The sequence below is a fragment of the Stutzerimonas stutzeri genome, from assembly GCF_002909485.1.
GTDB lineage: Bacteria > Pseudomonadota > Gammaproteobacteria > Pseudomonadales > Pseudomonadaceae > Stutzerimonas > Stutzerimonas stutzeri_AH.
On sequence record NZ_PPXG01000003.1, the window covers coordinates 282,928 to 392,182 of the forward strand.

At 62.7% G+C, this 109,255-nt stretch carries 113 protein-coding genes and 1 pseudogene (2 of these 114 running past the window's edge); 52 read left to right on the forward strand and 62 right to left on the reverse strand.

Annotation, left to right across the window (positions count from 1 at the left end; translation table 11 throughout):
• The 4 genes from CXK91_RS08690 to CXK91_RS08705 all read left to right on the forward strand — a co-directional run.
• Positions 1-813: the 3' portion of a class 1 fructose-bisphosphatase gene (locus CXK91_RS08690; RefSeq protein WP_103455760.1), read on the forward strand. Its footprint begins 198 nt before the window's first position; only the last 813 of its 1,011 coding nucleotides appear in the window; its start codon lies beyond the left edge, outside the window; it ends in the stop codon at positions 811-813.
• 3 nt (positions 814-816) lie between these two features.
• Positions 817-1,419, forward strand: coding sequence for a DUF924 family protein (locus tag CXK91_RS08695; protein WP_103455761.1), 603 nt, complete (start codon positions 817-819; stop codon positions 1,417-1,419).
• Positions 1,420-1,495: 76 nt separating this feature from the next.
• Positions 1,496-1,750, forward strand: a complete 255-nt coding sequence (gene bamE, locus CXK91_RS08700; RefSeq protein ID WP_103455762.1) for an outer membrane protein assembly factor BamE domain-containing protein — start codon at positions 1,496-1,498, stop codon at positions 1,748-1,750.
• Between the two features lie 23 nt (positions 1,751-1,773).
• Positions 1,774-2,307, forward strand: a complete 534-nt coding sequence (locus CXK91_RS08705; protein WP_103455763.1) for a lipocalin family protein — start codon at positions 1,774-1,776, stop codon at positions 2,305-2,307.
• A 13-nt stretch (positions 2,308-2,320) separates the two neighbouring features.
• Here CXK91_RS08705 and CXK91_RS08710 read toward each other — a convergent pair whose 3' ends face one another.
• On the reverse strand, positions 2,321-2,746 hold the full coding sequence (locus CXK91_RS08710; protein ID WP_103455764.1) for a hypothetical protein: 426 nt from the start codon (positions 2,744-2,746) through the stop codon (positions 2,321-2,323).
• Positions 2,747-2,824: 78 nt separating this feature from the next.
• Between CXK91_RS08710 and pip the strand changes: the two genes are divergently transcribed.
• Both pip and dtd read left to right on the forward strand, forming a co-directional pair.
• The gene (gene pip, locus CXK91_RS08715) at positions 2,825-3,799 is read left to right on the forward strand and encodes a prolyl aminopeptidase (RefSeq protein WP_103455765.1); all 975 of its coding nucleotides are present in this window, start codon (positions 2,825-2,827) and stop codon (positions 3,797-3,799) included.
• Positions 3,796-4,233, forward strand: coding sequence for a D-aminoacyl-tRNA deacylase (gene dtd, locus CXK91_RS08720; RefSeq protein WP_103455766.1), 438 nt, complete (start codon positions 3,796-3,798; stop codon positions 4,231-4,233). Before pip ends, dtd begins: the two co-directional genes overlap by 4 nt.
• 10 nt (positions 4,234-4,243) lie before the next feature.
• Here the strand turns inward: dtd and CXK91_RS08725 are convergent, their stop codons facing one another.
• From CXK91_RS08725 to ubiE, 10 genes are all read right to left on the reverse strand, one after another.
• Positions 4,244-4,663, reverse strand: a complete 420-nt coding sequence (locus tag CXK91_RS08725; protein ID WP_103455767.1) for a UPF0158 family protein — start codon at positions 4,661-4,663, stop codon at positions 4,244-4,246.
• A 239-nt stretch (positions 4,664-4,902) separates the two neighbouring features.
• The gene (locus CXK91_RS08730) at positions 4,903-5,610 is read right to left on the reverse strand and encodes a 16S rRNA (uracil(1498)-N(3))-methyltransferase (RefSeq protein WP_103455768.1); all 708 of its coding nucleotides are present in this window, start codon (positions 5,608-5,610) and stop codon (positions 4,903-4,905) included.
• The gene (gene tatC / locus CXK91_RS08735; RefSeq protein WP_103455769.1) at positions 5,607-6,410 is read right to left on the reverse strand and encodes a twin-arginine translocase subunit TatC; all 804 of its coding nucleotides are present in this window, start codon (positions 6,408-6,410) and stop codon (positions 5,607-5,609) included. Before tatC ends, CXK91_RS08730 begins: the two co-directional genes overlap by 4 nt.
• A complete protein-coding gene (tatB, locus tag CXK91_RS08740) occupies positions 6,407-6,832 on the reverse strand; it encodes a Sec-independent protein translocase protein TatB (RefSeq protein ID WP_103455770.1) in 426 nt (141 codons plus the stop codon). The genes tatC and tatB overlap by 4 nt, the downstream gene beginning before the upstream one ends.
• Before the next feature lie 74 nt (positions 6,833-6,906).
• A complete protein-coding gene (gene tatA / locus CXK91_RS08745; protein ID WP_103455771.1) occupies positions 6,907-7,137 on the reverse strand; it encodes a twin-arginine translocase TatA/TatE family subunit in 231 nt (76 codons plus the stop codon).
• A 20-nt stretch (positions 7,138-7,157) separates the two neighbouring features.
• Complete coding sequence (locus tag CXK91_RS08750; protein WP_103455772.1) at positions 7,158-7,490, reverse strand: phosphoribosyl-ATP diphosphatase; 333 nt, start codon at positions 7,488-7,490, stop codon at positions 7,158-7,160.
• Complete coding sequence (gene hisI / locus CXK91_RS08755) at positions 7,483-7,878, reverse strand: phosphoribosyl-AMP cyclohydrolase (protein WP_103455773.1); 396 nt, start codon at positions 7,876-7,878, stop codon at positions 7,483-7,485. Before hisI ends, CXK91_RS08750 begins: the two co-directional genes overlap by 8 nt.
• A 49-nt stretch (positions 7,879-7,927) precedes the next feature.
• Entirely contained in the window at positions 7,928-9,538 is a 1,611-nt protein-coding gene (gene ubiB / locus CXK91_RS08760; protein ID WP_103455774.1) for a ubiquinone biosynthesis regulatory protein kinase UbiB, read from the reverse strand.
• Complete coding sequence (locus CXK91_RS08765; RefSeq protein ID WP_103455775.1) at positions 9,535-10,158, reverse strand: ubiquinone biosynthesis accessory factor UbiJ; 624 nt, start codon at positions 10,156-10,158, stop codon at positions 9,535-9,537. The genes ubiB and CXK91_RS08765 overlap by 4 nt, the downstream gene beginning before the upstream one ends.
• Positions 10,158-10,928, reverse strand: a complete 771-nt coding sequence (gene ubiE / locus CXK91_RS08770) for a bifunctional demethylmenaquinone methyltransferase/2-methoxy-6-polyprenyl-1,4-benzoquinol methylase UbiE (RefSeq protein ID WP_038664182.1) — start codon at positions 10,926-10,928, stop codon at positions 10,158-10,160. Before ubiE ends, CXK91_RS08765 begins: the two co-directional genes overlap by 1 nt.
• A gap of 244 nt (positions 10,929-11,172) precedes the next feature.
• Here ubiE and CXK91_RS08775 point away from each other — a divergent pair, with 244 nt between their 5' ends.
• Positions 11,173-11,448, forward strand: coding sequence for a polyhydroxyalkanoic acid system family protein (locus CXK91_RS08775; protein WP_003280968.1), 276 nt, complete (start codon positions 11,173-11,175; stop codon positions 11,446-11,448).
• Between the two features lie 153 nt (positions 11,449-11,601).
• Here CXK91_RS08775 and CXK91_RS08780 read toward each other — a convergent pair whose 3' ends face one another.
• From CXK91_RS08780 to CXK91_RS08800, 5 genes are all read right to left on the reverse strand, one after another.
• Complete coding sequence (locus CXK91_RS08780) at positions 11,602-11,976, reverse strand: gamma-butyrobetaine hydroxylase-like domain-containing protein (RefSeq protein ID WP_103455776.1); 375 nt, start codon at positions 11,974-11,976, stop codon at positions 11,602-11,604.
• 48 nt (positions 11,977-12,024) lie between these two features.
• Complete coding sequence (gene hslU / locus CXK91_RS08785) at positions 12,025-13,368, reverse strand: ATP-dependent protease ATPase subunit HslU (protein WP_103455777.1); 1,344 nt, start codon at positions 13,366-13,368, stop codon at positions 12,025-12,027.
• Between the two features lie 90 nt (positions 13,369-13,458).
• Positions 13,459-13,995, reverse strand: a complete 537-nt coding sequence (gene hslV / locus CXK91_RS08790) for an ATP-dependent protease subunit HslV (RefSeq protein ID WP_103455778.1) — start codon at positions 13,993-13,995, stop codon at positions 13,459-13,461.
• A gap of 137 nt (positions 13,996-14,132) precedes the next feature.
• Positions 14,133-16,505 (reverse strand): FdhF/YdeP family oxidoreductase, encoded by a 2,373-nt coding sequence (locus CXK91_RS08795; protein ID WP_103455779.1) that lies wholly within the window; start codon positions 16,503-16,505, stop codon positions 14,133-14,135.
• An 89-nt stretch (positions 16,506-16,594) separates the two neighbouring features.
• The gene (locus tag CXK91_RS08800) at positions 16,595-17,077 is read right to left on the reverse strand and encodes a tRNA (cytidine(34)-2'-O)-methyltransferase (protein ID WP_103455780.1); all 483 of its coding nucleotides are present in this window, start codon (positions 17,075-17,077) and stop codon (positions 16,595-16,597) included.
• Between CXK91_RS08800 and CXK91_RS08805 the strand changes: the two genes are divergently transcribed.
• Positions 17,076-17,525, forward strand: a complete 450-nt coding sequence (locus tag CXK91_RS08805) for a hypothetical protein (protein WP_103455781.1) — start codon at positions 17,076-17,078, stop codon at positions 17,523-17,525. The two genes, CXK91_RS08800 and CXK91_RS08805, sit on opposite strands and share 2 nt — an antisense overlap.
• Positions 17,526-17,613: 88 nt before the next feature.
• Here CXK91_RS08805 and ntrC read toward each other — a convergent pair whose 3' ends face one another.
• The 5 genes from ntrC to glnA form a co-directional block, all read right to left on the reverse strand.
• Positions 17,614-19,050: a nitrogen regulation protein NR(I) gene (gene ntrC / locus CXK91_RS08810; protein ID WP_103455782.1), complete on the reverse strand. Its 1,437-nt coding sequence runs from the start codon at positions 19,048-19,050 to the stop codon at positions 17,614-17,616.
• Positions 19,047-20,129 (reverse strand): nitrogen regulation protein NR(II), encoded by a 1,083-nt coding sequence (glnL, locus tag CXK91_RS08815; RefSeq protein WP_103455783.1) that lies wholly within the window; start codon positions 20,127-20,129, stop codon positions 19,047-19,049. The genes ntrC and glnL overlap by 4 nt, the downstream gene beginning before the upstream one ends.
• Positions 20,130-20,298: 169 nt before the next feature.
• Positions 20,299-20,928 carry a DUF4124 domain-containing protein gene (locus tag CXK91_RS08820; RefSeq protein ID WP_103455784.1) on the reverse strand — a complete coding sequence of 210 codons (630 nt, stop codon included), beginning with the start codon at positions 20,926-20,928 and terminating at the stop codon, positions 20,299-20,301.
• Entirely contained in the window at positions 20,925-21,482 is a 558-nt protein-coding gene (locus tag CXK91_RS08825; RefSeq protein WP_103455785.1) for a DUF4124 domain-containing protein, read from the reverse strand. Before CXK91_RS08825 ends, CXK91_RS08820 begins: the two co-directional genes overlap by 4 nt.
• A 164-nt stretch (positions 21,483-21,646) precedes the next feature.
• On the reverse strand, positions 21,647-23,053 hold the full coding sequence (glnA, locus tag CXK91_RS08830) for a glutamate--ammonia ligase (RefSeq protein WP_103455786.1): 1,407 nt from the start codon (positions 23,051-23,053) through the stop codon (positions 21,647-21,649).
• Positions 23,054-23,396: 343 nt separating this feature from the next.
• On the opposite strand from glnA, the gene thiI reads away from it, so the two are divergent.
• Positions 23,397-24,851, forward strand: coding sequence for a tRNA uracil 4-sulfurtransferase ThiI (gene thiI, locus CXK91_RS08835; RefSeq protein WP_103455787.1), 1,455 nt, complete (start codon positions 23,397-23,399; stop codon positions 24,849-24,851).
• 167 nt (positions 24,852-25,018) lie between these two features.
• A complete protein-coding gene (typA, locus tag CXK91_RS08840; RefSeq protein ID WP_103455788.1) occupies positions 25,019-26,839 on the forward strand; it encodes a translational GTPase TypA in 1,821 nt (606 codons plus the stop codon).
• Positions 26,840-27,668: 829 nt separating this feature from the next.
• Here typA and CXK91_RS08850 read toward each other — a convergent pair.
• The 4 genes from CXK91_RS08850 to CXK91_RS08865 form a co-directional block, all read right to left on the reverse strand.
• The gene (locus CXK91_RS08850) at positions 27,669-28,871 is read right to left on the reverse strand and encodes a hypothetical protein (RefSeq protein ID WP_103455790.1); all 1,203 of its coding nucleotides are present in this window, start codon (positions 28,869-28,871) and stop codon (positions 27,669-27,671) included.
• 87 nt (positions 28,872-28,958) lie between these two features.
• Positions 28,959-30,617, reverse strand: a complete 1,659-nt coding sequence (locus tag CXK91_RS08855; RefSeq protein WP_103455791.1) for a hypothetical protein — start codon at positions 30,615-30,617, stop codon at positions 28,959-28,961.
• A gap of 10 nt (positions 30,618-30,627) precedes the next feature.
• A complete protein-coding gene (locus CXK91_RS08860; protein ID WP_103455792.1) occupies positions 30,628-31,137 on the reverse strand; it encodes an SMI1/KNR4 family protein in 510 nt (169 codons plus the stop codon).
• Complete coding sequence (locus CXK91_RS08865; protein WP_103455793.1) at positions 31,134-32,165, reverse strand: helix-turn-helix transcriptional regulator; 1,032 nt, start codon at positions 32,163-32,165, stop codon at positions 31,134-31,136. Before CXK91_RS08865 ends, CXK91_RS08860 begins: the two co-directional genes overlap by 4 nt.
• Positions 32,166-32,642: 477 nt before the next feature.
• Between CXK91_RS08865 and CXK91_RS08875 the strand changes: the two are divergent.
• The 3 genes and pseudogenes from CXK91_RS08875 to CXK91_RS08880 form a co-directional block, all read left to right on the forward strand.
• A pseudogene (locus tag CXK91_RS08875) lies at positions 32,643-32,864 on the forward strand (GTP-binding protein); the annotation flags it as partial.
• A gap of 4 nt (positions 32,865-32,868) precedes the next feature.
• Complete coding sequence (locus CXK91_RS23050; RefSeq protein WP_332823398.1) at positions 32,869-32,973, forward strand: hypothetical protein; 105 nt, start codon at positions 32,869-32,871, stop codon at positions 32,971-32,973.
• Between the two features lie 511 nt (positions 32,974-33,484).
• Positions 33,485-35,122 (forward strand): methyl-accepting chemotaxis protein, encoded by a 1,638-nt coding sequence (locus tag CXK91_RS08880; protein ID WP_103455794.1) that lies wholly within the window; start codon positions 33,485-33,487, stop codon positions 35,120-35,122.
• A gap of 70 nt (positions 35,123-35,192) precedes the next feature.
• Here CXK91_RS08880 and CXK91_RS08885 read toward each other — a convergent pair whose 3' ends face one another.
• Positions 35,193-36,506: a 2-hydroxycarboxylate transporter family protein gene (locus tag CXK91_RS08885; RefSeq protein WP_103455795.1), complete on the reverse strand. Its 1,314-nt coding sequence runs from the start codon at positions 36,504-36,506 to the stop codon at positions 35,193-35,195.
• A gap of 245 nt (positions 36,507-36,751) precedes the next feature.
• Here CXK91_RS08885 and dcuS point away from each other — a divergent pair, with 245 nt between their 5' ends.
• Entirely contained in the window at positions 36,752-38,359 is a 1,608-nt protein-coding gene (gene dcuS / locus CXK91_RS08890; RefSeq protein WP_103456060.1) for a DcuS/MalK family sensor histidine kinase, read from the forward strand.
• On the forward strand, positions 38,356-39,081 hold the full coding sequence (locus CXK91_RS08895; RefSeq protein WP_103455796.1) for a response regulator: 726 nt from the start codon (positions 38,356-38,358) through the stop codon (positions 39,079-39,081). Before dcuS ends, CXK91_RS08895 begins: the two co-directional genes overlap by 4 nt.
• Positions 39,082-39,102: 21 nt before the next feature.
• On the opposite strand, the gene CXK91_RS08900 is transcribed toward CXK91_RS08895, so the two are convergent.
• The 6 genes from CXK91_RS08900 to CXK91_RS08925 form a co-directional block, all read right to left on the reverse strand.
• Positions 39,103-41,043: a methyl-accepting chemotaxis protein gene (locus CXK91_RS08900; RefSeq protein ID WP_103455797.1), complete on the reverse strand. Its 1,941-nt coding sequence runs from the start codon at positions 41,041-41,043 to the stop codon at positions 39,103-39,105.
• Between the two features lie 232 nt (positions 41,044-41,275).
• Positions 41,276-42,331: a serine hydrolase domain-containing protein gene (locus tag CXK91_RS08905; RefSeq protein WP_103455798.1), complete on the reverse strand. Its 1,056-nt coding sequence runs from the start codon at positions 42,329-42,331 to the stop codon at positions 41,276-41,278.
• Between the two features lie 74 nt (positions 42,332-42,405).
• Positions 42,406-42,852, reverse strand: coding sequence for a DUF2147 domain-containing protein (locus CXK91_RS08910; protein ID WP_103455799.1), 447 nt, complete (start codon positions 42,850-42,852; stop codon positions 42,406-42,408).
• Between the two features lie 104 nt (positions 42,853-42,956).
• On the reverse strand, positions 42,957-43,907 hold the full coding sequence (locus CXK91_RS08915; RefSeq protein WP_103455800.1) for an alpha/beta hydrolase: 951 nt from the start codon (positions 43,905-43,907) through the stop codon (positions 42,957-42,959).
• On the reverse strand, positions 43,904-44,224 hold the full coding sequence (locus CXK91_RS08920) for a DUF2218 domain-containing protein (protein ID WP_103455801.1): 321 nt from the start codon (positions 44,222-44,224) through the stop codon (positions 43,904-43,906). The genes CXK91_RS08915 and CXK91_RS08920 overlap by 4 nt, the downstream gene beginning before the upstream one ends.
• Before the next feature lie 54 nt (positions 44,225-44,278).
• A complete protein-coding gene (locus CXK91_RS08925; RefSeq protein WP_103455802.1) occupies positions 44,279-46,417 on the reverse strand; it encodes a TonB-dependent siderophore receptor in 2,139 nt (712 codons plus the stop codon).
• Positions 46,418-46,590: 173 nt separating this feature from the next.
• Between CXK91_RS08925 and CXK91_RS08930 the strand changes: the two genes are divergently transcribed.
• The 4 genes from CXK91_RS08930 (at position 46,591) to CXK91_RS08945 (ending at position 50,676) form a co-directional block, all read left to right on the forward strand.
• The gene (locus CXK91_RS08930; protein WP_103456061.1) at positions 46,591-47,559 is read left to right on the forward strand and encodes a helix-turn-helix transcriptional regulator; all 969 of its coding nucleotides are present in this window, start codon (positions 46,591-46,593) and stop codon (positions 47,557-47,559) included.
• A gap of 263 nt (positions 47,560-47,822) precedes the next feature.
• On the forward strand, positions 47,823-48,590 hold the full coding sequence (locus CXK91_RS08935; RefSeq protein ID WP_103455803.1) for a substrate-binding periplasmic protein: 768 nt from the start codon (positions 47,823-47,825) through the stop codon (positions 48,588-48,590).
• Complete coding sequence (locus tag CXK91_RS08940) at positions 48,587-49,930, forward strand: GGDEF domain-containing protein (protein WP_103455804.1); 1,344 nt, start codon at positions 48,587-48,589, stop codon at positions 49,928-49,930. The genes CXK91_RS08935 and CXK91_RS08940 overlap by 4 nt, the downstream gene beginning before the upstream one ends.
• A gap of 20 nt (positions 49,931-49,950) precedes the next feature.
• Positions 49,951-50,676 carry a substrate-binding periplasmic protein gene (locus tag CXK91_RS08945; RefSeq protein ID WP_103455805.1) on the forward strand — a complete coding sequence of 242 codons (726 nt, stop codon included), beginning with the start codon at positions 49,951-49,953 and terminating at the stop codon, positions 50,674-50,676.
• A 5-nt stretch (positions 50,677-50,681) separates the two neighbouring features.
• Here the strand turns inward: CXK91_RS08945 and CXK91_RS22580 are convergent, their stop codons facing one another.
• Positions 50,682-50,924 carry a hypothetical protein gene (locus CXK91_RS22580; RefSeq protein ID WP_146048126.1) on the reverse strand — a complete coding sequence of 81 codons (243 nt, stop codon included), beginning with the start codon at positions 50,922-50,924 and terminating at the stop codon, positions 50,682-50,684.
• A gap of 142 nt (positions 50,925-51,066) precedes the next feature.
• Between CXK91_RS22580 and CXK91_RS08950 the strand changes: the two genes are divergently transcribed.
• Complete coding sequence (locus CXK91_RS08950) at positions 51,067-51,963, forward strand: alpha/beta fold hydrolase (protein WP_103455806.1); 897 nt, start codon at positions 51,067-51,069, stop codon at positions 51,961-51,963.
• A 325-nt stretch (positions 51,964-52,288) separates the two neighbouring features.
• Here CXK91_RS08950 and CXK91_RS08955 read toward each other — a convergent pair whose 3' ends face one another.
• Both CXK91_RS08955 and CXK91_RS08960 read right to left on the reverse strand, forming a co-directional pair.
• Positions 52,289-53,173 (reverse strand): metallophosphoesterase family protein, encoded by an 885-nt coding sequence (locus tag CXK91_RS08955; protein ID WP_103455807.1) that lies wholly within the window; start codon positions 53,171-53,173, stop codon positions 52,289-52,291.
• Between the two features lie 689 nt (positions 53,174-53,862).
• A complete protein-coding gene (locus CXK91_RS08960) occupies positions 53,863-54,255 on the reverse strand; it encodes a DUF4168 domain-containing protein (protein WP_003283210.1) in 393 nt (130 codons plus the stop codon).
• 149 nt (positions 54,256-54,404) lie between these two features.
• Here CXK91_RS08960 and CXK91_RS08965 point away from each other — a divergent pair, with 149 nt between their 5' ends.
• The 3 genes from CXK91_RS08965 (at position 54,405) to CXK91_RS08975 (ending at position 57,791) form a co-directional block, all read left to right on the forward strand.
• Positions 54,405-55,886 (forward strand): sensor histidine kinase, encoded by a 1,482-nt coding sequence (locus CXK91_RS08965; RefSeq protein WP_103455808.1) that lies wholly within the window; start codon positions 54,405-54,407, stop codon positions 55,884-55,886.
• A complete protein-coding gene (locus tag CXK91_RS08970; RefSeq protein ID WP_103455809.1) occupies positions 55,879-57,267 on the forward strand; it encodes a sigma-54-dependent transcriptional regulator in 1,389 nt (462 codons plus the stop codon). Before CXK91_RS08965 ends, CXK91_RS08970 begins: the two co-directional genes overlap by 8 nt.
• A 65-nt stretch (positions 57,268-57,332) precedes the next feature.
• Positions 57,333-57,791 carry a DUF1456 family protein gene (locus CXK91_RS08975; RefSeq protein WP_103455810.1) on the forward strand — a complete coding sequence of 153 codons (459 nt, stop codon included), beginning with the start codon at positions 57,333-57,335 and terminating at the stop codon, positions 57,789-57,791.
• A 51-nt stretch (positions 57,792-57,842) separates the two neighbouring features.
• Here the strand turns inward: CXK91_RS08975 and CXK91_RS08980 are convergent, their stop codons facing one another.
• From CXK91_RS08980 to CXK91_RS08990, 3 genes are read right to left on the reverse strand one after another with little or no spacing between them, the layout of a single operon-like run.
• Positions 57,843-58,514, reverse strand: coding sequence for a DUF799 domain-containing protein (locus tag CXK91_RS08980; protein WP_103455811.1), 672 nt, complete (start codon positions 58,512-58,514; stop codon positions 57,843-57,845).
• Positions 58,515-58,523: 9 nt separating this feature from the next.
• Positions 58,524-58,883: a DUF4810 domain-containing protein gene (locus CXK91_RS08985; protein WP_103455812.1), complete on the reverse strand. Its 360-nt coding sequence runs from the start codon at positions 58,881-58,883 to the stop codon at positions 58,524-58,526.
• A gap of 18 nt (positions 58,884-58,901) precedes the next feature.
• Positions 58,902-59,573: a CsgG/HfaB family protein gene (locus CXK91_RS08990; protein WP_103455813.1), complete on the reverse strand. Its 672-nt coding sequence runs from the start codon at positions 59,571-59,573 to the stop codon at positions 58,902-58,904.
• 403 nt (positions 59,574-59,976) lie between these two features.
• On the opposite strand from CXK91_RS08990, the gene CXK91_RS08995 reads away from it, so the two are divergent.
• Complete coding sequence (locus CXK91_RS08995; protein ID WP_103455814.1) at positions 59,977-60,651, forward strand: DUF1028 domain-containing protein; 675 nt, start codon at positions 59,977-59,979, stop codon at positions 60,649-60,651.
• Here CXK91_RS08995 and CXK91_RS09000 read toward each other — a convergent pair.
• Positions 60,648-63,041 (reverse strand): putative bifunctional diguanylate cyclase/phosphodiesterase, encoded by a 2,394-nt coding sequence (locus tag CXK91_RS09000; RefSeq protein ID WP_103455815.1) that lies wholly within the window; start codon positions 63,039-63,041, stop codon positions 60,648-60,650. The genes CXK91_RS08995 and CXK91_RS09000 overlap by 4 nt on opposite strands.
• A complete protein-coding gene (locus CXK91_RS09005; RefSeq protein ID WP_103455816.1) occupies positions 63,028-64,110 on the reverse strand; it encodes a polyamine ABC transporter substrate-binding protein in 1,083 nt (360 codons plus the stop codon). The genes CXK91_RS09000 and CXK91_RS09005 overlap by 14 nt, the downstream gene beginning before the upstream one ends.
• Positions 64,111-64,399: 289 nt before the next feature.
• Between CXK91_RS09005 and CXK91_RS09010 the strand changes: the two genes are divergently transcribed.
• The 3 genes from CXK91_RS09010 (at position 64,400) to CXK91_RS09020 (ending at position 66,284) form a co-directional block, all read left to right on the forward strand.
• Positions 64,400-65,068, forward strand: a complete 669-nt coding sequence (locus CXK91_RS09010; RefSeq protein WP_103455817.1) for a phosphoribosyltransferase — start codon at positions 64,400-64,402, stop codon at positions 65,066-65,068.
• Complete coding sequence (locus tag CXK91_RS09015; protein WP_103455818.1) at positions 65,065-65,718, forward strand: dienelactone hydrolase family protein; 654 nt, start codon at positions 65,065-65,067, stop codon at positions 65,716-65,718. The genes CXK91_RS09010 and CXK91_RS09015 overlap by 4 nt, the downstream gene beginning before the upstream one ends.
• 137 nt (positions 65,719-65,855) lie before the next feature.
• On the forward strand, positions 65,856-66,284 hold the full coding sequence (locus CXK91_RS09020; protein ID WP_103455819.1) for a DUF2628 domain-containing protein: 429 nt from the start codon (positions 65,856-65,858) through the stop codon (positions 66,282-66,284).
• On the opposite strand, the gene CXK91_RS09025 is transcribed toward CXK91_RS09020, so the two are convergent.
• From CXK91_RS09025 to CXK91_RS09035, 3 genes are read right to left on the reverse strand one after another with little or no spacing between them, the layout of a single operon-like run.
• A complete protein-coding gene (locus CXK91_RS09025) occupies positions 66,279-67,280 on the reverse strand; it encodes an ArsA family ATPase (protein ID WP_103455820.1) in 1,002 nt (333 codons plus the stop codon). The genes CXK91_RS09020 and CXK91_RS09025 overlap by 6 nt on opposite strands.
• 4 nt (positions 67,281-67,284) lie before the next feature.
• Positions 67,285-67,551 (reverse strand): cory-CC-star protein, encoded by a 267-nt coding sequence (locus tag CXK91_RS09030; protein WP_103455821.1) that lies wholly within the window; start codon positions 67,549-67,551, stop codon positions 67,285-67,287.
• Complete coding sequence (locus CXK91_RS09035; protein WP_103455822.1) at positions 67,548-69,224, reverse strand: carbon starvation CstA family protein; 1,677 nt, start codon at positions 69,222-69,224, stop codon at positions 67,548-67,550. Before CXK91_RS09035 ends, CXK91_RS09030 begins: the two co-directional genes overlap by 4 nt.
• A 264-nt stretch (positions 69,225-69,488) precedes the next feature.
• On the opposite strand from CXK91_RS09035, the gene CXK91_RS09040 reads away from it, so the two are divergent.
• The 8 genes from CXK91_RS09040 to CXK91_RS09075 are packed head-to-tail and all read left to right on the forward strand — an operon-like array spanning position 69,489 to position 76,256.
• Positions 69,489-69,980 carry a Na+/H+ antiporter subunit E gene (locus CXK91_RS09040; RefSeq protein WP_103455823.1) on the forward strand — a complete coding sequence of 164 codons (492 nt, stop codon included), beginning with the start codon at positions 69,489-69,491 and terminating at the stop codon, positions 69,978-69,980.
• Positions 69,980-70,231, forward strand: a complete 252-nt coding sequence (locus CXK91_RS09045) for a monovalent cation/H+ antiporter complex subunit F (RefSeq protein WP_103455824.1) — start codon at positions 69,980-69,982, stop codon at positions 70,229-70,231. The genes CXK91_RS09040 and CXK91_RS09045 overlap by 1 nt, the downstream gene beginning before the upstream one ends.
• Positions 70,224-70,517 carry a cation:proton antiporter gene (locus CXK91_RS09050; protein WP_103455825.1) on the forward strand — a complete coding sequence of 98 codons (294 nt, stop codon included), beginning with the start codon at positions 70,224-70,226 and terminating at the stop codon, positions 70,515-70,517. Before CXK91_RS09045 ends, CXK91_RS09050 begins: the two co-directional genes overlap by 8 nt.
• Positions 70,510-71,418, forward strand: a complete 909-nt coding sequence (locus CXK91_RS09055; protein ID WP_103455826.1) for a Na(+)/H(+) antiporter subunit B — start codon at positions 70,510-70,512, stop codon at positions 71,416-71,418. Before CXK91_RS09050 ends, CXK91_RS09055 begins: the two co-directional genes overlap by 8 nt.
• Entirely contained in the window at positions 71,415-71,696 is a 282-nt protein-coding gene (locus tag CXK91_RS09060; protein WP_103455827.1) for an NADH-quinone oxidoreductase subunit K, read from the forward strand. Before CXK91_RS09055 ends, CXK91_RS09060 begins: the two co-directional genes overlap by 4 nt.
• Entirely contained in the window at positions 71,693-73,117 is a 1,425-nt protein-coding gene (locus tag CXK91_RS09065; RefSeq protein WP_103455828.1) for a complex I subunit 5 family protein, read from the forward strand. The genes CXK91_RS09060 and CXK91_RS09065 overlap by 4 nt, the downstream gene beginning before the upstream one ends.
• The gene (locus tag CXK91_RS09070) at positions 73,114-74,610 is read left to right on the forward strand and encodes a complex I subunit 5 family protein (RefSeq protein WP_103455829.1); all 1,497 of its coding nucleotides are present in this window, start codon (positions 73,114-73,116) and stop codon (positions 74,608-74,610) included. Before CXK91_RS09065 ends, CXK91_RS09070 begins: the two co-directional genes overlap by 4 nt.
• Positions 74,607-76,256 (forward strand): proton-conducting transporter membrane subunit, encoded by a 1,650-nt coding sequence (locus CXK91_RS09075; RefSeq protein ID WP_103455830.1) that lies wholly within the window; start codon positions 74,607-74,609, stop codon positions 76,254-76,256. The genes CXK91_RS09070 and CXK91_RS09075 overlap by 4 nt, the downstream gene beginning before the upstream one ends.
• Before the next feature lie 12 nt (positions 76,257-76,268).
• Here CXK91_RS09075 and CXK91_RS09080 read toward each other — a convergent pair whose 3' ends face one another.
• The 8 genes from CXK91_RS09080 to CXK91_RS09115 all read right to left on the reverse strand — a co-directional run bounded on the left by CXK91_RS09080 (position 76,269) and on the right by CXK91_RS09115 (position 82,293).
• Positions 76,269-76,712, reverse strand: coding sequence for a ketosteroid isomerase-related protein (locus tag CXK91_RS09080; RefSeq protein WP_103455831.1), 444 nt, complete (start codon positions 76,710-76,712; stop codon positions 76,269-76,271).
• A 72-nt stretch (positions 76,713-76,784) separates the two neighbouring features.
• Entirely contained in the window at positions 76,785-78,182 is a 1,398-nt protein-coding gene (locus CXK91_RS09085; protein ID WP_103455832.1) for an ATP-binding protein, read from the reverse strand.
• The gene (locus CXK91_RS09090) at positions 78,179-78,856 is read right to left on the reverse strand and encodes a response regulator (protein WP_103455833.1); all 678 of its coding nucleotides are present in this window, start codon (positions 78,854-78,856) and stop codon (positions 78,179-78,181) included. Before CXK91_RS09090 ends, CXK91_RS09085 begins: the two co-directional genes overlap by 4 nt.
• A 70-nt stretch (positions 78,857-78,926) precedes the next feature.
• Positions 78,927-79,532: an outer membrane beta-barrel protein gene (locus tag CXK91_RS09095; protein WP_038664033.1), complete on the reverse strand. Its 606-nt coding sequence runs from the start codon at positions 79,530-79,532 to the stop codon at positions 78,927-78,929.
• 135 nt (positions 79,533-79,667) lie between these two features.
• Positions 79,668-80,063 carry a hypothetical protein gene (locus CXK91_RS09100; RefSeq protein ID WP_103455834.1) on the reverse strand — a complete coding sequence of 132 codons (396 nt, stop codon included), beginning with the start codon at positions 80,061-80,063 and terminating at the stop codon, positions 79,668-79,670.
• 45 nt (positions 80,064-80,108) lie between these two features.
• The gene (locus tag CXK91_RS09105) at positions 80,109-80,990 is read right to left on the reverse strand and encodes a hypothetical protein (protein ID WP_103455835.1); all 882 of its coding nucleotides are present in this window, start codon (positions 80,988-80,990) and stop codon (positions 80,109-80,111) included.
• Positions 80,991-81,007: 17 nt separating this feature from the next.
• A complete protein-coding gene (locus CXK91_RS09110) occupies positions 81,008-81,493 on the reverse strand; it encodes a curli production assembly protein CsgB (RefSeq protein WP_103455836.1) in 486 nt (161 codons plus the stop codon).
• A gap of 215 nt (positions 81,494-81,708) precedes the next feature.
• Entirely contained in the window at positions 81,709-82,293 is a 585-nt protein-coding gene (locus CXK91_RS09115; protein ID WP_103455837.1) for a helix-turn-helix transcriptional regulator, read from the reverse strand.
• A 264-nt stretch (positions 82,294-82,557) separates the two neighbouring features.
• Here CXK91_RS09115 and CXK91_RS09120 point away from each other — a divergent pair, with 264 nt between their 5' ends.
• The 4 genes from CXK91_RS09120 (at position 82,558) to CXK91_RS09135 (ending at position 86,301) form a co-directional block, all read left to right on the forward strand.
• Positions 82,558-84,273 (forward strand): OPT/YSL family transporter, encoded by a 1,716-nt coding sequence (locus CXK91_RS09120; RefSeq protein ID WP_103455838.1) that lies wholly within the window; start codon positions 82,558-82,560, stop codon positions 84,271-84,273.
• Positions 84,274-84,341: 68 nt separating this feature from the next.
• Positions 84,342-85,409 (forward strand): AI-2E family transporter, encoded by a 1,068-nt coding sequence (locus CXK91_RS09125; RefSeq protein ID WP_103455839.1) that lies wholly within the window; start codon positions 84,342-84,344, stop codon positions 85,407-85,409.
• Between the two features lie 121 nt (positions 85,410-85,530).
• Complete coding sequence (locus CXK91_RS09130; protein WP_103455840.1) at positions 85,531-85,857, forward strand: hypothetical protein; 327 nt, start codon at positions 85,531-85,533, stop codon at positions 85,855-85,857.
• A gap of 150 nt (positions 85,858-86,007) precedes the next feature.
• Entirely contained in the window at positions 86,008-86,301 is a 294-nt protein-coding gene (locus CXK91_RS09135) for a hypothetical protein (protein ID WP_103455841.1), read from the forward strand.
• Between the two features lie 93 nt (positions 86,302-86,394).
• On the opposite strand, the gene serA is transcribed toward CXK91_RS09135, so the two are convergent.
• On the reverse strand, positions 86,395-87,624 hold the full coding sequence (gene serA / locus CXK91_RS09140) for a phosphoglycerate dehydrogenase (RefSeq protein WP_103456062.1): 1,230 nt from the start codon (positions 87,622-87,624) through the stop codon (positions 86,395-86,397).
• 199 nt (positions 87,625-87,823) lie between these two features.
• Here serA and CXK91_RS09145 point away from each other — a divergent pair, with 199 nt between their 5' ends.
• The 4 genes from CXK91_RS09145 (at position 87,824) to CXK91_RS09160 (ending at position 91,890) form a co-directional block, all read left to right on the forward strand.
• Positions 87,824-89,218 (forward strand): FAD-binding oxidoreductase, encoded by a 1,395-nt coding sequence (locus tag CXK91_RS09145; protein ID WP_103455842.1) that lies wholly within the window; start codon positions 87,824-87,826, stop codon positions 89,216-89,218.
• A 28-nt stretch (positions 89,219-89,246) separates the two neighbouring features.
• The gene (locus CXK91_RS09150; protein WP_103455843.1) at positions 89,247-89,912 is read left to right on the forward strand and encodes a fumarylacetoacetate hydrolase family protein; all 666 of its coding nucleotides are present in this window, start codon (positions 89,247-89,249) and stop codon (positions 89,910-89,912) included.
• Positions 89,913-90,013: 101 nt separating this feature from the next.
• Positions 90,014-90,916 carry an SdiA-regulated domain-containing protein gene (locus CXK91_RS09155; RefSeq protein ID WP_103455844.1) on the forward strand — a complete coding sequence of 301 codons (903 nt, stop codon included), beginning with the start codon at positions 90,014-90,016 and terminating at the stop codon, positions 90,914-90,916.
• Positions 90,917-90,993: 77 nt separating this feature from the next.
• On the forward strand, positions 90,994-91,890 hold the full coding sequence (locus CXK91_RS09160) for an SdiA-regulated domain-containing protein (protein ID WP_103455845.1): 897 nt from the start codon (positions 90,994-90,996) through the stop codon (positions 91,888-91,890).
• A gap of 38 nt (positions 91,891-91,928) precedes the next feature.
• Here CXK91_RS09160 and CXK91_RS09165 read toward each other — a convergent pair whose 3' ends face one another.
• A complete protein-coding gene (locus tag CXK91_RS09165; RefSeq protein WP_103455846.1) occupies positions 91,929-92,276 on the reverse strand; it encodes a YegP family protein in 348 nt (115 codons plus the stop codon).
• 86 nt (positions 92,277-92,362) lie between these two features.
• Positions 92,363-93,034, reverse strand: a complete 672-nt coding sequence (rpiA, locus tag CXK91_RS09170; RefSeq protein WP_103455847.1) for a ribose-5-phosphate isomerase RpiA — start codon at positions 93,032-93,034, stop codon at positions 92,363-92,365.
• Positions 93,035-93,195: 161 nt separating this feature from the next.
• On the opposite strand from rpiA, the gene ilvA reads away from it, so the two are divergent.
• On the forward strand, positions 93,196-94,710 hold the full coding sequence (ilvA, locus tag CXK91_RS09175; protein WP_103455848.1) for a threonine ammonia-lyase, biosynthetic: 1,515 nt from the start codon (positions 93,196-93,198) through the stop codon (positions 94,708-94,710).
• A 22-nt stretch (positions 94,711-94,732) separates the two neighbouring features.
• Positions 94,733-95,161 (forward strand): DUF2269 domain-containing protein, encoded by a 429-nt coding sequence (locus CXK91_RS09180; protein WP_103455849.1) that lies wholly within the window; start codon positions 94,733-94,735, stop codon positions 95,159-95,161.
• Positions 95,162-95,196: 35 nt separating this feature from the next.
• Here CXK91_RS09180 and CXK91_RS09185 read toward each other — a convergent pair whose 3' ends face one another.
• Positions 95,197-95,850 (reverse strand): HAD family hydrolase, encoded by a 654-nt coding sequence (locus tag CXK91_RS09185; RefSeq protein WP_103455850.1) that lies wholly within the window; start codon positions 95,848-95,850, stop codon positions 95,197-95,199.
• 183 nt (positions 95,851-96,033) lie between these two features.
• On the opposite strand from CXK91_RS09185, the gene CXK91_RS09190 reads away from it, so the two are divergent.
• Positions 96,034-96,513, forward strand: coding sequence for an RNA pyrophosphohydrolase (locus CXK91_RS09190; protein WP_103456063.1), 480 nt, complete (start codon positions 96,034-96,036; stop codon positions 96,511-96,513).
• Between the two features lie 23 nt (positions 96,514-96,536).
• Positions 96,537-98,810 carry a phosphoenolpyruvate--protein phosphotransferase gene (gene ptsP / locus CXK91_RS09195; RefSeq protein ID WP_103455851.1) on the forward strand — a complete coding sequence of 758 codons (2,274 nt, stop codon included), beginning with the start codon at positions 96,537-96,539 and terminating at the stop codon, positions 98,808-98,810.
• 5 nt (positions 98,811-98,815) lie between these two features.
• Here ptsP and CXK91_RS09200 read toward each other — a convergent pair whose 3' ends face one another.
• Positions 98,816-99,571 carry an NRDE family protein gene (locus tag CXK91_RS09200; RefSeq protein WP_103455852.1) on the reverse strand — a complete coding sequence of 252 codons (756 nt, stop codon included), beginning with the start codon at positions 99,569-99,571 and terminating at the stop codon, positions 98,816-98,818.
• Positions 99,572-99,732: 161 nt separating this feature from the next.
• Here CXK91_RS09200 and CXK91_RS09205 point away from each other — a divergent pair, with 161 nt between their 5' ends.
• The 4 genes from CXK91_RS09205 to CXK91_RS09220 all read left to right on the forward strand — a co-directional run bounded on the left by CXK91_RS09205 (position 99,733) and on the right by CXK91_RS09220 (position 103,088).
• On the forward strand, positions 99,733-100,515 hold the full coding sequence (locus CXK91_RS09205) for a sulfite exporter TauE/SafE family protein (protein WP_103455853.1): 783 nt from the start codon (positions 99,733-99,735) through the stop codon (positions 100,513-100,515).
• Positions 100,516-100,525: 10 nt separating this feature from the next.
• Positions 100,526-101,326: a prolipoprotein diacylglyceryl transferase gene (gene lgt, locus CXK91_RS09210; protein ID WP_103455854.1), complete on the forward strand. Its 801-nt coding sequence runs from the start codon at positions 100,526-100,528 to the stop codon at positions 101,324-101,326.
• 106 nt (positions 101,327-101,432) lie between these two features.
• A complete protein-coding gene (locus CXK91_RS09215; protein ID WP_103455855.1) occupies positions 101,433-102,227 on the forward strand; it encodes a thymidylate synthase in 795 nt (264 codons plus the stop codon).
• Positions 102,228-102,314: 87 nt separating this feature from the next.
• Positions 102,315-103,088 carry a ParA family protein gene (locus CXK91_RS09220; RefSeq protein WP_103455856.1) on the forward strand — a complete coding sequence of 258 codons (774 nt, stop codon included), beginning with the start codon at positions 102,315-102,317 and terminating at the stop codon, positions 103,086-103,088.
• Between the two features lie 12 nt (positions 103,089-103,100).
• Here CXK91_RS09220 and CXK91_RS09225 read toward each other — a convergent pair whose 3' ends face one another.
• The 6 genes from CXK91_RS09225 to CXK91_RS09250 all read right to left on the reverse strand — a co-directional run bounded on the left by CXK91_RS09225 (position 103,101) and on the right by CXK91_RS09250 (position 108,872).
• Positions 103,101-104,087, reverse strand: a complete 987-nt coding sequence (locus CXK91_RS09225; protein ID WP_103455857.1) for a branched-chain amino acid ABC transporter permease — start codon at positions 104,085-104,087, stop codon at positions 103,101-103,103.
• Positions 104,087-104,974 carry a branched-chain amino acid ABC transporter permease gene (locus CXK91_RS09230; protein ID WP_013981555.1) on the reverse strand — a complete coding sequence of 296 codons (888 nt, stop codon included), beginning with the start codon at positions 104,972-104,974 and terminating at the stop codon, positions 104,087-104,089. The genes CXK91_RS09225 and CXK91_RS09230 overlap by 1 nt, the downstream gene beginning before the upstream one ends.
• Complete coding sequence (locus tag CXK91_RS09235; protein ID WP_103455858.1) at positions 104,974-105,678, reverse strand: ABC transporter ATP-binding protein; 705 nt, start codon at positions 105,676-105,678, stop codon at positions 104,974-104,976. Before CXK91_RS09235 ends, CXK91_RS09230 begins: the two co-directional genes overlap by 1 nt.
• Complete coding sequence (locus CXK91_RS09240; RefSeq protein ID WP_103455859.1) at positions 105,671-106,471, reverse strand: ABC transporter ATP-binding protein; 801 nt, start codon at positions 106,469-106,471, stop codon at positions 105,671-105,673. Before CXK91_RS09240 ends, CXK91_RS09235 begins: the two co-directional genes overlap by 8 nt.
• Positions 106,472-106,473: 2 nt before the next feature.
• Complete coding sequence (locus tag CXK91_RS09245; protein WP_103455860.1) at positions 106,474-107,679, reverse strand: ABC transporter substrate-binding protein; 1,206 nt, start codon at positions 107,677-107,679, stop codon at positions 106,474-106,476.
• Between the two features lie 380 nt (positions 107,680-108,059).
• Positions 108,060-108,872, reverse strand: coding sequence for a universal stress protein (locus CXK91_RS09250; RefSeq protein WP_103455861.1), 813 nt, complete (start codon positions 108,870-108,872; stop codon positions 108,060-108,062).
• Positions 108,873-109,071: 199 nt separating this feature from the next.
• Between CXK91_RS09250 and CXK91_RS09255 the strand changes: the two genes are divergently transcribed.
• Positions 109,072-109,255, forward strand: partial view of a response regulator gene (locus CXK91_RS09255; protein ID WP_103455862.1) — the 5' portion only. 731 nt of this gene lie beyond the right edge of the window; only the first 184 of its 915 coding nucleotides appear in the window; the start codon lies at positions 109,072-109,074; the stop codon falls past the right edge of the window.

Consider the following 109,255-nt stretch of genomic DNA (forward strand, 5'->3'; position numbering starts at 1 on the left):
GACGTGCTCTCCAACGAAATCCTCCTGGAGGCCAACGAGTGGGGCGGCCACCTGGCCGGTATGGCTTCCGAGGAAATGGACAACGCCTATCAGATCCCTGGCAAGTACCCCAAGGGCGCGTATCTGCTGGTTTTCGATCCGCTGGACGGTTCCAGCAACATCGACGTGAACGTTTCGGTCGGCACCATCTTCTCTGTATTGCGCTGCCCGGACGCGAGCTTCAGTCAGAATGATGCGCTTGGCGAGGAAGCCTTCCTGCAGCCAGGTACCAAACAAGTCGCTGCCGGTTATGCCATTTATGGTCCGCAGACCATGCTGGTCCTGACCCTCGGCCACGGCGTGATGGGCTTTACTCTGGATCGCGAGCTGGGCAGCTTCGTGCTCACCCATGAAAACCTGAGCGTTCCGCAAAGCACCGCCGAATTCGCCATCAACATGTCCAACCAACGCCACTGGGACGAGCCGGTACAGCGTTATGTCGGCGAGCTTCTGGCTGGTGAGGACGGGCCGTTGGCTAAGAACTACAACATGCGCTGGATCGCTTCGATGGTTGCCGATGTACATCGCATCCTTACCCGTGGCGGCATGTTCATGTACCCGCGCGACAACCGCGATCCGGCGATGGCTGGCAAGCTGCGCCTGATGTACGAGGCCAATCCGATGGCCATGATCGTCGAGCAGGCGGGCGGCGCTGCCACCACTGGTACCCAACGCATCCTGGAAATCCAGCCCGACTCCCTGCACCAGCGAGTTCCGGTATTCCTGGGCTCGAAGGAAGAAGTCGAGCGCGTTACCGGCTATCACCAGGGCTGACCGGTGCAGGCGCCCTGGCAGGAATTGCTCCACTGGTGGTTCGGCCAGGGCACCAGTGCAAACGAGATTGCGGCTGAGAAGCAGCGACTCTGGTTTGGTTACCGTCCGCAGCAGGATGCGGAGGCCCGCGACCGCTTCGGCCCGCTGGTCGAGCAGGCGCTGGATGGCGGTCTGCAGGACTGGGCTGAGTTGCCTGAAGGCTGGCTCGCGCTGGTCCTGCTGCTCGATCAGCTGCCGCGCATGATCCATCGCAACACACCACGGGCTTTCGCCGGGGACGAGCGCGCGCAGCAGTTGGTCCGCGATGGTCTGGCGCACGGCGGCGATATGCTGCTCGCGCCGATCCAACGCGTGTTCATCTACCTGGTGCTCGAGCACGCGGAAAACCTGGCGGTGCAGGATCTGGCCGTTGCGCATTTCACGGGGCTGCGCGATATCGCCGACGAGCAGGAGCGGTCGCTGTTCGGCGGCTTCCTCGACTATGCCGACCGCCACCGTGAGGTCATCTCCCGTTTCGGGCGCTTCCCGCATCGCAACGCCATTCTCGATCGCGAGTCCAGCGACACCGAACGGTTATTTCTTGAGCAGCCAGGCTCGTCCTTCTGAGGGTGGCCGCTGCTCACGCACTCTGCGGCGACTCTTCCCGTAGGCATTGAACCTTAGAACAAGCAAGGAGCTCGATATGTCATTGCGTACCCCACTGCTGATTGCATGCGCCGTTTTGTTAGCTGCGTGCAGCCCGGTCACCCAGGAAAACTTCGCCAAGCTAAAGCCTGGCATGGAGCGAGCGGAGGTCGAGCAGCTGCTCGGCAAGCCAGGCGAATGTGCTGGCGCGCTGGGTATGTCCAGCTGCACCTGGGGCGAGAAGAATCGCTTCATCAGCGTTCAGTTCGCCGGCGATAAAGTGATGATGTTTTCTGGCAATGGCCTGAAATAACGACATACGTACCTGGAGCCCCCATGCGAGCAAGTGTTGCCCTGTTATGTCTGATGCTGCTGAGCGGATGCGTGGGCGGCGGTCGCGAGCAGCCCCCTGAAACCGTGGGCGAGGTCGATCTTGGGCGCTATCAAGGGACCTGGTACGAACTGGCGCGATTGCCGATGTTCTTTCAGCGAGACTGCGTACGCTCCGAAGCGCACTACAGCCTGCAGAGTGACGGCGACGTCGCGGTGATCAATCGCTGCGAGACCGCCGACGGTGAGTGGCAGGAGGCGAAAGGCGAGGCGGTGCCGCAGGAAGCTGGTAGCACCGATCGGCTGTGGGTCCGGTTCGACAACTGGTTCAGCCGGCTTTTTCCTGATCTGACCAAGGGGCACTACTGGGTGCTATATCTCGACGATGCCTACAGCACGGCGCTGGTTGGGAGCCCCGATCGCAAGTACCTCTGGCTGCTTGCGCGCAACACCGAGGTCGATCAGGCGACCCGTGATCGTCTGCTTGCCGAAGCCGAGCGGCGTGGTTATGACACCAGCGAGCTACTCTGGCGTCAGTGATCGCCCGGCCTGCTCATTCCCATTCCAGGCCCGCCAGCTGCCATTCCCCGTTTTCTTGCCGCCACTGGAGCCTGACCTGGTAGTGGCCAGCCTGCTGTGGCAATAGCGACTCGGCGCCGGTGAGCGCGACCTGAGCTTCGGTATGGCCGCGATCGGGATAGGTCGGGTCCACCCAGCTACGCTCGTTCAGGGCGATCACCCGGACGTTGCGGTGACGCAGGAACATCAGCGTTGCGGTCCGCCTTGCCCATTCGTGATCGTACTGGCGCTGGGCCTGGAAATCGGCATGTAGCAGGTCCATCAGCTTCCCCGTCTGCTTGCTTTCCAAACTAGCCTGCAGCTCCTTTGCCGCCTGTTGCAATGCTGCTTGCGGGTCATCCCGGCCGCAACCAGCGAGCGCCAGTAGCACGGCCAGCGCAGCTATTTTCCATGGTGACATGCTCAACTCCTCGAACCCCGTTATGATGCCGCTAACGTCATGCGGGCTAGCCTGCCCGCCGCAGATCAGGAGTGTGCCATGCAGACCTTGTATCCGGAGATCAAACCTTACGCCCGACACGAGCTGGCGGTGGAAGATCCGCATGTGCTTTATGTCGACGAGAGTGGATCGCCGGATGGCCTGCCCGTATTGTTCGTGCACGGCGGTCCAGGCGGTGGCTGCGATGCGCTCAGTCGGCGCTTTTTCGATCCGAGTCTGTATCGCATCATTACCTTCGATCAGCGCGGTTGTGGCCGGTCTACCCCCCATGCCAGCCTGGACAACAACACCACAGCCCATCTGCTTGCCGACATGCAGCGTATCCGTGAGCATCTGGGCATCGACAAGTGGGTGCTTTTCGGTGGTTCCTGGGGATCGACGCTGTCTCTGGCCTATGCCCAGGCCTATCCCGAACATGTACACGCCCTGATCCTGCGAGGCATCTTTCTATGCCGCCCGCAGGACCTCGCCTGGTTCTACCAGGAAGGTGCCAGCCGCCTGTTCCCGGACTACTGGCAGGACTTCCTCGCGCCGATCCCTCCGGAGGAGCGTGACGATCTGATGCAGGCCTTCTACCGCAGGCTCACCGGTTCCGATCAGATCGCCCAGATGCATGCCGCCAAGGCCTGGTCTTGCTGGGAAGGACGAGCCGCTACGCTGCGGCCGAACAATCAGGTGGTCGAGCGGTTTGCCGATACCCATCGGGCATTATCGATGGCCCGTATCGAATGCCATTACTTCGTCAATCAGGCTTTTCTCGAGCCTAATCAGCTGTTGCGCGATATGCCGAAGATCGCACACCTGCCGGGCATCATCGTGCACGGGCGCTACGACGCCATCTGTCCGCTGGACAACGCCTGGGAGCTGCACCAGGCGTGGCCGAACAGCGAGCTGCAGATTATCCGCGATGCCGGCCATTCCGCGGCAGAACTGGGGATTGCCGATGCATTGGTGCGCGCAACCGTAGAAATTGCCCACCGCCTCCTGGACCTGCCGCCCGCGGATGCCGAGTGAAGGGGCTGATTCAGAGGGTTAGCCAGGCACGGGTTGAGGTGGCCGGCGAAGTGGTCGGCGCCATCGACCAGGGGCTGCTGGTGCTGGTCGGTGTCGAACATGAAGATGATCAGGCCAGGGCCGACAAACTGCTGCACAAGCTGCTCAACTACCGCGTCTTCGGCGACGATGCAGGCAAGATGAATCTCTCGTTGAAAGACATCGGCGGCGGCTTGTTACTGGTGTCCCAGTTCACTCTGGTGGCCGATACCCGCAGTGGATTGCGTCCGAGTTTCTCTAGCGCAGCGCCGCCGGCAAAGGGCGAAGCGCTTTACGAGTATCTGCTGACGCAGGCGCGTCAGCAGCATCCGCACGTAGCCTGTGGCCGTTTCGGCGCTGAGATGCAGGTGCATCTGGTCAACGACGGCCCTGTAACCTTCCTTCTAGAAACCTGATTTCCGCGGCTTAGTGCCGGACTGGCTCCAGGTCGTTGTCGCGCAGCCAGGTGATTGCGTGTTCGCGTAGCTGCGCTGTCTGATACTCCAGCCAGGCCTCCCTCGCCTCGGGAAAGTCCTCCAGCTTGAAATCAAAGGTGCGCAGCGGCTTGCGACCTTTCAACGCGTTGCTCAACACCGCGTGGGCGAAGGGATCATGCTGGGTAAGCAGGAATGCCTCACGCATCGCCAGCGATTGCGCGAATTCCAGCGGTTCGATGTGCAAGTAGCGATCTTGCTGTACGTCGTACTTTTCCATGACGCCGGGAGCGGGCTCACTGGGAAATACGGCGCGGATCTCGCCGTTCTCCAGATCCAGGTAGTACTCGGCGCTGTCGCGTCCGTCCAGGGCGTACTCCAGACGGTACATGTCGATGGTCAATGGTCGCATGGCAAGAACGGCTCTTTATTGGATTAAGGCGTATAGGAATCCCCGCGCGGTCACGCGGAAACATGAGCAGTCTAGATCTCTGACTCCCCCAAACCGGGTGGGTGCGTTACGTTCATCGGTGCGCGACGGTCTGGCCGGCGAACGGCCTTCCGAACAAAGGGCCGGAGAACCTTAGATGGCTTTGACTGGGAGGGTGGCGGGAACCATGCGGGATGCCGGAGGGGGTAGTCGATTGTTCTTCAGAACAATCGCGCCAGCAGGGCGCTGACTGCCGTCTCCACACGAAGGATACGCTCGCCCAGCTGCACGGGCTGCAGACCGGCCGCGGCGAGCTTGTCCACCTCGTAGGGAATCCAGCCACCTTCCGGGCCGATCGCTAGGGTTACCGGCGCGGTTACCGCGCGAGGGCAGTGCGGGTAATCGCCGGGGTGTCCGACCAGCCCCAGGGTGCCTGCAGCTAGTTGGGGTAGCCGGTCTTCGACGAAGGGCTTGAAACGCTTCTCGATGATTACTTCAGGGATTACCGTATCGCGCGCCTGCTCCAGCCCGAGGATCAGCTGTTCATGGATGGCGACAGGCTCGAGAAAGGGGGTTTGCCAGAAGCTCTTTTCTACCCGGTAGCTGTTGAGCAGCACCAGGCGCGGCACACCCATGGCGGCGACCGTCTGCAACGCGCGCCGCAGCATCTTTGGTCGTGGTAGCGCCAGCAGCACTGTCACCGGCAGCTTAAGCGGTGGCGGCTGGTCGAAGGTCACCTGCAATTCAGCCTCGCCTGCATCCAGACGCAGCAGGAGACCACTGCCCATATGGCCGCCGAGAAGACCGACCTTCAGGCGCTCGCCGACCTCGGCGCGATGCACCTGCTGCAGATGGGTCAGGCGCCGGTCGCGCAGCAGGACTCGGTCAGCGCCGACGAAATCGGGCGTGTCGAGCAGCAGCAGGTTCACGGGCGCGAAGCAGGAGGTTGGTCGGTGGCTTCCCGCGTTTCGTCGTCCGCATCACCGCGGAAATGTGCTTCGCGCTTTTTGATCATGCTGCCGCAAATCACGCCAGCCTCGAACAGCAGCCACATTGGCACAGCGAGTAATGCTTGAGAGAAGACGTCCGGAGGCGTCAGCACCATGCCGACGGCGAAGCAGCCCACGATTACATAGGGGCGGCTCTTGCGCAGCGTGGCCACGTCCACGATGCCAACCCAGATCAGCAGGAAGGTCGCCACTGGAATCTCAAACGCCACTCCGAAGGCAAAGAACAGCGTGAGCACGAAATCCAGGTACTGGCCGATGTCCGTCATCATCGCCACGCCTTCCGGCGTCACGCTGGCGAAGAATCCGAACATGATCGGAAACACCACGAAGTAGGCGAAGGCCATACCGCCATAGAACAGAAAGATGCTCGACACCAGCAGTGGTACGGCGATGCGCTTTTCGTGCTTGTACAGGCCGGGCGCGATGAAGCCCCAGATCTGGTGCAGGATGATCGGCATCGAGAGGAACAGCGCCACCATCAGCGTCAGCTTGAACGGCGTCAGAAACGGTGAGGCCACGCCTGTGGCGATCATCGTCGCGCCTTCCGGCAAATAAGCGCGCAGCGGTGCAGCGACCAGCGCGTAGATCTGCTGGGAGAAGTAGAACAACCCACCGAAAAGAAGCCCGATGGCGATCACGCAGCGCAACAGGCGCTTACGCAGCTCGGTCAGATGAGCGACCAGCGGCATTTCCTGGTCGTCGATGGAAGGCTTGCTCATGGTTCTGGCGATCTGTCGGGGCGGGGAGTTGGTGCCGGCGCAGCGCTAGGGGCTGGCTCGGCAGGCGGTGCGTCGATGCCGATGCTGGCGTTCGTAGTAGCGCCGACGTTTGCAGCAGCCACGGCTTCTCCAGCATTGCTGGTCGCCGGCGGCGTGGCAGCGGTCGAACTCGGCGTGGGCGGCATGATGCTTTGCTTCATCTCCCGCTCGAGGTCGAGGATACGCTCGTTATGCAGCTGCCGACGAATCTCGTCGGCTCCGATTTCGCGCTCAACCTCGGCCTTTATGTTGGCAAAGCTGCGTTTCAGCCGACCGACCCACAGGCCGGTGGTGCGCACTGCGCCGGGCAAGCGTTCCGGGCCGAGCACCATCAACGCTACCAGGCCGACCAGTAGCAGTTCGGTGAAACCGATATCGAACATCAGGACGTGCTCACATCAATAGGGAGAGCGGCCGCGCAGCGATTACCGCCGGCACGACCGCATTGACCGTATGGCTAGTCTTTCTTGGTCGGTTCTTCGACCTTTCGTGCCTGCGCATCGATGGTGTGGTTTTGCTTGTCCTCCACGCCGGGCTTCTCCTCGTCGGTGCCCATGGATTTGCGGAAGCCCTTGATCGCATCACCGAGGTCCGAGCCCACGCCTTTTAGGCGCTTGGTCCCGAACAGCATGATAACGATGAGCAGGATGATCAGGAGTTGCCAGATGCTGATGCCGCCAAAACCCATGGTGATATCTCCGATGTGAATCAGGTTTGCGGGCGCGCGGCTTTTTCCGCGTGTCCGGAGAGGCCGAAGCGTCGGTCCAGTTCATCCAGCACGGCCTGCGGGTGCTGACCGAGAGCGGCGAGCATGACCATGCTGTGGAACCACAGATCGGCGGTTTCGTAGATCAGGTCGCTGGCGTCGCCACTCGTGGCGGCGTCCTTGGCGGCGAGGATGGTTTCTACCGATTCTTCACCAACCTTCTCGAGAATCTTGTTCAGGCCCTTGTGATACAGACTGGCAACGTAGGAGCTGTCCGGTGCCGCACCCTTGCGCGATTCCAGCACTTCCGCCAGGCGGGTAAGGGTGTCACTCATGCTTGTGCTCCGAGTAGATGGCGTGCGGGTCTTTGAGAACCGGCTCGACGACCTTCCAGCTGCCATTTTCGAAGACACGGTAGAAGCAGCTTTCACGGCCAGTATGGCAGGCGATGCCGCCAACCTGCTCGACCATCAGGATGATTACGTCGGCGTCGCAGTCCAGCCGCAGCTCGTGCAGCTTCTGCACGTGCCCGGAATCCTCGCCCTTGCGCCACAGCTTGCCACGCGAACGTGACCAATAGATGGCGCGATTTTCCTGCGCAGTCAGCGTGAGCGCCTCACGATTCATCCAGGCCATCATCAGCACGCGGCCGGTTCGGTGGTCCTGGGCTATCGCCGGGACCAGGCCGTCGGCGTTCCAGTTGATTTCATCCAGCCAGTTCATCGGGTTCTCCGCTCAATGCGCCAAGTGTGCCAGCCTGCATCGGCGATGGCTATCGGCGCACCACGATGAATATGCCGGCTACCAACATCACCCAGGCCGGCCATGCGGTGATCGCGGCAAGATTGTCGGCGCTGGCCGCCAGCGTGGCGCCGCTGCCCAGCAGTACCGCGCCGATCAGGCGCAGCGGCCAGCCGTGGTGACGCTCGCGCCATGGCGGCGGCGGATTGTTCGCATGGGGGTGCGACATGCGCTCGAGCAGCTCGCGGGTCATATGGGCGAGGTGCGGCAACTGCTCGATCTGCGCATGTACGTTCTTGATCAGCTGCTTGGGGCTCATGCGCTCGCGCATCCAGCGCTCCAGATAGGGCTGGCCGGTGCTCCAGAGATCGAGATCCGGATACAGCTCGCGGCCGAGGCCTTCGATATTTAGCAGGGTCTTCTGCAGCAGCACCAGCTGAGGCTGCACTTCCATGTTGAAGCGACGAGCGACCTGGAACAGGCGAACCAGCAGCTGACCAAAGGAGATGTCCTTCAGCGGTTTTTCGAAGATCGGTTCACAAACGGTACGGATCGCGGCTTCGAACTCATTGACCTTGGTTTCCGCTGGCACCCAGCCTGAATCGATATGCAGCTGCGCGACCTTGCGGTAGTCGCGCTTGAAGAAGGCCATCAGGTTGCGCGCCAGGTAATCCTGATCCTCGGGCGTCAGGCTCCCGACGATGCCGAAGTCCACCGCGATGTATTGCGGGCTCCAAGGCTGATGGGTGCTGACGAAAATGTTGCCGGGGTGCATGTCGGCGTGGAAGAAGCTGTCGCGGAACACCTGAGTGAAGAAGATCTCCACGCCGCGCTCGGCGAGCTGGCGCATATCGGTGTTTTGTCGCTTCAGGCCGGCCATGTCGGTTACGGGAACGCCGTAAATGCGCTCCATCACCAGCACTTGTGGCCGGCAGTAATCCCAGTACACCTGCGGCACGTAGAGCAGCGGCGAGCCTTCGAAATTACGCTTTAGCTGGCTGGCGTTGGCGGCCTCGCGCAGCAGGTCGAGTTCGTCATAGATGGTCTTGGCGTAGTCGTCGACAACTTCAACCAGATGCAGGCGACGTGCATCGATGGAGATGCGTTCGGCGGTCTTGGCCAGCATGAATAGCCAGGCCAGATCCTGGCCGATGATTGGCTTGAGGTTCGGACGGACCACCTTGACCACTACTTCCTCGCCGGAACGCAGCTTGGCTGCGTGCACCTGGGCCACCGAAGCGGAGGCCAGCGGCTTGCTGTCGAAGCGAGCGAAGATTTCTCCCACCGAAGCGCCCAGCTGGCGCTCGATCAGTGCCGTGGCGACGGCTGAATCGAAAGGCGGAACACGGTCCTGCAGCATCGCCAGCTCTTCGGCGATATCCGGTGGTAGCAGGTCGCGGCGAGTAGAGAGGATCTGGCCGAACTTGATGAAGATAGGCCCCAGTCCTTCCAGCGCCAGGCGCAGGCGTGCGCCGCGCGACAACTCGCTGTTGCGCCGTGGAATCCAGCGCCAGGGCAGCAGGTAGCTGGTGCCACGCAGCCACCAGGGCATCGGCAGGTCGAGAATGATGTCATCGAGGCGGTAGCGGATCACCACCAGCAGGATGCGAAACAGGCGGCGTGCGGCGGCGAACAGCTTCATTCGGGGCGATCTGGATTCAGGTTGAGGGCAAGACGCTCGATGCGGGCTTCGAGTCGGTCGAGTGCAAGTTTCATGTCGTCCAGTTCGTCGAAGCGTGCCTGGGCTTCGGCCTGGCCGACCAGGGCGCGGGATTCCTCGCTGAGGTAATCGGCCAGATCCTGGCGCAGCGAGTCGGCGCTAGTGCGTACCCATTCAACTGGATTGCGCAGACTGGAGCCGAGCAGCTGCGCGCCGACCGGACCGAGCCAACGGGAGACTTCGTACTCCCAGTCCAGCTCCAGATCCTGTAGCACTTCGGCGAGATTCATCAGCAGGCCGCTGTCGCCATCGATCTCGACGTCGGGGCCGTGCAGTACGGCAGTCTTGTTGCGGCTGACAGCCAGGCGCAGCAGGCTGCTCGCCGGCGCACGCAGACGGCAATCGGCATCCGCGCCCCAGTTGCTGGCCAGGCGCAGGCCTTCATCGTCGGCGAGGATGAACAGGCGCCAGGCCGGCGCCGTGCAGTCGATCTCGATGATCCGGCCGCTCAGGCGTGCCAGTCGCGGCAATGCCGTGGGGTCCAGGCGCAGGACCCGATTGATGCCGCGCTCGGCAGCGGCCAGCAGGGCAGTGCGCAACATCAGGGCTTGATGCCGCGGTGCAGGGCGACGATGCCGCCGGTCATGTTGTGATAGCTGACGCGCTCGAAACCGGCGGTCTCCATCATGCTCTTTAGCGTTTCCTGATCCGGGTGCATGCGGATCGATTCGGCCAGGTAGCGATAGCTCTCGGCGTCGTTGGTGATCAGCTTGCCCATCATCGGCAGCAGGCTGAACGAGTAGGCGTCGTAGGCCTTGGAAAACAGCTGGTTGGTCGGCTTGGAGAATTCCAGTACCAGCAGGCGGCCGCCCGGCTTGAGCACGCGCAGCATCGACGCGATGGCGTCTTCCTTGTGCGTCACGTTGCGCAGGCCGAAGGCGATGGTGACCACGTCGAAGTGATTGTCCGGGAACGGCAGCTTCTCGGCATCGGCCTGAACGAACTTGACGTTGCCGGCCACGCCTTTGTCCAGCAGCTTGTCGCGGCCGACCTTGAGCATCGAGGCATTGATGTCGGCCAGCACCACCTCGCCGGTGGGGCCGACGATGCGCGAGAACTGGCGGGTCAGGTCACCGGTGCCGCCGGCGATGTCCAGGATGCGATTGCCGTGGCGGGCGCCGGACAGCTCGATGGTGAAGCGCTTCCACAGGCGATGAACGCCACCGGACATCAGGTCGTTCATCAGGTCGTACTTGGCGGCCACGGAGTGGAACACCTCGGCCACCTTCTGCGCCTTCTGGCTTTCCGGCACGTTCTTGTAGCCGAAATGGGTGGTCGGTTCTGCGTCATGCGCTTTGCGAGGGTCGGTCATGTCACTTTCGCCGAGAAGAATGTGCCCGGCATTCTAAACCTAAATGGCCGGCTGATAAGCGTCGAGCTGGTGGCGGCCGGCAAAAGGGCTAGCGGTGACATGTCGCAGGGAGCGGACGGCGCTGTCAGGAGGTGAATCGCCGTGCGCGTCGGCGGGCTGCGGCAAGCATGGCCGGGCGATCCGACCGCCGCTCGCCGTCGCTTTGCTATAGTGCGCGCCTTTTCGGGCGCAGCCAGGAGTCGTAATGGCCCAGATCATCGTCGAACGTACCCACAATCTTGGCCGCGAGGCCGCACGCGAGAAGGCCGACGAGCTGGCCGCACGGCTGGCTCGCGAGTTCGGCGTGAGCTGCCAATGGCAGGGCGATGTGCTGGCGGTCAAACGTAGCGGCGCGGATGGACGTATCGAGGTATACGAGGACAGCGTCAAGGTCCTGCTCAACCTCGGTTTGCTGCTCTCGGCCATGGGTAGCAGCATTCAGGGCCAGATCGAGCGGGCGCTGGACAAGGCGCTGGTCTGAGCCAGCGCTGCCGTTTCGCGTACATGAGCGCGACGTAGGGTGGATGTCGCTTTTTACGTCCACCGCCGCGGAGCCGCGATTCTATTTGGTGGATCAGTGGATCAGTGGATCGGTGGATCGGTGAAGCGTGATCCACCCTACGAAAGCTTCGTTTCAGAGCATCAGCTTCACTGGCGAGATGTCCGGATCGCGGGATTTGCCGGCAGCTGCCAGCGCTGCAAGATACTCCTCCCACAACGCCTGCTGATTCACCGCCAAGCGTTCCAGATAATCCCAGGTGAACAGGCCGCTGTCATGGCCGTCGCTGAAGGTCAGCTTTAGCGCGTACTGGCCTGCCGGTTCGATCTGCTCCACGCCGACGTTCAGCTTGCCGGTCTGTAGCACCGGATTGCCGTGGCCCTGCACTTCGGCCGAGGGCGAATGCACGCGCAGGAGCTCGGCGCTGAGCACATAGCGCTCGTCGCCAGCGTATTCCAGTTCCAGCGTTTTCGACGCCTTGTGCAGCTTGATAGCGGTGGGGATGCGCATGCAGCACTCCGGAAAGGCCGGCCGTGGCAAGCGCCACGGCCGCGACGGTTAGAGGATGTAGCGCGACAGGTCTTCGTCCTGCGCCAGCTCACCTAGGTGCTCGTTGACATAGGCGGCATCGATGCGGATTGCTTCGCCATCCTGCTTGGCCGCGATGTCGCCAGCGCTGAAGGAAACCTCCTCCAGCAGGCGTTCGAGCAGCGTGTGCAGACGGCGAGCGCCGATGTTCTCGGTCTTCTCGTTGACCTGCCAGGCGATTTCGGCGATGCGCTTGATGCCGTCTTCGAGGAATTCGATATGTAGCCCCTCGGTTTTCAGCAGCTCACGATACTGCTCGGTAAGCGCCGCGTGCGGCTCGGTGAGGATGCGTTCGAAGTCATGCGGCGACAGCGGCTTGAGCTCCACGCGAATCGGCAGGCGGCCCTGCAGTTCCGGCACCAGATCGCTGGGCTTGGACAGGTGGAAGGCACCGGATGCGATGAACAGGATGTGGTCGGTCTTGACCATGCCGAGCTTGGTGTTGACCGTGCTGCCTTCGATCAGCGGCAGCAGGTCGCGCTGCACGCCTTCGCGGGAGACGTCGGCGCCGCTGGTATTGCCGCGCTTGGCAACCTTGTCGATCTCGTCGATGAAGACGATGCCGTTCTGCTCCACAGCTTCCAGCGCACGGGCCTTGAGGTCTTCTTCGTTGACCAGGCGCGCGGCTTCCTCGTCGCGGATCAGCTTGAAGGCTTCCTTGATCTTCAGCTTGCGGTTCTTCTTCTTGCCTTTGCCCATGTTGGCGAAGAGGTTCTGCAGCTGATTGGTCATCTCCTCCATGCCGGGCGGAGCCATGATCTCCACGCCGGCCGGGCTCTCGGCCACTTCGATGTCGATCTCCTTGTCGTCCAACTGGCCTTCGCGCAGGCGCTTGCGGAACAGCTGACGGGTGTTGGAGTCGCTCGCCTGCATTGGCTCTTCGGAGAAGCCCACCGGGCGTGCCGGCGGCAGCAGGGCGTCAAGAATGCGTTCCTCGGCGGCGTCCTCGGCGCGGTGGCGCATCTTGTGCACCTCCTGCTCGCGCAACATCTTCAGCGCGGCGTCGGCCAGGTCGCGAATGATCGACTCGACGTCGCGCCCGACATACCCGACCTCGGTGAACTTGGTCGCTTCGACTTTGATGAAAGGCGCATTGGCCAGCTTGGCCAGGCGGCGGGCGATCTCGGTCTTGCCGACGCCGGTAGGGCCGATCATCAGAATGTTCTTCGGGGTGACTTCCTGGCGCAGCTCGGCGGGCAGCTGCATGCGCCGCCAGCGATTGCGCAGGGCGATGGCGACGGCACGCTTGGCGTCCTCCTGGCCGATGATGTGGCGGTTGAGTTCGTGGACGATCTCGCGGGGCGTCATGGACATTGTTTCGTTACTCCGGAAGGCTGGGCGGGGTACAAGCAGGCGGCTTGAAAAACCTAGGCGAGGCAATGCAGCTGGTTTTTCATCGGCCTGTCAGATCGCGCTGTCCAGCTCCTCTATGGTCAGATTCTGATTGGTGAACACGCAGATGCTGCCGGCGATGGTCAGCGCCGTCTCGGCGATTTCCTGGGCCGACATATCGGCGCCGGCCTTGAGCAGCAGCGCCTTGGCCGCGGCCTGGGCGAAGCCGCCGCCGGAGCCCATGGCGATCAGGTCGTCCTCGGGCTGCACCACGTCGCCATTGCCGGTGATGATCAGCGAAGCGTCCTTGTTGGCTACCGCCAGCATTGCCTCCAGTCGGCTCAGCGAACGATCTGTACGCCAGTCCTTGGCCAGCTCGACGGCGGCGCGGACCAAATGACCCTGATGCTTCTCCAGCTGCCCTTCGAAGCGCTCGAAGAGGGTGAAAGCATCGGCGGTGGCACCGGCGAAGCCGGCCAGCACCTGGCCGTGATAGAGGCGGCGCACCTTCTTCGCGTTGCCTTTCATGACGGTGTTGCCCAGGGAAACCTGGCCGTCGCCGCCCATGACGACTTTGCCGTTGCGGCGTACTGAAACGATGGTGGTCAAAGGGAAATCTCCACACTGCGGGGCGATGAATGCCCGAATGCGGTTGATATGGGGGACCGCTGCCGGCTTTTCAACGGCCGTCGGTGAGGTTCATCGACAGCCGTGTTACAGGGCTTTGCTTTGCGGCGTTCAGCGGCTCAGGCCGGTCCGGGTTCTTCGCTGCGTTGCGGCCGACCGGGTTGGCGCGGCACATCGCCGGCAACCGCCGCAGCGATCAGTTTGCGCAGGCGCACCGGAATCGACTTGGCGGCCGGCACCTTGCTGCGTTCGGCATGGTGCCAGACCGGTAACAGCGCGTTGCATTCAGGGTAGTAGCCAGCGCAGCAGCCCTCGGGAATGTCGTAAGGCGTCACCCGTAGCGGACTGACCGCGCGGTGGACGCCGTCGTCGACCACGGTGATCGCCTCGATGCGATCACCCTCGGCCAGACCGAGGCGGACGATGTCGTTGCGGTTCATCAGGATTACCGCGCGTGTGCCGTGGATGCCGCGGAAGCGGTCGTCGTAGCCGTAGACGGTGGTGTTGAACTGGTCGTTGCTGCGCAGCGTCATCATCTGCAGCACGTCGTGCTGCTCGTGACCGTTTTCTTCGGTATCCGGGTCGGCGGACAGCGACTGTGGATTGATGAAGTTGGCCTTGCCCGACTCGGTATCCCAGCGCCGCACGCTGGCGCCGAGCGGGCGGTGGAAGCCGCCCGGCTCCATCATGCGCACGTTGAAGTCGTGGAAGATTTCCGGATAACTCTCAGCGATGGCGTCGCGGATCAGGCTGTAGTCCGCGACCCAGGCGTCCCAGTCGAGCTGTGGGTTGGGCGCCAGCGTGGCCTTGGCCAGCCGCGCGATGATTGCCGGTTCCGACAGCAGTAGCTCGCCAGCGGGCTCGGCGGCGCCACGCCAGGCGCGGATGCAGCCGGTGCTGTCCTCGGTGGTGTGACGCTGCTCGCCCGTGGCTTGGCGGTCGATCTCGGTCCGCCCCAGGCAGGGCAGAATGTACGACACCTCACCCGTGATCAGGTGATTACGATTGAGCTTGGTCGATACCTGTACCGATAGCCGCAGGTTGCGCCATGCCGGCTCCATCAGCAGGGTGTCTGGAATCGCGCGAACGAAGTTGCCACCCAGGCCGATGAAGCCGCGGATGCTACCGTCGAGGATGCCTTCGCAGGCTTCCACGGTATTCACGCCATCCTCGCTAGGCGGTTCGAAGCCGAACTGTCGACGCAGGTTGTCCGCCGGGACCTTCGCCGCTTTCTCGGTGATGCCTACGGTGCGCTGGCCCTGGACGTTGGAATGGCCACGCACCGGCAGGATGCCTGCACCTTCCTTGCCGATGTTGCCGCGCAACAGCAGCAGATTGACCAGCATCTGTATGGTCTGCACACCGTAGCGGTGCTGGGTCAGGCCCATGCCATAAGGGGTGATTACCCGTTCGCAGCGCGCGTAGACGGTTGCTGCCGCTTCCATTGCCGTACGGCTGAGCCCCGAGCGGCGTTCCAGCTGCGCCCAGCTATAACTGCGGATGCGCTGCTCGAAATCTTCGAAGCCATGGGTGTGCTGCTCGATGAAGGGCACGTCGAGCGCGCGCTTGCGACCCTCGGCAACGGCCTGGTCGTCCATGGCGAACAGGGCCTTGCACATGCCTGCGATGGCGGCCATGTCACCGCCGATGGCCAACTGGTGATACTGGGTGCTGATTATCGTGCTGTCCGGGGTGAGCATTTCGCGCGGTGATTGCGGATTGACGAAGCGCTCCAGACCGCGCTCACGCAACGGGTTGAAGGTGACGATCTGCGCGCCGCGCTCACGAGCTTCCTGCAACTGATGCAGCATCCGCGGGCTGGAGGTGCCGGTGTTGTGGCCGAAGAAGAACAGCCCGTCAGTGTGCTCGAAATCGTTCAGAGTGACGGTGGCCACCGGTACGCCAATGCTTTCCGGAAGTGCCACTGAAGTGCTCTCGTGGCACATGTTGGAACTGTCTGGCAGGTTGTTGGTGCCGTACATCCGCGCCAGCACGCCATACATGTAGGCCGTCTCCAGCGCGGCTCGGCCGGACATGTAGAACACCACCTGATCTGGATCAGCCATGGCCTTGAGTTCGGCACCGATCTCGGCGAAAGCCTCATCCCAGCTGACCGGATGGTAATGGTCGCTGGCGGCGTCGTAGCGCAGTGGATGGGTCAGGCGACCCTGTTGCTCCAGATCGTAATCGCTCCAATTGAGCAGCTCGCTGACGCTGTGTTTGGCAAAGAACTCGGGCCCACAACGTAGCGACGTGGTTTCCCACGCAGTCGCCTTGGCGCCGTTTTCACAGAAGGACAGCGGTCGTGAAGGATGTGGCTTCGCCCAGGCGCAGCTGACGCAGGCGAAGCCGTCGATCGGCTTGTTCTGCTTGAGCAGCAGGCCGATGCCCGCCGGCGAGACGCGTTCGCGCAGCAGGATGTTGGCGACGGAATAGGCTGATCCCCAGCCGCCGGCGGGTGCGCGGTAAGGCCTGAACTTGGTCTGGGACACGTCGTTTCTCCTTCTGCCAGGGAGCTTGTCTTTTTACGACGAAGACCATGCCGGATCGTTCAGGACCCTTTGTCACAAGGTTGTGCCGCTTACTCCATGGCGAAGCCGTGCTGGCGCCAGGCCTCGTACACTGCGACGGCCACGGTATTGGACAGGTTCAGGCTGCGGCTGTCTGGTCGCATCGGCAGGCGCAGGCGCTGCTCGTTGGGCAGCGCATCGCGAATCTCCGGCGGCAGGCCGCGGCTCTCGGGGCCGAACAAAAGTGCGTCGCCGCGGCGATAGCTCACTTCGTGAAAGGGCTGCGAGCCTTTGGTGGTGAAGGCGAACAGGCGAGGACCATCGGGGTTTGCAGCGTCAATGCCGATCCGCTCGAGGCAGCTTGGCAAGTCGGCGTGACGCTCCAGCGAGGCATATTCGTGGTAGTCGAGGCCGGCACGGCGCAGACGCTTGTCGTCCAGTTCATAACCGAGCGGCTCGATCAGATGCAGGTGGCTGCCGGTATTGGCGCAGAGCCTGATAATGTTGCCGGTATTGGGCGGAATCTCCGGTTGGAACAGGATCACGTGAAACATGCGCAGCACCGAGGTTGAAGACCGGCGGCATTCTACCGGGGAGAAGGATCCGATGCCTCGCATACGCAGACGGTTTTTCGGCTCGCTGGTGCTGATCGGCCTGCTGGTCGGGCTGATGATCGGTCGCCTCACCGCGCCCGGGCCGGTGCAGCTCGAAGCGGTTGAAGTGTCGCCGCAGGGCTTGGCTTTGCGCTTCGACCGCGAGCCGGAAGTGTATGACGAGCATCTTGAGGGGGCGTTCGCGCTCCTGTTTCAGGCGCAGGGCGAGCCACAGTCCGGACAATTACAGCTCCAGGGAATGCCCGTTGCCTGGCGTGTGCAGCAGACTGAGAAAGGTCTGTTGCTGCACCTGGTCGCGGCGCGGCCGTTGCAGGGACAGTGGCGTGGAGAACGTCGCGATGGCGGCTGGCACCTCGCGGTAAAGGTGGTGGCGGCCAAGCGACCGTGAGCTGAAAGAATCGCTGCGTCAGAAACGACGAACCCCGCCATCAGCGGGGTTCGTGGTCACTCTCTATATCTCGCCGCCCACGGGTAGGTCAGCTGTCGTCGCCGTCGTCCTCGTCACTGCCATCGACGCGCATGCCCAGTTCCTTGATCTTGCGCGTCAGCGTATTGCGACCCCAGCCGAGCAGTAGCGCGGCATCGCGACGGCGGCCGGCGGTGTGCTTGAGTGCGGTCTCGATCATGATGCGCTCGAAGGCTGGCACTGCCTCGTCGAGCAGGTTGCTCTGGCCGCGCGCCAATGCCTGATCGGACCAGTTGCGCAGCGCCTGCTCCCAGTTATGCGCCGGTTGCGCCTCGGCCTGCTGGCTGAGCAATTCCGGCGGCAGATCGTCGACATGCACTTCGCGGCCGGAGGCCATCACCGTGATCCAGCGGCAGGTGTTTTCCAGCTGGCGGACGTTGCCCGGCCACGGCAGGTTCTGCAGGTACTCCTTGGTAGCGGGCTTGAGCACCTTGGTTTCCACCGACAGCTCCTGCGCGGCGCTGGCGAGGAAATGTTCGGCCAGCGCCGGTATGTCTTCGCGCCGGTCGGACAGGCGGGGGATGTGAATGCGGATGACGTTCAGGCGGTGAAACAGGTCTTCACGGAACTTGCCGGCCTGCACCAGGGTTTCCAGGTCCTGATGCGTCGCGGCGATGATGCGCACGTCGACTCGCACCGGCGTATGCCCACCCACCCGATAAAACTCGCCATCGGCCAATACGCGCAGAAGTCGCGTCTGGGTATCCGCTGGCATATCGCCGATCTCGTCGAGAAACAGGGTGCCGCCGTCGGCCTGCTCGAAGCGACCGCGGCGCAGGTTGGCCGCGCCGGTGAAGGCGCCTTTCTCATGGCCGAACAGCTCCGACTCCATCAGATCCTTTGGGATCGCCGCCATGTTCAATGCAATGAAGGGTGAAGCCGAGCGCGGGCTGTGGCGGTGCAGGGCATGGGCCACCAGCTCCTTGCCGGTACCCGACTCGCCGTTGATCAACACGGTGATGTTGGAGTGGCTGAGACGGCCGATGGCGCGGAACACCTCCTGCATCGCCGGCGCTTCACCGATGATTTCCGGGGTGTGGTGATGGTTGGCTGGCTCCTGCTGGCTCTGCTGTTCCTGGGCGTGCTGGTTGGCGCGCTTGACCAGCGATACGGCATCGTCAACGTCGAATGGTTTGGGCAGGTACTCGAAGGCGCCGCCCTGATAGGACGCTACGGCGCTGTCCAGATCCGAATGCGCGGTCATGATGATGACGGGCAGGCGTGGATACTGCTCGCGAATCTGCGAGAGCATGTCCAGGCCGCTGATGCCAGGCATGCGAATATCGGAAATGATCACATCAGGTTGCTGGCGCGAGAGCCGGGCGAGTACGCCGTCGGCACTGTCGAAGCTCTGCGTGGCCATGCCTTCCTGTTGCAGGGCCTTTTCCAGGACCCAGCGGATGGAGCGGTCGTCGTCGACGATCCAGACGTTTTCGCTTCGGCTCATGCTTGTGTGGCTCCTTGTTCCAGCGGTAGGAAGATCGAGAACACGGTGTGGCCGGGGTGGCTCTCGCACTCGATCAGACCCTGGTGCTGACTGATGATGTTCTGGGTGATGGCAAGGCCCAGCCCGGTTCCGTCCGGGCGACCACTGACCATCGGGTAGAAGAGCGTGTTCTGCAGCTCGGCGGGAATGCCTGGGCCGTTGTCGATGATCTCGATGCGTGCCACCAGGCGATGACGGATATGGCCGATGGTGAACTGGCGCAGCGTGCGGGTGCGCAGGGTGAGGCGGCCGAGGCCAAGCTCGTTCTGCCCGGCGAGCGCCTGCATCGCATTGCGCATGATATTGAGCACCGCCTGGATCATCTGTTCACGGTCCATCAGGACCTCAGGGATGCTTGGGTCGTAATCGCGCACCAAAATGATGCTTCCCTGGTACTCCGCCTCGATCAGGCTGGCCACATGCTCCAGCACTTCGTGAATATTGGTCATCGACAGCGACGGCAGCTTGTTCGAACCGAGCATCCGGTCGACCAGATTGCGCAGGCGATCGGCCTCTTCGATGATGACTTCGGTGTAGTCCTTCAGATGCTCTTCGGGCAGCTCGCGGGCCAGAAGCTGTGCGGCACCGCGAATGCCACCCAGCGGATTCTTGATCTCGTGGGCCAGCCCGCGCACCAGCATCTTGGTTGTTTCCTGCTTGGACAGCTGCGCCTCTTCCTTGGTGATGCGCAGCAGTCGGTCGCGGGGCAGCACCTCTAGCAGCAGCATGGTTTCCTGGCGGGTCAGTACCGGCGTCACGGCGTAGTCCACGGTCAGTGTCTGGCCGGTGGCGGAAGTCAAAGTTGCTTCGCGCTTGGTGAACGGATGGGCCTCTTCCACAGCCTGGCGCAGGGCGGCCAGAGCTTCCGGCGACTCAGTGAACAGTTCGCTGATGAACTGGCCATGGCTGCGCTGGCCGCTGACAGCCAGCAGCATCTCGGCAGCCGGATTCATGTATTCCAGGCGCAAGCGCGAATTGAGTAGCAGCGTCGCGGTAGTCAGATTCTCGATCAGCAGGCGTTGCAGGGCTTCGTTGATCATGGCTGGTCTGCGTCCGGAAGGTCAGGCAGGAAATGCAAGAACCAAACCAAACGCGCCATTGCGGCGCGGATCGGCGTGATGCTGCAGCCCTACGGGCTGTCCGGTGACCCAATTTGGTGACGGGCGATCCGTACACCTGATGGATGCACCAAACAGGTGCGCCCAGTGATCATAGAAAGGGCACGAAGGGAATGTTGCGTTTTTCTTTCGGCTTGTCCTTGAGCGGGCATTCCGGGCGCACGCCGTAATCGGCTTTCTTGCACGGATTTACCATCCGCCGTTGAGCCAGAGAGGTGCGCAGCAGGTGAAAGGGCTGGTCCTCGGTGCGTTGCAGGACGCGTTCCTCTTCATCCACCACGGCGACCGCCAGCTGATGGGTGCCGCGATCGACATTGCCCAGTTCAAACGAGGCTTGCTCGCCTGGTGCACCGAAGGGCTGTCCGTCCAGCAGTACCTGATAGGCATGGCCAGGTTGCAGTGCGGGTTCCGCCTCCACGGTGACGCTGACGTTGCCGGCATTGTTGCGAATCGTCTCGTCCGCTGCCGGGCTGAGGACGCGCAGGTGATAGCTGACGACTGCAATCTTGGGTGCGACCGGTTTCGCGGCGCGCATGGCTGGTGCTGGCGGTGCGGGCATGCTGTTGGAAGGTTTCAGGTTCACCTCTTCGACCGTCCGGCCGGCAGGGCGGTCGGTGAACGCCCGATTGCCGTCGGCGTCGGTATAGCTGTAGACGGCAGCGGACACGGGCAAGGCTACCGCCAGCAGGAGGGCAGCCAACGCCTGTCGGAGCATGCTCAAGGCGCCGGCTTGGGCTTGGGCTTGGGTGGCGGCGGGCGCAGCGCAGGGCTGGAGGTATTGACCCGCTGCACGGTGAAGGGCACTGCCTCGCTGCGCTGGATCACTCGTTCACCGCTGAGCACCTCGACCTGCAGGCGATGGTCGCCGCGCTCGATGTTGTTCAGTTGTAGCGAAGTTGCCGGGCTTGCTACGGCCTGGGGAATGCCATCGAGCAGGAAGCGCAGGGTATGTCCCGGTTGCAGGGAGGGTTCCAGTAGGGCGCTTACTACAAAGGTGCCGTTGTTGGCGCGCAGCGCCTCGGCTTCCGGAATGCCGCTCAGGATCAGGGTCTGGTAGGGCGCTTGCTGCGACTGTTGATGATCCGGCATCGGAGGCGGCTCGGGTGTACGAATATTTACGGTATTGGCCGGCGGAAGCTCCACAGTATCGGCCTGTACGCCTTCCGGCGGTTGGTTGGTAAATACCGTGTTGCCACTGGCGTCGGTGTATTTGTAGATCTCGGCGAAGGCCGGGATGCTGAGAATGAACAGCAAGCTGAACAGTGCGCTACGCATGGGACGCTCCGCGGGGTTTGTCTTCGGAAGCCTTGCACTGCTCAAAGCTCCAGGCAAGCTCGATCGGCGGAAATTGCGAGCCGCGACAAGCTGCACGGCGAGCAGTCGTGCCGCCGAAACGAAAAAGGCCACCCGAGGGTGGCCTTCCTGTCACGCAGTCTGGATCAGACGCTGTAGTACAGGTCGTATTCCAGCGGGTGCACGAAGGTGCGCACCTTGATTTCTTCTTCCGCTTTCAACTCGATGTAGGCATCGATGAAATCGTCGGAGAACACGCCGCCCTTGGTCAGGAACGCGCGGCCCTTGTCCAGTTCTTCCAGAGCTTCCTTCAGGCTGCCGCAAACCTGCGGGATCAGCTTGCCTTCTTCCGGCGGCAGATCGTAGAGGTTCTTGTCAGCGGCATCGCCGGGGTGAATCTTGTTCTGGATGCCGTCCAGACCAGCCATCAGCAGTGCAGCGAAGCACAGGTAAGGGTTGGCAGCCGGATCCGGGAAACGCGCTTCGATACGGCGGGCTTTCGGGCTGGAAACGTAGGGAATACGGATCGAGGCGGAGCGGTTGCGAGCCGAGTAGGCCAGCATGACCGGTGCTTCGAAGCCCGGGACCAGACGCTTGTAGGAGTTGGTCGACGGGTTGGTGAAACCGTTCAGCGCCTTGCCGTGCTTGATGATGCCGCCGATGAAGTACAGAGCGGTCTCGGACAGGCCGGCATAACCTTCGCCAGCGAAGGTGTTCTTGCCATCCTTGGAGATGGACATGTGTACGTGCATACCCGAGCCGTTGTCGCCATACAGCGGCTTCGGCATGAAGGTGGCGGTCTTGCCGTAGGCATCAGCCACGTTATGTACGCAGTACTTCAGGGTCTGAACTTCGTCAGCCTTGTTGACCAGCGTGTTGAACTTGACACCGATTTCGTTCTGACCGGCAGTTGCCACTTCGTGGTGATGCACTTCTACGACCAGGCCCATCTCTTCCATGGCGTTGCACATGGCAGTACGGATTTCATGGTCGTGGTCGCACGGCGGAACCGGGAAGTAGCCACCTTTAACGGCTGGGCGATGGCCCTTGTTGCCGCCTTCGATGTCGGCGTCGGTGTTCCAGGAGCCCTGCTCGGAGAAGATCTTGAACATGGAGCCGGAGATGTCGGACTTGAACTTCACTTCGTCGAAGATGAAGAACTCCGGCTCCGGGCCTACGAATACGGTGTCACCGATGCCGGTGCCTTTCAGGAATTCTTCGGCGCGCTTGGCGATGGAGCGCGGGTCGCGGTCGTAGCCCTGCATGGTGCTCGGCTCGACGATGTCGCAGACCAGAATCAGAGTCGGCTCTTCGGTAAACGGATCGAGAACGGCGGTTTCGTCGACCGGCATCAGGATCATGTCGGAGGCTTCGATGCCTTTCCAGCCATGGATGGACGAGCCGTCGAACATCTTGCCGTGCTCGAAGAAATCTTCGTCCTGAGCGTCACGGGCCGGAACGGTCACGTGGTGCTGCTTGCCTTTGGTGTCGGTGAAGCGCAGATCAATCCACTTCACATCGTAATCTTTGATCAGTTGAAGCGACTTCGACATGGTGCTCTCCAAGTGGTGGAAGCGTTGACAGGTTGCTTCCGAAATCTAGGGGTGAAGCCGAGCGGGGATACTCCGTCACGGCGACCTGCCTCACAAGGGAGCAAATTGCATGCCAGTGCTCCGTCTTGGGACTGCAGGCCGGTAATTGCGGTACTGCGACACTTATAAAGGAGGGAGCATAGTTGTCTGGAGCAATGGCTGCGCGGTAATGGTGCGAAACACTGTCTGTGCGCATCCTTTTGGTGCGTTTCCGTGCATTTGAAGAAACCGATTAAATGTTGAGCAGTTTCCGCTATACTCCGCGCCCCTCTTTTCCTGCCACGTCGGCGCCCGCGCTGTTTCCATGAAGCTGATCGTCAAGGTTTTTCCCGAAATCACCATCAAGAGCCCGCCGGTGCGCAAGGGCTTCATTCGCCAATTGGCGAAGAACATCCGCACCGTGTTGCGCGAGCTCGATCCCGGCCTGCGGGTCGAGGGCGTGTGGGACAACATCGAGGTGGAAACGGCGCTCGGCGAGCCGAAGCTGCTGCGCGAGATGATCGAGCGGCTGCGCTGCACGCCCGGTATCGCCCATTGCCTGGAAGTGCACGAGTACCCGCTGGGCGATCTCGACGATATCGTTGCCAAGTGCAAGGCGCACTACGCCGAACGCCTGCCGGGCAAGATCTTCGCCGTGCGCTGCAAGCGTGCCGGCAAGCACCCGTTCAGCTCCATGGACGTCGAGCGTCATGTCGGCAGCCAGCTGCGTCAGCAGTGCGGTGCCGCCGGCATCTCGCTGAAGGCGCCGGAAGTCGAAGTGCGCATGGAGATCCGCGACCAGCGCCTCTTCGTCGTGCACGAGCAGCATGACGGTATCGGCGGCTATCCGCTGGGGGCGCTGGAGCAGACGTTGGTATTGATGTCCGGTGGTTTTGATTCCACCGTCGCCGCCTACCAGATGATGCGCCGTGGACTGATGACCCATTTCTGCTTCTTCAATCTGGGCGGTCGGGCCCACGAGCTGGGCGTGATGGAAGTCGCCCATTATCTGTGGAAAAAATACGGTAGCTCGCATCGGGTGCTGTTCATCAGCGTGCCATTCGAGGAAGTCGTCGGCGAGATCCTACAGAAGGTCGACAACAGCCAGATGGGCGTCGTCCTCAAGCGCATGATGCTGCGCGTCTCGACGCAGATCGCCGAGCGCCTGCATATCGATGCCCTGGTGACCGGCGAGGCCATCTCCCAGGTATCCAGCCAGACCCTGCCTAACCTCTCGGTAATCGATTCGGCCACCGACATGCTGGTGCTGCGTCCGCTGATCGCCAGCCACAAGCAGGATATCATCGACACCGCTTTCGAGATCGGCACCGCCGAGTTCGCCAAGAACATGCCTGAATACTGCGGCGTGATCTCGGTGAATCCGACTACCAAGGCCAAGCGTTACCGCATCGAGCACGAAGAAAAACAGTTCGATATGGCTATCCTGGAGCGTGCGTTGGCCAATGCCCGTCAGGTTGCCATCGACCGCGTGATCGACGAGCTGGGCCAGGATTTGCAAGTAGAGGAAGTTGCCGAGCCGAGTGTTGGCCAGGTCATCCTCGACATTCGTCACCCCGACAGCGCCGAGGACGAACCGCTCGAGCTGTCCGGTATCGAAGTACAGACGCTACCCTTCTATGCGCTTAACAACCGATTCAAGGACCTGGATGAAAATCGCCAGTACCTGCTTTATTGCGATAAAGGTGTCATGAGCCGCCTGCATGCTCACCATCTGCTGAGCGAGGGGCATGTCAATGTACGCGTCTATCGTCCGGCCTGACTCATCGGTGAAACAGCCGGGGCTGCTGGGCGGCAGCATCCGCCACCGCCCTCCCGACCGGCACTGATCGCAAGGCCAGGCCGTTACAACCTCGGACAGGCTGATGTCGTCCGGACTACTTCCAGCTTCCAGCCCCAGCTTGAAGCTATCTACAGAGAAAAGAATCAGTGATCGAGAATCTACGCAACATCGCCATCATCGCCCACGTCGACCATGGCAAGACCACCCTCGTCGACAAACTCCTGCGCCTGTCCGGCACCCTGGACCGCAAGGAGCTGGAAAACGAGCGCGTGATGGACTCCAACGACCAGGAAAAGGAACGCGGCATCACCATCCTGGCCAAGAACACTGCGCTGAAGTGGAAGGACTACAGCATCAACATCGTCGACACCCCCGGCCACGCCGACTTCGGCGGTGAAGTCGAGCGCGTGATGTCGATGGTTGACTCCGTGCTGCTGGTGGTCGACGCTCAGGACGGCCCCATGCCGCAGACCCGCTTCGTGACCCAGAAGGCCTTCAAGGCCGGCCTGCGTCCGATCGTCGTGGTCAACAAGATCGACCGTCCGGGCGCGCGTCCTGACTGGGTCATCGACCAGATATTCGACCTGTTCGACAACCTCGGCGCCACCGACGAGCAGCTGGACTTCCCGATCGTCTACGCCAGTGCCCTGAACGGCATCGCCGGCATGGACCACGAGAAGATGGACGACAACATGGATGCCCTGTTCCAGGCCATCGTCGACCACGTCCCGGCACCAGTCGTCGATGCCAACGGCCCGTTCCAGATGCAAATCTCGCAGCTGGACTACAACAGCTTTCTCGGCGTGATCGGTATCGGTCGTATCGCCCGCGGCACCATCAAGGCGAACACGCCGGTCAGCGCCATTGGCGCCGACGGCAAGAAGCGCAACGGTCGTATCCTCAAGATCATGGGCCACTCCGGCCTGCAGCGCGTCGAAGTGCAGGAAGCCGAAGCCGGCGACATCGTCTGCGTATCCGGTATGGACGAGCTGTACATCTCCGACACCCTGTGCGACCAGAACAATGTCGAAGCGCTGCCGCCGCTGACCGTCGACCAGCCGACCGTGAGCATGACCTTCCAGGTCAATGACTCGCCGTTCGCCGGCCGTGAAGGCAAGTTCGTCACCAGCCGCAACATCAAGGATCGTCTGGAGAAGGAGCTGCTGCACAACGTTGCCCTGCGCGTCGAGCCAGGTGACAGCCCTGAGAAGTTCAAGGTTTCCGGTCGTGGCGAGCTGCACCTTTCGGTACTGATCGAAACCATGCGCCGTGAAGGCTTCGAGCTGGCCGTAGGCCGTCCGGAAGTGGTGATCATCGAGAACGAGGCCGGCGACAAGCAGGAGCCGTACGAGAACGTCACCATCGACATCGAAGAGCAGCACCAGGGTCCGGTGATGGAGCAGATGGGCCTGCGTAAGGGCGATCTGAGCAACATGGTTCCGGATGGCAAGGGTCGTGTGCGTCTGGAATACACCATCCCGGCGCGTGGCCTGATCGGCTTCCGTAACAACTTCCTGACCATGACCTCGGGTAGCGGCATCCTGACCTCGACCTTCAGTCACTACGGCCCGATCAAGGCCGGTGAAGTGACCAACCGCCAGAACGGCGTGCTGGTTTCGATGGCCACCGGTACCGCGCTGACCTACTCGCTAGAAACCCTGCAGGCGCGCGGCAAGCTGTTCCTTGGCCCAGGCGACGAGATCTACGAAGGCCAGCTGTGCGGCATCAACAGCCGTGACAACGACTTGGTGCTCAACCCCACCAAGGGCAAGAAGCTCGACAACATGCGCGCTTCCGGCAAGGACGAAGTCATCGCCCTGGTTCCGCCGATCCGGTTCACCCTCGAGCAGGCGTTGGAATTCATCGCCGACGACGAACTGGTCGAAGTGACGCCGAAGTCGATCCGTCTGCGTAAGAAGTACCTCAACGAGAACGACCGCAAGCGCTTCGAGCGTAGCAAGGTCTAAACACTGTTGCAGTAAGACAAAGGCGCCTTCGGGCGCCTTTGTTGTTTTAGGCGTGATTGCAATCCAGGCGGTGCCTGGCCTTAAATCCCATGGGGCATGGCTTTGATCAAAGGTGCGAATGGCAGGCTGGCATCAACACATCGGTCGGGCCTTGGGCAGCGCTTCTCTAGTAGGTAGCAGCGCCAATTACAGAGTAATGCCGGTACCGTCAGGCCAAGACCGATCCAAGGGCCAGCCAACGGCAGCAAGCGCAACGGCCAGCCCACCGATAGCCGCACCCAGGCCCATCCCAAGGTGCCTCGCCGAGGTGTTCAGGGAGGCTCCGGTACTGCTGCTGGCTGGGGCGCTATGGAGCTGGAAGCTTTGCACGACCGGAGAAACCATACAGCTGATGGTCTCCAGGGCATCACGCACGGGATGAAGATGGCGCTGTGCAAGCTCAGCGGAATGTCGCAGCGCCAGGCAGAAGGTGAGAAAAATCACCATGGCTAGGCGAGACCGACGTGATCGGCCAGCCAGTCGCCCAGATAGCCGCCCAGAGCCGCCAGGCTGATCAGCAACCGCAGGCCGCTCACCGTGGAAACGTCGGTCATTCCAAGCATCGTCGCTAGATACGGCGTGAAATAGAGGATGAGATGTCCACCGAGCAGCAAGATAGAGACGGCCTGCGCCAGCTAGAGCGGTCGATGGCTCAGTTGTCTCAGAAAACCGCCCGACCAGCAGGGGTGCTAGAACGGCTGTCGGGTATGGGGCTTGCGGTGCACCCTCCGCTCTCGCCGCTGCGCGGCGAAAGACGGAACTGGCTACCCAGAGGCCGTGCCGCGTCGCTTCAGAGTAGTGCCCAGTGCTGCGCTGCCTGCCATCCCAGCGAGGCGATGGACAACACGGTGGCGCCGACGAGCACCAGGCGCTGATGCGACAGGCTCAGCGCTTGCTTGGCCACCAGAGCGCTCAGATGGTCGGCCAACTGCTCCTGTGAATTCGTCAGGTTTTCACGCTGGCTTTCGAGTGACCGGACCAGGGATTCTTCCATTGCCGCTGAGCGATGCTTGACGTCGGCTTCGTGGGCTTCGATTCGTTCCTGCATGCTGTGGCTATGAGCCAGCTGCCACTGGTCCTGCCTTTCAGCCTGGGCGGCATGCTGTTCGCTCAACGTAGCGATGCGGCTGTCCTGTGATGCAGCTCGTTCGCTCTGTTGCACCTCGAACGCTTGTGCATCCTGCAGAAGCTGCTTGTGAAACGTCTGATTTTCCTCTGCCAGTTGGGTGAGCTCGGTGCGGTTCTGCTGCGCCTGTACGTCCATCGCATCGGCCAGGCGCCTTTCGTTTTCCACCTGGCGCCGCTCCACCTCATCGAGCCCCGCCGCCAAGCGATTCAGACAGTGCTTTTCAACTTCCTCCATCTGTTGTTCCAGGTTGTTGCGCAATGCCTGGCCGGCGCTGTCGATCCGTTGTTCGGCTTCGGTCACTAGACGTACGCAGCCCACCAGTTTCTGTGCCTGCTCCTGAGTCAGGCCCTTGGCTTCCAGAAGTCCCTGATTCGCGGCATTGATCGCGTCCTGTTGTTCGCCCAGCTGAATCTGTTGCGCAAGGATTCTCTCATTCTGCGCCTGGAGTTCTTCAGCCTGCTTCTTCAGCAGATTCTGCTGTTGCAACAGAAGGTTCTGCTGGTCGCTCAGTACTTTGGAGATGGCGGTGTTGACCACCAGTAACTGGGACGATTTCTGCGTCAGTTGACCGATCGAGGCATTGAGGTCCAACTGTGCTTCCTGGATCTTGTCGCTGCGGCCGTAGAACCAGTTGCCGACGAAGTTTCCCTCTTTTTTCTCCTCCCTGAGCTTGGCCAGGCGCTTGGCTTCGGACTGGACCTTCTGCTGGTCGTCGTTGAGGCCGTGCAGCAATTCCTTAATGTTGCTCTGCTGGATGATTCGCTCGGGCACGCTCAGGTTGGAAAATGCCTGCACGATCTGCAGTTCCTGGGAGTTTTCCGCGCCAGACTTGGTGACGGCGGGCGCTGTTGTTTCGAGGGGCATTGGCTGTCCTGTCGAGGCTGCGTGGGTTGGGGCGGTCGAATACGCGGTGCATCACGCCCTTCGCGCGATGAGTCCGCGTGGGTTGGTTCAGAGGGTTTTCAGGAATTCGTCGATTTCTGCCTGGCTCTCGTCGATGTAATTGATCATGCGTCGGCTTTTCTCGACCTGTTCTCGGGTGCTGGCCACGGCGCTGTCGAGGCTGGCCAGTGCTGCGGCTGATGCAAGGCCTGCATTGCCCAGGGTTGCGCCCGTCTGGCGGTACAGCTCAATCGATTGGGTATAGCGCTCGACATTGCCCAGCGACGCTTCGGATAGCGTCACCAGTTCGGCGGCGAAGACCTCTCGCCTCGCTGCATCAGCTATCAGTTCGTCGAGCAGGCGCTCCCCCCGGGCATGGCGATCGAAGAGGCAGTCGATCTGGTACGCCAGAAACGACGACAGCAGGCCGCTGGCGATGCCTACCAGCACGGGCGTGAGCAAGTCGGCGAAGGGCTTGAGGAAGGGAATGGTGGCAATGAAGGTGGCGACCGTTTCCGACAGCAGGATGCCCACCGAGCTGATCACCACGGTGCCGAGAAGCTTGAGGCCTTCCTGCAGGGCCTGGGCCTGGGTCATGTGTGCGGGTGGAAAGAGCATCATCCTGGCCGCACGGAACAGGCCAAGCAGGCCTTCGCGGATCATGCTGACGAAGCGCTTGGCAGTGGACAGGAAGTTGTTCAGCAGGAAGGTCAGCAGGTTGCTGACGAAACCGCTGACACCACCCTGGATCATCTGCGAGAGCGCCGCCGGCACCTTCCGTGCCACCTGTTCGGCCACATGCATCAGGCGCTGGCCGATCTTCCTCAAAAGCGACTCACCCAATTCGACGCCATGCCGGATGAGCGCTTTCACCTCGTTGAACAGAGCGTTGACCAACTCGGTCAGCAACATGCCAAGCGCTTGGCGAGCCCCCATCAAAGCGGCCTGTTTGCCGCCCGTAGCAAGCAGCTCCGTGGCCTGCTTCTTGAGCAGTGCCCGGTTCGCCGTGCTATCGATGTGCTTGCGGGCAGTATCGTGTTTCTCCTGGATCAGCTCCTCATCCGCGCCGAATTTCTGCGCGTTGGTTTCGCCGTTCTCACGTTCCTTGGCAGCCCACTCGCGCAGGTCCTCGTCGCCTTTCGACCCGTTGAGGGGCTGGTTGGTAAGGGCCAGGTTCTCATCGCTGTTGACCACTTCACGAATGCGGCTGACGTCTACGGTCTCGCCGTCCTCGGACACCTGCCCAAGTGCGAGATGCATTTTGGGGTCGCTGTGCGTTTCCGAAATGGAGACGACGTGATCCAGTTCGGCACGCGCTTCTTCTCCGTTCTTCAGCTCCACTGTGCCGTCGGCGCGCACGGTTTGTCCGGTGTACTCGTCCCGGCCTTGGGCTATCCGCTCGTCGCGCTTGTCTTTCCAGGTTTTCCCGCCTGCCGTATCGGCGTTTTCCTGCGTCTTGATCTCGTACTCGGCGCGTACCTGCTTGTCGTACTTCTTGCGCGAGTGTTCGTGGAGTTTCTTGTCGGAGTCGGTAGCGACGTAGTCGTCGTCTTCGCGCGCGAAGTTATGAAGCGTGGTGACGTTCCCGCCGTTGCGGTCGACGTCCTTGAACATGGCGGTGGACAGGCCGAACGTGCCGATGACTTGGGAAAGTACCTGCTGCTGGCAGTCGTCGAACAGCTTCTGCAGGCGCTGCTCGCGCGTCATCGTGGTGAGCGTAGTTTCCATGGGAGTTATCTCAGGCGGTCTTGCGCATGATGAAATTACCGAACCAGTCGGCGAAGGAGGGTGCGAGTAGCGTGCGCAGGGGCATGTCGTGAAGTACTTCGATCACCTGCCCGTAATGGCCCTGATCGGCCGGAGCGAGGTCCAGGCACAGATAATCGCCGCCGCCGTCGGAGGCGAAGGGCAGCCATTCCTTGTCCCACCAGGACGCTCTGATGCCGATATCGGATTCGGGGGTGCGCGCGGCGAAGTCACCACCTTCCAGCAGGGCCGTCCAGGCGGACCAGCTCAGCGTGATCTGCCGGCTCGAGAGGAATTCGTAGTCGTCGAACAGCCAGCCGGCCTGGCCACGCTGGCCATCATGGATTTTCAGGCAGGCGGTGAAGTCAGCGGGCAAGGGTTTGCCCAGCAGTTGTTCCAGAGCCGCTATGGCGGTGTCGCCAGCCGGAGGGTTGAGGTCTGCCTGACGAGCCGGATCATTTGTGGCCAGCCAGTCTTCCAGGTGTTGCCAGAGCTCGTTCATGGTGTTGCCTTGAGGGCCGGCGCCGTCGCTTCGTAGCGACGACGCATCAGTTCCAGTTTGGAGCGGATCTGTGTTTGCCATACCGTCGCTTCGTGAACCTGGATGTTGTCGTTCAGCCCGAATATCCACCAGAGCGTTTCCTGATCCTGCGGGACCCGAGCGCGCAGGCGCTGCCAGTCGCTTTCGGCAAGTGGTTCCAGGCTCTGGTCGGTGCTCAGCGGGGTTTCCTTGAGGAGCCAGGCGATCTGTGGTGACACGTCCGCTACCAGCTCCACATCGCCTACCAGGGTCGAGGCATTGAAGCCGTTTCGGATGTAATGGTCGACATCGAGGGGCTCGCTGCAATCGGCGGCGGCCTCCAGGCATTCACCCTGCTGGATGCGATACATCGCGAACTGGCGAAGGTCGCCATAGCCGTCGACGGTGCCTATCAGGTAGCTGATGGAGTGCCGGGAAACCAGGCTAGCGGGGTGCAGCGGCAGCTCCTTGCGCTCGGCCTTGCTCCGGCTGAGGTAGGAGACCCTGAGCCGTCGGCGCTCCAGCAGGGCGGTCGACACTTCTCGCCAGACAGCGGCATGCACCTGGGCGGGCAGCAGGGCCTTGCCGTTGGGATGGGCACGCACACGGCGCGCCCAGTGTGCGAGATCGTTCTGGCCGAGGTCTTCCAAGTAATTGCGTGCCTTGTTGAACTGCGGACCCAACAGATTGATGACCGACTGCGGCAGCAAGCTCTTCAGATGACTTTCGGCCAGGACGAGCGCGAGTGCCGTCGACGGCTCCATGTCTCTGAGGTCGAGCGGGGTGTCCTTGGTGTGGCTCCAGCGATAACGGCCGCTACTTTCATCACTGATCAGCGAGAAGGGGATGGAGAGTCGATTCAGGTCCCGCTGGACGGTGCGCAGATCCACCGAGAATCCACGCTCATGCAGTTTTTCCAGCAGCGTGGGAGAGGAAACATATCTTGAGTATTCGGGAATCAGGCGCAACAAGGTGAACAGCCTGAGTAGCGTATCCTTCGCTTCGGACATGGGTTACTACCTTACATATTTCCTGTAACTGCCAGATACGTGACGCCACGAACATGGCAAGCTTATCCTGCTTGATGGCTACTCGCCATGTTCTATTTTCAGCCGGTGGTTTCCGCATTCGACAGGCGGGGGTATTGGCAAGTGACAGCTGGCAGGTAGGCGTCATCTCTGACGACGGGAGCCGGAAACAAGCATGGCGCAGCCGCACAACAGTTCATGTCGCGTTAGCGGGTTCCGTTGTTTGTTGGGCGGGGCGAGGGTTGCGTAAAGCGTCGGTGGCCTGTGGCGAATACTGCGATCATGCAAGGCCAACAACGTACAAAGGCGCCTGTGGGCGCCTTTGTTCTCGAATCCTTTGCGTTCCGGCTTCAGTTGCGACCCCTCTCGCCCAGCAAATCGGCCTGGACGCTCTCGATCCAGTAGCCGTCAGGGTCGCTGATTAAGGCGACGTTTCTCATGCCCTTGTCCAGGCGTTTGATGAAATTAACTCGCTTCGTGACCCAGAAGGCTTGCAAGGCCGGCCTGCGTTCGATCGTCGTGTGAACAAAATCGACCGTCCGGGCGCGCGACCTGACTGGGTCATCGACCAGATCTTCGACCTGTTCGACAACCTCCGCGTCACCGACGAGCCTCGACGCCCCGATCCTCTACGCCAGTGCACTGAACGGAATCGCCGGCATGGGCCACAACAACAGGGACGCTCATCGCCGACGACGAACTGGTCGAAGTGACGCCGAAGTCGATCCGTCTGCGTAAGAAGTACCTCAACGAGAACGACCGCAAGCGCTTCGAGCGCAGCAAGGTCTAAATCCCGTTGCGGAAAACATAAAGGCGCCTTCGGGCGCCTTTTTGCTTTCTGCGGATTCTCTCGCTGTCGTTGCTCGAGCGATCTGGCATCGCTGCCATACACCACGGGCTTTGCCTGAGCTGCCCGCGCGGCAGCGAGAGCTTCCGTGTGGTCGTCGCAAGCATCCAGGTCGTTGCTGAGCCAGCTGAGAACTGCTCCTGCTGAGCTTGGTTGGTGATCGGAGGGTGATCTAGGCGAGCCTCCAGGACATTCGCTCAAGCGAGTCTTTCTGCGACGGAAAAGTTATACAAAACCTCTATAGCGTACGCCGTTGAGGCTGCAGCAGCAGATGTTGATGCGCTGTTGAGCCCTTTCTGCTTGGTGTGAGCAAGAGTGGTGTTAATAAAAACTTGTACAAATAATGCCAATATGACACTGTGCTGTACAAGTTTTGGCCCGGCTTGGATCAGCGTCGGCCAATTAACGGCTGACCGCATTGGCTGCCTCGCAGCCTGGCTAGGAGAGATGCTTCATGAACAAGCAGATGTCGGTATCCGCACGCCTGGGTTTGGGGTTCTTCGTGATTCTGGCGCTGATGGTGGCTGTAGCCGTGGTCAGTGCGCTGAAGGTTGGCGTGATTGACCGGAGCATGAGTCAGATCAGTGCCCAGGCCGGGTTGAAGCAACGGTATGCGATCAACTTCAGAGGCAGCGTGCATGATCGCGCGATTGCCGTTCGCGACGCCGTCAGCGCTGCTGATCCGACTTTTGCCCGGGCGCAAGTCGCCGAAATCGAGCGACTGGCGCAGCTGTACGCCGACTCGGCGGTGCTGATGAAGGCGATGCTCGCGCAACCCTCCGCCGATGCTGTCGAAAAGCAGCTGATGATGCAGATCGAAGGGATCGAAGCGAAAACCAACGAGCTGACGCGGCAGGTGGTCGAACGGCGCTTCAACGAGGGCTCGGATCGGGCCTATGGATTCCTGCTGGAGAGCGTCGCAGGGGCGTATTCCGAGTGGCTGCGCCTGATCAATGCATTCATCGACCATCAGGAGCTGAGCATCACTGAAGACGTCACCATCGTGCGTGACACCGCTAGCGGCTTTCTCACGCTGATCGTCGCGGTGACGGGGGTGGCGGTGCTGCTCGGTGCGCTGATCGCTGTGCTGATCATCCGCAAGCTTCGCTCGACGCTGGGTGCCGAGCCTGACGAGGTGGCTCGGGTGATTGGCAATCTGGCCGATGGTGACCTGAAACAGGTGATCGTCACGCCTTATCCGGACAGCGTCATGGGCGCCACGGCGAAGATGGCCAGCCGCTTGACCGCGATCATCGATGAGGTGCGGGCCGCCGCCGATGGGGTTGGCGTGGCATCGGGCGAGCTCCGCGTCTCATCGGCGAACAGCAATCAGCAGATCCAGCGTCAATCGGCAGAAGCCGAACAGGTCGCCACGGCAATCAATCAGATGGCGGCGACCGTAAGCGAGGTCGCCAGCTTCGCCGCCCGGGCTGCCATCGCGGCGAAGAGCGCCGACGAGCAGGTCGAGACCGGAACTCGCATCGTGGGTGAAACAGCCGCGTCCATTCAGAACCTGGCCAAGGTTCTGGAGAGCGCTACCGAGACGGTCAATCAGGTATCGGCGGAAAGCGGCGACATCGAGAAGATCCTGCAGGTGATCACCGCCATCGCCGAGCAGACCAACCTGCTGGCCCTAAACGCAGCTATCGAGGCGGCTCGGGCTGGAGAGCATGGCCGCGGCTTTGCGGTAGTGGCCGACGAGGTGCGCTCCCTGGCTAATCGTACGCAGCAGTCCTCCAGCGAAATCAGCGTGATGATCGCCTCTTTGCAAGCCGGTGCGGGCAAAGCAGTGGAGGTCATGCAGTCGAGCAAGCAGTTGGCTCAGCAGACCGTGGCGCAGACGCTGCAGGCTGAAGATGCGCTGGCCAACATTCGCCAGGAAGTGGGCTCGATCAACGAAATGAACGCACAGATCGCGACGGCCTCCGAGGAGCAAAGCGCAGTGGCCGAGGAGGTCAACCAGAGCGTGACGCGGATTCACGACTCGACAGTCGCCAGCTCGGCTGCGTCGAATCAGGTCGCCTCTTCCAGCCAGGACCTGACTGCGCTGGCCCAGGAGCTGAATCGGAAGGTTGGCTACTTTCGCGGCTGATGTCTCCGGCGTCTGAACGAAAAAGCCCCGACCGCAAAGGCCGGGGCTTTTGTCGTTCCTGATGGTCCGATCAGGTGAAGAACAGCGGTACCACGACGCTGGAGATCAGCAGGATCAGTGCGCCGCCCAGGCGCGAGGAGATCTGCGCGAAGGGCATCAGTGACATGCGGCGGGCTGCTGACAGCACCGCGACGTCGCCGGTGCCGCCCATGTTGGCCATGCACAGCCCCGCGGTGATCGCCGACTCGATGGGGTAGAAGCCCACCAGCTTGCCCACCAGGCCCGCGCCAAAGGCTGCGCCAGCAACCACGGCGAAGACGATCAGAACATAGGTCAGCGAGATGGCGTCGATTACCTGGCCGAGGTCGGTGAAGGCGACGCCGATGCCGAACAGCAGGGCGAAGGTCCAGTTGCGCGCAACGAAGCGGAACCACTGCGCGGAGGCATCATTAATCGATTCGGGCACCAGGTTGCATACCTTGAGCAGCGCCACCAGCACGATCATCAGCGCATAAGGATGCAGCGGCACGAACTTGCCGAGGATCTGCCCGGCGACGAAGAAACTCAGTGCTGCAACCAGGCCGATACCCAAAGCTGGCAGAGTGATCGGGCTCTCCTTCTCAGTGACATCTACGCCCGGCATCATCTGGCCGTTGCCGGTCAGGGACGGATAGCGATTGCCCAGGCCGTTGAGTAGCCCGGCGATGATGATCGCAAAGACGTTACCGAGTGCCAGCGCCGGAACCAGGATCGAAATGTAGTAGCTTGCCGGCTGGCCGAGCAGCTGCTCGTAGATCTGGCTCATCGGTACCGCGCCAGCCCCCATGCCGCCACCCATGATCGGCATGGCGATGACCACGACTGCGTCCTGAGGCGAGAAGCCGAGCAGGGCGCCGACGGCCATCGCGAACAGAGCGGCGAACAGCACCGAGCAGAGCAGTGGCAACGCGTAGCGCGAACCGACTTTGACCAGCACCTTGGCGTCCATACCCAGGATGCTGCCGGTGATCAATGCTGCGATGTAGAAGTCGAGAAAGCCGCCGCCCTTCATGAAGCTGGCGACGTCATTGGCGACTGCGGCGGGCAGCCAGCCGAAATAGACCATGGATGCTGCACCGAACAGCGCCATGATGGCGCCGCCGCCGAGATAGGTCTTGATGATCGGCAACCGGTCGCCGGCGAAGCCGAGCAACTCGCCGAGCAGCATCATGACCAGCAGCGCACCGATCATGCCGGTGGGCAGCGTATCGGTGGCAATGGCCGCGGCCATGACGAGCAAGGCGATGGCAAACAGCGGCAGCGGCAGATTGAAGATGCGTTGGGAGAGCAGGGATGAGGTCTGGCTACCGTCAGGCACGGCAGCGCTCAGCGTGGTCCGATTCATTGTTGTACTCCTTCGAACGTGGCAGCCAGGTGGCGCACGCACGGGTGATTGGTTGCGAAAGCGCGGTCGGACAACCGTGCGCGGCTACCTTAAGCAGAGATGCTTCGCGGCCAATGTTTGGCGAAGTTAAAAAACCATTACGAAACTAAAAAAAGCGAAGCCGGACTTGACCCAAGATGGCCGGGCTGGCTCGATCCCGCCCTTTACCGCGGCGTTTCCAGCGCCATGACGATTGGAGAATGACTTTGCGCTTGCGCCTGAACACGTTGATCTCGCTACTGGTCGCCGTCATGGTGGTACTGGCGTTGGCGCTCGCCCTCTGGCTGTTCAACGTGCAGCTGCAGGACACCCTGGAAGAAGGGCAGGCCTCGCGGGTGACCAACCTGGCGCAGAGTGTTGCGGCTCGTGCCGATGTGCAGCGTGCACTGCTCTCCGCGAGCCCCGATTTGTCCGTTGATAACCCGCTGCAGCGCGAGATCGATGGACTGCGTCAGCGGCTGGGCGTCGACTTCGTGGTGGTGATGGATCACCGCGCGCTGCGCCTGACGCACCCGGAGCCGACCCGCATCGGGCAGGCCTTTCGCGGCGATGATGAAGGTCGCGCACTGGCCGGTGAGACCTACGCCTCGCGCGCCGATGGCAGTCTGGGCAGCAGCATTCGTGGATTTGCCCCGGTCCTGGGCGACGAAGGCGCAGTGATTGGCGCCGTCTCGGTTGGCGTCACCCTGGCCTCGCTTGGCGAGCTGTTGAAAGACCATCAGCGCGGGGTCGTGCTCGGCGTGCTGGCGCTGATGCTGGTCACCGCCCTGGGTGCGCATCTGTTGGCGCGCTATATCAAGCGCGTGCTGCTGGGGTTGGAGCCCTATGAGATCACCTGGCTGGTGGAAGAGCGCCAGGCGATGTTGGCCTCGGTGCGTGAGGGTGTATTGGCGGTCGACGAGCAGGCGCGCATCACGCTGGTCAATCCCGCTGCAGAGCGCCTGCTGGCCAGTACCGGGCTGGGCAAGCCGCCACTGGGTCGGCCGATTTCCGAGTACCTGCCCACCAGCGGCTTGCCCGAGGTGCTGGCCAGCGCGACCGAGCAGCTGGATCGCGAGTTCAGCCTCAACGGTCTGGCCATCCTCGCCAACCGTGCGCCGATCCGCCATCAGGGTCGGGTGATCGGCGCTATCGCGACCTTCCGCGACAAGAGCGAGGTCAATGCGCTGGCCGAACAGTTGACCGGCGTTAGCCGCTACGCCGAAGCGCTGCGGGCGGCGACCCACGAATTCAAGAACAAGCTGCACGTGCTCTTCGGTCTGGCGCAGATGGGCGATCTGGATGCCTTGCGCGCCTACCTGCGGGACCTGGCCGATCATCAACTGGCGCCGGCGACCGCCCTGGTGGAAGGTATCGGTGAACCGGTGCTGGCGGGCTTCCTGCTGGGCAAGCAGAGCGAAGCCCGCGAGCGCGGCATCCTGTTCCACGTGGATGTCGAACATCCGGTGCCTGCTGTAGCGCCTGAGCAGATCCATGGCCTGGTGACCATCCTCGGTAACCTGCTGGAGAATGCCTTTGAAGCCGCCGCGGAAAGGGATGAGCGTCGGGTCAACCTGACGCTGGACTACGATGAAGCACTGCTCTCACTGCATGTACAGGACAGCGGAGCCGGCATCGAGGCTGCTGTGCGCGAGCATCTATTCGAGCGGGGTGTATCGACCAAGGGTGAGCGACGCGGCATCGGGTTGGCTGCGGTGCAGGAGCAGGTCGAGGCCTGGGGTGGCACCTTGGCGGTTTATTCCGAAGCTGGCCGGGGTAGCCTGTTCGAAGTCGAATTGCCCTATCGGACCGCCTTGGGGGGCGTGGAACCATGAAAGCAGCCATGCGCGTACTGATCGTCGAGGACGATCCGATGGTCATGCGTCTGAACGTCGATTATCTGGCCCGTCTCGATGGCGTCCTGCTGGTCGGCCAGTGCGAAAGCGTTCCGGCTGCACTGGACGTGCTGGAGCGCGAGGCGGTGGATCTGCTGCTGCTCGATGTCTACCTGCGCAACCGCTCCGGCCTGGAGGTGCTGCGCTACCTGCGCGCAGAGGATCGCAACACCGATGCCGTGCTGATCACCGCCGCGTCGGAGATCGAAACCGTCCGTGCTGCTCAGCGTCTGGGTGCGCGCGATTATCTGGTCAAGCCATTCAGCTTCGAGCGCTTTCGCGATGCGGTCGATGCCTGCCGCCGAGCGCGTGAGGCCTTATCCCGCCTGCCGGACCAGCTTGGCCAGGGTGATATCGATCGGCTGTTCAGTCAGCCGCCTGCGATGGATGTGCGCCGCCCTGGCGACCTGCCCAAGGGGCTGACCCCGGCATCATTGGCGCAGGTCGCGCAGGCCATCCTGGCGCTGGACGAAGATGGTTTCACCAGCGAAACCCTGCTATCCGCGACCGGCATGTCGCGCGTGTCGGTACGTAAATACCTCAAGCACCTGAGCGACGCGCAATTGCTGGAAGAGTCCTTCCACTACGGCCAGATTGGCCGCCCCTCGTTTCGCTATCGCTGCCTGGATCGCGCCGCCCTTGTCCGGCTGGCGCAAGGCTGAAGCCAGGCAGCAGACGGTCCATCAGGTACGGAAACGTCCGACCAGACCACGCAACTCGCCGGACAGGTCTGACAGACGCTGCGAGTCGGTTTGTGCCGATCCAGCCAGCTGCTCGACCAGCAATGCGTCTTCGTGAATCTGCGTGATGTGCCGGTTGATGTCTTCCGCGACGTGGTGCTGCTCTTCCGCCGCGGTTGCGATCTGCGCGTTCTGGTCGCGGATGTGATCCACCGAGCCACGGATGTGTTCGAAGCTGTCGCGCGCTTTCTGGATGCGTTCGACACTCGCCCTCGACATCTCCAGGCTGCTTTGCATTTGCTTGGTGACGTCCTGAGTGCGCCTGGCAAGGCCACCGAGCAGGCCATCGATTTCGCCAGTTGAGTCCGCTGTGCGCTTGGCCAGCGCGCGGACTTCGTCAGCCACCACTGCAAACCCTCGTCCTTGCTCGCCAGCACGCGCGGCTTCGATGGCCGCGTTCAGCGCGAGCAGGTTGGTCTGTTCGGCAATGGAGCGAATGGTGTCCAGGATAGTGTTGATGTTGCGGCTGTCCTGCTCGAGTTCCTGCATCGAATGAGTCGAGCGCAGGAGGTTCTCGCTCAGCTGAGAGACGCTACCGGTTGCTTCGTCGATCTGAAATTGACCGTCGTGAACCTGACGCTGGCCCGCGTCAGCCGAAGTGGCCGCTTCGCTGCACGAGCGTGCGACCTCGTTGGCCGTCGCTACCATCTCGTTGAACGCTGTAGAAACAAGCTCTACGGCGCCGCGTTGGCGTTCTGCCGCGTCATTCATGTCGGTGGCCACGCGCGTGGCACTGTCGGAGGCGCTGCTCAATGCCGTGGAGGCGCTGCCGATGCGCTGTACCAGGTCGCGAATTGCGCTAAGGAACTGATTGAACCAGCGCGCGAGCATCGCCGTTTCGTCCTTGCCTCGTACCTCAAGGCTGCGAGTGAGATCGCCTTCGCCCTGGGCGATGCCTTCCAGGCCACCGGCCACGCTGCGGATTGGGCGTACGATCAGGCCGGCGAAGGCGGCGCCGATCATGGCAAATACGATGGCCAATACGGCTGCAACGATGGCGATCTGCAGGGTCAGGCTGTTGGCGCCGGACATGACTTCGTCGCGCTCGATCAGGCCAATGAACTGCCAGCCGAGCTTCTCTGACGACCATACGTTGGCCATGTAGGTGGTGCCGTTGATTTCCACCTCAAGCAGGCCTTTGGCATTGGCCAGCTCGGCGTAGGCGCCGCCCAATTCTGAGAGTGATTTGAAGTTGTGCTTGGGGTTGCTGGGATCGGCCAGAACGTTGCCGCCTTTTTCGACCAACATGAGGTAGCCGCTCTCGCCGAGCTTGATCTGCTTGACCAGGTCGGTCAGCTGATTGAGCGATACGTCCAGACCGAACACGCCAGCTATCTGTCCCGCGGCATTGGTCACCGTGTGGCCGACGTTGATCAGGACGACATCGTCTTGCGCCCAGTAATAGACGCTGCTTTGCACGATTTTCCCGGGCTGCGCTATCGCTTCTTTGTACCAGGGACGCACGCGCGGATCGTAATTGCTCATCCGCGGATCTTCCGGCCAGCCGGCGTAGGAGCCATCGGCGTGCCCGAGAGATAGGTAGGCGGTTGACGGGTGGGTCTTGGCGAAATGATCGAACAGTTTGAGTAGGGTTCGATTGCTCTCAGGCAAAGGCGTAGAGGCTGCATCCGCGGCGCTGAAGTTCTTCAGGTCGCGGGCTTCGATGATTTCGGGCAGCGTCGCAAGGTAGGCAACGTTCTGCTCGATTCCCTCGAAGAACAGGTTCATGGCGTTCTCGACCTGCCGGATTTCACGGCTGCTGCTGTCGATGAACTGCCGCTGGGCATCGCCCCTCACGTTGAGTATGACGACGATGGCTACAGCTATGACTGGCACTGAGGCGATGGTCAGAAACGCCCATGTCAGTTTTTGCTTGATATTCATGGACGCGACCTGCCTAAGAGGCTACTCGGGCCAGGGCTCGGGGCGCTGGCAATCCCCATGGCGCTTGCCATGGATTACCTCTTTATCGACGTTGCATGAGGCAACTTGAACAGGGCCACCTGCGCAGAGCGCCCGTTCGTCGGCAGTGGCGCTTTGGTAGACAGGGCTTGGGCTATTCGCTCTGCCGACGTGATCGCGGGAGGCGCCTGGGACAGGCTGCCAAGGTGGGGACCTATGTCTCTGCGGGCTGCGCGTCGCTACGAACTGCTCCTATGATCTCGCCTAGCAGCCGGTGCAGTGCATCGCGGTGGCCCATTGCGCCGCTCGAGGGTTGCATGGTGTTGGAGGTCATCACCACCGTCATGGCGAGGCCGGGCACCACGTAGACCATCTGGCCGCCATAGCCCCAGCCATAGCGCACTGCCTCTGCGTCCAACTCGGTGATGAACCAGCCATAGCCGTAGCCATGACCGGTGTAGCGTGAGCGCGTGCGTGGTGTCCAGGACGCTTCGATCCAGTCGGCTGAGAGCAAGCGTTCGCCGGATGCGCTCAGTCCGCCGCGGCGGTAGAGCTCGCCGAAGGCGAGTAGCGAGCGGGAGGTCATTGCCATTTCGTTGCCGCCCAGGTAGATGCCCTGCGGGTCGCGCGTCCAGGCGCTGATGGCAAAACCCTCGAGCGGCGCCAACCATTGCCGTGCCAGCTGCAAGGTGGACTGGCCGGTGCGGCGGGTCAGAATCGCCGACAGTAGGTGGCTGGAGCCGGTGGAGTAGATCATCGCTGTGCCGGGGTCATTCTCGAACGGCCGAGCCAATGCTGCGCGCACCCAGTTGCGGCTAGCCACCCATGTGCCGTAATTGCGCCCCGAGGTCGAGCCGAGCCCGGCCTGCATGCTGAGCAGATTACCTACCGTCACCTGTCGCAGGCGGGGATCGGGTGTGCTGGGCAGGTCGCCTGGCAGCAATTCGGCAATGGGCTGCTCGACGCCCTCGATCACACCTTTTTCGATAGCGATGCCGATGAGCGCCGAGATCACCGACTTGGACGCGGATTTGATGTTGCTGGCTGATGTCGTCCGGTGGCCGCGATAGCCGCGCTCGGCGAGGATCTCACCACGCTGGGCGATGATCAGGGTTTCCAGCTGCTCCAGTCGTTCAGCTCGGTCGAGTACGGCAGCCAGCTCTGCATTGGCTGCCGCCAACGGGCTGATGACAAGCAGTATCGCCACGCACAGAACGTGGCGGTACCAGGGCTTCGTTTGGCGAAAGGTGGTCTGGGCTGGCGCGGGCATGCAGGGTTCGACCCTTATCCGGCGCCACGGTGCGGCCCTGGGCCTGGCGCCCGGCATGCGGATGCGTGCTGAGGTTACTGGCGAACCCAGGTCTGGGTGCGGCCCAAGGCCTCGATACCGATATAGCCACGCACCTCCAGCTTGTCGCCGCCCTCGAGCATCTTCGCCTTTGCGCGGTAAGTCTTGCCGTTGGCCGGATCGAGAATGGTGCCGTTGCTCCACGTCTGCTCGCCGTCCGGCTTGAGATCCCAGAGGATGGTCATGCCGGTAATGGGCTGATCCTTGCGCTCGCCGTCGCATTCGCTGCAGACCGGGTTCGGCCCGTGATTGGACTTCAGAATCTCGGCGACCTTGCCGTTCAGCGTGCCGTCGGCGGCTTGCTGGATTTCGACGATGGACTTGGGTTTGCCGGTTTCATCGTCGATGGTCTGCCAACGGCCGGCAGGCGATTCGGCGGCAAAGGCCAGTGACGAGAGTGAGAGCGGCAGGGCCAGCAGCAGAGCATTGAGCAATGTACGCATGGTGTCTCCAGTGTTCGAAAAGGCAACGCCGACTCTAGCACCGGGCATTTCGCTGCGCTGGCCCTGGCCGGCTGACCGGTCGGTTCTCGTCGCTTACGCCATGGTCAGTCGTCCCTATCGCGGGATGGCTGGCGGCCGATGGCGGCTGCCAACGTCAGTGCAACGACCGAGCTGTGTGCAGCATTGGTGCCGTGGTTGGCTCCCGGGAACAGCTGAAATTCGCTGTGCAGGCCGCGGCTGGACAGCCGCTGCAGCCGGTCAACCAGATCCTGGGCATTGCCGACCATGCGCCGTTCGGCCATATGGCGCTGGCGCGGGTCATCCATGGCGGCATCCGCGGCGGGCTGTTCGGCGCCGCCGGCGGTGACCAGCAGGCGCGCACCGACGGGCTGGTCCGCAAGCTGGCGCTCGAATGCGGCGAGTGTGCGTTCGACATAGCTCTTGTACCACCAGATCGACGGACTGGCGGCGACATAGCCCTGAAACGCCTGCGGCTTGGTGAGCAGAGTGTAGAGGGTGAACAGGCCGCCGTAGGAATGGCCGAACAGGGTCTGCCTTTGCACATCGACCGAGTAGCGTTGGGCGATCACGGGTTTGAGTTCGTGCTCGATAAAGGCCAGAAAGTCATCGGCACCGCCCGATGGCGGCGGTTCTCGGCCCGGCAGGCGCTGGCGATCGTCAGCTTTGGGCGTGTAATCCTCGGCGCGGGCCTTGAAGTCGTACAGGGCGTCAACGGGGTAGCCTATGCCGACCACCAGTACCGAATCGCGCAGGTTAGGGTCGGGCCGATCCTCCAGCGCCTGGGCCTGGATCGCCATGGCCGGAAACAGAGCGTTGCCATCCAACACATAGAGCACCGGATAGCCGCCCGGCGGTGGCGCGTGTCGCGGCTCGGAGATGAAGATGCGGTAGTTCTTGCCGGTGCTTTTCGAATGCAGGTCACGCTGGCTGCTGTGCGGCAGCTGAACCGGCTGCCAGCCCGTTTCTTCCATAGCGTGTGCCGGTGCGGCGGCAGTTCCCAGACCGGCCAGCAGGGCGAGCAGTGCGCCTTTCATGGCTCGACCTGCTGTCTGTGGCTGGACGGCAGTGGCCCATCCAGCCAGTTCACTTTCAATCCCTCGTTGCCAGAGAAGCGATGGAGGTGGTCGTCGATGACGAAGCGTAGGCGCTTTTCCGCTTCGCCGGCTTCGGCCTGGCAGTCGATCAGCAACTGTTCGTCATCGGCGAGCATCCGGCACTGGCCGAAGGCGAATTCGACCTGCGCCTGACGCTCATCCAGCTGAACCTCGGCCTTGTGCGCGAAGTGTTTGCACAGCCGCGTCATGTTGCGGGACGCGCGGGGTGTCGCCACCTGAGCGTGAAACTGGGGCATGGTGATCTCCAGAAGTCATCCGCCGATGCGCGCGGGCATCGGCGGCTTGGTGGATCAGAACTCGTAGCGGGCGCCAACCGTGAAGCTGCGCGACGGGCCATAGAAGTTGAAGGTGCCGACGCTGCCGACGCGCGAAACGTACTTGCGGTCGAGCAGGTTGTTCACGTCGAAGGTGCCGGTCAGTTTGTCGGTAATCGGGTAGGACAGCTTGGCATCGACCACTGCATAACCGGGTGCGCTGAGGCGCGGGCTGCCCGAGCGTTCGATGTAATAGTCGCTCATCGCGGTCACGCCGCCGCCGATACCCAGGCCGCGCAGGCTGCCGCCGGGCAGGGTGTACTTAGTCCACAACGAAGCCTGATGCTGAGGCATCAGAGCGAACAGCGCATTGTCGTCGCCGGCCAGGTTCTCGGTCTTCATGTAGGTGTAGCCGGCCAGCACTTCCCAGGCCGGGGTCAGGTAGCCGCTGATTTCCAGTTCGCCGCCGCGGATGCGGGTCTTGCCGGTGGCTTCGTAAACACCGTTGATCGGGGCGCCGGTGTCATCGATGGCGCCTGCCGCGCGGTTCTCGTCGGTAAGCTGGAAAGCCGTGACGCGGGCATTCAGGTCGCCGCCGTAATAGCTTCCCTTGATGCCCACTTCGTACTGCTCGCCTTCGCGCGGGTCAATGATGCGGCCGTCGGCGCCGGCTTCGCTCTGCGGCTTGAACACCTGCGAGTAGCTGGCGTACAGCGAGTGCTGGTCGTCCAGATCGAACACCAGGCCGCCGTAGGGCGTGACATAGCCGGATTCGCGAACATCCTGCGTGGCGCTGCTGTTCTCGCCTTCGAAGCTGCTGACGCGGGCGCCGCCGATCAGCGCCAGGCGCTCGATGGGGCGGAAGGTCAGCTTGGCGTAGAGGCCGGCTTCGCGTTCGTCGGTCTTGGTTGGTTTGCCAAAGGTGACATTCGGTTTGCTGATGTCGCTTGGCTGGTAGCCGGCGACGTTTATGGCGCCAAGGTTGCCGCGGGCGTCGGCGTACTCGGTGTCGTAACGCTTGAAGTCGCTGCCGACGACGAACTCACTGACCTGTCCAAGCAGCTCGAACGGCTGGCTGTAGTTGGCATCGACGGCGAGCGTGTCCTGCTCCAAGTTGCGGGCAGTGTAGGCCAGACTGGTGGCGCCGCTGTTCACATTGCGTGCAGTGAAGGCATAGAGATAATCGGTCGCGCGCTTGGAACCGCGCACCGCCACGCGGCCGTAGCCGCCATTGTCGAAACGATGGGTCAGCTCGGCGACGACATCGGTGCTGCGGCTATCGAAGTCGCCCCAGTCGGCGCCCAGGTAGGTCGAGCGGCTGAAGTCTTCCAGGCTTCCGTCGATGGCAGCCGGGTAGCCGTTGTGCGGGAGGATGTCCTTGGTCTGGTGGATCAGCCCGAAGGACATGACGGTCGCGTCGGATAGATCAATGTCCAGCGCGCCGTAGAAACTCTCGCTGGTATTGGTGTTGTAGTCGACCTCGCCATTGGTATCGGCGCGGGAGATGACGGTGCGGCCGCGAACGAGACCTTCTTCATCGAGCGGGCCGGAGAGGTCGGCTTCCAGATAATTGGTGTCCCAGCTGCCGTAGCGCCCGGTCACGCTGCCTTGGAACTCGCTGGTCGGGCGCTTGCGCACCATGTTTACGATGCCGCCCATCTCACTGGTGCTGTTGAACAGCCCGGATGGGCCGCGCATGACCTCGACGCGATCGAATGGCGATAGCGAAGGCAGGCTGCCGTTGATGCTGGCCATCGGCGCGGGCAGACCGTCGATATTGAATTCGTCGTACTCGTAGCCGCGCGCATAGATCGAGGAACGACCGCTGTCGTTGCTCAGCGTACGCAGGCCGGTTGAGTACTTGGCCAGGTCATCAAGGTTCACGAACTGGCGGTCGCGGATGTAATCGCTGGTGTAAACGCTGATCGACTGCGGAATGTCGCGCAGCTCGGCTGGCGTTTTGGTGCCGACCGTTGCGGCCGGCACCGTGTAGCCTCCGCCCTGCTCCGACGAGGGCATGTCGTACAGACGGTTGCCTTCGACGGTGATGCTCTCCAACTGCACAGGCTCGGCCCGGGCAGCGACACTCTGCGCGAGGGCGTTCAGCGGAAATGGTGCGAGTAGGCCGGCGAGCAACAATGGCCTGAGGCTTGAGGTGCGGAGAATTCTGTCCATGGGCGGCTCCTGGCGCAGCAGGCGATGACGTGTTGGCAAACGTTCGCGCTACTTAATGATAATGATTTGCATCAAAAGATGTCGGCGCGTAGTCTGCCATCCGGTCGCTTCGCAAACCTTTGCGAGGCCGAACATTTGCTTTGCAAACCCGTCAGTTCGAGGTGCAGCGCTGCATGAATCAAGCTGATCACATCATCCGTGGCGATGAGCTGCCGGCCATGAGCAGGACGGGTTTGCGTCTGCCCAACGCGGACGATGACAGGCTGTTCTACGGCAGGGTGAAGTGGGCACAGCTGCGCGATGGTTTGTCGCTGCATTGGTCCGATTGCGATGAATTGCAGGATTTCGTCACCGAGAACATCGTTGGTCCGCGGGTTTCCTTCGTGCTTTTTCTGCAGGGGCAGAGCCAAGTCAGTTATGGCGACCTGTCACTGACGCTCGGCCAGCCTGCGTCGCGGCGGGCGCCCGAGGGTGTGGCGGTGTCGATGAACGAGCCGGTGCTGTTCCGCCGCCAGGCCCGCCGCGGCAGTCATATCCGCAAGCTGGTGGTGAGCCTGACGCCGGACTGGTTCGAAGGACGCGGAGAGGGGGGCGCTAGTACCGACAGCGCAATCCGTCGCTTCATGAACAGCCACCTGGCGCCGCGCCTCTGGAAACCGTCGTCGCGGTTGCTGACGCTGGCCGACCAGATGCTCAGCCCGCCGGGCTACGACCCTCTGCTGGAGGGCCTTTACCTGGAAAGCCGCGCCTTGGACATCGCCTGCGAAGCCCTTGCAAGCCTGGACGGCGCCGAGACGCCGGCGATACAGGGTCTGCGCCCGCAGGAGTATCGCCGCCTGCAGCGCCTTCTCGCGCTGCTCGACAGCGGCGAAGCCGATGATTGGACCCTCGAGCGCATCGCGCGGGACATCGGCGTCAATGCCACCACGCTGCAACGGCAGTTCCGTCTGTTCAAGGGCATGACGGTATTCGAGTACCAACGCACCCGCCGATTGCAACTGGCCCGCGAGGCATTGGAGCGTGAGGGTGCCAGCGTAAACGAGGCGGCCTGGCGCGCTGGCTACAACAGCCCGGCCAACTTCGCTACGGCGTTCAAGCGCCAGTTCGGTATCAGTCCGCGGAATGTCAGGGCGCGGGTCTGAGGTCGTTTTGCGGTAGAGCCGCTACTCTTGGAATATGCCTCTCTGCCGATGTTGCCCCTTGCTTTAACTTAACTACCTGGGGCTGTCTGATGCCTGCACGCAGGTTAGCTCCGCCGTCGGTCGGCGTGTGCCGATCTGCGGGCTGACTTGCTCAAGTCTGTTCGGAGGGCGCCGAAAAGGGATGAATCATCCTATTTAAATAGTGGCACTATGATGGCCAGCATTTTGATTGTATGCCTGGTCAACCCCTCCGAGGTCGCCCTATGAGCTTACGCTCGCTCCGAAGTCTGAGTGCCTTCCTCTCTCTGATCGTTTCCCTGGGGTGCAGCTCCATGGCTGGCGCGGGCGCAATTACGGTTGTCACCGAAGAACTGCCCCCTTACAACATGACGGTCGACGGCAAGCTCACTGGCATGGGCACCGAGGTAGTAGAGGCGGTTATCCAGGAAGCCGGTGTAGAGGCTCACATCCAGTCGATGCCATGGGCGCGTGCTTACGACATCGCGCTCAACTCCGAACATGTCCTGATCTATTCCATTGCTCGAACCCCGCAGCGTGAGGCGTTGTTCAAGTGGGTCGGCGTGATCGCTCCGACGCGCTGGTACCTCTTCTCGTTACCCGGCAAGCAGTTCGATCTGACGAGCCTGGACGACGCACGGCAGTTTCAGATCGCCACCGTAAAGGAGGACGTTGGCGAGCAGTATCTGATCGACAAGGGCTTCGCCATCGGTCGCAACCTGCAGTCGAGCAACAAGTACGAGCACAACTACCAGAAGCTCAAGGCCGGGCGAGTGGATTTGTGGATATCCAACGAGCTCAATGCTCATTATCTGGTGCGGCAGGCCAGCGGTGATCCGAATGAAGCAGCGGTACCGCAGTTGAGTCTGGACGACCTCGGCGGTGCCAACGGGCTGTGCATGGCATTCAGTCACAACACGCCGGATGAGGTGGTAGAACGCTTTCGTCAGGCGCTGGAACGCGTGCGGGCTGACGGACGCTACGACAGCATCGCCGCTAAATGGCTGGAATGAACGCTGACTCGACCGGCCCTGACCCCGCTGCGCAGGCGCAGCGACAGACCGGCTCGCTTGGCCGCCGTCTGGTGCTCGCCACCCTGGGCTTCTGTCTGTTGTTCACCCTGGTGACCGTGGGGCTGCGGACGTGGTCGGCCTGGCAAAGCAATCTGGCGGAAATGAACGCCGAGCTGGTGCTGATCGATCAGGTGTTTCGCAGCAATCTGGCCAAGGCGATCTGGGAAATGGACAGCGTCGCCTTGCACACGCAGCTCGACAGTGTCGTGGAGGCCGCGCCGATCGGTCGCGTCGAGCTTGAGATAATCCGTGCTGGGCGCGAGTCGGAAGTCGTCGAGCGCCAGCGGGCGCGGCAGCCGATCGAGCATCGGGCACCCAGGCTGCAGCGGCGCCTGACTTACGAGCCCTACGCTGGCGCCAGCGAAACGGTCGGCGAGCTTTCATTGGAGGGCAATGAGGGACTGCTCTGGGAGCGCATGCTGGCCGAGGTCTACGACATCGTCCTGACCCAGGTGATTCAGTCGCTGCTGCTGGCCGGGCTGATCATGTGGATGTTCAACCGCACGGTTACCGTTCACGTGCGACGCATTGCCCGTCACCTGACCCGGCTGGCCCCGGATAATCTCGACCGTAGTCTGCATCTGCACCGCTCGCCCAAGCAGCTCGATGAGTTGAGCTTGCTGGAGTCAGGCGTCAACAGTCTGCAAGCCAAGCTATCGGCGTATCTCGAACGCCAGCATCAGGACGAACTCGCCCTGGCCGCGCACCGTGATCGGCTGGCTGAACTCGTGGCAGAGCGCACCGCCGAATTGCGCGCGGCTAACGTGCGGCTCGAAGAGCTTTCACGCGCCGATCCACTCACCGGCCTGGCCAACCGCCGCCATTTCGATGAGGTCAAGGAGGCCGAGTTCCGCCGCGCGCTACGACAAGCGCAGCCGCTGGCGGTGCTCATGTGCGATGTGGATTTCTTCAAGCGTTACAACGACCTCTATGGCCATGCTCAGGGCGACCAGTGCCTGCGAATGGTCGCCGACACGCTGAAGTCCGTATTTGCCCGTGCTGGGGAAGTGGTAGCGCGACTGGGCGGCGAAGAGTTCGTGGTGCTATTGCCTGGTGTCGATACCTCGGCCGCGCGACGTGCCGCAGTGCGCCTGCAGCAGCGTCTGGGCGAGCGGGAATTGCTCCACGAAGATTCCCCCGTCTCGCCCTGTGTGACTCTGAGCATCGGTCTGGCCACCCTTGAGCCGGACAGCATGGACCAATTCGATCAACTGCTGCGTCGCGCGGACGAGGCCCTCTATCGGGCCAAGACCCACGGGCGCAACTGCATCTCCGACTGACCGCCTGCGAGGACTGCACGATGCGCCCGTTTGCCTGGATCGCTTTTTCCCTGGGACTGTTCGGTATGACGGCACAGGCCGGCCCACTGCGTGTGGTCACCGAGGACACCGCCTACAGCTACCTGCAAGACGGCAGGGTGGCGGGCACGGCCAGCCAAGTGGTCGAGGCGACGCTGCAGCGGGCAGGGTTGAATGACTACCAGATCAGCCTCTACCCCTGGGCTCGCGCCTATGACATGGCCCTGAGCGAACCCGGTGTGCTGATCTACCTGATCGCGCGCACCATCGAGCGCGAGGCGTTGTTTCGCTGGGTTGGCGAGATCATGCGCATCGAATACCACTTCTACAAGCTGCGCGAACGCGACGACATCCTGGTACCGGACCTGGAGTCGGCCAAGGCTTACCGAGTAGGAGTGATGCGTGAAGACGTTCGCCACCAGTACCTGCAGGCCAATGGCTTCACCAAGGTCGTGGTGGCCGCTCACAACAGCGACAACTTCAAGCGCCTGCTCAACGGCCAGGTCGAGCTGGTGCCCATGCCCGAACAGGACATGCTCGCGCTGTGCGAAGAAGCCGGCGTCGACCCCGCCAGCGTCGAGAAAGTCTTCAGTCCCAACACCTCGACGCAGCTTTACATGGCGTATAGCCCGCAAACCGATGACGACACCGTGTTGCGCACACAGGCCGCGTTCGAGCATCTGCAAGCCGAGGGTGAAGTCGAGAGGATCATGGCAGGGCAGCCTTGAGCTGATCACTTTATACGCCGCAGAAACCGGCTTAGTGAGCAGACGTGGCAACCTGAAGGAAACATGGCCACGGACACCTTATATGGGGCGGTGAGGCTGGGCAGTGCGGAGCCGCAGTTCATGCCGATTCTGATAGTGATTCCTTCCGGCACCCAGTTTAAGGCGCCCGCGATGCGCTTGGTGAGTTTGGTTCGGGCGTTTTTAATATGCGAAACAAAGATTTGAGCTAGCCCCTCTTTCTCGGTCATTTTCTCGCTTTTTCACTGCCCTTTTTTACTCCCAACGTGTCTTCGCTGACTCGCGGAGCCACTAAGCTGGCCGGCGCAGCAAATCGTCATGCCATACCATCCCGCTAGACTGACTTCGTCTCCACGAAAACAAGAAAAGCTAATGAGTAGATCCGACGGCATACCACTGGATACGTGGCGCGCCAGCGCTCGCGAGTTCGATTTTGGCGGCAAGCGCATCCGCTACTGGACGGCCGGCGAAGGTGAGCCGCTGCTGTTGATCCATGGCTTTCCCACCGCCAGCTGGGACTGGCACAAGGTCTGGCAGCCGCTGGCGGCGCGTTACCGGCTGATTGCCTGCGACATGCTCGGCTTCGGTTATTCGGCCAAGCCGCGCGGGCATGCCTACAGCCTGATCGAGCAGGCCGATCTACAGCAGGCACTGCTGGCGGAGCTGAGTGTCGACGGCGCGATGCATGTGCTGGCCCATGATTATGGCGACAGCGTCGCTCAGGAACTGCTGGCACGGCATTGCGAACGGCGCATCGCGTTGGCCAGTTGCGTGTTCCTCAATGGAGGGCTGTTCCCTGAAACCCATCATCCGGTACGGGTGCAGAAGCTGCTGCTCGGCCCGTTTGGCTTTCTGCTGGGCAGGCTGTTCTCGCGACGTTCGCTAGGTGCGACCTTCGGGCGGGTATTCGGTGCGCAGACGCAGCCGAGCGACGCTGAGCTGGACGATTACTGGCGACTGATCGCCGAGAGCGATGGAACGGCGGTGATGCACCGGCTGATCCGCTACATGCCGGAGCGGGTCGCGCAACGCGAGCGCTGGGTTACGGCCATGCAGCGTTGCAGTGTGCCGCTGCGAGTGATCGACGGCGCAGCCGATCCGATCTCCGGCGCACACATGGTCGCCCGCTATCGCGAGCTCATTCCGGCGCCCGACACCGTGCTGCTGGAGGGCATCGGTCACTACCCGCAGGCCGAGGCCCCGGAGCGGGTGCTTGAACACTACTTCGACTTTCGCACGCGCTTTGCGTCCGGCGCATGCGGCGGTTGAGTCGGAAGCGCGTTATCGGCCGTTTCGGCAACCGAGGCGACCGCGCTGGGCTCAGGCTTTACGCCGCTGGCAGCGCTGCGAGGGAGGTGCCTTGTGGTCGAAGCGGGCAGGGGCTCCACGGGCGGTGACCAACGCTAGATACGGGCCAGGGGGATGGCCGCCCGAGTCGGATATCGTTTTGAATCGTGCGGTTTCAGGATTCGGTTATCTAAACGCCCCGTTGGCGTCAGCCGAACGGGGCTTTGGTCCGCAATTCGCAGCACAGCCTTCGAGCGGGCTGCGCGACGGTGTCACTGCATTATCGAGATCACATGGCTGAGCAAGCTCAGCGGCGCAGCGAGAAGCGGTAGTCGTGCCGCTCGAGCGGTGTGTTGCCTGCGCCGGCTTCGTAGGTATCCACTACTACCTTGTCATCGCCATAGAGTGAAACGACACGAAACATGGGCGTGTGCTGTTCTTCGTCAGGGATCTTGGTGCGTTCGAGGGCGGGTATGTGCAGGTAGTGCACGTGGCCAATCTTTTTCGAGTGCTCGACGCGGTCCATGTCCATATGCAGATCACCGGAGATCATCACGGCAAGGTTTTCTTTGCTGGTTATTCCGTCAAAGGCACGGTTGGTGATGCCTTTGTCGGCATTTTCCGGAAAGACGCCGACTTGGGCGCCATGCACCACCAGGAAAACCGGTTTGGGGTGTAGCCGATCTATCTGCTCGGCGATCCACTGCACGCCGCTGTCATCGAAGTCGCGGCCGTGATCCGGCGAAGCGAATACCAGCGCAACCTGTTCCTGCTCGACTACATAGCGGGCGTTCTCGATGTGGACTTTGTCGGTGTTCCAGCGGTTGGCGTACTGCAGAAAGCGGGCAACGCTGGCGCCGTGCTCTTCGTTACCCATGATGGGGTAGAACGGCAAACTGAGGCGTTCCAGTTCAAGGCTGGCATTTTCGTACTGGACCTGTGTGCCCTTGTGAGCAATGTCGCCGACACCTACTACGAAATTCATGGGTTGCGCTGCAGCCAGCGCGTTGACGTGATCTACAGCGCTGGCTAGCCCTGGGAATTCGGCGAGCGGTTTGGGCTCGGCGTCACCTAATACGGCGAAGCGCAGCACGGGCTCGGCGCTCGCTGTTGGGGCGGCGTGAAGGATGGCTGAAGAGAGCATCAGCAAGAGGGCGACTAGACAAGCGCTAGGGCGGATAAAGACGTTCATGTAGCTCCTGCTTGGTTTGTTTTCAGATTCGCTGGGATTGGTGAGCTTCGGTCGACTCAAGTGCTTGCTAGGCGTCACCCCATGAAGATTCGCGCTGCAAACGAGCGGACTGGAAGCCGCGACGGTTATTGATCTACCCGTGGTGGTCGCCTGTGGTTCGCATGAGGCGGATGCGAGCGGGGGGGGCCGACCACTGCAGTTGCCGCGGACCTTAGCGGGGGTAGATGTCACTTCGGTGACAGCTTGCGGGAGCGGTTCGTGATGCGGTGTTTTTGCCTGGAAGGCGAGGCTGTTTTGAGCTTATTTGACCCTGTGCAGTGCTCTGCTTTGTGGGCGTGGCGGGGGTGCTGGTGGGCTGAAGCCCACCCTGCGACGGGGCTTGTGGCCGGTGGCTTGGGCGGGGGGAGGGGGAGGGCGTTGCTCTCAGGGCGATCTGATTTGTTTTGGGAATCGTGGGGGCTGGTGTAGTTGGTGATCAGATGGGTGATCTAGATTGACCTGGGCGTGGATGCGTATGGATTTGGACCGTGTCGCGCTTGGGCGGTTTTCATAGCAGTGCCGGATGCGTGATTCGTCCAGCATGTGGTGTTTTTACCAGACTAAAAAAGCCCCGCATGCGTTAGCTCTGCGGGGCTTTTCCTGCCATTTGTGCGTGACGCGTCAGGCAGTGCCGCGCGCCTCAGGTGTTATCACTGCTGCATCATTGCGATCACACGGTTGCGCAATTCCGGGTCGGTCTGCACGGCTTCGTTGATGGCGTTGTACTCGTCGATGCTGATGTCTTTTTCCTCGATCACACCAAGCATCTTCTCGTTGGCTTGCTGCTGAAGCTCGCGGGCCTTGTCTGCGTCTTCGGTCTGCTGCAGCTTGCCGGTGAACTCCTCGCGAATTTCCATGATCTCGCCGAGCGACTCGGCAAAGCTTTCCAGTTTTTCCTCGCCGAACTGCTGGGCCTGTGCGCCGGCCGCCGGCTGGGCGGTGGGTGCTGGGTTGGCTGATTGCGCCGATGCGAGGGGGGCGGCCAGGCCGAGGAACAGTGAAAAGATTCCGGCGAAGGCGAGACGAGCGTTGTGCTGGGTCATGTTCATTCCTGCTTCGGTTAAAGACGCATTGGATAGTGCAGCAGCCGTGCCAGCTTTCTCTTGAATACATAAGTCATTGTTATTTAAAGGTTTACCCGTTTCGTCGGAGCGGGGTGGACCCCTATGTCGGGCATCTGTAGTGTGCCTATATGACACATGTATCAATCTGGCAGCGCCCATCCAGCTTACGTGGCGCACTCTTGCTCAAGGTCGTCGTGCCGCTGATGGCGATCATGTTCGGTTTCAGTTCGGTGGTGCTCTGGACGGTCGAGCGCAATAGCGAGCGGCGCTTGCAGGCTGAGGTGGAGTTGGTCGCCAGAGCTGTGCGCCTGCCATTGAGCGCCAGCCTGGAAAAGAACCACGAGCGCACCCTCCAGCAGGTGCTCGAATCGGTGCTCGGCGTCGGTCGCGTCTATGGCGCCTATGTTTACGACCGCGACGGCAAGCTGGCTGCCTATGCCGGCGCGGTGGAGCCGGATCAGGACGAGTCGGCGATTCAGCAGCTCACCGCCGGTGGCGAGCTGACCGGCACTTATCAACGCATCAACGGCCGCCCGGTTTATTCCTACTTCGTTCCGCTGGAAGAAAGTGGCGGTCAGATCAATGGCCTGCTGCAGGTGACCCGACGCTGGGGTGATTTCGAGCAGGACATCCGCCGCCTGCGCCTGATCGCCGCGGGCCTGGGCGGCTTGCTGGCCGGGGTGGCGCTGGTGGTGATCCTGCTCGGCCACCGCTCTGCCGTGGGCAAGCATTTGCAGCAGCTGGCGCGCAGCATGGAGCGCGTCGCGGCCGGCGAGCGCGAGCATCGTGCACCGCGTAGCGGGCCGCAGGAAATTACTGTGCTGTCTGGCGCGTTGAATCAGATGCTCGACAGCATCGCCGCCGCCGAACGTCAGGTGGCCGAGCAGCAGACCCGCGAAGAGCAGCTTCAGGCGAGCCTGCGTCAGAGCCAGCAGCTGGCGGCAGTGGGGCGGTTGGCAGCCGGCGTGGCCCACGAGCTGGGCAGCCCGCTCAGCGTGATCGATGGCAAGGCGCAGCGGGTGTTGCGCGATGAAGAGCTGAGCGAGACGCATCGCCGCGCGCTGTTGCAGATCCGCCAGCAGGTGGCGCGGCTCAGTGCCATCGTCCGCCAGCTGCTGGATTTCGGTCGTGCCGCCGGTTCGCCCTTGCGCAGGATTCCCGCTGAGGTGCTGGCGCATTCGGCAGCCGCGGCGGTGGCGGATGAGCTGGCCGCGCTGCAGGTTCGACTGAAGCTGCAGGCACCGGCGCAAACGCTGTTTTGCCGGGTGGACCCGCCGCGCTTCGAGCAGGCGCTGACCAATCTTCTGCGCAATGCAGCCCAGGCCAGCCCAGGTGGGCAAGTGCGGCTGAGCTGGTGGCAAGACGGCGACGAGCTGCTGCTGCAGGTGGAAGACGACGGCCCGGGTGTGGCCGAAGCAAATCGCGCTGCGCTATTCGAGCCATTCTTTACCACCAAGCCGGTGGGCGAGGGCAGCGGCCTGGGTTTGGCGGTGGCGCACGGGGTGGTCAGCGAGTGTGGTGGACGTATCGAACTGGTCGACGGCAGCCTGCCGGGCGCGGCCTTCCGTATTGCATTGCCATTGATCGACGAGGAGGTCGAGCATGAATGAGGTGACGCAGGAGCGCGTCCTGCTGGTCGAGGACGATGACAGTCTGCGCCAGTTGCTGGTCGAGGAGTTGGAAGATCGCGGCCTGCAGGTGCGTGCGCTGGCCAGCGCAGAAGAAGCGGTCGGCTCGCTGGAGAGCTGGGAGCCGGCGCTGGTGGTCAGCGATCTGCGCCTGCCCGGTGCCGATGGCATGGCGTTGCTGCGACGGGTCAAGACCATGCAGGCGGCGCCGGCGTTTCTGGTGATCACCGCATTCGGCAGCATCCAGCAGGCGGTGGCGGCGCTCAAGGAAGGCGCCGACGAGTTCCTCACCAAACCGCTGGACCTCGAGCACTTCGCCCTGGCGGTGGCCCGCGCGCTGGAGACGCGACGCCTGCGCGACGAGGTGCGGCGCTTCCAGCAGCTGCTCAGCGACGATCGCTTCCACGGCATGCTTGGCCGTAGCCGGGTGATGCGTGGCTTGTTCGACCAGATCCGCCAGCTCGCGCGCGCCGAAGGGCCGGTGCTGGTGATTGGCGAGAGTGGCACCGGCAAGGAACTGGTCGCCCGTGCCGTACATGCGGAAAGTGAACGTGCGAAACGGCCGTTTCTGGCGATCAATTGCGCGGGGTTGCCGGCCGAGTTACTCGAAAGCGAATTCTTCGGCCATGTCGCTGGCGCCTTCACTGGCGCCAATCGCGCGCACAAGGGGCTTTTCCAGCAAGCCGACGGTGGCACGCTGTTTCTCGACGAGATCGGCGAGATGCCGCTGCCGCTGCAGGCCAAACTCCTGCGTGTGCTACAGGAAGGCACGATCCGTCCGGTGGGCGCCGAGCGTGAGCTGACCGTGGATGTGCGCATCATCGCGGCGAGCAACCGCCCGCTGGAAACCGAGGCCGGTCGTGAGGCCTTTCGCGAAGACCTGTTCTTCCGTCTGGAAACCTTCATCCTGCAGGTGCCGCCGCTGCGTGATCGCGAGGAGGACCTCGAGCTACTGGCGGCCGGTTTCGTTGCCCATTTCGCCGCGCGCAGCGGGCGGCCGGTGCGCGGCCTGGCACCGGCGGTGCTGGCGCAACTGCGGCGCTATCCCTTCCCCGGCAATGTGCGTGAGTTGCAGAACGCCATCGAACGCGCGGTGACCTTCTGCCACGGGCGCAGCATCGAGCTGGAGCACCTGCCCACTCGCATCGCCGACTACCGCGATGACAACGCCCATAGCGCCGGCGCCGAGCTGCTCGCGCAACTCAGCGATGGGCCGCTGCTGCCGACGCTCGAGGAGTTGGAGCAGCGCTATATCGAGCATGTGCTTAAACTGGTGGACGGCAATAAGCGTCGCGCTGCGGCCTTGCTTGGCATCGGCCGGCGCACGCTTTACCGACGATTGGGCGAGCGCGAAGACGGTTGATCGGACTCGCCGCGAAGCGTCCGAGAGCGCACACTGCCGGCCTTCATTCTCAGCAAGGAGAGAACATGCTCAACAACGACGTCCTGCGCAGCCTGCGCTATACCCTCAAGGCCAGTGACGCACAGATGGCTGAAATCGCCGCCCTGGGTGGATGCACGGTGGACGAGGTGCAAGTTCGTGCCTGGCTCGCCCGCGAGGACGAGGACGGCTATCAGGAGTGCCCGGACGAAGCGATGGCGCGTTTTCTCGACGGGTTGATCTATTTCAAGCGGGGCAAGGACGACAGTCGCCCGGTGCCGCCACTGGAACTGCCTGTCAGCAACAACCAGATCCTGAAAAAGCTGCGGGTAGCCTTCGAGCTGCGCGACGAGGACCTGCAGGCGATCCTGCATGCGGCGGATTTGCAGCTGTCGAAATCCGAACTCGGCGCGCTGTTCCGCAAGCCCGGCCACAGCAACTACCGCGTCTGCGGTGATCAGCTCTTGCGCAACTTCCTCAAAGGCCTCTCGCTGCGTCAGGGCTGAGCTGCAAGGGCGGCTGAGCGTTCTCCACGCAGCCGCCCGCGTGACACCTGGTTAGCGGCTGGCCAGACGGCTCGGGTGCTGCGGCGAGCGGGGCCCGCTGAGAATGCCGTTGGGGACGCCCGCAGTCAGCAGGCGACGGCTGGTGATGCCAGCGATCTCATGGCCGCGATCGCTGAGGGTGTTGACGATCTGGTTGACGGCTGCGGTGATGAGCATGCCCACCAGGCCTCCGCTGTTCTGGTTCTGGTTTTCTGCCGTACTGGCCAGCGCTTTCCCTTCCCAGAGCAGTTCGCCGCTGCGCAGGTCGACGAGCTTGCCGTGCGCTTCCACCGCGACCTCGCTGGTCAGCACCTTGTAGCTGCTGCCGTAACGGGTGACCTCGATATACAACGCAGCATCCGCGCCAAAGATTTCGCGAAGCTTGGCTGGCGGGGCCATGTGCATCTCGTCGGCATTCATCAAGCCGTTCTGTTTGAACGTCTCGTCCACCACAGCCACCGGCAGTACGTAATAGCCTGCTTCGGCGAGCGGGTAGCTGACTTGCGAGAGCACGCTGTAGCTGGCCTTGATGTCCGGTGAGCGGTTGACCGGGGGCAATACCAGAATCGATGCCGGATTGTTCCGCTCGAATGCACTGTAGTCATAGGGTGTCGGTGTAGCGCAGCCGCCGAGCACGCTCAGGGCAGCGAGCACTAACAGAGTTTTCAGACTGATGTTTGGCATCATGGCCTCTTATTTCTCGAAGTTGCGCATCAGAAAGTCCATGTAGGGCGCGGACTCTGGAAACAGGGTTTTCTCGGTTTCAAACTGCTGGCGAACCTGATCGCCCTTGCCGACTTCGGCATAGAGCATGCCGAGGTGGGCGTGAAAGCCCGGTGCGGGGGTCACATCCCGCGCGCGGGCCTGCTGCAGGCTGGCTTCCAGCGCGGCGATCTGTTCCTGCGGGCCTTTTTCGTTCTTGAAGTGCTCATAGACTTGCTCTTCGTAGCCGGCCCAGTGGTAGAGGGTTTTCGGTTGGCTGGCACAGCCGGTCAGGGCGGCGAGCGACAGCAGTGCGACTGCGAGCGCGCCGGTTCTCAGATGGGTATTCATCGTTCTCGTCCTTGAGGGTTATTGCACGGGGCGCCATGCGCCGCTGTCGACGCCGGTCACGAGGTTGTTCACCGCTTCGCGGATGGCCAGGTCCAGGACCTTGCCATTGAGGGTAGAGTCATAGCTGGCGGTGCCGCCGAAGCCGATGACTTCACGGTTGGAAAGGCTGTACTCGCCAGCGCCCTGTGCCGAATAAACCACTTCGGAGGTGCTGACATTGACGATGTTCAGGTTGACCTTGGCGTAGGCGATCTGTGATTTGCCACGGCCCAGGATGCCGAACAGCTGATGGTCGCCGACTTCCTTGCGGCCGAACTCGGTAACGTCGCCGGTGACCACGAAATCTGCGCCGCGCAGGTTTGCGCGTTTGGCCGCGATGGCGCTTTCCTGGGCGATCTCGGACATGTTGTCGCGGTCGAGCACGTTGAAGCGGTTCGACTGCTGCAAGTGAGTGATCAGGATGGTCTTGGCCTGGCCGCCGAGACGATCGACACCATCGGAAAACAGGCCGCGCATGTAGCTCGAACGGTTGTCGAACTTGCCCACCGCAATCGGGCTGCGCTGGCCATGGTAGACGCTCTGCGCCGAAGTGACCTTGGCGACTTCCAGGGTGCGCGACTGCTCCGTAGCGCAGCCGCTGAACAAAATACTCAGGCCGATCAGAGGCGCGGCCATCAGCTGCTTCTTCATATTCGTGTTTCTCATTTTCAACGACGATTGAACGCCATGCCGCGGGCTTCGGTGCTCCGGCTGCTGCGGGATATCGGTGCAGTTGGTCCTGCGCAGGACGGCCGGCCGTGTGCTGGCGGGGCGGTGTGGGGAGAGTGACGCTTCCATGTCTTTCTAGCTCTTGCTGACGTTTCGCCCAGAGGCGTGCCCGGGCGTTTGTCCGGCGACTGCCGTTCCTGGCAGGCGTACCGAGGGCGGCGAGTCTACAAATCCGTCAGGCAATGTGCCAGTACTGGTGCGAAGCGCAGTGCGGGCCATCACAGTCATTCGTCGTAGCGCCGCCGGCTATGGCAAGCAACAGGCTGCGCTGAACGTTTGTGCGCGGTGGCTGGCCTAATGGCGGACGAATTCAGAGTGCAAATACATGACCTTTTCCATCATCGCCCGCTGCCCGCGCACCGGTCAGTTCGGCGTGGCCGCCGCCACCGCCATGCCCGCCGTGGGCAAGCTGCTGACCCACGCGGCGGCCCATGTCGGCGCAGTGGCGACCCAGGCGCAGATCAACCCTTATCTAGGCATCGACGGCCTGCGTTTTCTGCGCGAATTCAGCCCTGCCGCCGAAGTGCTCGAGCGGTTGCGGCGCACCGACCCCTGCATGAGCCAGCGCCAGTGTGCAGTGATCGATACGCAGGGCCACACGGCCTGCTGGACTGGGGAACAGTGTCTGCCCTGGGCCGGTTCGATTGCCGGTGAGCAGTTCTGCGTGCAGGGCAATCGGCTCAAGGGGCGTGAGGTGTTGGAGGCGGCCTGCGAGGCGTTTCAGCGTACCGCCGAGCTGCCGCTGGTGGAGCGTTTGATGGAAGCAGTAGCTGCCGGCGATGAGCTGGGTGGTGATCGCCACGGCGAGTCCTCGGCGACGGTGTATGTCGTCGACCGCGAGGAGTATCCGCTATGGGACATCCGCGTGGACCATCATCGCGATCCGGTGGCGGAACTGCGGCGGCTGCATGATGTGTTCGAGCGCGAAGTCGTACCGGAAATCCTCGCCATGTCGACCCGCGCCAATCCCGCCGGGGCAGCCGAGGAGGATTCTATCTAGTCGGTACCGAGCGCGTGCGGGCTGAGCGGCGCGACACTGGACTGTGGCAATTGCTCCAAACGCAGCGCACCCTGGGCACGGTTGCGTACGGCCATCCAGTCCTCCAGTGCGCTGAGTGAGCGCGGCGGCGAGATCAGGTAGCCCTGGAACAGGTCGCAGCCGGCTTGCAGCAATGCCGACTGCTTTTCCATGTTATCCACGCCTTCGGCGTTCACGCGCTTGCCCTGGGCGTGGCAGAACGCGATGAGGGCGCTCAGGCTCTGCTGCATTTCCGGCCGCGTCAGCCGGGTAATGATGGCCATGTCCAGCTTGATGGTGTCGGCGGGATATTCGAGCAGCTGCTGAATCGAGGTGTAGCCGACGCCGAAGTCATCGATGGCAACTCGGAAGCCCGCCTGACGAATCGCCTGAACGACTTCCATGGTGTCCTTGCAGAGTTCGGCGGCGTAGGTCTCGGTCAGCTCGATCTCGATCAGCCCGGGCGCAACGCCGTGGTGCGCCGCACGCTCGATCAGCGAGCGGCAGATGCGGTCATCGGCCAGTTGTGCGGAGGACACGTTGATCGCCAGGATTACGCCCTCGCCGAATAGCTGGACCAGCTTCGGATAGTCCGCCAGCGCATGATCGATGACCCAGCTGTCGATCTTCGGAAACAGTCCGGCGCGCTCGGCAATCGGTATGAACTCGCCAGGCGAGACGGTTCCCAGCAGCGGCGAATGCCAGCGCAGCAGGACTTCGCAGCTGACGACTGCACCGTCGCGGTCGAGCGCCGGCATATAAACCAGCCGCAGCTGATCGTCGCCATCGAGTTCGCGCAGCTGCTCTTCGACAAGGCGGATCCGCGCGTTGCGCTGTTCGAGTTCTTCGCTAAACGCCACCGCTGTGTTCTTGCCCACGGCCTTGGCTTGATACATGGCGGTATCGGCACGGGTGAGCAACTGGGTGACGGAATCCGCGTCGTCTGGATAGCAGGCGGTTCCGATGCTGACGCTCACCGGATATAGGCGGTCTTCCAGGCGGAAGCCACCACGGCACAGGCCTAACAACGCCTCGCACAGCGAGCCAAGACCGCCGTAGCTGGCATCGGTCATCAGCAGAATGGCGAATTCGTCACCCGACAGCCGAGCGAAAGCCGCTTCTGTTTGTGGGTAATCCGCCTGATGGCCTTTGAGTACGCCCTGTGCACGCTGGGCGAATATCTGCAGCAGCGCGTCGCCGGCGTCGTGACCGTGCTGGTCATTGACCTGTTTGAAATTGTCCAGATCGAGGAACAGCAGGGCCAGTCGCTTGCGCTTATGAATGCATTGTTCATACATGGCGTTGGCCAGTACCCCGAAGTGCGCACGGTTGCTGATTTGCGTCAGGCTGTCGGCCCAGGAGATTTCCTGAATGCGTTGCAGCGCTTCGGCGTTGCGGTCGTGCAGCGTCTTCATGTTCTCCGTCAATCGACCGATTTCGCCGCCGTCACTCGGCTCGTCGAGCGCCGCGCGTTTGCACAGCAACAGATCGGTGAGCTGATTGTCCAGTCGGCTGATGGGTCCCGTGATATAGCGGCGGATCAGCCACAGCAGCAGGCCGATGGATACCAGGCAGATCAATGCGCTGCCGGCAAGAAACGCCAGGCCGAGTGTCCGCAGGCGCTCGGCGATGTACTCCGGCGCTGGGGTCAGGCGCGCGTGCAGCGACCGCGACAGGGATATCTCGGCGGACAGCCCCGGGGCGACCGGCATCTGTCGCGTGGCGATCTCGACGGCGGCGCCGTATTCGTTCTCGAGACTGCGCTTGAGCTTGATAAAGCGTTCCGGCCGCACCGCCAGCTGAACGGCAAAGGCTTCGCTGCGCTGGCTTGGCAGTGGTCGGCTGCTGGAAGCTGGAAGGATGAAATCGGTGTCGAGCAGCAGCGGGCCGCCCTCGGCCAGTTCGTCGTAAATCATTTTCCTGGATGCCGAGGATTGCTTGGCCTCACGGACGATCCGTTGCTGCGTTGCGTTCATCGAGGCGAACGGCGAAAGGCTGCTCTCGAAGTAGTAGGCCGGCTCACCGTCCGGCTGCACGACGGCGAACGAGACAAACGAAAGTTCGGTATTGGACAGCGTGCGAATGCTCTGCTGAAAGCGCAGGCCGAGGGTGTCGTTGCGAAAGGTGGTGTCGGACTCGCGCAGGAACATCAACAGTGCTTCGCTATCGATGAGCGAGTAGAGCACGCTGCGGTTGAACGCCTCGTAGTCCAGGTAGGCCGATTTCAGCGCCGACAGCTGTTGTTCCAGACGCGCCTGTTCCAGGCCCAGCAGCGAGGAGCGCTGGGTCAGGTAGGCGGTGGTCGCGGCAAGGAGCTGGATGATCAGAATGACCGGAAAGATCACCAGCAGCGCGCGTTTACCTAGCGTCATGGGCGTTGATCAGGGCGCTGATGATGCGCCGCCGCGTCTGCGTGGCTTCCAGTGGGCGCATTTCGTAGACCTGGCTGCGTGCAAGCACGTCCTCCGGCGGATAGATGGTCTGGTCCTGGCGGATATCATCGGGCAGCAACGCCCGCGCGGCGGCGTTCGGTGTGGCGACGCCCAGCTCGGCTGCGTTGAGCGCCGCGATGTCCGGCTGGTTGAGAAAGTCCAGAAAGCGGTAGGCGAGTGGCTTGTTTTTGCTGCTGCTCGCGACAGACAGGCAATCGACCCAGAGTAGCGTGCCTTCTTTTGGCACCACATAGCGCCAGGGTTCGCCCTCGACGCCCTCGACTTCGTTAAGCACCTGTTGGTCGCCGCTATAGGCCAGGGCCATGTCTGCCTGGTCCAGGTATCGCTGGCTACGCAGGGACGTGATCACATATTCGTAGGTCAGTACGGCTTTGGACTGAGCCATGAGCAGCTCGAAAGCGGCCTTTAGCTCATCGTTGTTCGAGGTATTGATCGAGTGTTGCCGAAGGATAAGCGGGCTGGCGAGGATGTCCTCGTGATCTTCCATCATGATGATGTGCGGCTGATCGGGCCTGACCGGATGCAGCAGATCGGCCCAGGATTGCGGCGCGCTGTCGATACGGTCGCTGCGATAGGCAATGCCCAGCGTGCCCCAGAGGTACGGCATGCTGTAGGCGCCACAGCTTTCCTGCCAGCGCTGCGGGACATGGCGCAGGGCTGGCAATGCCGTGCCGTCCAACGGTTCCAGCAGCCCGCGAGCCCCGAAGCGTGACGAGCTGATCAGCTCGGTCAGTGCGACATCGATCTGGTGATCGGGCTTGGCGAGAATTTCGTCGCGCTTGTCGCCACTGTCGAAATAGATCTGCTTGATCTCGACACCGGTTTGCGCCTGCCAGCGTGTGATCACCGCTTCGCTGAGGTATTCCTCCCAAGTCAGCAGCGTGAGGGCTTCGCCGGCGTGTAGAGAGCCGGACGGAAACAGCAGGCTGAAGGCCATCAACAGCACCCCGCGAGTACGCCATGGAGCAAAGGTTTTCTTGTTATTCATTGGATATCCATCTGCTGGCTGGCCGTGGAGCGGGTTGGCGGGCTGCTCGATCGCGCTGTGCGCTGTTCACATTGGCTTCGCTTGGGGCGGCTGCATGAAGCGTATCGGCAGACAATGGTGGCACTTTAGTGGCGCCAGTTAGATGGCAGCAATGACTTTGTGGTCTGCTTCGCGCGGTTCCGATCAGCGGATCGCACCTATTGGGTGTTGTTTTGTCGCAGGCAGGCTACGGGCGGCCGATTCTTGAGCCAGACTCCCAGGAGTCAGCATTGACGCTCAGGAGCCGGCCATGACACTGAAGATTCCGTTCCCCGATCGAGTGCAGGCGGGTGAAGCGCTGGCCGAACGGCTGGCGCAGGATGGCAGCTGGCGGGACGCGCTGGTGCTGGCGTTGCCACGCGGTGGCGTGCCGGTGGCATTTGAAGTGGCGCAGCGCTTGGGACTGAAGCTGGACATACTCGTAGTACGCAAGCTCGGCGTGCCGGGCAATCCCGAGCTGGCAATGGGTGCCATCGCCAGCGGCGGTGTACGGGTGATGAACGACGACATCGTGCATTACATCCACATCTCCAGAGCCGAGATCGACGGCACTATCGCCCAGGAAACCCATGAGTTGCTGCGTCGCGAGCAGGCCTATCGCAGCGATCGACCGCTGCCCGCCATTGAGGGGCGGGCAGTGATCCTGGTGGATGACGGGCTGGCAACTGGTGCCACGATGCGCGCCGCGGTGCAGGCAGTGCGAAAGATGGGCGCCGGTAGCATCACCGTGGCAGTGCCGGTGGCCGCGCCGGATAGCGTCGCGCAGCTGGAACCACTGGCTGACCGTATCGTCTGTCTGTATCTACCCCATGATCTGTATGCCATCGGCCGCTGGTATCAGAACTTCGATCAAACGTCCGATCGGCAGGTGATGGAGCTATTGCAGCGCGCCTGGCGCAAGGGAGACCAACTGGCATGAGCCAACACTCGTCGATACCGATGCGTTTCACCCTCGGCAAGGCCCGTTTGCATGGCGACCTGTGCGTGCCGTCTGCAGCCACTGGCCTGGTCGTGTTCGTCCACGGGAGTGGCAGCAGCCGACACAGCCCGCGCAACCAGAGCGTCGCGCGCTGTTTCAATGACATGGGCCTGGCTACCTTGCAGTTCGATCTGCTTACGGCACACGAACAACCCATTGACGAAATCACCCGCCAATTGCGCTTCGACATTCCGCTGCTCAGTCAGCGGCTGAGCGGCGTGGTCGATCAGTTGAGCAGTGACGCCCGTCTGCGAGAGCTGCGCATTGGCCTGTTCGGTGCCAGCACCGGTGCTGCTGCTGCGTTGACCACTGCAGCCTCGCGCCCGGCTGATATCGCGGCCGTGGTGTCTCGAGGTGGGCGCGTCGATTTGGCCGACCTGTCGCTGGCTCGGGTCAAGGCGGCCTCGCTTTTTGTCGTCGGCAGTCGCGATCTGGAGGTGCTGGAGCTCAATCGCGCCGCTGCTGCGCGCCTGCAGTGCGTGCATCAATTGGTAGTGGTGCCGGACGCGACGCACCTGTTCGAGGAACATGGCACGCTGGAAGAGGTGGCGCGGCTGGCCGGTGACTGGTTCCTTCGTCATCTGTGCTGATTGCATAGCCGCTACTGCGCATGCGGCTCGCAGTCGTGCACCGAGCCACGGGTTCGGCACATGGGTTCGGGACAGGGGTTGGCGTGGGAGGCCATAGGCCGCGAAGATAGGCCGCTCGAAATGACACGGAGGTTTTAATGAGTAGCACCAACCCCTACGCACCACCCCTTGCACCGCTGGCCGGCGATGCCGAGACGCGTATCGCGGCACTGCCGGTTTCCGACACCTGGAAGCGACGTTTTCACGCGATCGCCAAGGCGGGCGGGCCGAAGCTGCCGCAGTTCAAGAGCATGCCGCGAGCCGAGCGGCGTCAGGCAATGGGTTTCAATATCCTGGCCTTTCTGTTCGGGCCGCTGTACTACCTGGCCAAGGGCATGTGGCGCCGGGCGATCAGCTACACGGCGCTGGCGTTGGCTGCCGTCATGCTGATCGATCTGCTACTCGAGGCGCTGGGATATGGCCAATTCACTCGCTTCCTTTCGTACGGGGTGGCGGGCGTGTTTGCCATGCGTGCCAACCTCGATTTCTACAAGATCCAGGTTCAGGGCGACAACGGCTGGCTATAGGGCTGGTGTTGCCAGCAGCCTGACGAAGGCTTGCAATGCTGCGTGCCCCTGAACGTCGCTGGCCAGCAACGGCAGTTGCTGCAACGGTAGGTGGCCCAGTGCATCGCGCAGCGTTTCGAGATGCAGGCTTTCCTGGGCGTGGCGCTCGGCCAGAAAGGTCCCCGCATCGGCCGGCGAGCGTTTGTTGACGACTAGCGCACCAACCGGCGTGCCGGCCCGTTGCAATTGCGCATGCAGTTCGATGGTCTCCAGCACTGGCAAGCGTTCGGCGGCCAGGACGATGACGAAGGCGCACATGCCGGGATCACCGAGTACTTCGCGCAGCCGGTTGAAGCGTTCGCGGCGACGGTCGAGGATGCTGCGAATGCGGCTGTCGCGATCTTGCGGGGCGTCGTCACTGCCGTGGCCAAGGATGGATTCGCCGTAACCGCGGTCGTTCTGGCCAAGATTCTTCAGCACCTGGGCGAAGCGCGATCCCCGCTCTTGGCGGCGCAACAGTCCTTCGGTCCAGGCGGCCATCATTTCCGGCAATGCCATCAACCGCGCGGTATGCCCGGACGGCGCGGTGTCGAATACCAGCAGGTCGTATTCGGCCAGTCCCTGATCAACCGTCTCGGCGATGCGTTCGAGCAGCGCAGCCTCGTGCATGCCCGGCGCATCGCGGGACAGCGCCATGTGTTTGTCGACCTCGCCGGCCAGGTGTGTCGGCATCAGTTTGCGCAGGGCGGCGCCGACCTCGTCGAGGTGCTGGCGCACGGTCAGCTCGGGGTCCAGCTCCATACCATCGAGGCCGGGTGCCAGGCGTACCTGTTGCGGGCCGACCGGGCGATCCCAGAGGTGACCGAGGTTGTGTGCCGGATCAGTGGAAATCAGCAGTACCCGCCGGCCTGCCTGCGCTTGCGCGAGCGCCGTAGCAGCGGCGACGGTGGTCTTGCCGACGCCGCCCTTGCCACCGAAGAACAGCACGCGGCGCTGTTCGGCCAGTTCTAGCAACATGGCGTCAGCAACATCCGATGTGATCCAGTGGCGAGCGCTCCATGCCCATGCGCCGGTGCCAGTCGTGGAAACGCTCGTAGAGCGCAGGCATCAGCTCCAGGGTGTACCAGGCGGCCGGGTTGGGTACGCCCAGGGTTTCGGAGAACACCAGCAGCATGAACAGGTCGTCCTCGTCGCGCTGGGCGCGAGCGAAGGTCCGGCGATAGGGCGCAACGTAGAACTCGCGCAACCCGGCCGAGACCTTGCCAAGAATGCTCAGCGGCTCGCTCACGGCTGCGCCTCGAACGCCTGTTCGGCCGGGTCGCGGCCTTTGCGCATGGCGATCACCGCTTCCAGGGTGACCCATAGCGCAGCAATCAGAATGATCACGTCCATGCCCAGCAGCAGCCAATTTTCGGCGCGGTAGAACTGGCCCATCTGCACCAGTAGCGCATAGATCGACATGGCCAGCAGAAACACCAGCGGCACCAGGGTGTAGATCGGCGAGCGACCGAGCTTGATCAGGATTACGGTGATCACCGCCAGGGTCAGTCCGGCCAGCAGCTGGTTGGTGGTACCGAACAGCGGCCAGATGATCATGCCGCCGGCGCCGTCCGCGCCCGCGCCGAAGGCCAGCGCCATGCAAACACCGACGGCGAGCAGTGTGCCGATCAGCGTGTTGACCTTCATTCCGGCCAGCTCCCCGGCTTCCTGGATGACGAAACGTTGCAGGCGCAGGCCGGTGTCCATGGTGGTGCCGGCGAAGAGAATCGCCATCACCGCGAGGATGGTCCCGCCGAGCTCCGCCGGCAGGCCCAGGCCGTTGGCCAGCAGCGTGCCGCCGCCCTGCACGAAGGCAGTGACGCCGCCGGTGCCGAAAGCGGTGTACACCTGTTGCCAGTCGGTCAGGGTGGCGAAGCCGGCGGTGCAGCAGATGATCGCCGCCAGCGAGAGCATGCCTTCGCCCATGGCGCCGAAATAGCCGACGAAGCGGGCGTCGGTTTCCTTGTCCAGCTGCTTGGAGGTGGTGCCGGAAGCGACCAGGCCGTGAAAGCCTGAGATGGCGCCACAGGCGATGGTGACGAACAGCAGCGGCACGATACTCGGGGTGTCGGCCGGCAACTCCTGGTTGAACGCCGGCGCCACCAGCTCCGGGGCGCCAAACAGCACCGCCAGATAGAGCAGGCCGAGGCCGACGAACAGTTGCAGACCGTTGATGTAATCGCGCGGCTGCAGCAGCACCCAAACCGGCAGCAGCGAGGCTATGGCGGCGTAGACGAACAGCAACAGGATCCACATCGACTTGGCCGACAGCCCCATGATTTCGTCGGGCAGCGCGACGGGGTATTGATTGCCCAGCAGGATCAGTGCGTAGAGCACGATCACTCCGCCTAGCGAAGGCCACAGCAGTTTCACGTTGTAGCGGTAGATCATCTGGCCGATCACCAGCGCCACGATGATTGCGCCCCACACCGGAATCACTGAGGTCGGCGTAGACACCAGCAGGTTCGAAATCACTGCGGCAAAGGCGCCGTTGACCATCAGCAGCACCAGGAATATCACCACCAGGAACAGGCTGCGCCCGCGCGCGCCAATCAGTCGGCCACTGAGCATGCCGACCGATTGACCGCGGCTGCGGGCACTGGCCCAAAGTGCGCCCAGGTCGTGTACCCCGGCGAAGAATATCGTGCCGAAGACCACCCATGCAAAGGCCGGCCCCCAGCCCCAGATCACCGCGATGGCCGGGCCGACGATGGGCGCCGCGCCAGCCACGGAGGTGAAGTGGTGACCCCAGAGCACGAATTTGTTGGTGGGGACGTAGTCCACGCCGTCGCGCATGGTATGCGCCGGCGTACGGTAGTTGGGATCGAGACGGTAGATCCGTTCGGCGATGAACTTCGAGTAGAAGACGTAACCCAGGCCCATGGCGCCCAGGCCTACTAGCAACAACGCAATTGCACTCATCTCGGTTTCCTCGGCGTGCCGCTCGCCGGAGCGCAGCCCTGTTTTTGCCCTCATGGGGTGATTGTTATGACCGGGCGTCCACGCCGCGGCCTCAGGGAGGAAAGACCAGCAGGCGACGCGGACGTTCCGCCGCCCCGACCGCGCGTGCGTTGCGCCAAGCCAAGCGGCAATCTGCTGATACAAGGCATTTCGCCGCGGTTGGTGGACAGTGGCGAACTCTTGGCCTCGACTTGTTACAAAGACCGGTATGCCAAGGAGAATGAGATGACTCAGGCCACATGGCGTCGCGGAGCCACCGACGCGCTTTTCTGGTCACTGATTTACACCGCGCTTTGGGCCGTGTTCGCCGCCGGCCAAGGCTGGACGCTGGGCGTTCCGACGATCGCGTTGGCTGTCGCCCTGAGCATGTGGCTCGGGTTGCGGCCGTTGGCCATGCATCCCGCCGCCTTGCCCGCGTTCCTCGGCTTCTTCCTCAAACACATGCTGCTCGGCGGTTGGGATGTGGCACGACGCGCCCTGCAACCACGTTGCCCGCTGCAGCCGGCGTGGCATCCGTACCCGCTCAGCAGCCAGTCGCCGCGGGTGCGCCTGCTGCTATCGGCGCTGGTTGGGCTGCTGCCTGGCACGCTGGCTTCGCGCATCGAGGGGGACGAAATGCGCGTGCATGTACTGGATGAGCGCCTGCCCTGGCAGGCCACGGTCGCCGATCTCGAACAGCGCCTGGAGCGTCTGCTCGGCGACGGGGGGAGGCGCTGATGGCGGTGTTTTCGGCGCTGCTATTGCTGACCCTGATCCTCGGCCTGTGGCGCGTGCTGCGTGGGCCGGGGCGGGTCGACCGGCTGCTTGCCGTGCAGCTGTTCGGCACCACCGGTGCCGCGCTGCTGCTGGTACTGGCGCAGTGGCAGGTCGCTCCGGCGCTGCGTGATGCCGCGCTGGTGCTGGCCCTGCTGGCGGCGATGGTCAGTGCCGCGCTGGTGCAACTGCTGCGGCGCAGTCGCCATGAGTGAACTGCTCGACTTCTTCAGCTGGCTGCTGCTGGCCGGCGGCCTGCTGTTCTTCGCCGCCGGCAGCGTCGGCCTGCTGCGCTTTCCCGACACCCTGAGTCGCCTGCACGCGCTGACCAAGGCCGACACTCTCGGCCTCGGCCTGGTGGTCGCCGGGCTGTCGCTGCGCGCTGGCAGTCTGCTGGAAGTGGCGCAGATGCTGCTGATCTGGCTGCTGGTGCTGGCCTCCGGCGCTACCGCCTGCCAGCTGCTGGCACGCCAGTGCGACGAGGAGGGCGGCGATGAGTGAGTGGCTGCTCGATGGCGTGCTCGGCCTGCTGCTGCTGGGCCTGGCCGGCGGTGCGCTGCATGTGCGCCAGCTGTATGCCGGCGTGCTGCTGTTCATTGCCTTCGGTTTGGTGCTGGCGCTGGTCTGGGCGCGCCTGGGCGCCGCCGATCTGGCGCTGGCCGAGGCCGCCATCGGTGCAGGCCTGACCGGCGTATTGCTGTTCGCCGCGCTGGCGCGGCAACCCCAGGCCGGCAGTGAGCCGCGCCTGTCGCGGCGCCGCCGCCTGGCCGCGGTACTGGTGCTGTTGCCGCTGCTGATTTTGCTGCTGCCAGAGCTGGCTCCGCTGGCCGAGTTGCAGCCGACGGTGCCGGCGCAGATCGACGCCGCCCTGGCGCAAAGCGGCGTCGAGCATCCGGTAACGGCGGTGCTGCTAAATTTCCGCGCCTGGGACACGCTGCTGGAGCTGGCGGTGCTGCTGCTGGCGCTGCTAGGTGCCCGCCAGCTCGGGCCGCTGCAACCACAATTGAGCGAACCTTGGCCGCTGCTGCGAGCCTGGGGCCGCACCCTGACACCGCTGCTGGTGCTTGCTGGGGGGTATGTGCTCTGGCGTGGTGCTGCTTCGCCGGGCGGTGCATTCCAAGCTGGGGCATTGCTGGCGGCAGGCATCGTGCTGCTGCGTCTGGCGGGGGCGCTGCCGGCCTTGCACTGGAGCTTCTGGCCGCTGCGCCTGCTGGTACTGATCGGCTTGCTGCTGTTTATCGGCGTGGCTGCGGCCTGCGCCTGGTACGGCGATGGCTGGCTGCACTATCCGGCCGGGTCGGCGAAGCTGCTGATCCTCTTGATTGAAGCGGCGGCAACGCTGTCCATCGCGGCCAGCCTGAGTCTGCTGGTGATCGGTGACGAGCCGGAGGCGCAGTCATGAGCGCCACGCTGTTCTGGATCGCCATCGGCTTCGCCCTCTGGCTACTCGGCCTGCACGGGCTGCTGACACTGCGCCATGCGCTGCGGCGCATCATTGCCATCAACCTGATGGGCAGCGGCGTGTTCCTGGTGATGATCGCCCTGGCGGCGCGCCACGACCCGAGCGATCCGCTGCTGGTGGCGCTGGTGGTCACCGGCCTGGTGGTGGCGGTGAGTGCGACTGCCCTGGCGTTGCGCCTGAGCAGCGCACTGGCTTCATCGATGGAGCAAAAGCGATGAACGCCGCACTGTTCAGTCTGCTTTTACCCCTGGCCGGCGCCTTGCTGCTGATCCTGCTGCGCCCGGCGCGCAGCGGACGCTGGGTGATCGCGCTGAGCCTGGGCGCGCTTGTGGCGGCGATCATGGCGCTGCAAGTGGTGCTCGATCATGGTGAACGCAACCTGCTTATCGGTGGCTGGGAAACGGGGTTGGCGATCCGCTTCCGGCTGACGCCGCTGGCCGCGCTGTTGCTGGTATTTACCGCTGGGTTGCACCTGCTGGTGGCGCTTTATGCAGCACGCATCGCCCACGCTGCCGGCAAGGAAGATTACTGGCCGCTGTCCTGTCTGCTGCATGCGGCGCTGGCTGCGTTGTGGCTATCGGCGGACCTGTTCAACCTCTACGTCACGCTGGAGCTGCTCAGCCTGGTTGCAGTGGCGCTGGTGTCGCTGGCTGGGCGCAAGGCCTGGAAGCCGGCGCTGAATTACCTGTTGCTGTCGCTGGCCGGATCGCTGGCCTATCTGCTGGGTGTGGCGCTGATCTACGGACGCTATGGCGTGCTCGATCTGGCCGTGCTGGCGCAACTGACCGAAGCCGATGGCGTGACCCACCTGGCGCTGTTGTTGATGACCCTCGGGCTGATGCTCAAGGCAGCGCTGTGGCCCCTGCACCTGTGGCTGCCGCCGGCCCACGCCGCAGCGCCGACTGCGGTCAGCGCGCTGCTTTCGGCGCTGGTGGTCAAGGGGCCGCTGTACATCCTCTGGCTGATCTGGAGCGAGATCGCGCCGGAGGCCTTCGGTCGCGATGCCGGCCTGCTGTTCGGCGCCGCTGGTGTGCTGGCGCTGCTCGCCGGCGGCTGGTCGGCGCTGCGTGCGCCACGACTGAAGACGCTGGTGGCGTACTCGACGGTTGCTCAGCTCGGCTATGCGCTGCTGGCGCTGGGGCTGCTGCTGCATCTCAATGAACCACGTCTGCATGCGGCCTTGTGGTTGTTCGTGCTGGCCCACGGCTTGGCCAAGGTGTCGATGTTCCTCGCTGCCGGTGAACTGCAGAGCATTCTCGGCAGCAAGCGGATAACCGGCATGCGCGGTGCCAGCCAGAACGTGCCGATCGCCCTGGCCGCATTCGCCGTGGCCGGCGGCAGCCTGGTCGGGCTGCCGCCCAGCGGCGGCTTTCTGGCCAAGTGGTTGCTGCTGCAACCGCTGTTCGAACAGCCGCAGCACTGGCCCTGGGCGGTGGGCGTGCTGCTCGGCACGCTGATGTCTGCTGCCTATGTGTTCCGCGTTGTTGCCCATGGTTTTGACCGCGCCCGGCCGAATCCACCGAGCATTCGTCCGGACCGCCTGGCGCAGTGGCTGGCCTTGCTGCCGGCGCTGCTGGTGTGGGGGCTGGCGTTGATCAGCGAGCCGCTGCTGCTCTGGCTGGGAGGGCTCGGGCGATGAGCTGGCATGAGTTTCTGCCACTGGCCATAGTGCTCAGCTCGTTGCTACCTGGCCTGGTGATCTTCGGTCTGCGCGAGGACCAGCAGCGCTTGCGCGTAACCCTCAACGTGCTCGGCGTGATGCTCAAGCTGCTACTGGTGGGCAGCATGCTCTACGGCGTCAGCCAGGGCAGCGAGTACCGCTTCAGCGTACCGCTGTTGCCGGGTGCGCCGCTGGTGCTGCAGGCCGATGCCCTGGCACTGCTGTTCGTTGCGCTGTCGTCGCTGCTCTGGGCGCTGACCACAATCTACGCCATCGGCTATCTGGAAGATTCGCCGCTGCGCTCACGCTTCTTCGGTTACTTCAGCCTGTGCGTCAGCGCCACGGTAGGGCTGGCGCTGGCCGGCAACCTGGTCAGCTTCCTGCTGTTCTACGAACTGTTGACCCTGGCCACCTTCCCGTTGGTAGTGCATCGCGGTACCCCCGAGTCGCTGCGTGCCGGGCGCATCTATCTGGCCTACACGGTGGGTGGCGGCACCCTGGTGCTGATGGGCGTGGCGTTGCTGCACAGCCTGGCCGGCACACCGGATTTCCAAGCGGCCGGCTATCTGCTGGAGCAGGTCGACGAACATGACATTGCACTACGGGTCGCCTTTGCTCTGCTGATTCTCGGCCTCGGTGTAAAGGCCGCACTGATCCCGCTGCATGGCTGGTTGCCGCAGGCGATGGTCGCGCCGGCACCGGTCAGCGCCTTGTTGCACGCAGTCGCGGTGGTCAAGGCCGGGGCATTCGGTATCGTGCGGGTGGTTTATGACGTCTTCGGTGCCGAAGCGCTGATGCAGCTGGATCTCACCAAACCGCTGCTCTGGCTGGCGGCCGGAACGATTCTTTATGGTTCGCTGCGTGCCTTGCAGCAACAGGAGCTGAAGAAGCGCCTGGCCTACTCGACGATCAGCCAGGTGTCCTACGTAACCCTTGGCGTTGCTTTGCTCGGGCCGATCGCCGCGGTGGGCGGGCTGGTGCATCTGGTCCATCAGGGCCTGATGAAAGTCACGCTTTTCTACTGTGCGGGCAACTTCGCCGAAACCTTAGGCATCCACCGAATCCGCGAGATGGACGGTGTCGGCCGGCGCATGCCCTGGACCATGACGGCATTCTCAATCGGTGCGCTGGGCATGATCGGCATTCCGCCAATCGCCGGCTTTATCAGCAAATGGACGCTCGGCCTGGGCGCCCTTGAAGTCGGCCAGGACTGGGTGCTGTTGGTGCTGCTCGGCTCCGCGCTGCTCAACGCCGCCTATTTCCTGCCGCTGCTCTGGCGTGGCTGGTTCGCCGAGCCGGCCGACTGGCACGAGAATCGTTGGGCCGAGGAGCGTTTTGAAACCCACTGGATGTTGCTGCTGCCGCCAGTGATTACGGCGCTGCTGTCGTTGCTGGTCGGCCTGCTGGCTGCCACCGCGTTGAGCCCGCTGGGCTGGAGCCAGTTGATCGTCGAGCGGGAGTTCGCCATATGAGCGCCTGGCTGTGGTTGCTGGTGCCCTTTGCGCCGCTGCTTGGCGGCGTGCTGCTGCTCTGGCTGCGCGAGCGTTGTCTGCCGTGGTTGTGGCTGGCCTGTGTGCCGGCGTTGCTGGTGGCGCTGCAGCCACCTTTGGCGCTCGAATTGCCCTGGCTCTGGGAAGGCGTACGCTGGGGTTCCAGCGACGCGCTGACCCGCGCCTGGCTTGGGTTTTCCGCGCTGCTGTGGGGCTGCGCAGCGGTCTTCGCCAACAGTAGTCTTGCCGGCGATCCGCGCCGGCTGCGTTTCTGGGCTTTCTGGCAACTGGCGCTGACCGGCAATCTGCTGCTGATCATCGCCACCGATGCACTGAGTTTCTACCTCGGCTTCAGTGCCATGAGCCTGTCGGCCTACGGACTGATCGTGCATCGCGGTGGCCCAGGGCCGCGGCGTGCCGGGCGGCTGTATCTGCAGCTGGCGATCTGCGGCGAGATGCTGTTGCTCGCTGGGCTGCTGTTGCGCACCCATTCCACCGGGCAGGCATTCGACTTCGTCACCTGGCAGGCGCAACCGATCGACAACCTGACTCTGGCCCTTTTGTTGCTCGGTCTCGGTTTGAAGGCTGGCTTCTGGCCGCTGCACGTCTGGTTGCCGCTGGCCCATCCCGAAGCGCCGGCTCCGGCCAGCGCTGTGCTCTCCGGTGCGATGCTCAAGGCTGGCATCCTCGGTATCTGGCGCTGTGTGCCGGAAGCCGATCCGACGCTGGCAGCCTGGAGCACACCGCTGCTCGCAGCCGGCATTTTCGGCGCGCTCTACGCGGCTGCCCTGGGGCTGTGCGCCGGCAAGTCGAAGGCCGTGCTGGCCTATTCCTCGGTGAGCCAGATGGGCTGGATGCTGATGATTCTGGCATTGGCCTGGAGCCTGGAGCAGCCGTCAGCTGCGCTTCTCGCAATACTGCTGTTGTTCGGCATGCTTCACGGCCTGGCCAAGGGCGCTTTGTTCCTGGCGGCGGGGATGGTCCACGAAGGGCGCCTGCCACGACTGGCTTGGGCGCTTTTGCTACTGCCGGCGCTGGCGATCATGGGCGCGCCGCTGAGTAGCGGTGCGGCGGTGAAGTACCTGCTCAAGGACGCGTGGCGCGAAAGCGCCTTCGCCGCCTGGGCGCCCTGGTTGACGCTTGCCAGCTTGGCCACCGCGCTGCTGCTGCTACGTGCGCTCTGGCTGATGTGGCGCGATCAGCAGCATGCCAGCGTGCGCCCGCCATTCGGTCAATGGTTGCCGTGGGCGGCGCTCAGCCTGGCATCGCTGTTGTTGCCCTGGGTCTGGCCTGCGCTGCGTGAGCCCTTGCTGAGCGGCCTCTATCCGGGTGGCCTATGGGCGGCGCTTTGGCCGCTACTGGCAGCCCTGGTGCTGGCCGGATGGGTGCTACGCCGTGGCTGGCGAGTGCCGCCACGCCTGGCCCGGCTGCCAAATCCGGCGCTCTGGGCATCGTTGTATCTCACTCGTGTGCTGCGCCAGCCGCCGCTGCCTGTACCCGCGATCCACCTCGATCGCTCACGCTGGCGCCAGCGTGAGCGACGCTGGAATCGGCATTGGGAACGTGGCGCACTGACGCTCAGTGCCTGGCTGCTGGTGGCGTTGCTCTGGCTCGGCTGGCTGTGGTGAACCGCTGCTGGCTCAGGGCTGGGATTTCTCGGCGTAGGGCCGGGTGTCCAGCCCGAGCTGGGCGCGGAAACTCTCCATGTCGAACATGGTGCAGATCTCCTGCACCTGTTGCGTTGGCGCGATGCTCCAGAAGGCCATGGCCGAAATGCTCAGCACCTTGTCGCTGGGCGGATAGCCAAATGCGGAATGTTCGATGGTGCCAATCAGCGTGCTCCAGGTGACCACACGATTGCCTTCGGCGATGCACTCCTCAACGACCACTTCCAGCTCCGGCATGGCGTGGCGAATCTGCCGAACCATGTCGAGGAACTCGACACTGTGGAGCGGCCGTCCAATGAACGAGCTCTTATAGAGAAAATCCTTGCTGTGCAGGTGCTCGGCCAGCGCCAGATGCCCGCGATTCCAGGTCAGGTCGATATGTTGGCGGACGAGTTTCTTGCGGTCATCCAGTGACATGCGTGCTCCGTTGGGCTGCAGATGGCTCTGCAATGAACTCTAGCAGCGCCCAGAGCGCAACGGGAGCGCCAATCAGTCTGCCCGCAATCTGATCTGGAATGCTGCTCCGCCAAGTTCTGACTCACCTAGGCTGAGTTCGCCGCCGTAGCTGTCGAGGATGTCCTTGACCACCGCCAGACCGATTCCCTGGCCGGGATGCTGGCCGTCGAGGCGTTCGCCGCGGCGGATGATCCGTGCGCGCTGGTCGACCGGTACGCCAGGCCCGTCGTCCTCTACCAGCAGGAGCAGGTTGTCGCCATCGGGCACGGCGCTGATGCGGATCTGGCCAAGGCAGAGTCGGTAGGCATTTTCCAGCAGGTTGCCGAGCAACTCCATCAGGGCGCCTTGTTCCATCGGCACCAGGCAGGGTTCGATCAGTTGCATGTCGATCTGCACGCCCTTGTCGCGATAGACCTTGTCCAGCGTGCTGCAGAGGCTGCTCAGCAACGGCCGGAGCTGGACCCGGTGACGCACCAGGCCGCTCTTGCCCAGGCTGGCCCGTTGTAGCTGATAGCCGATCTGCTGGCTCATGCGCTCGATCTGCGCCTGCATCACCTGTGCCTGCTCGCGGCTCTGCGCCTGCGCCGCGAGTGTCTCGCCGACGCCCTGCAGCACGCTGAGCGGGGTTTTCAGGCTATGCGCCAGGTCACCCAACGAATTGCGGTACTGCTCGCGCTGGCGCCGCTCACTGTCCAGCAGGCGGTTCAGCGAGCGGGTCAGACGCAGCAGTTCGCGCGGGTGGTCGTCGCTCAGCCGTTCACGCTGGCTGGCTTCGACCTGGTCGAGCTCAGCGCTGACTCGCTTGAGCGTGCGAAAGCCCCAGGTCAGGCCGAGCCAGAGCAGCACCAGCAAAACCAGCAGGCCACTGCCCAGCCACAGGTACAGCTGGCGACGAAACTCCTCGAACAGGCTCAGGTACTCGCTGGTCGGCTGCATGGTGACGAAGCTGAAGGCGTTGTCGCGGCTGCCGGCCAGATGCAGCTCGACGTCATAGACGAAGTACTCGATTCCGTCCGCGTCGCGTATGCGCAGGAATTCCGTGTTGCCGCCCTCGTAACGCGGGCGATAGTCGATGCGCTCGTCGGCGGCCGAGCGTGAATGCCAGACCAGCTCGCCGCGACGGTCGTAGATGAAGCCGAGCAGCTGTGCGTCCGGCAGGTCGAATTCCTCGTCTGGTAGGCGCTCGGGCATTTGCAGACGGCCGTCCTCGACCTGTGCGGCGGTGATCAGCGTACTGGCGTCGGCGGCCAGGCGTTGTTCGATGACTTTCTCGAAGGACAGGCTGAAGGCGCCCTGCAGCGCTGGCAGCAACGCCAGCATGAACAGTACGGCGAGGCTCGCCGCGCCGAGCATCAGTCGCAGGCGCAGCGACATGGCGCCGGTCAGTCGGTTGCGAACGCGCGCCTGCAGGCGGCGCCAGCGTCGACTCATCGGCAGCGCTCGGTGAACAGGTAGCCGAGGCCACGCACGGTTTCGATGGGCTTCATCGCGCACTGGGCCTCAAGCTTGCGCCGCAGCCGCCCGACCAGCACCTCAATCACGTTCGGGTCGCGCTCCTCGTCGCCGCTGTAGAGCTGTTCCATCAGCCGTTCCTTGGCCACCACCTGCTGCTGATGACGCATCAGGTATTCGAGGATGCGGTATTCGTAGGCGGTCAGCGCCAGCGGCTCGCCATTGGTCGTGGCCTGCTTGCGATTGAGGTCGAGCACCAGCGGGCCGGCTTCGATGGTGGCCTGGGTAAAGCCCCTGGAGCGGCGCAGCAGGGCGTTCAGTCGGGCTTCGAGCTCCTCGAACTGGAACGGCTTGACCACGTAATCGTCCGCGCCGGCGGCCAGGCCTTCGACCTTGTCCTGCCAGTTGCCACGGGCAGTGAGGATAAGAATGGGAAAGGCCTTGCCGCGGCTGCGCAGCTGGCGGATCAGGTCCAGCCCGCTGATACCCGGCAGGCCGAGATCGATGACGGCAAGGTCGTGATTGAATTCGTGGGTTTGATACAGCGCTTCTTCGGCGTTGGGCACGGCATCGACGATATGCCCGCTTTCACCGAGCCGCGTCTGCAAGTGGTGGCGCAGCAGCGCCTCGTCTTCCACCACTAGCACTTTCATTTTTCTGCTCCCTGGGCAAACGGCCGGGCAATGCCCGGCCGCTTTTCAACGTTCTGTCAGCGTAACGCCATCAGAAGTGATAGTTCAGACCCAGATAGGCCTGCTTGCTGCTGTGTACGTCGATCGAGCCCAGCTTGCCGACGCCACGCTCGGACACTTCGGTACCGGCGTTGCTGCGCAGGTAACGGTAGCCGGCTTCCACCGAGGTGTTGTCGCCGAGCTTCTGCAGGATACCGGCCTGCAGGCCTACCAGGTAGCCGATATCGCTGTCACGGGTGTAACCCTTGGACTCGTTCTCCAGCTTGGTCAGACCGGCGCTGGCGCCACCGAACAGGCGGGTGGTGTCACCCAGCGGAACGAACATGTCGTAGCTGCCGATCAGGTTCTGCTGACGCAGCTTGAGGCTGCTGCCGTAATCGTCGGAGACGTTCTCGTAGGTCATGTAGTAGCGGGCCTCGTCGGTCATCTGACCGGCGCGTACGCCCCAGGTGCCACTGTTCTTGATCACGTCATCGAAGCGGTTCTTGCCGTCCATGTTCTGCTTCAGCGAGCTGGAGCGATCAGTGTTGACGGTGCTTTTGCCCCAGGTGAAACCGGCGAAGTTCTCAGCGGCGTGGGCGCCGAAGCTGAAGATGCCGAGGGTGGTGGCGAGGGCCAGAGTGCTAAGTTTTTTCATCGGTGACTCCTTTTCAGGCAGCGGGATACTGACGGCCCCTAGCCTGAACGGTTGTCACTGAACCCTTCCTGAACCCAGCCTGAACCTGCGCTGAACGAACGCCTCCTGCGGTGCCGTTGGTCTGCTTCCAGGCTTTCAAGCGATCTGCTGCGGCTCGCTCTGCTCGTCCATATCGACGTCATTATCCGGGTAGCTGCGCAGCATCGGCGGCTGCTCGGCATCGTCGATCCACCATTGCAGCTCGGCCTCGACGCGGGTGCCGTCAGCAATGCCGAGTCGGTTGCTCAGCGGGCATTGCTGCGTTTCAGTAGCGATCAGGGTGCCGCTCTGGGCGGTCTGGGAATTGCCGGCGCTGCCGCTGGAGCGGACCTTGAGGCGAAAGCGGACCTGCTGACCACTGCCCTTGAAGCACAGGGCCAGGGACAAACGGTTTTGCTCGACAGGTTGCAATTCGAGGCTGGCGTTCACAGCGCCTTCGGCAGGTGCGGGGGTGGCTGCAAGCAGCCAGGTGGCGAGGGTCATGGTCAGCATCCGTTCTGTTTCCGTTGAAGCCGGTCCGTGGCTGGGCTTGTCGTTTTACTGCTGGACGATGGATGCGCTGTTGCCGGTACCGCTCTGGTGGATCGCTGCCACGCCCGGCAGACGGGTGTAATCGTTGGCCGGCAGGTTCTGGCGAATCATCGCCTCGTTGGCGCTGCCCATCTGCGTGATGGTGGCTTGATGGCTGTAGTTGCCCTGTTCGATGCTCGCCACGTTGTCGTTGCCGTTCTGGACTACCGTGGCCTGGTTGGACATGTAAGTCTGCGCGATATCGACGCTGTTGCCACTGCCGGTTGACGAGCCGCTGATGCGGCCACCGAAGCCATTCTGGTCGACCGTCAGCAAGTTACTGTCGCCACTCTGGGTGAAGTCGAGTTCGTTGTGGTAGTCGCGTTGATGGATGTCGGCGACGTTATAGGTGCCGACCTGGGCAAGCGTCATACGGTTGCCGTCGCCCTGAAAGATGTCAGCCATGTTGCCCAGGCCGTCCTGGGACACATTCAGGCGGGCACCTTCGTAGTATCCCTGCTGGCTGAAGGTCAGCTGGTTGTTGTCGCCGCGCTGCTCGACCTGCGCGTTGACGAAGCTGGTCTGGCTGGCAGTGATCTGGTTGCCGTTGCCGACGCTGCTGGCATTTAGCGTGCTGGTGCGTCCGGTCTGTTCGACGGTGGCGACGTTGGCATTGCCGACTTGCTGAAGGTTGGCGACCTTGAAGTAAGCCTCGCCAACCTGAGTGACGCTGGCGAAATTGAGGTTGCCGGTCTGGCTGACGTCTATCGCGCTGGAGTCGACCAGGCCGGTCTGTTGCAGTTCGGCCACGTTGTCCGTGCCGACCTGTTCCAGCTCGATGCTGTTTTGCGCAAACGCCTGAGCGGCGCCGAGTGCGAGAATGGAAGCGATTACTGTGGGCTTGAACATGTGATTCTCCGTGGCCTTTAGCGACCTTGCACAATGTTTATCTGTTGGCCGGTGCCGTATTGCGTGACGGCACTGCGCTGGCCGCTACCGGCCTGTTCGATGCGAGCGTCGTTGTATGCGCCGTATTGGCTGATGGTGGCCTGGTTGTCGCTGCCAGTCTGGAGGATCTCGGCGAAGTTGCCGTGGCCAGCCTGTTCGATGATTGCCAGCAGGTTTTCGCCATGCTGGAGAATGAAGGCTTCCTGGTCGCTGCCTTGTTGCAATACCTGCGCGTTGAGTGCCTGACCGGTCTGCACAAGCTCGGCGAGGTTGCCCTGACCCTGTTGCTGTACAAAGGCCGCCTTGGCATCGGACAGCTGCGAAGTGGAGCTTGCACTTAGCACGCCGCGGTCTGGCGCGAGATCGCCGTTATCCATCAGATCCATCGCCATCAGCGGGGTGCTGGCGAAGCTGACGATCAGGGCGAGCAGGTGAGCGGCGCGGGGCAAATCAGAAGAAGTCATCGGTATATACCGTAGGCAGTGGTCGCGATTCTTGAACGCTGGGTACGGTTTGAATATCCATCCGACGATGGAAAAAGGATGGCGGAAAACGCCATATAGGGATTAATCCCTGACGCTACCGCACGACCGGTAAGTCGCTCACGATGACGTCAGCGACGTGCTGTTCCGGCAGCGCACGATGCCAATCAGTGCGCTGCCGGATGGGCAGCAAACGATCAGGCGCGGCAGGACTTGTCCCAGTCCAGATGGCTGCGCAGCAGATATGCCGCCTCGGCGCGATTGGATGCGCCGATTTTGCGCAGCAGGTTGTGGATATGGCTTTTGATGGTGTGAGGACTCAGGCACAGCTGTTCGGCGATTTCGGCATTGGACAAACCCTTGCCCGCCAGGCTGAGGATTTCCCGTTCGCGCAGCGTCAGGCTGGACTTGGTCTCGGCAAGCTGGCGCATGCGTCGCCACTGGCCCAGCAGTCGCTCGGTAAGCACCCTTGGCAGCCAGTCACCACCTTTTAGCAGCACCCGGATACCCTCGAGTAGATGCTCGCGGGTTGCATGGCTGTAGAACACCCCTCGAATGACCGGGTGCTTTTCCACCAGCTGCTCGGCCTGTTCGGGAACGATGTTCACCAGTGCCACCGGTGTGTGTTCGTCGAGTTGGTCGATCAAGCTGGAAATCTGTTCGGCTTCGCTGTGTCCGGCGTCGACCAGAAACAGGTCGGCCCCACGATGCTCCGATGATTCCAGTCCGGCGAGTGAAACTTCGACCTGCGCCTGCTCGCCGAGAAAATGGCGAAAGAACAACCCAAGCAGCTCATTGCCGGTTAATAGCGTGACAGTTGGGGAGGATATGTCCCGCGTAAGATCCGCATCCATGTTCGGTACCTAGTCAGTCGGGCGTGATTGATTAAAAAGTTACTAAACGACCAGCACCTTGCAGCGAAGTTCAGCCCAGAGATGGCAAACGGGCATTATCTGGCCAGTGCGTGCGCAACACGGTCGAGGGGCGAGTGAGCCGTCTGGAAGAGCGGGCGTTTTTGCACCGGTTGGTGCTGCTAAGGTAGAAGCATGATTGCGTCCAACTCTGCCGTTTCTTCTCGTGAGCTGACCCTGCGCGCGCTCCTGACCGGGCTGCTGCTGGGTGCGTTGCTGGCACCGTCGAATGTTTACTCGGGCCTCAAAATCGGCTGGTCGTTCAATATGTCGATCATTGCGCTGCTGATCGGCTTCGCCTTCTGGCAGAGCGTTTCCGTCACCTTTGGCCGGCCGCGCTGGTCGTTGCTCGAAAGCAACATCAACCAGACCACGGCCTCGTCCTGCGCCTCGATCATCTCCGGTGGGCTGGTGGCGCCGATTCCCGCCTACACGCTACTCACCGGTCAGCAGCTGGACAGCCTGCCGCTGATGGCCTGGGTGTTCTCGGTGAGCTTTCTCGGCATCTGGGTGGCCTGGTACCTGCGGCCATCGCTGATCGTCGCATCGGGGCTGCGCTTTCCCGAGGGCATGGCGACGTTGGCCACGCTGCAGCAGATCTACAGCCACGGTGCCGAGGCCGGACGCCGCCTCTGGGTGTTGGGCGGTGCTGCCGCGTTGGCTGCTGGCGCCAAGCTGAGCGACACCTTCTTCTGGGCGCTGCCGCGCTGGGCGCCGTCCTTGCAGCTTGAGCGGCTGACCTTCACCTTCGAGCCCTCGCTGCTGCTGCTCGGCTTCGGCGGCATCATCGGGCTGCGGGTCGGCCTGTCGCTGTTGCTCGGCGCGTTGCTGGCCTGGGGCCTGCTCGCGCCCTGGCTGCTGGCCGAAGGATTGGTTCGCTTGCCGGCTTCCGCTCAGGGGCCGCAGTTCGCTGCGCTGATCGAATGGTTGTTGTGGCCGGGCGTAAGTCTGATGGTCTGCGCGACGCTGACTTCGCTGGGTCTGCGCCTGTTGCGATCTCGTTCGATCTCGGTACGTCGGCGCCCTCGGCTGCAGCGCCCGGAAGGCTGGCCGGTGGCGGGTTTCGTGCTGGCTGTGGTGCTGGTTGTGGTACTGCAAATCAGCCTGTTCGGCATTGATCCCTGGCTGGCGTTGCTGTCGATTCCGCTGGCGCTGCTGCTGGCGATGGTGGCCGCGCGGGTGGTCGGCGCCACCGGGATTCCGCCAATTGGTGCCATCGGCCAGCTGTCGCAGTTGAGCTTCGGCGTGTTCGCGCCGGGCCAGGTGCCAGTGAATTTGATGAGCGCCAACACCGCCGGTGGTGCAGCCGGGCAGTGCACCGATCTGCTCAACGACTTCAAGGTTGGTCACGCCATCGGTGCGGCGCCGGGACGCCAGGCGGTGGCGCAGTGCTTTGGCATTCTGCTGGGCAGCCTGGTGGGCGTGCTGGCCTATCAGCTGTTGATTCCCGATCCGCAGAGCATGCTGATTACCCCTGAATGGCCGGCACCAGCTGTTGCGACCTGGAAGGCAGTGGCCGAAGCACTGACTGGCGGCCTCGGCGCGCTTGCTGCCGACGTGCGCTGGGCGATGTTGGTTGGCGCGCTCTGTGGTGTGCTGCTCGGTACGCTCGAGGGTCTGTTGCCCGAGCGGCGCTCGCGTTGGCTGCCGAGCTCCGCGGCGCTCGGCCTGGCGTTCATCATTCCGGCCTCGATTTCGCTGATGATGACTTTTGGCGCCTTGCTCGCCTGGGCTTTCGCGTCACGCTGGCGCAGCCTCGGCGAGCGCTTCGTGATCGTCGCCGCAGCTGGACTGGTGGCGGGCGAAAGCATGGCCGGGGTCGGGGCATCACTCTGGCAACTGCTGCGCTGATTGGTGCAATGCCTGAATTAAAGCGTCGCGCGGCCTGTCGTAACCCTTGTACTCATCAGGGGAGAGCCATGTCCATGCCAACACCGCAGAACGATGCGAAGAAGGTTGCCAATCGGGCCATTGTGCAGGCCGCAGTGCTTGCCGCGGTGGTGCTGCTGAGCATCGTCGCCTGGTTGGCCTTCGATTTTCTGTTGCTGTTGTTCGCATCGATTCTCTTTGGCGTGTTGATTCACGGCGTAAGTCAGTGGATCAGTGATCACACCGCCATGCCCTACAAGGCGGCCATGCCGGTCTTCTTCGTGGTGATGCTGCTCGCCCTTGGCGGCGGTGGCTGGCTGGTCGCACCAAATATTGCCGAGCAGGCCGATGCCCTGTCCGATTCTCTGCCACAGGCTGTCGAGCAGCTGCGCGAACGTGCCGAGCAGCTGCCTTGGGCCAATCAATTGCTGCAGCAGCGCGAACGCCTTGAGGACTCGCTGCCCGATGGATCGAGTGCCTTCAGTGTGGTGACCAAGGTGATGGGCTCGGTGGTGGGGGCTTTGAGTAGTTTCGTCATCGCGTTCGCGATCGGCATCTGTCTGGCCATCAACCCGAAGATATATGTGAGCGGGCTGTTGAAGCTGATCCCCCTGGGCTACCGCCTGCGCGCTGCCGAAGTGCTCGACGAAACCGGCGCAACGTTGCGTGCCTGGTTGCTGGCCAAACTGCTGGAAATGCTGCTGATCGGCGTGCTGACAACCCTCGGTCTATGGCTGCTGGGTATCGAACTGGCGCTGGTGCTCGGGTTGATAGCCGGATTGCTGTCGTTCATCCCCAATATTGGCCCGGTGCTGGCAGTGATTCCGGCGCTCCTGCTGGCATCCCTCGAAGGCGGGCGCACGGTGCTCTACGTCGCCGGGCTCTACCTGTTCGTCCAGGCGCTGGAGAGCTACGTGTTCACGCCCTTGATGCAGCAACGCATTGTTTCGATCCCGCCAGCGTTGACCATCGCCGTGCAGTTGCTGTTCGGACTGCTCGCGGGAACCCTGGGCTTGCTGCTGGCCACGCCGCTAGCGGCGGCCGGCATGGTGCTGGTGCGTATGCTCTACGTAGAGGATCTGCTCGGTGATCGGCTCGATGCGACCGACGGTTCGTGATAAGACCGCTCTGGAATGGGGTTCGTCGGCCCTGTCATGTTTTGTAAAGTCTGACGAGGAAACCCTTGGCGGGTCCTGCTGCCGGATTACATGAACCCCCTGAAATATGCAGGAGACGATCATGAGCATGCACAAGATTGCGGCATTCACTCTCGCCGGGCTGATTTCCGGCGCGGCATTCGCGGCCGGCAACACTGGCACTGGCACCGATACCGGGCATCGCGACTCGATGGGTCACAGCACCGAGCAGCCTGGGACCATGGGCGGCACCGGCACCGGAATGGATTCGACTTCCGATACCGGCAAGATGCCGGACGAGACCGAGCGTCCGGCGACCACCACTGGTAGTGATCGTGGCGCCGGTGTTGACGCCAGTGGCGATGGTGCAACCGGCAAACAGGGCACCACCGGCACTGGTGGCGAAGGTGGTGAACGCGGCGCCTATTGATCCACGCGGTGAAGCATAACGGCCCGGCAGGCAGCGCTTGTCGGGCCGTTCTGCGTTTTTCTAACCGCTCGGCTGCTTGTTGCACTGCGGGGGAAACCTTTGCTGGCGCATGTGTGCCGAAAGCGGACCAATCCTTATCGGAGGTGCACGATGAGCATGCTGCGCTTGAGCGTTCTGCTGGTATCGCTGGCTGGCGCCTCGGCTGTCATGGCTGACGGCACGGGCCCCACCCATCCAGAAAAGGCTCGCCAACATCCACTGGACAGCAGCGAACCACGCGGCGGGTCGGGCGAGCAGCCGCAGGATGCGGAGAAGCTCGAGGCGCCGATGCTGCAGCCGCGCCAGGCACCTACCGAGACGGATGTGCCGCCTATGCCCGAACCGCGTGATGAACGACCGGGGGCGGATGTAGATGCCGCGGGTAATCGGGTGCTGCGCAGCTAGGCCAAGCTTAAGCCGAGAGCCAATCGGCCCAGGCGTGCAAACGAAAAAGGGAGGCCGAAGCCTCCCTTTTGTCAGTGCTGCCCGGTCAACGCATCAGAACAGCACGCGGCTGCGGATGGTGCCGTTGACGTGCTGCAGCTTTTCCAGCGCCAGATCGGAGTACTCCTTGTCCACGTCGATGACGACGTAGCCGACCTTCTCGTTGGTCTGCAGGAACTGGCCGCAGATGTTGATGCCGTTGTCGGCGAAGACCTTGTTGATCTCGCTCATCACACCCGGAATGTTCTGGTGGATGTGCAGCAGGCGGTGCTTGCCCGGGTGCGACGGCAGGGCCACTTCCGGGAAGTTGACCGAGGACACCGAGGTGCCGTTGTCGCTGTACTTGACCAGTTTCTCTGCGACTTCCAGGCCGATGTTGGCCTGCGCTTCGGCAGTCGAGCCGCCGATGTGCGGGGTCAGGATCACGCGATCCAGTCCACGCAGCGGGCTTTCGAATTCCTCGTCGTTGGACTTCGGCTCGACCGGGAACACGTCGATGGCAGCGCCGATCAGATGCTCGTCCTTGATCGCAGCGGCCAGGTGATCCAGCTCGACCACGGTGCCGCGGGCAGCGTTGATCAGGATGGCGCCTTTCTTCATGGCGCGGATTTCCTTCTCGCCAATCATCCACTGGGTGGACGGCAGCTCGGGGACGTGCAGGGAGACGATGTCGCACATGCCCAGCAGCTCGTACAGCGAGCCGATCTGGGTGGCGTTGCCCAGCGGCAGCTTGGTCACCACGTCATAGAAGAAGACCTGCATGCCCAGCGCTTCGGCGAGTACCGACAGCTGGGTGCCGATTGAGCCGTAGCCGATGATGCCGAGCTTCTTGCCGCGGATCTCGAAGGAGTTGGCCGCCGACTTGATCCAGCCGCCGCGGTGGCAGGAGGCGTTCTTTTCCGGAATACCGCGTAGCAGCAGAATGGCTTCGGCCAACACCAGCTCGGCCACCGAACGGGTGTTGGAGTAGGGTGCGTTGAACACCGCGATGCCGCGTTCGCGGGCAGCGTTCAGGTCGACCTGATTGGTACCGATGCAGAAACAGCCGACGGCGATGAGCTTCTTGGCAGCTTCGAAGACTTCCTCGGTGAGCTGGGTGCGCGAGCGGATGCCGATGAAATGGGCGTCGGCGATCTTCTCCTTCAGCTCCTCGGTGGACAGCGCGCCCTTGAGGTACTCGATGTTGGTGTAGCCGGCCGCCTTGAGGGTGTCGACGGCGTTCTGGTGCACGCCTTCGAGAAGAAGAAACTTGATCTTGCTCTTGTCGAGAGAGGTCTGGCTCATCTGCATTAAAACCTTAAGGCCGAAGGATAGGACTGAAGTGTCCAGCGAAGGCTGGCCAACCCGTGATTAGCGGTGTCGGGAGTCTGCCGAGGCACGTTTCAAAGGGGGGCGTATGCTAGCATACGAGCCCCGCGAAACACCCCCACCCCTGTGCTGAAGCGTGCTCAGGGTGACCATGAATCGTATGAGAGTTCCCGTGATGACCGACCCCGCCCTGATCGATGAGCTGAAAACCCTGGTCGAGCCCGGCAAAGTGCTGACCGACGCCGATTCGTTGAATGCCTACGGCAAGGACTGGACCAAGCATTTCGCCCCGGCGCCCTCGGCCATCGTCTTTCCCAAGAGCATCGAGCAGGTGCAGGCCATTGTGCGCTGGGCCAACGAGCGCAAGGTCGCGTTGGTGCCCTCGGGCGGCCGCACCGGGCTTTCTGCCGCGGCCGTAGCGGCCAACGGCGAAGTGGTGGTGTCGTTCGACTACATGAACCAGATTCTTCAATTCAACGAGATGGACCGCACCGCCGTCTGCCAGCCCGGTGTGGTCACCGCGCAGCTGCAGCAGTTCGCCGAGGACAAGGGCCTGTACTACCCGGTGGACTTCGCCTCCGCCGGCTCCAGCCAGATCGGCGGCAATATCGGCACCAACGCCGGTGGCATCAAGGTGATCCGCTACGGCATGACCCGCAACTGGGTCGCCGGCATGAAGGTGGTGACCGGCAAGGGCGACGTGCTCGAGCTGAACAAGGACCTGATCAAGAACGCCACCGGCTACGACCTGCGTCAGCTGTTCATCGGCGCCGAAGGCACGCTGGGCTTCGTCGTCGAGGCCACCATGCGCCTGGAGCGTCAGCCGACCAACCTCACCGCGCTGGTGCTGGGTACGCCGGATTTCGATTCGATCATGCCGGTGCTGCACGCCTTCCAGGACAAGCTGGACCTGACCGCCTTCGAGTTCTTCTCCGACAAGGCACTGGCCAAGGTGCTGGCGCGTGGCGACGTGCCGGCCCCGTTCGAAACCGACTGCCCGTTCTACGCGCTGCTGGAATTCGAGGCCACCACCGACGAGCGCGCCGACCAGGCGCTGGCTACCTTCGAGCATTGCGTCGAACAGGGTTGGGTGCTCGACGGCGTGATGAGTCAGAGTGAGCAGCAGCTGCAGAATCTGTGGAAGCTGCGCGAGTACATCTCCGAGACCATCAGCCACTGGACGCCGTACAAGAACGACATCTCCGTCACCGTCGCCAAGGTGCCGGCCTTCCTCAAGGAAATCGATGCCATCGTCGGTGAACATTACCCGGACTTCGAGATCGTCTGGTTCGGCCACATCGGCGACGGCAACCTGCACCTGAACATCCTCAAACCGGATGCGATGGACAAGGACGAGTTCTTTGGCAAGTGCGCCACCGTCAACAAGTGGGTGTTCGAAACCGTACAGAAGTACAACGGCTCGATCTCCGCCGAACATGGCGTCGGCATGACCAAGCGTGACTACCTCGAGTACAGCCGCTCGCCAGCGGAAATCGAGTACATGAAGGCAGTCAAAGCAGTGTTCGATCCCAACGGGATCATGAATCCCGGCAAGATTTTCGCGGCCTGAACGGCCCACGGATTACCAGGAGTCTTCGATGAGTTACCAGCACCACTACACCGATGGCACGCCGATCCATTATCCGCTGGGTAAGGTGGTCTGCATCGGCCGCAACTATGCCGAGCACGCCAAGGAACTGAACAACCCGGTGCCGACCGAGCCGCTGCTGTTCATCAAGGCCGGCAGCTGCAGCGTGCCGCTGGACGACGGGTTCAGCATTCCGAGCGATCGCGGTGCCGTGCATTACGAGGCGGAAATCGCCGTGCTGATCGGCAAGCCGCTGTCGCGCAAGCCGAACGAGGAAGAGGTGCGCGACGCCATCTCCGGCTTCGCCCCGGCGCTCGACCTGACCCTGCGTGACGTGCAGGCGAAGCTGAAGGAAAAGGGCCACCCGTGGGAGATCGCCAAGAGCTTTGATGGCGCCTGCGTGCTGGCGCCGTTCGTCCCGGGCGATTCGGTGGAGGATCTGGGCGACATCGGTATTCGCCTGTCGATCAACGGCGAAGTGCGCCAGGACGGCAACAGCAGCCAGATGCTCAATGCCATCCTGCCGCTGCTACAGCACATCGCCGGCCACTTCAGCCTGCAACCGGGCGATGTGGTGCTGACCGGCACCCCGGCCGGCGTCGGCCCGCTCAATCAGGGCGACCAGTTGGTGCTGGAGCTGGTCGGTCTGTCGCGTTTCGAGAGCCGCGTGCTCTGACCCCCCCCCCACGCGGCGGGCACACCCGCCGCGTTTGCCGCTTTTTTTGCAATTCGCTCTCGTGATGTAATCCGGCACCTTCCCGCTGGAACGCTTTCTTCATGCCCGTCCGTTATTCCCGTTGGCGCCTGATCGTCGCCGCCGTTCTATTGCTTTTGTTCGTAGCGCTGCTCGTCACCGGGCGCCTGCTGCATTGGGACGATCAGTTGCGACTGTATTGGGAAGAACGCTCGGTCACCGCCGACCAGCGTGCCGCTGGTATCTGGCTACCAGATTACGAGCTGGTCCTTGAAACGACGTTGGCCGGTCTGGAGAAGGATGAGACCTCCGGGCTCACCTGGAATCCGCTGACCGGCACGCTGTTTACCGTCACCGGCAAGCATCCACAACTGATCGAGTTCACCCCGGCCGGCGTCGTGCTGCGGCGTATAGCACTCACCGGTTTTTCCGATCCGGAAGCGGTGGAAGCGTTGGGCGATGGCCGGCTGGCGATCGTCGACGAGCGGCGTCGACTGGTCGCAGTGTTCTTCCTGGAGCCGGACGTAGAGAGCCTCGATCTGGATGACCTGGCCAGCTACGACCTCGGCTTCGCCGAAGCGGGCAACAAGGGCTTCGAAGGCCTGGCCTGGAATCCGCATACGCAGCGTCTGCTACTGGCCAAGGAGCGTGATCCGCAGGGGCTTTTCGAACTGCCATTCCCAGGTGAGGACGGCGCAGTCGGGGCGCTTCAGGCGCTGCCAAACCAACCTCTGATAGTTCGTGATCTGTCCTCGGTGACGATCGACCCGCAGAGCGGTCATACGCTGCTGCTCTCCGACGAGTCGCGGTTGCTGGTTGAACTCGACCTGCAGGGTCAGCCACGCAGCTTCATCGCGCTCTTCGGCGGTCTCCACGGTTTGGTACAGGGCATCAAGCAGGCCGAGGGCGTTGCGATGGATGGTGAGGGCAATATCTACGTGGTCGGCGAACCCAACCGTTTCTACGTATTTAGCCGCAAGCGCTGACGTATGGCCCGCCGTTAAGCTTCATGTAAGCCGAACTGAGCAAAATTTCGGTCTCCAGTAGAAGAAAGTGAGCTTTCATGCGTGCGTTGAAATATTTCCTGGCTGCGCTGCTGGGCGTGGCTTTGCTGTTGGCGGTTGCCGCTGGTGTTCATTATCGCCTGTTCGAGCGCGGCTGGTTTCATCTCAATCAGTGGCAGAACGGCGAGCAGGCGCAGGAAGCCTCGTTGTGGCTACCCGATTACCAGGCGACGATCCAGGGCAAGGTCGTCAGCGGTATCAGTGATGATCTCTCGGCGCTGACCTTCGATCCGGACCGCAACAGCCTGATCGCCGTCACCAATGGGAAACCGCATTGGCTGGAGCTCAGCCTGGAAGGCGATCTGTTGCGGGCAATCCCTCTGGTCGGCTTCGGTGACCCGGAGGCCATCGAGTACATTTCCAAGGGCGTCTACGTAATCAGCGACGAGCGCCGGCAGCGGCTGTTGCGTGTCGAAGTCAACGAGCAGACCACGGTGATCGAAGCGGCGCAGGCGCAGCAGCTCTCACTGGGCATCGACCTGAACGGCAACAAGGGCTTCGAGGGGTTGGCGTACGACCCGGCGGGCAAGCGCCTGTTCGTTGCCAAGGAGCGCAACCCGGTTCGTATCTACGAGATTTCCGGCTTCCCCTACACCGAGCCGACGCCATCGGTGCATATCAATGAGCATCAGGCACGGCTATTCGTGCGTGACTTGTCCAGCCTGCAATTCGATGAGCAGACCGGGCATCTGCTGGCGCTGTCCGACGAGTCGCGGCTGGTGGTGGAGCTGGATAGCAACGGGCAGCCGCTCAGCAGTCTGTCATTGAGCGCCGGCAAGCACGGGCTGGAGCGCAACGTGCCACAGGCGGAGGGGATTGCGATGGGGCCGGACGGTACGCTGTATCTGGTTAGCGAGCCAAACCTGTTCTACGTGTTTAGCAAGCAGGACAGGTGACCGGACGCCACGCTCGATCACCTGGCCTGAACAGCCGCTCAGGCGGCTGACGAAGCACTTTCATCCTGCAGGGCGGCAGCGGGCGCATGACGTCGAACCGAGTCGCAACCCTGCTCGGCGCTGTGCAGGCTGGCGTACATCTGGCTCTGGCCGACGATCTGGCCATTGGTGGCCTTGAGCACGAAGTAATGCTTGCCGTTGCTCGACTCCTTGACCTCGAAAGCGCCTTCACGCACTGCATTCTTGCGTACCGAGTCGATGCCGTTCAGCGCCGAGGCATGGGCCTTGTATTGCTCGCTGGACAGCACAACCTGGCCGTTACTAGCCACCAGGTTGAAATGGTACTGGCCGTTGCTGGCTCGCTTCAGCTGGAATTTGCCGGACATGGCAACACCTCCTGTGATGAGCCGTGTCGGACGCGACACGGCTCATCCAAGCGTAGCTGCCAGCCGCGCAGGGCGCCTTCGCGTTTTTAGCGCTTGAGCGTCTGCACGCCGCTTTCGGTGCCAAGCAGCAACACGTCGGCCGGGCGCGCGGCAAACAAGCCGTTGGTGACTACGCCGACGATGTTGTTGATCTTTTCTTCCAGCTCAGGCGCGAAGCCGATCATCAGGTTGTGCACATCGAGGATGACGTTGCCGTTGTCGGTCACCACGCCGTCGCGGTAAACCGGGTCGCCGCCAAGCTTCACCAATTCACGCGCCACATAGCTGCGTGCCATCGGAATCACTTCCACGGGTAGCGGAAAGACGCCCAGTTGCTCGACCAGCTTGCTGCCATCGGCGATGCAGATGAAGGTCTGGGCCACCGCCGCAACGATCTTCTCGCGGGTCAGGGCTGCGCCACCGCCCTTGATCAGCTCGAGATGCTTGTTGGCTTCGTCCGCACCGTCGACGTAGAACTCCAGATCGTGGACCGAGTTCAGGTCGTAAACCGGAATTCCATGCTGCTTCAGACGCTCGGCTGTGGCTTCGGAGCTGGCTACGGCGCCATCGAAGAAGCCTTTGTGCTTGGCCAGCAGGTCGATGAAGAAGTTGGCGGTTGAGCCGGTGCCCACGCCAACGATGCTGCGATCGGTGAGCTGGGGGACGATATGGTCGACGGCGGCCTGGGCGACGGCCTGCTTGAGCTGATCCTGGGTCATGGGGTATCCGGGCGGAAAGACGGGAGGCGGATTATAGCCCTCTGCCCGCGGCGGGTCTTGTTCGTACCCGCCCGCAATGGCTCGCGGATTGCCGGTGGTCGCCGGGGGCGTCGCAGGGGTAGACTCGTCGCTCCCTCGCAACGCCCGCCAAGACAGCCAGAATGCTCGAACATTACGTCAAGAAGATCCTCACCTCCCGCGTCTACGACGTCGCCATCGAAACTCCGCTGCAGCCCGCTCGCCAGCTTTCCGAGCGAATCGGCAATCAGATTCTGCTCAAGCGCGAGGATCTGCAGCCGGTGTTTTCGTTCAAGGTCCGTGGGGCCTACAACAAGCTGGCGCAGCTGTCGGCCGACGAGCTGGCGCGCGGCGTGGTAACCGCTTCGGCCGGTAATCACGCCCAGGGCGTGGCACTGGCGGCCAAGCAGCTGGGAATCAAGGCGACCATCGTCATGCCGCGCACCACGCCGGAGCTCAAAGTGCAGGGCGTACGCGCCCGAGGCGGCAAGGTGGTGCTGCATGGCGATGCCTTTCCCGAGGCGCTGGCCTATTCGCTGAAGCTGGTCGAAGAGAAGGGCTACGTCTATATCCACCCTTACGATGACCCCGACGTGATCGCCGGGCAGGGCACCGTGGCGATGGAGATTCTCCGTCAGCATCAGGGGCCAATCGACGCGATTTTCGTGCCGGTAGGTGGTGGTGGTCTGGTGGCTGGCATTGCCGCCTATGTGAAGTATCTCTATCCGCAGACCAAGGTGATCGGCGTCGAGCCGGACGACTCTAACTGCCTGCAGGCGGCCATGGCGGCCGGCGAACGCGTGGTGCTCGAGCAGGTCGGCCTGTTCGCCGACGGCGTGGCGGTGGCTCAGATCGGCAAGCACACCTTTGATCTGTGCAAGGATCATGTCGACGAAGTGATCACCGTCAGCACCGACGAGATCTGTGCGGCGATCAAGGACATCTACGACGATACCCGCTCGATCACCGAACCGGCCGGCGCGCTAGCCGTGGCCGGGATCAAGAAGTACGTCGAGCGCGACGGTGTAAGCGGCCAAGTGCTGGTAGGCATCGATTCCGGCGCCAACGTCAATTTCGATCGCCTGCGCCATGTCGCCGAGCGCGCCGAGCTGGGCGAGAAGCGCGAGGCGATCATCGCGGTCACCATTCCCGAGCAGCCAGGCAGCTTCAAGGCCTTCTGCGAAGCCATCGGCAAGCGCCAGATCACTGAGTTCAACTACCGCTATCACACCGACCGTGAGGCACACATCTTCGTCGGCGTGCAAACGCACCCGGAGAACGATCCGCGCGCGGCGCTGGTCCAGGGGCTGCGCGACAAGGGCTTTCCGGTGCTCGATCTGACCGACAACGAATTGGCGAAATTGCACACGCGGCACATGGTCGGCGGGCATGCGGTTGGGGTCAGTAACGAGATGGTGCTGCGCTTCGAGTTTCCCGAACGCCCCGGCGCGCTATTCAACTTTCTCAACAAGTTGGGCGGGCGCTGGAACATATCCATGTTTCACTACCGCAACCACGGTGCGGCTGACGGCCGTGTAGTGGCGGGCCTGCAGGTGCCCGCCGATGAGCGCCATCTGGTTCCGGCAGCGCTGGAGAAGATCGGCTACCGATACTGGGATGAGAGTGATAACCCGGCCTACAAGTTGTTTCTCGGTTAGGCGAGCAATAAGAGGAAAGCGAATGGAACATTATTTGACGATCAGAATCGTCCATGGCGTGACTGCAGTGCTGTTGCTGTTGGGCGTGATCGTGCACCTGTTCATGCTGTGGAAGGCCGGTCGCGGTGGCGACCAGGCAGTGCTGCAACGCAAACTGCAGCGTACCCGCAACTTGTCGCTGCCGCTGCTCGCGGTGATTGGCCTTTCCCTGCCGCTGACCGGTTGGTGGTTGGTGCACCTGGCCGGCTGGCCGCTGGGGCAGTTCTGGCTGCTGGGCAGCTCCCTGCTGTTCCTCGCGCTAATCCCGCTGGTCCCGCTGCTGGCGGGGCGTCTAACTGCCTGGCAGACGCCGGGTAACGCCATGGCGGCTCGAACTGCCGGTATCTACGGTGTGCTGGTGTTGATCGTGCTGATCGCAATCACTGCCCTGATGGGCGCCAAGCCTGTCTGAGGCTTAGCAACCCTCACATCTACGCTGCGCCGGTATCAGCGCAGCGAGATGATCTGCCAGCCACGCTCGGTGGCGATCTCGCGCAGGATCGGATCCGGGTCCACTGCCACCGGATGAGTTACCCGTTGCAGCAGCGGCAGGTCGTTGCGCGAGTCGCTGTAGAAATAGCTGCCTTCCAGGGTCTGCTCGGTTTCCGCGAGCCAGCGCTCGATGCGCTGCACCTTGCCTTCCTGGAAGCAGGGAATGTCGGTCAAACGGCCGGTGTAGCGGCCGTCGCGCATCTCGCATTCGGTTGCCAGCAGAGTGTCGACACCCAGGCGCGCGGCAATCGGGCCGGTGATGAAGCGGTTGGTGGCTGTGATGATGACCACCTTGTCGCCCGCTTCAAGATGCTGTCGCAGCAGTGCCTCGCCCTTGCTCAATACGATGGGTTCGATGTGCTCGCGCATGAACTCGTCGTGCCACTCCTGCAGTTGCGACATTTCGCTGCGGCCGAGCAGTTCCTGGCAGAAGTTCTGGTAAGCATGCACGTCAAGGTTCCCGGCCAGGTAATCCTGATAGAAGGCATCGTTCCGGGCCTTGTAGTGGGTCGCATCGACTAGGCCGCGCTGGCAGAGGTATTCACCCCAGGCGTGGTCGCTGTCACCGGCCAGCAGGGTGTTGTCGAGATCGAATAGAGCCAGGCGCACGGATGATTTCCTCGGGGATGGTCAGGGCAGGGCCAAGCATAACGTCTAGACCCGCTCGGGGGCAGTCTCCAGCGGAGTCGTCCGCCGTTCGCCAGCACTTGCCGAATGGCGGCTTTCCGCGCTTTCGGCTTATTGCGGTTTTGTGGAACAATGCCGCGACATGCGTCTGCGAGGTTGTATGCCGTGATCGATTCCGATGGTTTTCGCCCGAATGTCGGCATCATCCTGACCAACGATGTCGGTCAGGTGCTGTGGGCTAGGCGGATCAATCAGGATGCCTGGCAGTTTCCGCAAGGCGGGATTAATACCCGTGAAACACCGGAAGATGCCCTGTTTCGCGAACTCAACGAAGAGATTGGCCTGGAAGAGCAGGATGTGAAGATCCTCGCCTGCACCCGTGGCTGGTTGCGCTATCGTCTGCCGCAACGCCTGGTACGTACTCACAGCCAACCGCTGTGCATTGGACAGAAGCAAAAGTGGTTTCTGCTGCGCCTTACAAGCGCCGAAGAGCGTGTGCGAATGGATCTGACCGGCAAGCCAGAGTTCGATGGCTGGCGCTGGGTCAGCTACTGGTATCCGCTGGGCCAGGTGGTCACCTTCAAGCGCGAGGTCTATCGTCGCGCACTTAAAGAACTCGCTCCGCGCCTTCCGGTGCGGGACTGAGATCGGGGAGAAAGCCTCTGAGCATGCTCGGCACGCTGCGCAAGATTGTCCAGGAAGTGAATGCCGCCAAAGACCTCAAGGCGGCGTTGGGCATCATCGTGCTGAGAGTCAGGGAGGCCATGGGTAGCCAGGTCTGCTCGGTCTATCTGCTCGATCCGGAAACCCAACGCTTCGTTCTGATGGCCACCGAAGGTCTCAACAAGCGCGCCATCGGCAAGGTCAGCATGGCGCCCAATGAAGGCCTGGTCGGCCTGGTGGGCACCCGCGAAGAGCCACTCAACCTCGAACACGCCTCCGAACACCCGCGCTATCGCTACTTCGCCGAAACCGGCGAGGAGCGTTATGCCTCCTTTCTCGGCGCTCCGATCATCCACCATCGGCGGGTGATGGGCGTGCTGGTTATCCAGCAGAAGGAACGTCGTCAGTTCGACGAGGGTGAGGAAGCTTTCCTCGTCACCATGAGCGCACAGCTCGCCGGCGTTATCGCCCATGCCGAGGCGACTGGCTCGATCCGTGGCCTCGGACGGCAGGGCAAGGGCATTCAGGAAACCCGTTTCATCGGCATCCCCGGCGCCCCGGGCGCAGGCGTGGGAACCGCCGTGGTGGTGCTGCCGCCGGCCGACCTGGATGTTGTGCCGGACAAGAACATCGACAATATCGACGCTGAGCTAACGTTGTTCGAAGCGGCACTGGAAGCCGTACGCGCGGACATGCGCAACCTTTCAGAAAAGCTCGCGACACAGATGCGCAAGGAAGAGCGCGCACTGTTCGATGTGTACCTGATGATGCTCGACGACTCCGCCTTGGGTGGTGAAGTGACCAAGGTGATCCGTACAGGGCAATGGGCCCAGGGAGCGCTGCGCCAGGTGGTCAGCGAGCATGTGCGACGCTTCGAGATGATGGACGACGCCTACCTGCGCGAGCGTGCGTCGGACGTCAAAGACATCGGCAGGCGCCTGCTTGCCTATCTGCAGGAAGCCCGCCAACAAACCCTGACCTACCCCGACAAGACCATCCTGGTCAGCGAGGAGCTGTCGCCAGCCATGCTCGGCGAGGTACCGGAGGGCAAGCTGGTGGGCATGGTCTCGGTGCTCGGTTCGAGCAACTCCCACGTTGCCATTCTCGCCCGTGCCATGGGCATACCGACGGTGATGGGCGCGGTCGACCTGCCGTATTCCAAGGTCGATGGCATCGAGCTGATCATCGACGGCTATCGCGGTGAGATCATCACCAACCCGGGCAAGGTGCTGCGCGAGCAGTACGAAGTGTTGGCCGAGCAGGAACGGCAGCTCTCTGCGGGGCTCGACGTACTGCGTGAGCTGCCGTGTGAGACCACCGACGGCCACCGCATTCCGTTGTGGGTGAACACCGGGCTGCTGGCCGATGTGGTGCGTGCGCAGGAGCGCGGCGCCGAGGGCGTCGGCCTGTATCGCACCGAAGTGCCGTTCATGATCAAGGAGCGCTTCCCCAGCGAGAAGGAGCAGATGGCGATCTACCGCGAGCAGCTGGAAGCCTTCCATCCGCTGCCGGTAACCATGCGCAGCCTCGATATCGGCGGCGACAAGTGCCTGCCGTACTTTCCGATCAAGGAAGAGAATCCGTTTCTCGGCTGGCGCGGCATCCGTGTCACCCTCGACCATCCCGAGATTTTTCTGCTGCAGACCCGCGCCATGCTCAAGGCCAGCGCCGGGCTGAACAATCTGCGCATCCTGCTGCCGATGATCTCCGGCATCGGCGAGCTGGAAGAGGCTCTGCACCTGATACACCGTGCCTGGTGCGAGGTGCGCGACGAGGGGCTGGACGTTCACATGCCGCCGGTGGGCGTGATGATCGAAGTACCTGCGGCGGTATACCTGACCCGCGAACTGGCGCGCCAGGTGGATTTCATCTCAGTCGGGTCCAACGACCTGACCCAATACCTGCTGGCGGTGGACCGCAACAATCCGCGCGTGGCCGATCTGTACGACTACCTGCATCCTGCCGTGCTCGAGGCGCTGCAGCGGGTGGTCAAAGAGGCGCACAGCGAAGGCAAGCCAGTGAGCATCTGCGGCGAAATGGCGGGTGATCCGGCGGCGGCCATGCTGTTGCTGGCGATGGGCTTCGATAGCCTGTCGATGAACGCCACCAACCTGCCCAAGGTGAAATGGCTGCTACGCCAGATCAGCATGGATACCGCTCAGCAGCTGTTGGCGAAAGTCATGCTGCTGGACAGTCCGCAGGTCATTCACAGCACGGTTCAGCTGACCCTGCGCAACCTCGGCCTGAACAAGCTGATCAACCCGTCCGCCGCGGTCTGACGTCATCAGTCACGCGGCGGGTGGTGGTAGCGCACCTCGCCTGATGGCCCGTCCGGGCCAAAGCTACGCTCCAGAATGTCCAGTGCGCCGTCAGCATGGCGGATAAGCGCTGTACTGGCGCGCGTGCCGTATTCGGGGCTTATGATGAAAATGCTCGACAGCCTGCGTTCCCATGCGAGCGGAACGCCGGTCTGTGGCAACTCATGCTCGGCCGCCGGCTGAGGGTCGGCGAGTAGCGCCAGCAGCCGCTCGGGGTTCGGCTTGTCGAGCTCGCCGACCAGTGCTGCGCGGGCCTTCTTCAGCTTGGGCCAAGGCGTGTCCAGGCCGGCATTGGACAAACCGTAGACGCCAGCCTCCAGTACCGTTGCCAAACCGCTCTGGGAGTTGAAATGCCACAGGGCCTGGTGGTCGCCGACCAGCAGGTTGAAACCGGCATAGTCGCCCCGGCGCTCGGCCATCTCGGCGAGGTAGTCCGCTGGTTGCAGATCTGCGCGCAGGAAGTGCTCCGGCAGCTCGCCGCGCGAACGTAGGCCGGTCGGCTGGCCGGGGGCGCGGATATTGGTCAGGGCAGCGAAGCGTCCGCTGGTGGTGATGCCCATCCATGTACCGCCGGCCTGCAGGTCGCGCCCGCCAACGATCCAGGGCGCATCTTCCCAGCAGCCCAATGGCAGGCTGGGACGGGCGTGGAATTCATCGCGGTTGGCGGCCACTACCAGTGGTTGCGAGTGGCCGGGGCGCCAGGCGAAAACGATCAGGCACATGTGACACCTAATGAACGGTCCGGACCCGCAAGGGTACAGTCGTGCGAGAGCCGTGAGCCACCGTTGGACGGGTCGCATATAACGCGCAGTGATCATCCCGCGCGAGCGTGCTGCGCGCGTTTTCCGCTAACATGCCGCTTTGTTTCGCCAGGATGGGGCGCATGGAGTTTCTGCTGTATCTGCTGCTGGGCGGATTCGCTGGGGTGCTGGCCGGCCTGTTCGGCGTGGGCGGCGGGCTGATCATCGTGCCGGTGCTGGTGTTCAGCTTTAGCGCCCAGGGTTTTTCCCAGGAGATCCTCACCCATCTGGCGGTAGGGACGTCGCTGGCCACTATTGTATTTACTTCGGTCAATTCGATTCTCACCCACCACCGCAAGGGCGCGGTGCGCTGGCCGATGGTGCTGTGGATGACCTTCGGTATTCTCCTTGGCGCAGCGCTTGGCAGCCTGACCGCCGCGGCGATCCAGGGGCCCATGCTGCAGAAGATCATTGGTGTGTTCGCCTTGGCGATGGCCGTGCAGATGGGCTTTGACCTGCGCCCCAAAGCCACCGGTCAGGCGCCTGGGCGGCCAGAGCTATCGTTGGTTGGAGTGGTGATCGGCTGGGCGTCGGCCATATTCGGGATTGGCGGCGGCTCGCTGTCGGTGCCCTATCTGACCTGGCGCAGCGTGCCGATGCAGCAGGCAGTGGCGACTTCGGCGGCGTGCGGCCTGCCAATTGCCGTCGCCGGGGCGTTGAGTTTCATGGTGGTTGGTTGGCATGAGGCGCAGCTGCCGGACTGGAGCTTGGGTTTCGTCTATCTGCCCGCCATGCTCGGCATCGCCGCGACCAGCATGTTCTCCGCCAGGCTAGGTGCGAAGCTGGCGCATCGCTTGTCGGCAAAGGTTCTGAAACGGCTGTTCGCTCTGTTGCTGCTGAGCGTCGGCATAAATTTTCTGGTTTGAGGAGTAACGGATGCTGCCCTATCCGCAGATCGATCCGGTGGCCATCGCCATCGGTCCCTTGCAGATTCACTGGTACGGCCTGATGTACCTGATCGGCATCGGCGGCGCCTGGTGGCTAGCTTCGCTGCGGGTGCAGCGCTTCGCACCCGAATGGCCCAAGGACAAGCTGTCCGACCTGGTGTTCTGGGTGGCCATGGGCGTGATCGTCGGTGGGCGCCTGGGTTATGTGCTGTTCTACGATCTGGCTGCCTATATCAATGACCCGAGCCTGATCCTGCAGGTGTGGAAGGGCGGTATGTCCTTCCACGGCGGATTGATTGGCGTGCTGCTGTGCAGCTGGATATTCGCCCGGCGCAACGGCAAGAGCTTCTTCGAGCTGATGGACTTCATCGCGCCGTTCGTGCCGATCGGCTTGGGCGCAGGGCGCATCGGCAACTTCATCAATGCCGAGCTGTGGGGCAAGGCCACTGACACGCCCTGGGCGATGGTCTTCCCGACCGATCCGCAGCAGCTGGCGCGGCACCCGTCGCAGCTCTACCAGTTTGCTCTGGAAGGCGTCGCGCTGTTCGTCATCCTCTGGCTGTATTCGCGCAAGCCGCGGCCGACCATGGCGGTCTCCGGACTGTTCGCGGTGTGCTACGGCATCTTCCGCTTCATCGTCGAGTTTGTCCGCGTGCCGGATGCGCAGCTGGGTTATCTGGCCTTCGGTTGGCTGACCATGGGGCAGGTGCTCTGTGTGCCGATGGTGTTGCTCGGCTTGGCAATGATCGCCTGGGGCTATCGCCGCGACGCGGGTCGGGCTCCGGCCTGATTTTCGTTGCCCTGCCTGTCGCCACGAGGGCGACAAGCGGGGCGCATGCCTTTTACTATTCGCGCAGCCTTTTCACCGCGCTTCGGCGCCTGCTTCGAGTCAATCGATGAAACAGTATCTCGACCTGATGCGCCACGTGCGCGACCACGGCACCTTCAAGACCGACCGCACCGGCACTGGCACCTACAGCGTGTTCGGCCATCAGATGCGTTTCGATCTGGCCCAAGGCTTTCCGCTGGTCACCACCAAGAAGTGCCACCTCAAGTCCATCATCCACGAGCTGCTGTGGTTCCTTCAGGGCGACACCAACATCAAGTACCTGAAAGAGAACGGCGTACGCATCTGGGATGAGTGGGCCGACGAGAATGGTGAGCTGGGGCCGGTGTACGGCTACCAGTGGCGGTCGTGGCCGGCGCCAAACGGTGAATCGATCGATCAGATCGCCAACCTGCTGGCGATGATCAAGAAGAACCCGGATTCACGCCGGCTGATCGTTTCGGCCTGGAACCCGGCCCTGGTCGAGCAGATGGCGTTGCCGCCTTGTCATGCGCTGTTCCAGTTCTACGTTGCCGACGGCAAACTCAGCTGCCAGCTGTACCAGCGCTCGGCCGATCTCTTCCTTGGCGTGCCTTTCAACATCGCCAGCTATGCGCTGCTGACGCTGATGGTGGCGCAGGTCTGCGACCTGCAACCGGGCGAGTTCATCTGGAGCGGCGGCGACTGCCATCTGTACGCCAATCACCTGGAGCAGGCCGACCTGCAGCTGACCCGCGAGCCGCTGCCGCTGCCGACCATGAAGCTCAACCCGGACGTGAAGGACCTGTTCGCTTTCCGCTTCGAGGACTTCGAACTGGTCGGCTACGAGGCGCATCCGCACATCAAGGCCCCGGTCGCCGTCTGACTTTGGTCGGGTTTGCCGTTGTGAACAACCTGAGTGTCACATTTGCCGTATAGACTCGACCGCTCAGGGTTTTTCGAGGATCGAGTCATGCGCAGGGTCGTGTTCAATCAGAAGGGCGGTGTCGGCAAGTCGAGCATCGCCTGCAACCTGGCGGCGGTCAGTGCTTCGCAGGGCTACCGCACGCTGCTGGTGGATCTGGACGCCCAGGCCAACTCCACGCATTACCTGACAGGGCTGACCGGCGATGATATTCCCACCGGCATTGCCGACTTCTTCAAGCAGATCCTCGCCGGCGGCACGGCTGGTAAGAAGGCGCGTCCGCCGATCATCGAAACAGCCTTCGATAATCTGCACCTGATCAGCGCCACGGCCGAACTGGCCGACCTGCAGCCCAAGCTGGAGGCCAAGCACAAGATCAACAAACTGCGCAAACTGCTCGAAGGACTCGCCGAAGACTACGACCGGATATATCTGGACACCCCGCCTGCGCTGAATTTTTATACGGTCTCTGCGCTTATCGCAGCTGATCGCTGCCTGATTCCCTTCGACTGCGACAGCTTTTCCCGCCAGGCGCTGTATAGCCTGCTCGACGAGATCGAGGAGATGAAGGAAGACCACAACGAGACGCTCGAGGTCGAGGGCATCGTGGTCAATCAGTTCCAGCCGCGTGCCGCGCTGCCGCAGCAGATGATCGATGAACTGCTGAGCGAGGGGCTTCCGGTGCTGCCGGTCTACCTGATGAGTTCGGTGAAAATGCGCGAGTCGCACCAGGCCTGCATGCCGCTGGTGTACCTGGACCCGCGGCACAAGCTGAGCCAGCAGTTCGTCGAACTGCACGAGCTGCTCGAGGCGAACGGCTGAGTCGGTTCGGCTTCAGTCCTCGGGGCGCCGCTGCAGCTTCTTGCCCAGCCGGGAGGCATAGAACTCGCCGATCATTCCTCGGCGGAACACCAGTACACAGACCATGAAGATGATGCCGGTGACCAGCGTGACCGGCAGCTCCGAGGTGGCGAAGTAATTACCCAGCGTGGTCACCAGCGCTGCGCCGAACACCGGCCCGACCAGGGTGCCAATGCCGCCGAGCAAGGTCATCAGCACCACCTCACCGGACATCTGCCAGCTGACGTCGGTCAGCGTGGCGAACTGGAACACCAGTGCCTTCAGCCCGCCGGCCAGCCCTGCTAGCGCGGCGGACATGACGAAGGCGCCGAGCTTGTAACGCGACACCGAATAGCCCAGCGAGATGGCGCGGTTCTCGTTCTCGCGGATCGAGCGCAGGATCATGCCGTACGGCGAGTGAATGACACGCCAGATCAGCAGCATGCCGGCGAGAAACACCGCGAGCACGAAGAAGTACATGTACAGCGGCTCTTCAAGATCGATCAGGCCGAACAGGTGCCCGCGTGGGATGTTCTGGATGCCATCTTCGCCATGGGTGAACGAAGCCTGCAGGCAGAAGAAAAAGAACATCTGCGACAGCGCCAGGGTGATCATCGTCGAATAGATGCCCTGCCGGCGAATCGCCAGAAAGCCGATTATCAGCCCGAGAAACGCCGCCCCGGCGACGCCGACCAGAATGCCCAACTCCGGCGATAGCCCCCACTCCTTGACCGCATGGGCCGTGAAATAGGCAGCGCCACCGAAGAACGCCGCGTGGCCGAAGGAGAGAATACCGGTGTAGCCGAGCAGCAGGTTGAAGGCGCAGGCGAAGAGGGCGAAACACAGCACCTTCATCAGGAGGATCGGATAGAAGTAGAACGGCGCCAGCGCCAGCGCGACCACGCCGATCAGGATCAGCGCGGCTTCCAGGCGCAGCAGCGGGCGTTTGGTGGTCGGTGTGACACTTAGCTGGCTGTTCATCAGGCGTCCCTCCCCATCAGGCCAGCTGGGCGCACCAACAGTACGATTGCCATGATCACGAAGATCACGATGTTGGAAGCCTCCGGATAGAACACCTTGGTCAGGCCCTCGAGAATGCCCAGCATGTAGCCGGTGATGATGGCGCCGAGAATCGAGCCCATGCCGCCGACAACGACCACGGCGAACACCACGATGATCAGGTTCGAGCCCATCAGCGGGCTGACCTGGTAGATCGGCGCGGCGAGCATGCCGGCCAGGCCGGCCAGCGCCGCGCCCATACCATAGGTGAAGGTCAGCAGCAGCGGCACGTTGATACCGAAGGTGCGTACCAGCGTAGGGTTTTCCGTGGCGGCACGCAGGTAGGCGCCGAGCTTGGTCTTCTCGATCAGCAGCCAGCTGGCGATGCAGATCACCAGGGAGGCCAGCACCACCCAGGCGCGGTACTTGGGCAGGAACATGAAGCCCAGGTTGTAGCCACCGGCCAGCTCCTTGGGCACGGCGTAGGGCTGCCCGGAGGAGCCGTAGAAGTAGCGGAACGCGCCTTCCAGGGCGAGCGCCAGGCCGAAGGTGAAGAGCAGGCTGTAGAGGTGGTCGAGGTTGTACAGCCGCGATAGCGCCAGGCGCTCGATCACTGCACTGCACAGGCCGACGATGATCGGCGCGAGGATCAGCGCCGGCCAGTAGCCGATGCCGAGCGTCGCCAGCAACAGATAGCCGGCGAAGGCGCCGATCATGTACTGCGCGCCGTGGGCGAAGTTGATGATCTTCAGCATGCCGAAGATGATCGCCAGGCCCAGGCTGAGCATGGCGTAGAACGAGCCGTTGATCAGGCCAATCAGCAGCTGGCCGAGAAAGGCCTGGATCGGTACATCGAAAATCGTCGTCATCAGACCCCCAGGGCTTCGTTGAGCATGGTCATGCGGGCGGGCAGATCGGCGATGTCAAAGGTGTCGATGACCTTGCCGTGGTCGACCACGTAGAAGCGGTCGGCCACCTTGCTGGCGAAGCGGAAGTTCTGCTCGACCAGCAGGATGGTCATGCCGCGCTGCTTGAGCGTCTGCAGCACCTCGCCGATGCGCTGGATGATCACCGGTGCCAGGCCTTCGGTGGGCTCGTCGAGCAACAGCAACTTGGCGCCGGTGCGCAGGATGCGCGCCATCGCCAGCATCTGCTGCTCGCCACCAGAGAGCTTGGTGCCGGGGCTCTTGCGGCGTTCTTCGAGGTTGGGGAACAGCTGGTAGATCTCCGCCAGGGTCATGCCGCCTTTGGCGATCACCGGTGGCAGGGTGAGGTTTTCCTCGACGGTGAGGGTGGAAAAGATGCCGCGTTCCTCCGGAACGTAGCCGATGCCGTGGCGGGCGGTGCGGTGCAGCGGTACGCGCAGCATGTCCTTGCCGTCGAAGCGGATGCTGCCGCTGCGCTTGCGGATGATGCCGACGATCGAGCGCAGCGCAGTGGTCTTGCCCACGCCGTTGCGGCCGAGCAGGGTCACCGTTTCGCCCTGGTGCACGTCGAGGTCGATGCCGTGCAGGGCATGGCTTTCGCCGTACCAGGCGTTGAGGTCGCGCACGCTGAGCAAGGGTTCAGTCATCGTCGGTCCCCATGTAGGCCACGCGTACGCGCTCGTCCTGGCTGACCGTGCGGTAGTCGCCGGAGGTCAGGATTTCGCCGCGCTGCAGCACCGTCACCTGATGGCAGAGGTCAGCGACCACCTTGAGGTTGTGCTCGACCATCAGCACCGCACGCTGGGTGGCCACCTCGCGGATGATCTCGGCCACCACGTGCACGTCCTCGTGGCCCATGCCGGCCATGGGTTCGTCGAGCAGCAGCACCTTGGGCTCCAGCGCCAGGGTGGTGGCGATCTCCAGCACGCGCTTGCGCCCGTAGGAGAGATCGGCCGCCAGCTCGTTGCGCTTGTCGGCCAAGCCGACCGACTCGATCAGCTGCATGGCGCGCTCGTTGAGGCGGTTGAGCGAGCGCATCGGCAGCCAGAATTGCGTCGCCAGCCCGCCTGGACGCTGCAGGGCGACGCGCACGTTGTCCAGCACGGAGAGGTGCGGGAATACCGCGGAAATCTGGAACGAGCGCACCAGGCCCATGCGCGCCACCTTGGCCGGGTCGGTGCGGGTGATGTCGTGGTCGAGCAGGCGGATGGTTCCGCTGGTGGGCTGCAGAAACTTGGTCAGCAGGTTGAACACCGTGGTCTTGCCCGCGCCGTTGGGGCCGATCAGGGCATGCACCTGGGCATGGCGCACGTCCAGATCGACGTTGTTGACCGCCACGAACCCGCCGAACTCCTTGCGCAGGCCGCGCGCCGAGAGCATGACCGGTGTGTCCGCGTCGGCGTCCGACCCGCTGCCGATGATGCCTTGTGCAGCCGCCATGCTCACTGCCCGACCAGTTCGCAGCCGCTATCGGCCGGCTTGATGTAGGCCTCGTCGCCTGGCACGGTGGCCAGCACCTTGTAGTAGTCCCAGGCGCGCTTGCTTTCTTCAGGCTTCTTCACTTCCATCAGGTAGACATCGCTGATCAGCCGGCCGTTGGCGCCGACCTTGGCGTTGCGTGCGAAAACGTCGTCCACCGGCATCTCGTGCATCGCCTTGGCCACTGGCTCGGTGGCGTCAGTGCCCGCCTTCTCGATCGCCTTGAGATACTGCATGACGCCGGAATAGGTGCCGGCGTGGACCATGTTCGGCATACGGCCGGTGCGCTTGAAAAAGCGTTCGCCGAATTCGCGCGACTGGTCGTCGCGATCCCAGTAGAAGCTTTCGGTGAGGGTCAATCCCTGGGCGGCGTCTAGCCCCAGGCCATGCACCTCGGCAAGGGTGAACAGCAAGGCGGCAAGGCGTTGTCCGCTGGCGACGATGCCGAATTCGGCGGCCTGCTTGATGCTGTTGGCGGTGTCCAGGCCGGCGTTGGCCAGGCCGATGACCTTGGCTCCAGAGGATTGCGCTTGCAGCAGGAACGATGAGTAATCGGTACTGGCCAGCGGGTGACGCACCGCCCCCTTGATCTCGCCGCCCTTGGATTTGACGAATTTTCCGGTCTGCTCCTCCAGGGAATAGCCGAAGGCGTAGTCGGCAGTGAGGAAATACCAGCTGTCGCCGCCCTGGGACACCAGTGCACCGCCGGTGCCGACCGCCAGCGCATGGGTGTCGTAGGCCCAGTGGAAGCCATAGGGCGAGCACTGCTTGCCGGTCAGTTCGGTGGTGGCGGCGCCGGTCACCAGGTTGATCTTCTTCTTGCTCTTGGAGATGCCCTGCACTGCCAGCGCCACCGAGGAGGTCGTCAGTTCCATGATGGCGTCGACCTGCTCGCGGTCGTACCACTGCCGCGAGATGTTGGAGGCGATGTCCGGCTTGTTCTGGTGGTCGGCGGTGACGATCTCGATGGGGGCGTCGAGCACCTTTCCGCCGAAATCCTCGGCGGCCATCTTCGCCGCCTCGAACGACCACTTGCCGCCGAAGTCGGCATACACGCCGGATTGGTCGTTGAGAATGCCGATCTTCACCTTGCCGTCGGATATCTCGGCCGAGGCGGGGACGGCGACCGCTGCCGTCAGAGTTGCCGCTGCGATTGCTGATAGCTTCATGCGTATCTCCTTGCACGGTGTGCTCGGCATACGGGCTCGCCCCATGCGAAGCGATCCGTATGGGCGGGTTAGGGGAAAGCGGGGCGGGCGGTCAGGCACGCAATGCCGAGTATCGCTGGCTGGCTGAATGCAGCGGCTTGGCATTGAGGTCTGTACGGCGAACTAAAGGGTGCGCGGGGCACCACGTCGTCATGGAAGGTGAGAGGGTTGGCTGCTGAAGTGCGAAACCAGAAACGAGTCGAAGCGAGGCACATAGGCGTCTTCTTCTTATTGTTGTTCTGGCTCTAAACGTAGCAGGGGTTTGCAGGGACGCAACTTGGAGGTGGCGCGCAGCTTGTTGCACGCCTGCCTGCGCAATACGGGCAGGCACGGGAACGGGCTTAGCGTGCGATCAGGATGTCGCAGGGCGGATGGTCGAGGAACTGCCGCGCCAGGCTACCTAACAAGGCACTGCTCAGCTCCCCGCGGCTGTGGCTGCCGAGGGCCAGCAGCTGCGGTTGCAGATCGCTGATGGCAGCTTCCAGGCAGTTGCTGCGTTCGCCTTGAAGCAGGCTATGGCTCAGCTGCGCGCCGGTCCTGGGAAGCTGGCTCTGAATGTCTTCGATCAGTTGATCGAATAGCTCCTGTTGTAACGCAAGGCCTTCGTAATCGGGGCCATGCACTTCAGCCATCTCATGCACATGCAGTGCACGCAATTGAGCGCCGTCGCCTAAAAGCTCCCAGGCGTACTGCATGGCGCGTGTAGCGCAGCGGGAAAAGTCCAGGGCAGCCATGGCCCGCTTATATGGGGTGTCCGCCGGCGCGGTTGCCAGCAGTAAGGGCGCCGGGCTTTCGAGCATGATGCGTTCCAGCGTGGTGCCAGCGAACCCTTGGCTTGAGCCCCTGTGGTGTTGGCCCAGCACCAGCAAATCGGCCTCCAGGCCCTGGGCCTGCGTGAGTATCTCCTCCACTGGCGGGCCGCGGCGAATCCAGGGCTCGATGTGGCTGAGTCCATTGCGTTGCAGGCGTTCCTGCAGCAGGGCCCGTGCATCCTGTTCATCGGCTGCGGAGGCGCGCTCGTCGAGCACATACAGCAGGCTGATGCGGGCGCCGGTCTGGTGCGCCAGCTGGGCCGCGCGACGCAAGGCCAGGTCGGCGTCCGGGCTGAGATCGTGGGCGACAAGAATGTGCTGAACCCGATTTTGCTGAAACATGGGCGGCCTCGCGAAGCTGGCAAAGCTGCGAGTATGCCGCGCCAGCGTGTTGCTGTCCCGCCGGGCCGTGGCCTTCGGCAAATCTGATCTGCAAGTGCGGTGTTGATCGCGCGCAACAACTTTGCCGGCAAAGGCGACTCGCGCTTTTGTCGATTCGATCCTGCAGCTATGCTTGCCGGCATTCGAGCAGGAGTTAAGGATGAGCAAGGTCAGTGTGCTGGTAGTGGATGACGCGCCCTTTATCCGTGATCTGGTGAAGAAGGCGCTCCGTAGTCACTTTCCCGGCATTCACATCGAGGATGCGGTAAATGGGCGCAAGGCCCAGCAGATGCTCGGCCGCGAGCGCTTCGACCTGATTCTCTGCGATTGGGAGATGCCGGAAA

Excerpts from the sequence above, each read along its gene's own strand:
- bamE (WP_103455762.1), top strand. The coding sequence starts at position 1,496 with ATGTCATTGCGTACCCCACTGCTGATTGCATGCGCCGTTTTGTTAGCT.
- CXK91_RS08710 (WP_103455764.1), bottom strand. The coding sequence starts at position 2,746 with ATGTCACCATGGAAAATAGCTGCGCTGGCCGTGCTACTGGCGCTCGCT.
- CXK91_RS08930 (WP_103456061.1), top strand. The coding sequence starts at position 46,591 with ATGAATCAAGCTGATCACATCATCCGTGGCGATGAGCTGCCGGCCATG.
- ubiE (WP_038664182.1), bottom strand. The coding sequence starts at position 10,928 with ATGACCGACCCTCGCAAAGCGCATGACGCAGAACCGACCACCCATTTC.
- CXK91_RS09145 (WP_103455842.1), top strand. The coding sequence starts at position 87,824 with ATGACCGACCCCGCCCTGATCGATGAGCTGAAAACCCTGGTCGAGCCC.
- CXK91_RS08775 (WP_003280968.1), top strand. The coding sequence starts at position 11,173 with ATGGCCCAGATCATCGTCGAACGTACCCACAATCTTGGCCGCGAGGCC.
- CXK91_RS09245 (WP_103455860.1), bottom strand. The coding sequence starts at position 107,679 with ATGAAGCTATCAGCAATCGCAGCGGCAACTCTGACGGCAGCGGTCGCC.
- CXK91_RS08895 (WP_103455796.1), top strand. The coding sequence starts at position 38,356 with ATGAAAGCAGCCATGCGCGTACTGATCGTCGAGGACGATCCGATGGTC.
- CXK91_RS09215 (WP_103455855.1), top strand. The coding sequence starts at position 101,433 with ATGAAACAGTATCTCGACCTGATGCGCCACGTGCGCGACCACGGCACC.
- CXK91_RS09090 (WP_103455833.1), bottom strand. The coding sequence starts at position 78,856 with ATGAAAGTGCTAGTGGTGGAAGACGAGGCGCTGCTGCGCCACCACTTG.
- CXK91_RS09130 (WP_103455840.1), top strand. The coding sequence starts at position 85,531 with ATGAGCATGCACAAGATTGCGGCATTCACTCTCGCCGGGCTGATTTCC.
- CXK91_RS09150 (WP_103455843.1), top strand. The coding sequence starts at position 89,247 with ATGAGTTACCAGCACCACTACACCGATGGCACGCCGATCCATTATCCG.
- CXK91_RS09075 (WP_103455830.1), top strand. The coding sequence starts at position 74,607 with ATGAGCGCCTGGCTGTGGTTGCTGGTGCCCTTTGCGCCGCTGCTTGGC.
- CXK91_RS09180 (WP_103455849.1), top strand. The coding sequence starts at position 94,733 with ATGGAACATTATTTGACGATCAGAATCGTCCATGGCGTGACTGCAGTG.
- CXK91_RS09005 (WP_103455816.1), bottom strand. The coding sequence starts at position 64,110 with ATGAATAACAAGAAAACCTTTGCTCCATGGCGTACTCGCGGGGTGCTG.
- tatC (WP_103455769.1), bottom strand. The coding sequence starts at position 6,410 with ATGAGCAAGCCTTCCATCGACGACCAGGAAATGCCGCTGGTCGCTCAT.
- CXK91_RS09035 (WP_103455822.1), bottom strand. The coding sequence starts at position 69,224 with ATGAGTGCAATTGCGTTGTTGCTAGTAGGCCTGGGCGCCATGGGCCTG.
- CXK91_RS08905 (WP_103455798.1), bottom strand. The coding sequence starts at position 42,331 with ATGCCCGCGCCAGCCCAGACCACCTTTCGCCAAACGAAGCCCTGGTAC.
- ubiB (WP_103455774.1), bottom strand. The coding sequence starts at position 9,538 with ATGAAGCTGTTCGCCGCCGCACGCCGCCTGTTTCGCATCCTGCTGGTG.
- CXK91_RS09235 (WP_103455858.1), bottom strand. The coding sequence starts at position 105,678 with ATGACTGAACCCTTGCTCAGCGTGCGCGACCTCAACGCCTGGTACGGC.
- serA (WP_103456062.1), bottom strand. The coding sequence starts at position 87,624 with ATGAGCCAGACCTCTCTCGACAAGAGCAAGATCAAGTTTCTTCTTCTC.
- CXK91_RS09165 (WP_103455846.1), bottom strand. The coding sequence starts at position 92,276 with ATGTCCGGCAAATTCCAGCTGAAGCGAGCCAGCAACGGCCAGTACCAT.
- CXK91_RS08850 (WP_103455790.1), bottom strand. The coding sequence starts at position 28,871 with ATGCCCCTCGAAACAACAGCGCCCGCCGTCACCAAGTCTGGCGCGGAA.
- CXK91_RS08915 (WP_103455800.1), bottom strand. The coding sequence starts at position 43,907 with ATGAAAGGCGCACTGCTCGCCCTGCTGGCCGGTCTGGGAACTGCCGCC.
- CXK91_RS08965 (WP_103455808.1), top strand. The coding sequence starts at position 54,405 with ATGACACATGTATCAATCTGGCAGCGCCCATCCAGCTTACGTGGCGCA.
- ntrC (WP_103455782.1), bottom strand. The coding sequence starts at position 19,050 with ATGAGCCGAAGCGAAAACGTCTGGATCGTCGACGACGACCGCTCCATC.
- CXK91_RS09050 (WP_103455825.1), top strand. The coding sequence starts at position 70,224 with ATGAGTGAACTGCTCGACTTCTTCAGCTGGCTGCTGCTGGCCGGCGGC.
- CXK91_RS09105 (WP_103455835.1), bottom strand. The coding sequence starts at position 80,990 with ATGTTCAAGCCCACAGTAATCGCTTCCATTCTCGCACTCGGCGCCGCT.
- CXK91_RS09125 (WP_103455839.1), top strand. The coding sequence starts at position 84,342 with ATGTCCATGCCAACACCGCAGAACGATGCGAAGAAGGTTGCCAATCGG.
- CXK91_RS08900 (WP_103455797.1), bottom strand. The coding sequence starts at position 41,043 with ATGAATATCAAGCAAAAACTGACATGGGCGTTTCTGACCATCGCCTCA.
- CXK91_RS08920 (WP_103455801.1), bottom strand. The coding sequence starts at position 44,224 with ATGCCCCAGTTTCACGCTCAGGTGGCGACACCCCGCGCGTCCCGCAAC.
- CXK91_RS09010 (WP_103455817.1), top strand. The coding sequence starts at position 64,400 with ATGACACTGAAGATTCCGTTCCCCGATCGAGTGCAGGCGGGTGAAGCG.
- pip (WP_103455765.1), top strand. The coding sequence starts at position 2,825 with ATGCAGACCTTGTATCCGGAGATCAAACCTTACGCCCGACACGAGCTG.
- CXK91_RS09240 (WP_103455859.1), bottom strand. The coding sequence starts at position 106,471 with ATGGCGGCTGCACAAGGCATCATCGGCAGCGGGTCGGACGCCGACGCG.
- CXK91_RS09080 (WP_103455831.1), bottom strand. The coding sequence starts at position 76,712 with ATGTCACTGGATGACCGCAAGAAACTCGTCCGCCAACATATCGACCTG.
- CXK91_RS08880 (WP_103455794.1), top strand. The coding sequence starts at position 33,485 with ATGAACAAGCAGATGTCGGTATCCGCACGCCTGGGTTTGGGGTTCTTC.
- CXK91_RS09110 (WP_103455836.1), bottom strand. The coding sequence starts at position 81,493 with ATGACTTCTTCTGATTTGCCCCGCGCCGCTCACCTGCTCGCCCTGATC.
- hisI (WP_103455773.1), bottom strand. The coding sequence starts at position 7,878 with ATGAACTGGCTGGATGAAATCAACTGGAACGCCGACGGCCTGGTCCCG.
- CXK91_RS08780 (WP_103455776.1), bottom strand. The coding sequence starts at position 11,976 with ATGCGCATCCCCACCGCTATCAAGCTGCACAAGGCGTCGAAAACGCTG.
- CXK91_RS09230 (WP_013981555.1), bottom strand. The coding sequence starts at position 104,974 with ATGACGACGATTTTCGATGTACCGATCCAGGCCTTTCTCGGCCAGCTG.
- CXK91_RS09000 (WP_103455815.1), bottom strand. The coding sequence starts at position 63,041 with ATGACGCTAGGTAAACGCGCGCTGCTGGTGATCTTTCCGGTCATTCTG.
- CXK91_RS08985 (WP_103455812.1), bottom strand. The coding sequence starts at position 58,883 with ATGAATACCCATCTGAGAACCGGCGCGCTCGCAGTCGCACTGCTGTCG.
- CXK91_RS09085 (WP_103455832.1), bottom strand. The coding sequence starts at position 78,182 with ATGAGTCGACGCTGGCGCCGCCTGCAGGCGCGCGTTCGCAACCGACTG.
- CXK91_RS08995 (WP_103455814.1), top strand. The coding sequence starts at position 59,977 with ATGACCTTTTCCATCATCGCCCGCTGCCCGCGCACCGGTCAGTTCGGC.
- CXK91_RS09250 (WP_103455861.1), bottom strand. The coding sequence starts at position 108,872 with ATGTTTCAGCAAAATCGGGTTCAGCACATTCTTGTCGCCCACGATCTC.
- CXK91_RS22580 (WP_146048126.1), bottom strand. The coding sequence starts at position 50,924 with ATGACCGAGAAAGAGGGGCTAGCTCAAATCTTTGTTTCGCATATTAAA.
- hslU (WP_103455777.1), bottom strand. The coding sequence starts at position 13,368 with ATGTCCATGACGCCCCGCGAGATCGTCCACGAACTCAACCGCCACATC.
- CXK91_RS08885 (WP_103455795.1), bottom strand. The coding sequence starts at position 36,506 with ATGAATCGGACCACGCTGAGCGCTGCCGTGCCTGACGGTAGCCAGACC.
- CXK91_RS09155 (WP_103455844.1), top strand. The coding sequence starts at position 90,014 with ATGCCCGTCCGTTATTCCCGTTGGCGCCTGATCGTCGCCGCCGTTCTA.
- CXK91_RS09205 (WP_103455853.1), top strand. The coding sequence starts at position 99,733 with ATGGAGTTTCTGCTGTATCTGCTGCTGGGCGGATTCGCTGGGGTGCTG.
- CXK91_RS09060 (WP_103455827.1), top strand. The coding sequence starts at position 71,415 with ATGAGCGCCACGCTGTTCTGGATCGCCATCGGCTTCGCCCTCTGGCTA.
- thiI (WP_103455787.1), top strand. The coding sequence starts at position 23,397 with ATGAAGCTGATCGTCAAGGTTTTTCCCGAAATCACCATCAAGAGCCCG.
- CXK91_RS09040 (WP_103455823.1), top strand. The coding sequence starts at position 69,489 with ATGACTCAGGCCACATGGCGTCGCGGAGCCACCGACGCGCTTTTCTGG.
- CXK91_RS09025 (WP_103455820.1), bottom strand. The coding sequence starts at position 67,280 with ATGTTGCTAGAACTGGCCGAACAGCGCCGCGTGCTGTTCTTCGGTGGC.
- CXK91_RS08805 (WP_103455781.1), top strand. The coding sequence starts at position 17,076 with ATGCGCAGCACCGAGGTTGAAGACCGGCGGCATTCTACCGGGGAGAAG.
- CXK91_RS08950 (WP_103455806.1), top strand. The coding sequence starts at position 51,067 with ATGAGTAGATCCGACGGCATACCACTGGATACGTGGCGCGCCAGCGCT.
- CXK91_RS09095 (WP_038664033.1), bottom strand. The coding sequence starts at position 79,532 with ATGAAAAAACTTAGCACTCTGGCCCTCGCCACCACCCTCGGCATCTTC.
- CXK91_RS08750 (WP_103455772.1), bottom strand. The coding sequence starts at position 7,490 with ATGAGTGACACCCTTACCCGCCTGGCGGAAGTGCTGGAATCGCGCAAG.
- CXK91_RS09100 (WP_103455834.1), bottom strand. The coding sequence starts at position 80,063 with ATGCTGACCATGACCCTCGCCACCTGGCTGCTTGCAGCCACCCCCGCA.
- CXK91_RS08975 (WP_103455810.1), top strand. The coding sequence starts at position 57,333 with ATGCTCAACAACGACGTCCTGCGCAGCCTGCGCTATACCCTCAAGGCC.
- CXK91_RS08940 (WP_103455804.1), top strand. The coding sequence starts at position 48,587 with ATGAACGCTGACTCGACCGGCCCTGACCCCGCTGCGCAGGCGCAGCGA.
- CXK91_RS09200 (WP_103455852.1), bottom strand. The coding sequence starts at position 99,571 with ATGTGCCTGATCGTTTTCGCCTGGCGCCCCGGCCACTCGCAACCACTG.
- CXK91_RS08855 (WP_103455791.1), bottom strand. The coding sequence starts at position 30,617 with ATGGAAACTACGCTCACCACGATGACGCGCGAGCAGCGCCTGCAGAAG.
- CXK91_RS09120 (WP_103455838.1), top strand. The coding sequence starts at position 82,558 with ATGATTGCGTCCAACTCTGCCGTTTCTTCTCGTGAGCTGACCCTGCGC.
- CXK91_RS09220 (WP_103455856.1), top strand. The coding sequence starts at position 102,315 with ATGCGCAGGGTCGTGTTCAATCAGAAGGGCGGTGTCGGCAAGTCGAGC.
- CXK91_RS08910 (WP_103455799.1), bottom strand. The coding sequence starts at position 42,852 with ATGCGTACATTGCTCAATGCTCTGCTGCTGGCCCTGCCGCTCTCACTC.
- CXK91_RS08970 (WP_103455809.1), top strand. The coding sequence starts at position 55,879 with ATGAATGAGGTGACGCAGGAGCGCGTCCTGCTGGTCGAGGACGATGAC.
- CXK91_RS09160 (WP_103455845.1), top strand. The coding sequence starts at position 90,994 with ATGCGTGCGTTGAAATATTTCCTGGCTGCGCTGCTGGGCGTGGCTTTG.
- ilvA (WP_103455848.1), top strand. The coding sequence starts at position 93,196 with ATGCTCGAACATTACGTCAAGAAGATCCTCACCTCCCGCGTCTACGAC.
- CXK91_RS08800 (WP_103455780.1), bottom strand. The coding sequence starts at position 17,077 with ATGTTTCACGTGATCCTGTTCCAACCGGAGATTCCGCCCAATACCGGC.
- CXK91_RS09135 (WP_103455841.1), top strand. The coding sequence starts at position 86,008 with ATGAGCATGCTGCGCTTGAGCGTTCTGCTGGTATCGCTGGCTGGCGCC.
- CXK91_RS09020 (WP_103455819.1), top strand. The coding sequence starts at position 65,856 with ATGAGTAGCACCAACCCCTACGCACCACCCCTTGCACCGCTGGCCGGC.
- CXK91_RS09070 (WP_103455829.1), top strand. The coding sequence starts at position 73,114 with ATGAGCTGGCATGAGTTTCTGCCACTGGCCATAGTGCTCAGCTCGTTG.
- rpiA (WP_103455847.1), bottom strand. The coding sequence starts at position 93,034 with ATGACCCAGGATCAGCTCAAGCAGGCCGTCGCCCAGGCCGCCGTCGAC.
- CXK91_RS08990 (WP_103455813.1), bottom strand. The coding sequence starts at position 59,573 with ATGAAGAAGCAGCTGATGGCCGCGCCTCTGATCGGCCTGAGTATTTTG.
- CXK91_RS08860 (WP_103455792.1), bottom strand. The coding sequence starts at position 31,137 with ATGAACGAGCTCTGGCAACACCTGGAAGACTGGCTGGCCACAAATGAT.
- glnL (WP_103455783.1), bottom strand. The coding sequence starts at position 20,129 with ATGATCAACGAAGCCCTGCAACGCCTGCTGATCGAGAATCTGACTACC.
- CXK91_RS09055 (WP_103455826.1), top strand. The coding sequence starts at position 70,510 with ATGAGTGAGTGGCTGCTCGATGGCGTGCTCGGCCTGCTGCTGCTGGGC.
- CXK91_RS08765 (WP_103455775.1), bottom strand. The coding sequence starts at position 10,158 with ATGTTGCGCACTGCCCTGCTGGCCGCTGCCGAGCGCGGCATCAATCGG.
- CXK91_RS09045 (WP_103455824.1), top strand. The coding sequence starts at position 69,980 with ATGGCGGTGTTTTCGGCGCTGCTATTGCTGACCCTGATCCTCGGCCTG.
- CXK91_RS09225 (WP_103455857.1), bottom strand. The coding sequence starts at position 104,087 with ATGAACAGCCAGCTAAGTGTCACACCGACCACCAAACGCCCGCTGCTG.
- CXK91_RS08960 (WP_003283210.1), bottom strand. The coding sequence starts at position 54,255 with ATGACCCAGCACAACGCTCGTCTCGCCTTCGCCGGAATCTTTTCACTG.
- lgt (WP_103455854.1), top strand. The coding sequence starts at position 100,526 with ATGCTGCCCTATCCGCAGATCGATCCGGTGGCCATCGCCATCGGTCCC.
- CXK91_RS08705 (WP_103455763.1), top strand. The coding sequence starts at position 1,774 with ATGCGAGCAAGTGTTGCCCTGTTATGTCTGATGCTGCTGAGCGGATGC.
- CXK91_RS08945 (WP_103455805.1), top strand. The coding sequence starts at position 49,951 with ATGCGCCCGTTTGCCTGGATCGCTTTTTCCCTGGGACTGTTCGGTATG.
- CXK91_RS08725 (WP_103455767.1), bottom strand. The coding sequence starts at position 4,663 with ATGCGACCATTGACCATCGACATGTACCGTCTGGAGTACGCCCTGGAC.
- glnA (WP_103455786.1), bottom strand. The coding sequence starts at position 23,053 with ATGTCGAAGTCGCTTCAACTGATCAAAGATTACGATGTGAAGTGGATT.
- CXK91_RS09015 (WP_103455818.1), top strand. The coding sequence starts at position 65,065 with ATGAGCCAACACTCGTCGATACCGATGCGTTTCACCCTCGGCAAGGCC.
- CXK91_RS08865 (WP_103455793.1), bottom strand. The coding sequence starts at position 32,165 with ATGTCCGAAGCGAAGGATACGCTACTCAGGCTGTTCACCTTGTTGCGC.
- CXK91_RS08955 (WP_103455807.1), bottom strand. The coding sequence starts at position 53,173 with ATGAACGTCTTTATCCGCCCTAGCGCTTGTCTAGTCGCCCTCTTGCTG.
- CXK91_RS08935 (WP_103455803.1), top strand. The coding sequence starts at position 47,823 with ATGAGCTTACGCTCGCTCCGAAGTCTGAGTGCCTTCCTCTCTCTGATC.
- CXK91_RS09065 (WP_103455828.1), top strand. The coding sequence starts at position 71,693 with ATGAACGCCGCACTGTTCAGTCTGCTTTTACCCCTGGCCGGCGCCTTG.
- tatB (WP_103455770.1), bottom strand. The coding sequence starts at position 6,832 with ATGTTCGATATCGGTTTCACCGAACTGCTACTGGTCGGCCTGGTAGCG.
- tatA (WP_103455771.1), bottom strand. The coding sequence starts at position 7,137 with ATGGGTTTTGGCGGCATCAGCATCTGGCAACTCCTGATCATCCTGCTC.
- CXK91_RS08980 (WP_103455811.1), bottom strand. The coding sequence starts at position 58,514 with ATGCCAAACATCAGTCTGAAAACTCTGTTAGTGCTCGCTGCCCTGAGC.
- ptsP (WP_103455851.1), top strand. The coding sequence starts at position 96,537 with ATGCTCGGCACGCTGCGCAAGATTGTCCAGGAAGTGAATGCCGCCAAA.
- CXK91_RS08925 (WP_103455802.1), bottom strand. The coding sequence starts at position 46,417 with ATGGACAGAATTCTCCGCACCTCAAGCCTCAGGCCATTGTTGCTCGCC.
- CXK91_RS08825 (WP_103455785.1), bottom strand. The coding sequence starts at position 21,482 with ATGCGTAGCGCACTGTTCAGCTTGCTGTTCATTCTCAGCATCCCGGCC.